Annotated in this window: 106 protein-coding genes and 1 other RNA gene (2 of these 107 running past the window's edge); 40 read left to right on the top strand and 67 right to left on the bottom strand. The window is 60.7% G+C overall.

Annotated features, from left to right (window positions below; genetic code table 11):
• Positions 1 to 804 carry the 3' portion of an L-cystine transporter gene (locus ACFZPT_RS02355; RefSeq protein WP_034115372.1) on the top strand. Its footprint begins 588 nt before the window's first position, so 804 of the gene's 1,392 nt are visible here — the last part of the coding sequence; its start codon lies off the left edge, out of view; the stop codon is at positions 802 to 804.
• A gap of 78 nt (positions 805 to 882) precedes the next feature.
• Here ACFZPT_RS02355 and ACFZPT_RS02350 read toward each other — a convergent pair whose 3' ends face one another.
• Positions 883 to 1,395, bottom strand: coding sequence for a dihydrofolate reductase (locus ACFZPT_RS02350; protein WP_034101310.1), 513 nt, complete (start codon positions 1,393 to 1,395; stop codon positions 883 to 885).
• A 69-nt stretch (positions 1,396 to 1,464) separates the two neighbouring features.
• Between ACFZPT_RS02350 and ACFZPT_RS02345 the strand changes: the two genes are divergently transcribed.
• Both ACFZPT_RS02345 and ACFZPT_RS02340 read left to right on the top strand, forming a co-directional pair.
• Complete coding sequence (locus ACFZPT_RS02345; RefSeq protein WP_034115373.1) at positions 1,465 to 2,844, top strand: DUF2868 domain-containing protein; 1,380 nt, start codon at positions 1,465 to 1,467, stop codon at positions 2,842 to 2,844.
• A complete protein-coding gene (locus tag ACFZPT_RS02340) occupies positions 2,837 to 4,204 on the top strand; it encodes a DUF3482 domain-containing protein (protein ID WP_034101312.1) in 1,368 nt (455 codons plus the stop codon). Before ACFZPT_RS02345 ends, ACFZPT_RS02340 begins: the two co-directional genes overlap by 8 nt.
• Here ACFZPT_RS02340 and ACFZPT_RS02335 read toward each other — a convergent pair.
• The 7 genes from ACFZPT_RS02335 to ACFZPT_RS02305 all read right to left on the bottom strand — a co-directional run bounded on the left by ACFZPT_RS02335 (position 4,195) and on the right by ACFZPT_RS02305 (position 13,199).
• Positions 4,195 to 4,755, bottom strand: coding sequence for a phosphonate degradation HD-domain oxygenase (locus ACFZPT_RS02335; protein ID WP_034115374.1), 561 nt, complete (start codon positions 4,753 to 4,755; stop codon positions 4,195 to 4,197). The two genes, ACFZPT_RS02340 and ACFZPT_RS02335, sit on opposite strands and share 10 nt — an antisense overlap.
• Positions 4,755 to 5,888, bottom strand: a complete 1,134-nt coding sequence (locus tag ACFZPT_RS02330) for a TIGR03364 family FAD-dependent oxidoreductase (RefSeq protein WP_034115375.1) — start codon at positions 5,886 to 5,888, stop codon at positions 4,755 to 4,757. Before ACFZPT_RS02330 ends, ACFZPT_RS02335 begins: the two co-directional genes overlap by 1 nt.
• 119 nt (positions 5,889 to 6,007) lie before the next feature.
• Complete coding sequence (locus ACFZPT_RS02325) at positions 6,008 to 7,030, bottom strand: putative 2-aminoethylphosphonate ABC transporter substrate-binding protein (protein ID WP_034101316.1); 1,023 nt, start codon at positions 7,028 to 7,030, stop codon at positions 6,008 to 6,010.
• A 22-nt stretch (positions 7,031 to 7,052) separates the two neighbouring features.
• The gene (locus ACFZPT_RS02320; RefSeq protein WP_034115376.1) at positions 7,053 to 8,765 is read right to left on the bottom strand and encodes a putative 2-aminoethylphosphonate ABC transporter permease subunit; all 1,713 of its coding nucleotides are present in this window, start codon (positions 8,763 to 8,765) and stop codon (positions 7,053 to 7,055) included.
• A gap of 1 nt (position 8,766) precedes the next feature.
• Positions 8,767 to 9,831, bottom strand: coding sequence for a putative 2-aminoethylphosphonate ABC transporter ATP-binding protein (locus ACFZPT_RS02315; protein WP_034115377.1), 1,065 nt, complete (start codon positions 9,829 to 9,831; stop codon positions 8,767 to 8,769).
• 236 nt (positions 9,832 to 10,067) lie between these two features.
• Complete coding sequence (locus tag ACFZPT_RS02310) at positions 10,068 to 10,931, bottom strand: LysR family transcriptional regulator (protein ID WP_034115396.1); 864 nt, start codon at positions 10,929 to 10,931, stop codon at positions 10,068 to 10,070.
• A gap of 15 nt (positions 10,932 to 10,946) precedes the next feature.
• Complete coding sequence (locus ACFZPT_RS02305) at positions 10,947 to 13,199, bottom strand: heavy metal translocating P-type ATPase (protein WP_034115397.1); 2,253 nt, start codon at positions 13,197 to 13,199, stop codon at positions 10,947 to 10,949.
• An 85-nt stretch (positions 13,200 to 13,284) separates the two neighbouring features.
• Between ACFZPT_RS02305 and cadR the strand changes: the two genes are divergently transcribed.
• The gene (gene cadR / locus ACFZPT_RS02300) at positions 13,285 to 13,725 is read left to right on the top strand and encodes a Cd(II)/Pb(II)-responsive transcriptional regulator (protein ID WP_034101321.1); all 441 of its coding nucleotides are present in this window, start codon (positions 13,285 to 13,287) and stop codon (positions 13,723 to 13,725) included.
• A gap of 144 nt (positions 13,726 to 13,869) precedes the next feature.
• Here cadR and ACFZPT_RS02295 read toward each other — a convergent pair whose 3' ends face one another.
• The 3 genes from ACFZPT_RS02295 to ACFZPT_RS02285 all read right to left on the bottom strand — a co-directional run bounded on the left by ACFZPT_RS02295 (position 13,870) and on the right by ACFZPT_RS02285 (position 16,422).
• Positions 13,870 to 14,703, bottom strand: coding sequence for a thymidylate synthase (locus tag ACFZPT_RS02295; RefSeq protein ID WP_034101322.1), 834 nt, complete (start codon positions 14,701 to 14,703; stop codon positions 13,870 to 13,872).
• Between the two features lie 58 nt (positions 14,704 to 14,761).
• Positions 14,762 to 15,574, bottom strand: coding sequence for a prolipoprotein diacylglyceryl transferase (gene lgt / locus ACFZPT_RS02290; protein WP_034101323.1), 813 nt, complete (start codon positions 15,572 to 15,574; stop codon positions 14,762 to 14,764).
• 65 nt (positions 15,575 to 15,639) lie between these two features.
• Entirely contained in the window at positions 15,640 to 16,422 is a 783-nt protein-coding gene (locus tag ACFZPT_RS02285) for a sulfite exporter TauE/SafE family protein (RefSeq protein ID WP_034115398.1), read from the bottom strand.
• A 120-nt stretch (positions 16,423 to 16,542) separates the two neighbouring features.
• On the opposite strand from ACFZPT_RS02285, the gene ACFZPT_RS02280 reads away from it, so the two are divergent.
• The gene (locus ACFZPT_RS02280; RefSeq protein WP_034101325.1) at positions 16,543 to 17,289 is read left to right on the top strand and encodes an NRDE family protein; all 747 of its coding nucleotides are present in this window, start codon (positions 16,543 to 16,545) and stop codon (positions 17,287 to 17,289) included.
• Positions 17,290 to 17,352: 63 nt separating this feature from the next.
• Here ACFZPT_RS02280 and ptsP read toward each other — a convergent pair whose 3' ends face one another.
• Both ptsP and ACFZPT_RS02270 read right to left on the bottom strand, forming a co-directional pair.
• The gene (gene ptsP / locus ACFZPT_RS02275) at positions 17,353 to 19,632 is read right to left on the bottom strand and encodes a phosphoenolpyruvate--protein phosphotransferase (RefSeq protein ID WP_034101326.1); all 2,280 of its coding nucleotides are present in this window, start codon (positions 19,630 to 19,632) and stop codon (positions 17,353 to 17,355) included.
• Positions 19,633 to 19,654: 22 nt separating this feature from the next.
• A complete protein-coding gene (locus ACFZPT_RS02270; RefSeq protein ID WP_003176750.1) occupies positions 19,655 to 20,134 on the bottom strand; it encodes an RNA pyrophosphohydrolase in 480 nt (159 codons plus the stop codon).
• Between the two features lie 143 nt (positions 20,135 to 20,277).
• On the opposite strand from ACFZPT_RS02270, the gene ACFZPT_RS02265 reads away from it, so the two are divergent.
• Positions 20,278 to 20,934, top strand: a complete 657-nt coding sequence (locus ACFZPT_RS02265; protein WP_034115399.1) for an HAD family phosphatase — start codon at positions 20,278 to 20,280, stop codon at positions 20,932 to 20,934.
• Positions 20,935 to 21,024: 90 nt separating this feature from the next.
• Here ACFZPT_RS02265 and ACFZPT_RS02260 read toward each other — a convergent pair whose 3' ends face one another.
• Entirely contained in the window at positions 21,025 to 21,438 is a 414-nt protein-coding gene (locus tag ACFZPT_RS02260) for a DUF2269 family protein (protein ID WP_034101329.1), read from the bottom strand.
• 41 nt (positions 21,439 to 21,479) lie between these two features.
• Positions 21,480 to 22,994, bottom strand: a complete 1,515-nt coding sequence (ilvA, locus tag ACFZPT_RS02255; protein ID WP_034101330.1) for a threonine ammonia-lyase, biosynthetic — start codon at positions 22,992 to 22,994, stop codon at positions 21,480 to 21,482.
• Positions 22,995 to 23,131: 137 nt separating this feature from the next.
• Here ilvA and rpiA point away from each other — a divergent pair, with 137 nt between their 5' ends.
• Positions 23,132 to 23,803, top strand: coding sequence for a ribose-5-phosphate isomerase RpiA (gene rpiA, locus ACFZPT_RS02250; RefSeq protein WP_034101332.1), 672 nt, complete (start codon positions 23,132 to 23,134; stop codon positions 23,801 to 23,803).
• A gap of 264 nt (positions 23,804 to 24,067) precedes the next feature.
• Entirely contained in the window at positions 24,068 to 26,014 is a 1,947-nt protein-coding gene (locus ACFZPT_RS02245) for an autotransporter domain-containing protein (RefSeq protein ID WP_034115400.1), read from the top strand.
• Here the strand turns inward: ACFZPT_RS02245 and ACFZPT_RS02240 are convergent, their stop codons facing one another.
• From ACFZPT_RS02240 to ACFZPT_RS02225, 4 genes are all read right to left on the bottom strand, one after another.
• Positions 26,015 to 26,923 (bottom strand): SdiA-regulated domain-containing protein, encoded by a 909-nt coding sequence (locus ACFZPT_RS02240; RefSeq protein ID WP_034101335.1) that lies wholly within the window; start codon positions 26,921 to 26,923, stop codon positions 26,015 to 26,017.
• Between the two features lie 121 nt (positions 26,924 to 27,044).
• Positions 27,045 to 27,971 (bottom strand): SdiA-regulated domain-containing protein, encoded by a 927-nt coding sequence (locus ACFZPT_RS02235; protein ID WP_034115401.1) that lies wholly within the window; start codon positions 27,969 to 27,971, stop codon positions 27,045 to 27,047.
• A gap of 165 nt (positions 27,972 to 28,136) precedes the next feature.
• Entirely contained in the window at positions 28,137 to 28,802 is a 666-nt protein-coding gene (locus ACFZPT_RS02230; protein ID WP_034101337.1) for a fumarylacetoacetate hydrolase family protein, read from the bottom strand.
• A 23-nt stretch (positions 28,803 to 28,825) separates the two neighbouring features.
• Positions 28,826 to 30,220 carry an FAD-binding oxidoreductase gene (locus ACFZPT_RS02225; protein ID WP_034101339.1) on the bottom strand — a complete coding sequence of 465 codons (1,395 nt, stop codon included), beginning with the start codon at positions 30,218 to 30,220 and terminating at the stop codon, positions 28,826 to 28,828.
• A gap of 204 nt (positions 30,221 to 30,424) precedes the next feature.
• On the opposite strand from ACFZPT_RS02225, the gene serA reads away from it, so the two are divergent.
• Positions 30,425 to 31,654 carry a phosphoglycerate dehydrogenase gene (gene serA / locus ACFZPT_RS02220; RefSeq protein WP_034101340.1) on the top strand — a complete coding sequence of 410 codons (1,230 nt, stop codon included), beginning with the start codon at positions 30,425 to 30,427 and terminating at the stop codon, positions 31,652 to 31,654.
• A gap of 67 nt (positions 31,655 to 31,721) precedes the next feature.
• Here the strand turns inward: serA and ACFZPT_RS02215 are convergent, their stop codons facing one another.
• Positions 31,722 to 32,162, bottom strand: coding sequence for a DUF4399 domain-containing protein (locus ACFZPT_RS02215; RefSeq protein ID WP_034101341.1), 441 nt, complete (start codon positions 32,160 to 32,162; stop codon positions 31,722 to 31,724).
• A 134-nt stretch (positions 32,163 to 32,296) separates the two neighbouring features.
• Between ACFZPT_RS02215 and ACFZPT_RS02210 the strand changes: the two genes are divergently transcribed.
• Positions 32,297 to 32,776, top strand: coding sequence for a transporter substrate-binding domain-containing protein (locus ACFZPT_RS02210; protein ID WP_034115402.1), 480 nt, complete (start codon positions 32,297 to 32,299; stop codon positions 32,774 to 32,776).
• Positions 32,777 to 32,812: 36 nt separating this feature from the next.
• Here the strand turns inward: ACFZPT_RS02210 and ACFZPT_RS02205 are convergent, their stop codons facing one another.
• Both ACFZPT_RS02205 and ACFZPT_RS02200 read right to left on the bottom strand, forming a co-directional pair.
• The gene (locus tag ACFZPT_RS02205) at positions 32,813 to 33,307 is read right to left on the bottom strand and encodes a DUF523 domain-containing protein (RefSeq protein ID WP_034115403.1); all 495 of its coding nucleotides are present in this window, start codon (positions 33,305 to 33,307) and stop codon (positions 32,813 to 32,815) included.
• Between the two features lie 2 nt (positions 33,308 to 33,309).
• Positions 33,310 to 33,942: a 2OG-Fe(II) oxygenase gene (locus ACFZPT_RS02200; protein WP_034115404.1), complete on the bottom strand. Its 633-nt coding sequence runs from the start codon at positions 33,940 to 33,942 to the stop codon at positions 33,310 to 33,312.
• A gap of 132 nt (positions 33,943 to 34,074) precedes the next feature.
• Between ACFZPT_RS02200 and ACFZPT_RS02195 the strand changes: the two genes are divergently transcribed.
• Complete coding sequence (locus ACFZPT_RS02195) at positions 34,075 to 34,827, top strand: DUF2059 domain-containing protein (RefSeq protein ID WP_034115405.1); 753 nt, start codon at positions 34,075 to 34,077, stop codon at positions 34,825 to 34,827.
• Between the two features lie 41 nt (positions 34,828 to 34,868).
• Here the strand turns inward: ACFZPT_RS02195 and ACFZPT_RS02190 are convergent, their stop codons facing one another.
• Entirely contained in the window at positions 34,869 to 35,810 is a 942-nt protein-coding gene (locus tag ACFZPT_RS02190) for an alpha/beta hydrolase (protein ID WP_047881738.1), read from the bottom strand.
• 90 nt (positions 35,811 to 35,900) lie between these two features.
• On the opposite strand from ACFZPT_RS02190, the gene ACFZPT_RS02185 reads away from it, so the two are divergent.
• Positions 35,901 to 36,476 carry a DUF6436 domain-containing protein gene (locus ACFZPT_RS02185; protein WP_034101350.1) on the top strand — a complete coding sequence of 192 codons (576 nt, stop codon included), beginning with the start codon at positions 35,901 to 35,903 and terminating at the stop codon, positions 36,474 to 36,476.
• Between the two features lie 31 nt (positions 36,477 to 36,507).
• Positions 36,508 to 38,862 carry a penicillin acylase family protein gene (locus ACFZPT_RS02180; protein ID WP_034115407.1) on the top strand — a complete coding sequence of 785 codons (2,355 nt, stop codon included), beginning with the start codon at positions 36,508 to 36,510 and terminating at the stop codon, positions 38,860 to 38,862.
• 130 nt (positions 38,863 to 38,992) lie between these two features.
• Here ACFZPT_RS02180 and ACFZPT_RS02175 read toward each other — a convergent pair whose 3' ends face one another.
• The 7 genes from ACFZPT_RS02175 to ACFZPT_RS02145 all read right to left on the bottom strand — a co-directional run bounded on the left by ACFZPT_RS02175 (position 38,993) and on the right by ACFZPT_RS02145 (position 47,304).
• Positions 38,993 to 39,877, bottom strand: coding sequence for an ABC transporter permease subunit (locus tag ACFZPT_RS02175; protein ID WP_034101352.1), 885 nt, complete (start codon positions 39,875 to 39,877; stop codon positions 38,993 to 38,995).
• Positions 39,874 to 40,794 (bottom strand): ABC transporter permease subunit, encoded by a 921-nt coding sequence (locus ACFZPT_RS02170; RefSeq protein WP_034101353.1) that lies wholly within the window; start codon positions 40,792 to 40,794, stop codon positions 39,874 to 39,876. The genes ACFZPT_RS02175 and ACFZPT_RS02170 overlap by 4 nt, the downstream gene beginning before the upstream one ends.
• On the bottom strand, positions 40,791 to 41,933 hold the full coding sequence (locus ACFZPT_RS02165; protein WP_034101355.1) for an ABC transporter ATP-binding protein: 1,143 nt from the start codon (positions 41,931 to 41,933) through the stop codon (positions 40,791 to 40,793). The genes ACFZPT_RS02170 and ACFZPT_RS02165 overlap by 4 nt, the downstream gene beginning before the upstream one ends.
• A gap of 66 nt (positions 41,934 to 41,999) precedes the next feature.
• Entirely contained in the window at positions 42,000 to 43,094 is a 1,095-nt protein-coding gene (locus ACFZPT_RS02160) for a polyamine ABC transporter substrate-binding protein (protein ID WP_034101356.1), read from the bottom strand.
• A 150-nt stretch (positions 43,095 to 43,244) separates the two neighbouring features.
• Positions 43,245 to 44,339 (bottom strand): polyamine ABC transporter substrate-binding protein, encoded by a 1,095-nt coding sequence (locus ACFZPT_RS02155; protein ID WP_034101766.1) that lies wholly within the window; start codon positions 44,337 to 44,339, stop codon positions 43,245 to 43,247.
• Between the two features lie 183 nt (positions 44,340 to 44,522).
• On the bottom strand, positions 44,523 to 45,887 hold the full coding sequence (locus ACFZPT_RS02150; protein WP_034101357.1) for an aspartate aminotransferase family protein: 1,365 nt from the start codon (positions 45,885 to 45,887) through the stop codon (positions 44,523 to 44,525).
• Positions 45,888 to 45,945: 58 nt separating this feature from the next.
• Positions 45,946 to 47,304, bottom strand: a complete 1,359-nt coding sequence (locus tag ACFZPT_RS02145) for a glutamine synthetase family protein (protein WP_034101358.1) — start codon at positions 47,302 to 47,304, stop codon at positions 45,946 to 45,948.
• A gap of 608 nt (positions 47,305 to 47,912) precedes the next feature.
• On the opposite strand from ACFZPT_RS02145, the gene ACFZPT_RS02140 reads away from it, so the two are divergent.
• Entirely contained in the window at positions 47,913 to 49,289 is a 1,377-nt protein-coding gene (locus ACFZPT_RS02140; protein ID WP_034101359.1) for a glutamine synthetase family protein, read from the top strand.
• Between the two features lie 222 nt (positions 49,290 to 49,511).
• Entirely contained in the window at positions 49,512 to 50,141 is a 630-nt protein-coding gene (locus ACFZPT_RS02135) for a TetR/AcrR family transcriptional regulator (RefSeq protein WP_034101360.1), read from the top strand.
• A gap of 115 nt (positions 50,142 to 50,256) precedes the next feature.
• Here ACFZPT_RS02135 and ACFZPT_RS02130 read toward each other — a convergent pair whose 3' ends face one another.
• The 10 genes from ACFZPT_RS02130 to argE all read right to left on the bottom strand — a co-directional run bounded on the left by ACFZPT_RS02130 (position 50,257) and on the right by argE (position 60,662).
• Positions 50,257 to 50,472: a molybdopterin-binding protein gene (locus tag ACFZPT_RS02130; protein WP_003176783.1), complete on the bottom strand. Its 216-nt coding sequence runs from the start codon at positions 50,470 to 50,472 to the stop codon at positions 50,257 to 50,259.
• Between the two features lie 29 nt (positions 50,473 to 50,501).
• On the bottom strand, positions 50,502 to 51,308 hold the full coding sequence (ssuB, locus tag ACFZPT_RS02125) for an aliphatic sulfonates ABC transporter ATP-binding protein (protein WP_034101361.1): 807 nt from the start codon (positions 51,306 to 51,308) through the stop codon (positions 50,502 to 50,504).
• Positions 51,305 to 52,093 (bottom strand): aliphatic sulfonate ABC transporter permease SsuC, encoded by a 789-nt coding sequence (gene ssuC / locus ACFZPT_RS02120; protein WP_034115408.1) that lies wholly within the window; start codon positions 52,091 to 52,093, stop codon positions 51,305 to 51,307. Before ssuC ends, ssuB begins: the two co-directional genes overlap by 4 nt.
• A 9-nt stretch (positions 52,094 to 52,102) precedes the next feature.
• Positions 52,103 to 53,251: an FMNH2-dependent alkanesulfonate monooxygenase gene (gene ssuD, locus ACFZPT_RS02115; protein ID WP_034115409.1), complete on the bottom strand. Its 1,149-nt coding sequence runs from the start codon at positions 53,249 to 53,251 to the stop codon at positions 52,103 to 52,105.
• Positions 53,252 to 53,276: 25 nt separating this feature from the next.
• Positions 53,277 to 54,245: a sulfonate ABC transporter substrate-binding protein gene (locus tag ACFZPT_RS02110; RefSeq protein ID WP_034101364.1), complete on the bottom strand. Its 969-nt coding sequence runs from the start codon at positions 54,243 to 54,245 to the stop codon at positions 53,277 to 53,279.
• 96 nt (positions 54,246 to 54,341) lie between these two features.
• Complete coding sequence (ssuE, locus tag ACFZPT_RS02105; protein WP_034101365.1) at positions 54,342 to 54,935, bottom strand: NADPH-dependent FMN reductase; 594 nt, start codon at positions 54,933 to 54,935, stop codon at positions 54,342 to 54,344.
• 255 nt (positions 54,936 to 55,190) lie between these two features.
• Positions 55,191 to 55,829: a peroxiredoxin gene (locus ACFZPT_RS02100; RefSeq protein WP_034115410.1), complete on the bottom strand. Its 639-nt coding sequence runs from the start codon at positions 55,827 to 55,829 to the stop codon at positions 55,191 to 55,193.
• 269 nt (positions 55,830 to 56,098) lie between these two features.
• Complete coding sequence (locus ACFZPT_RS02095; RefSeq protein ID WP_034115411.1) at positions 56,099 to 57,424, bottom strand: OprD family outer membrane porin; 1,326 nt, start codon at positions 57,422 to 57,424, stop codon at positions 56,099 to 56,101.
• 652 nt (positions 57,425 to 58,076) lie between these two features.
• Positions 58,077 to 59,378 (bottom strand): amino-acid N-acetyltransferase, encoded by a 1,302-nt coding sequence (argA, locus tag ACFZPT_RS02090; protein WP_034101368.1) that lies wholly within the window; start codon positions 59,376 to 59,378, stop codon positions 58,077 to 58,079.
• A 135-nt stretch (positions 59,379 to 59,513) separates the two neighbouring features.
• Positions 59,514 to 60,662, bottom strand: a complete 1,149-nt coding sequence (argE, locus tag ACFZPT_RS02085) for an acetylornithine deacetylase (protein ID WP_034101369.1) — start codon at positions 60,660 to 60,662, stop codon at positions 59,514 to 59,516.
• 158 nt (positions 60,663 to 60,820) lie between these two features.
• On the opposite strand from argE, the gene ACFZPT_RS02080 reads away from it, so the two are divergent.
• Positions 60,821 to 62,188 carry an inorganic triphosphatase gene (locus tag ACFZPT_RS02080; RefSeq protein ID WP_034115412.1) on the top strand — a complete coding sequence of 456 codons (1,368 nt, stop codon included), beginning with the start codon at positions 60,821 to 60,823 and terminating at the stop codon, positions 62,186 to 62,188.
• 84 nt (positions 62,189 to 62,272) lie between these two features.
• Here the strand turns inward: ACFZPT_RS02080 and ACFZPT_RS02075 are convergent, their stop codons facing one another.
• Complete coding sequence (locus ACFZPT_RS02075; protein WP_003195279.1) at positions 62,273 to 62,743, bottom strand: Lrp/AsnC family transcriptional regulator; 471 nt, start codon at positions 62,741 to 62,743, stop codon at positions 62,273 to 62,275.
• Between the two features lie 126 nt (positions 62,744 to 62,869).
• Between ACFZPT_RS02075 and ACFZPT_RS02070 the strand changes: the two genes are divergently transcribed.
• The 6 genes from ACFZPT_RS02070 to ACFZPT_RS02045 all read left to right on the top strand — a co-directional run bounded on the left by ACFZPT_RS02070 (position 62,870) and on the right by ACFZPT_RS02045 (position 68,114).
• Positions 62,870 to 63,208 (top strand): hypothetical protein, encoded by a 339-nt coding sequence (locus ACFZPT_RS02070; protein WP_034115413.1) that lies wholly within the window; start codon positions 62,870 to 62,872, stop codon positions 63,206 to 63,208.
• Between the two features lie 83 nt (positions 63,209 to 63,291).
• Positions 63,292 to 64,956, top strand: coding sequence for a GspE/PulE family protein (locus ACFZPT_RS02065; RefSeq protein WP_034115414.1), 1,665 nt, complete (start codon positions 63,292 to 63,294; stop codon positions 64,954 to 64,956).
• 91 nt (positions 64,957 to 65,047) lie between these two features.
• The gene (locus tag ACFZPT_RS02060; protein WP_010207363.1) at positions 65,048 to 65,968 is read left to right on the top strand and encodes an SPFH domain-containing protein; all 921 of its coding nucleotides are present in this window, start codon (positions 65,048 to 65,050) and stop codon (positions 65,966 to 65,968) included.
• Between the two features lie 10 nt (positions 65,969 to 65,978).
• The gene (locus tag ACFZPT_RS02055) at positions 65,979 to 66,425 is read left to right on the top strand and encodes an NfeD family protein (RefSeq protein WP_034101373.1); all 447 of its coding nucleotides are present in this window, start codon (positions 65,979 to 65,981) and stop codon (positions 66,423 to 66,425) included.
• A gap of 69 nt (positions 66,426 to 66,494) precedes the next feature.
• A complete protein-coding gene (locus ACFZPT_RS02050) occupies positions 66,495 to 66,809 on the top strand; it encodes a DUF2388 domain-containing protein (RefSeq protein WP_003176799.1) in 315 nt (104 codons plus the stop codon).
• A gap of 162 nt (positions 66,810 to 66,971) precedes the next feature.
• Positions 66,972 to 68,114 (top strand): DegT/DnrJ/EryC1/StrS aminotransferase family protein, encoded by a 1,143-nt coding sequence (locus ACFZPT_RS02045; protein ID WP_034115415.1) that lies wholly within the window; start codon positions 66,972 to 66,974, stop codon positions 68,112 to 68,114.
• A gap of 54 nt (positions 68,115 to 68,168) precedes the next feature.
• Here ACFZPT_RS02045 and gcvH read toward each other — a convergent pair whose 3' ends face one another.
• The 9 genes from gcvH to ACFZPT_RS02000 form a co-directional block, all read right to left on the bottom strand.
• Positions 68,169 to 68,552 (bottom strand): glycine cleavage system protein GcvH, encoded by a 384-nt coding sequence (gene gcvH, locus ACFZPT_RS02040; RefSeq protein ID WP_034101375.1) that lies wholly within the window; start codon positions 68,550 to 68,552, stop codon positions 68,169 to 68,171.
• A 51-nt stretch (positions 68,553 to 68,603) separates the two neighbouring features.
• The gene (gene gcvT, locus ACFZPT_RS02035) at positions 68,604 to 69,686 is read right to left on the bottom strand and encodes a glycine cleavage system aminomethyltransferase GcvT (RefSeq protein WP_034101376.1); all 1,083 of its coding nucleotides are present in this window, start codon (positions 69,684 to 69,686) and stop codon (positions 68,604 to 68,606) included.
• A 156-nt stretch (positions 69,687 to 69,842) separates the two neighbouring features.
• Positions 69,843 to 71,459 carry an iron ABC transporter permease gene (locus ACFZPT_RS02030; RefSeq protein ID WP_034115416.1) on the bottom strand — a complete coding sequence of 539 codons (1,617 nt, stop codon included), beginning with the start codon at positions 71,457 to 71,459 and terminating at the stop codon, positions 69,843 to 69,845.
• Between the two features lie 164 nt (positions 71,460 to 71,623).
• Positions 71,624 to 72,628: an extracellular solute-binding protein gene (locus ACFZPT_RS02025; protein WP_379554922.1), complete on the bottom strand. Its 1,005-nt coding sequence runs from the start codon at positions 72,626 to 72,628 to the stop codon at positions 71,624 to 71,626.
• 105 nt (positions 72,629 to 72,733) lie between these two features.
• Positions 72,734 to 73,951, bottom strand: a complete 1,218-nt coding sequence (locus ACFZPT_RS02020) for a 2-octaprenyl-3-methyl-6-methoxy-1,4-benzoquinol hydroxylase (protein WP_167389870.1) — start codon at positions 73,949 to 73,951, stop codon at positions 72,734 to 72,736.
• A gap of 9 nt (positions 73,952 to 73,960) precedes the next feature.
• The gene (locus tag ACFZPT_RS02015; RefSeq protein ID WP_034101380.1) at positions 73,961 to 74,446 is read right to left on the bottom strand and encodes a DUF4442 domain-containing protein; all 486 of its coding nucleotides are present in this window, start codon (positions 74,444 to 74,446) and stop codon (positions 73,961 to 73,963) included.
• On the bottom strand, positions 74,439 to 75,626 hold the full coding sequence (gene ubiH, locus ACFZPT_RS02010; RefSeq protein ID WP_034101381.1) for a 2-octaprenyl-6-methoxyphenyl hydroxylase: 1,188 nt from the start codon (positions 75,624 to 75,626) through the stop codon (positions 74,439 to 74,441). Before ubiH ends, ACFZPT_RS02015 begins: the two co-directional genes overlap by 8 nt.
• A complete protein-coding gene (pepP, locus tag ACFZPT_RS02005) occupies positions 75,623 to 76,945 on the bottom strand; it encodes a Xaa-Pro aminopeptidase (RefSeq protein ID WP_034115419.1) in 1,323 nt (440 codons plus the stop codon). The genes ubiH and pepP overlap by 4 nt, the downstream gene beginning before the upstream one ends.
• A gap of 20 nt (positions 76,946 to 76,965) precedes the next feature.
• Positions 76,966 to 77,523 carry a YecA family protein gene (locus ACFZPT_RS02000; protein ID WP_034115420.1) on the bottom strand — a complete coding sequence of 186 codons (558 nt, stop codon included), beginning with the start codon at positions 77,521 to 77,523 and terminating at the stop codon, positions 76,966 to 76,968.
• 137 nt (positions 77,524 to 77,660) lie between these two features.
• Here ACFZPT_RS02000 and ACFZPT_RS01995 point away from each other — a divergent pair, with 137 nt between their 5' ends.
• From ACFZPT_RS01995 to ACFZPT_RS01980, 4 genes are all read left to right on the top strand, one after another.
• Positions 77,661 to 77,870 carry a TIGR02449 family protein gene (locus tag ACFZPT_RS01995; RefSeq protein WP_034101384.1) on the top strand — a complete coding sequence of 70 codons (210 nt, stop codon included), beginning with the start codon at positions 77,661 to 77,663 and terminating at the stop codon, positions 77,868 to 77,870.
• Complete coding sequence (locus ACFZPT_RS01990; RefSeq protein WP_034101385.1) at positions 77,867 to 78,184, top strand: cell division protein ZapA; 318 nt, start codon at positions 77,867 to 77,869, stop codon at positions 78,182 to 78,184. Before ACFZPT_RS01995 ends, ACFZPT_RS01990 begins: the two co-directional genes overlap by 4 nt.
• A gap of 31 nt (positions 78,185 to 78,215) precedes the next feature.
• A non-coding RNA gene (gene ssrS / locus ACFZPT_RS01985) (6S RNA) lies at positions 78,216 to 78,394 on the top strand.
• A gap of 58 nt (positions 78,395 to 78,452) precedes the next feature.
• Positions 78,453 to 79,082 carry a 5-formyltetrahydrofolate cyclo-ligase gene (locus ACFZPT_RS01980; protein WP_034101386.1) on the top strand — a complete coding sequence of 210 codons (630 nt, stop codon included), beginning with the start codon at positions 78,453 to 78,455 and terminating at the stop codon, positions 79,080 to 79,082.
• Between the two features lie 7 nt (positions 79,083 to 79,089).
• On the opposite strand, the gene ACFZPT_RS01975 is transcribed toward ACFZPT_RS01980, so the two are convergent.
• Entirely contained in the window at positions 79,090 to 79,236 is a 147-nt protein-coding gene (locus ACFZPT_RS01975) for a hypothetical protein (RefSeq protein ID WP_099312898.1), read from the bottom strand.
• A gap of 195 nt (positions 79,237 to 79,431) precedes the next feature.
• On the opposite strand from ACFZPT_RS01975, the gene ACFZPT_RS01970 reads away from it, so the two are divergent.
• The 4 genes from ACFZPT_RS01970 (at position 79,432) to ACFZPT_RS01955 (ending at position 84,818) form a co-directional block, all read left to right on the top strand.
• Complete coding sequence (locus tag ACFZPT_RS01970) at positions 79,432 to 79,881, top strand: EVE domain-containing protein (protein WP_034101387.1); 450 nt, start codon at positions 79,432 to 79,434, stop codon at positions 79,879 to 79,881.
• A gap of 139 nt (positions 79,882 to 80,020) precedes the next feature.
• Positions 80,021 to 80,986, top strand: coding sequence for an HlyD family secretion protein (locus ACFZPT_RS01965; RefSeq protein ID WP_034101388.1), 966 nt, complete (start codon positions 80,021 to 80,023; stop codon positions 80,984 to 80,986).
• Positions 80,983 to 83,700, top strand: coding sequence for a ribosome-associated ATPase/putative transporter RbbA (gene rbbA, locus ACFZPT_RS01960; protein WP_034115421.1), 2,718 nt, complete (start codon positions 80,983 to 80,985; stop codon positions 83,698 to 83,700). Before ACFZPT_RS01965 ends, rbbA begins: the two co-directional genes overlap by 4 nt.
• Entirely contained in the window at positions 83,700 to 84,818 is a 1,119-nt protein-coding gene (locus ACFZPT_RS01955) for an ABC transporter permease (protein ID WP_034101390.1), read from the top strand. Before rbbA ends, ACFZPT_RS01955 begins: the two co-directional genes overlap by 1 nt.
• A 19-nt stretch (positions 84,819 to 84,837) precedes the next feature.
• Here ACFZPT_RS01955 and ACFZPT_RS01950 read toward each other — a convergent pair whose 3' ends face one another.
• Positions 84,838 to 85,254: a flagellar basal body-associated FliL family protein gene (locus ACFZPT_RS01950; protein ID WP_034101391.1), complete on the bottom strand. Its 417-nt coding sequence runs from the start codon at positions 85,252 to 85,254 to the stop codon at positions 84,838 to 84,840.
• A 149-nt stretch (positions 85,255 to 85,403) separates the two neighbouring features.
• On the opposite strand from ACFZPT_RS01950, the gene ACFZPT_RS01945 reads away from it, so the two are divergent.
• Together ACFZPT_RS01945 and glpT are read left to right on the top strand one after the other, a co-directional pair.
• The gene (locus tag ACFZPT_RS01945) at positions 85,404 to 86,381 is read left to right on the top strand and encodes an NADPH:quinone oxidoreductase family protein (RefSeq protein ID WP_034101392.1); all 978 of its coding nucleotides are present in this window, start codon (positions 85,404 to 85,406) and stop codon (positions 86,379 to 86,381) included.
• A gap of 216 nt (positions 86,382 to 86,597) precedes the next feature.
• Complete coding sequence (gene glpT, locus ACFZPT_RS01940; RefSeq protein ID WP_034101393.1) at positions 86,598 to 87,935, top strand: glycerol-3-phosphate transporter; 1,338 nt, start codon at positions 86,598 to 86,600, stop codon at positions 87,933 to 87,935.
• Here the strand turns inward: glpT and ACFZPT_RS01935 are convergent.
• Positions 87,932 to 88,585, bottom strand: a complete 654-nt coding sequence (locus ACFZPT_RS01935; protein WP_034101394.1) for a gamma-glutamylcyclotransferase — start codon at positions 88,583 to 88,585, stop codon at positions 87,932 to 87,934. The genes glpT and ACFZPT_RS01935 overlap by 4 nt on opposite strands.
• Before the next feature lie 324 nt (positions 88,586 to 88,909).
• Here ACFZPT_RS01935 and ACFZPT_RS01930 point away from each other — a divergent pair, with 324 nt between their 5' ends.
• Positions 88,910 to 89,392 (top strand): hypothetical protein, encoded by a 483-nt coding sequence (locus tag ACFZPT_RS01930; protein ID WP_034115422.1) that lies wholly within the window; start codon positions 88,910 to 88,912, stop codon positions 89,390 to 89,392.
• Here the strand turns inward: ACFZPT_RS01930 and ACFZPT_RS01925 are convergent.
• The 6 genes from ACFZPT_RS01925 to ACFZPT_RS01900 all read right to left on the bottom strand — a co-directional run bounded on the left by ACFZPT_RS01925 (position 89,389) and on the right by ACFZPT_RS01900 (position 96,664).
• Positions 89,389 to 90,357 (bottom strand): CDP-6-deoxy-delta-3,4-glucoseen reductase, encoded by a 969-nt coding sequence (locus tag ACFZPT_RS01925; RefSeq protein ID WP_034101396.1) that lies wholly within the window; start codon positions 90,355 to 90,357, stop codon positions 89,389 to 89,391. The two genes, ACFZPT_RS01930 and ACFZPT_RS01925, sit on opposite strands and share 4 nt — an antisense overlap.
• Positions 90,357 to 91,823 (bottom strand): 4-hydroxy-3-polyprenylbenzoate decarboxylase, encoded by a 1,467-nt coding sequence (ubiD, locus tag ACFZPT_RS01920; RefSeq protein WP_034101397.1) that lies wholly within the window; start codon positions 91,821 to 91,823, stop codon positions 90,357 to 90,359. Before ubiD ends, ACFZPT_RS01925 begins: the two co-directional genes overlap by 1 nt.
• Before the next feature lie 59 nt (positions 91,824 to 91,882).
• Positions 91,883 to 93,865 (bottom strand): acyltransferase family protein, encoded by a 1,983-nt coding sequence (locus ACFZPT_RS01915; RefSeq protein WP_034115423.1) that lies wholly within the window; start codon positions 93,863 to 93,865, stop codon positions 91,883 to 91,885.
• A 156-nt stretch (positions 93,866 to 94,021) separates the two neighbouring features.
• Positions 94,022 to 95,281 (bottom strand): transcription termination factor Rho, encoded by a 1,260-nt coding sequence (rho, locus tag ACFZPT_RS01910; RefSeq protein WP_016973082.1) that lies wholly within the window; start codon positions 95,279 to 95,281, stop codon positions 94,022 to 94,024.
• A gap of 233 nt (positions 95,282 to 95,514) precedes the next feature.
• A complete protein-coding gene (gene trxA / locus ACFZPT_RS01905) occupies positions 95,515 to 95,844 on the bottom strand; it encodes a thioredoxin TrxA (RefSeq protein WP_034101399.1) in 330 nt (109 codons plus the stop codon).
• 121 nt (positions 95,845 to 95,965) lie between these two features.
• Positions 95,966 to 96,664, bottom strand: a complete 699-nt coding sequence (locus ACFZPT_RS01900; RefSeq protein ID WP_034115424.1) for a FadR/GntR family transcriptional regulator — start codon at positions 96,662 to 96,664, stop codon at positions 95,966 to 95,968.
• Positions 96,665 to 96,919: 255 nt separating this feature from the next.
• On the opposite strand from ACFZPT_RS01900, the gene ACFZPT_RS01895 reads away from it, so the two are divergent.
• Genes ACFZPT_RS01895 through ACFZPT_RS01880 form a run of 4 tightly spaced genes read left to right on the top strand, consistent with a single transcriptional unit; the run spans position 96,920 to position 99,762 of the window.
• Complete coding sequence (locus tag ACFZPT_RS01895; protein WP_034101401.1) at positions 96,920 to 97,705, top strand: transporter substrate-binding domain-containing protein; 786 nt, start codon at positions 96,920 to 96,922, stop codon at positions 97,703 to 97,705.
• Positions 97,706 to 97,722: 17 nt separating this feature from the next.
• Complete coding sequence (locus tag ACFZPT_RS01890) at positions 97,723 to 98,391, top strand: amino acid ABC transporter permease (RefSeq protein WP_034101402.1); 669 nt, start codon at positions 97,723 to 97,725, stop codon at positions 98,389 to 98,391.
• A complete protein-coding gene (locus ACFZPT_RS01885) occupies positions 98,388 to 99,038 on the top strand; it encodes an amino acid ABC transporter permease (RefSeq protein ID WP_034115425.1) in 651 nt (216 codons plus the stop codon). The genes ACFZPT_RS01890 and ACFZPT_RS01885 overlap by 4 nt, the downstream gene beginning before the upstream one ends.
• Positions 99,025 to 99,762 (top strand): amino acid ABC transporter ATP-binding protein, encoded by a 738-nt coding sequence (locus ACFZPT_RS01880; RefSeq protein ID WP_034101404.1) that lies wholly within the window; start codon positions 99,025 to 99,027, stop codon positions 99,760 to 99,762. The genes ACFZPT_RS01885 and ACFZPT_RS01880 overlap by 14 nt, the downstream gene beginning before the upstream one ends.
• On the opposite strand, the gene ACFZPT_RS01875 is transcribed toward ACFZPT_RS01880, so the two are convergent.
• The 4 genes from ACFZPT_RS01875 to ACFZPT_RS01860 all read right to left on the bottom strand — a co-directional run bounded on the left by ACFZPT_RS01875 (position 99,734) and on the right by ACFZPT_RS01860 (position 104,242).
• Positions 99,734 to 100,267: a hypothetical protein gene (locus ACFZPT_RS01875; RefSeq protein WP_034115426.1), complete on the bottom strand. Its 534-nt coding sequence runs from the start codon at positions 100,265 to 100,267 to the stop codon at positions 99,734 to 99,736. The two genes, ACFZPT_RS01880 and ACFZPT_RS01875, sit on opposite strands and share 29 nt — an antisense overlap.
• Positions 100,257 to 102,758 carry a fimbria/pilus outer membrane usher protein gene (locus ACFZPT_RS01870; protein WP_080758802.1) on the bottom strand — a complete coding sequence of 834 codons (2,502 nt, stop codon included), beginning with the start codon at positions 102,756 to 102,758 and terminating at the stop codon, positions 100,257 to 100,259. Before ACFZPT_RS01870 ends, ACFZPT_RS01875 begins: the two co-directional genes overlap by 11 nt.
• A gap of 7 nt (positions 102,759 to 102,765) precedes the next feature.
• Entirely contained in the window at positions 102,766 to 103,482 is a 717-nt protein-coding gene (locus ACFZPT_RS01865; RefSeq protein ID WP_080758803.1) for a fimbria/pilus chaperone family protein, read from the bottom strand.
• 103 nt (positions 103,483 to 103,585) lie between these two features.
• Entirely contained in the window at positions 103,586 to 104,242 is a 657-nt protein-coding gene (locus tag ACFZPT_RS01860; RefSeq protein WP_034101408.1) for a DUF1120 domain-containing protein, read from the bottom strand.
• Positions 104,243 to 104,688: 446 nt separating this feature from the next.
• Between ACFZPT_RS01860 and ppx the strand changes: the two genes are divergently transcribed.
• Positions 104,689 to 106,191, top strand: coding sequence for an exopolyphosphatase (gene ppx, locus ACFZPT_RS01855; RefSeq protein WP_034101409.1), 1,503 nt, complete (start codon positions 104,689 to 104,691; stop codon positions 106,189 to 106,191).
• A gap of 126 nt (positions 106,192 to 106,317) precedes the next feature.
• Here the strand turns inward: ppx and ppk1 are convergent, their stop codons facing one another.
• Both ppk1 and hemB read right to left on the bottom strand, forming a co-directional pair.
• Complete coding sequence (ppk1, locus tag ACFZPT_RS01850; RefSeq protein ID WP_034101410.1) at positions 106,318 to 108,537, bottom strand: polyphosphate kinase 1; 2,220 nt, start codon at positions 108,535 to 108,537, stop codon at positions 106,318 to 106,320.
• A gap of 17 nt (positions 108,538 to 108,554) precedes the next feature.
• Positions 108,555 to 109,568, bottom strand: a complete 1,014-nt coding sequence (gene hemB / locus ACFZPT_RS01845) for a porphobilinogen synthase (protein WP_034101411.1) — start codon at positions 109,566 to 109,568, stop codon at positions 108,555 to 108,557.
• 207 nt (positions 109,569 to 109,775) lie between these two features.
• On the opposite strand from hemB, the gene ACFZPT_RS01840 reads away from it, so the two are divergent.
• Entirely contained in the window at positions 109,776 to 110,411 is a 636-nt protein-coding gene (locus ACFZPT_RS01840) for a DedA family protein (RefSeq protein ID WP_034115429.1), read from the top strand.
• Here the strand turns inward: ACFZPT_RS01840 and ACFZPT_RS01835 are convergent.
• Positions 110,392 to 111,627: a sterol desaturase family protein gene (locus ACFZPT_RS01835; RefSeq protein WP_099312900.1), complete on the bottom strand. Its 1,236-nt coding sequence runs from the start codon at positions 111,625 to 111,627 to the stop codon at positions 110,392 to 110,394. The two genes, ACFZPT_RS01840 and ACFZPT_RS01835, sit on opposite strands and share 20 nt — an antisense overlap.
• Positions 111,628 to 111,743: 116 nt before the next feature.
• On the opposite strand from ACFZPT_RS01835, the gene elbB reads away from it, so the two are divergent.
• Positions 111,744 to 112,412, top strand: a complete 669-nt coding sequence (gene elbB, locus ACFZPT_RS01830) for an isoprenoid biosynthesis glyoxalase ElbB (RefSeq protein WP_099312901.1) — start codon at positions 111,744 to 111,746, stop codon at positions 112,410 to 112,412.
• Between the two features lie 37 nt (positions 112,413 to 112,449).
• Here the strand turns inward: elbB and ACFZPT_RS01825 are convergent, their stop codons facing one another.
• Positions 112,450 to 112,494 carry the end of a YaiI/YqxD family protein gene (locus ACFZPT_RS01825; protein WP_034101415.1) on the bottom strand. Its footprint extends 411 nt past the window's final position, so the window shows 45 of its 456 coding nt (coding positions 412-456); its start codon lies off the right edge, out of view; the stop codon is at positions 112,450 to 112,452.

The following is a 112,494-nucleotide window of genomic DNA, read 5'->3' as shown; positions in this document are numbered from 1 at the left end:
CTGGGAGTGGCCGCGCTGCAACTGCTCAAGGACGAAGTGGAAAAAGGCCAGAAAGTGCTCAATGCCATCGACACCCTGCAAGCCTGGGTAATGCGCCTGGTGCGCCTGGTGATGAAGCTCACGCCCTACGGTGTGTTGGCGCTGATGACCAAGGTAGTCGCCGGTTCCAACCTGCAAGACATCATCAAGCTCGGTAGCTTTGTGCTGGTGTCCTACCTGGCCCTGGGCCTGATGTTCGTGGTGCACGGCCTGCTGTTGTCGGTGGCCGGGATCAATCCGCTGCGCTTCTTGCGCAAAGTGTGGCCGGTGCTGACCTTCGCGTTCACCAGCCGCTCCAGCGCAGCGACCATTCCCTTGAGCATCGAAGCGCAGACTCGTCGACTGGGCATCCCGCAGTCCATCGCCGGTTTCGCCGCCTCGTTTGGCGCCACCATTGGCCAAAACGGCTGCGCAGGCCTCTACCCTGCCATGCTGGCCGTGATGGTGGCGCCGACCGTGGGCATCAACCCGCTGGACCCGCTGTGGATCGCGACCCTGGTGGCGATTGTGACCTTGAGTTCGGCAGGCGTTGCCGGCGTGGGCGGCGGCGCGACCTTTGCCGCGCTGATCGTGCTGCCGGCGATGGGCTTGCCGGTGTCACTGGTGGCGCTGCTGATTTCCGTGGAGCCGCTGATCGACATGGGCCGCACGGCGTTGAACGTGAACGGTTCGATGACAGCCGGTGCGATTACCAGCCAGATCATGGGACAGACGGATAAGGGGTTATTGGAGGCGGATGAGCATGCGGAGTTAGCGCAGGCCTGATAGACCGCTATCGGGGGCAAGCCCCCTCCCACATTTGGCGTGCATATCAATGAGGGAGGGGGCTTGCCCCCGATGCTTTTAGGCTTTTTCCCAGACTTCAAAGTTGTAGGCTGGCTTGTCGCCCTCAGCCGCATTCTCAGTATTCGACACCAGCGTCCACTGGCCGCGGTCAAACTCCGGAAACCATGCATCCCCTTCCGGGCTCAACGCCACCCGCGTCAAATACAGGCGATCGGCCTGTTCCAGGCCCTGCGCATACAACTGCGCACCGCCGATCAACATCAGCTCGTCCACGCCCTGCTCCAGTGCCCATGCCTCGGCACGCTCGACGGCGGCCTCCAGTGACGGAAAAACTTCCGCACCTTCAAGCGCCAGGCCGGTCTGACGGCTGACCACCAGGTTCAAGCGCCCCGGCAGCGGTCGGCCCAGGGAGTCCCAGGTTTTGCGCCCCATGATGATCGGCTTGCCGAGGGTGGCGGCCTTGAAATATTTGAAATCCCCCGGCAAATGCCAGGGCATGCGGTTGTCGACGCCGATCACGCGGTTTTCACCGAGGGCTGCGATCAGGCTTAGAGGGAGAGTTTTTTTCATGGCGACGAGAATACCAGAGCCGCGAGTCAGCAGTTATGCTCCAGGCTCACTTGCTCAACAGGACAGCGCGTGACTGCACTGAACTCGCTCCACACACTCTGGCTGACCGAAACCGTGCGCCTGCGTGAAGAACACGCCGGCAACCTCGAAGACTTGGAAGCCAACCGCCTGGCCCGCGCGGCCGGAGGCGACCTGCCAACGCGCATTCAATGCCGCGCCTTGCACCTGGCCGAGCGCGATGGCCTGGTGGTCGCCCTTACCCGCTGGTTACAAGGCGCGCGCCTGGCCCTGGTGCTGCTGGCGATATTCGCGGTGGTCAGCGGCGCCGGCCTGGCGTTTGCCGCGCTGGGCAACGGATCGGCGCCAGTGAACGTGTTCTGGGCCTTGGGCAGCCTGCTCGGCCTGAACCTGATTCTGCTGATCAGTTGGGCCTTGGGCCTGCTATTTGCCGGCGAACATAGCGCCAGCCTCGGGCGCCTGTGGCTGTGGCTCAGCGAAAAATTCGCGCGCGATGCCAAGGCCGCGCAGTTGGCACCGGCCCTGTTACTGCTGTTGCAACGGCAGAAACTCAATCGCTGGGCCGTAGGCGTACTGGTCAACAGCCTGTGGCTGCTGGCATTGCTCAGTGCATTGGTGATCCTTCTGACATTACTCGCCACCCGTCGCTACGGCTTCGTGTGGGAAACCACCATCCTCGGCGCCGATACTTTCGTGGCCGTGACACAAGCACTGGGCACCTTGCCTGCCCTGCTCGGCTTCAATGTGCCGACTGTAGAGATGATCCGCGCCAGCGGGGATTGCGCCCTGAATATCGAGAGCGCCCGCCAAGCCTGGGCCGCCTGGCTGGTCGGCGTGCTGCTGGTCTACGGCCTGCTGCCGCGCCTGACCCTCGCCCTGCTGTGCCTGTGGCGCTGGAAACGCGGGCGCGCGGCCCTGCGCCTGGACCTCAACCTGCCCGGCTATAGCCAACTGCGCGAACGCCTGATGCCGAGCAGCGAGCGCCTTGGGGTCAATGATGCTGCGCCCGAACACCTGCACGCCGTCACTGGCGGCGTCAGTGAACAGCACAGCGCCGGCGCCCTGTTGGTAGCCATCGAGCTGGACGACCAATACCCCTGGCCGCCCAAACTGCCCGCCAACGTCAGTAACGCCGGCATCCTCGACAGCCGCGAATCGCGCCACAAACTCCTCGAACAACTCAGCCGCTTCCCGCCCGCGCGCCTGGCCATCGCCTGCGACCCTCGGCGCTCGCCGGATCGCGGCAGCCTGGCGCTGATCGCCGAACTGGCCCGCAGCGCCAGCGCCACCCGCGTCTGGCTGTTGCAAGCGCCGCCCGGCCAGGCGCTGGACGCCGAGCGCCTGGGCGACTGGCACAACGCGCTGCAACAGCTCGACCTTCCCTTCGCCGACTGCGCGCCGCTGAACTGGCTGGAGACCGGTCATGACTAAGCCTCTGAAACTCGCCGTGGTCGGCCACACCAACGTCGGCAAAACCTCGCTGTTGCGCACGCTGACTCGCGACGTGGGCTTCGGCGAAGTGTCCCATCGCCCCAGCACCACGCGTCATGTGGAAGGCGCACGCTTGTCGGTGGACGGTGAAGCCTTGCTGGAGCTGTACGACACGCCCGGCCTGGAAGATGCCATCGCCTTGCTCGATTACCTGGAACGCCTGGACCGCCCCGGTGAACGCCTCGACGGCCCGGCACGCCTGGCGCGCTTCCTGGAGGGCAGCGAAGCGCGCCAACGCTTCGAACAAGAAGCCAAAGTGTTGCGCCAACTGTTGGCCTCGGACGCCGGCCTGTACGTGATCGATGCCCGCGAACCGGTGCTGGCCAAGTACCGCGACGAGCTGCAGGTGCTGGCCAGTTGCGGCAAGCCGTTGTTGCCGGTGCTCAACTTTGTCAGCAGCAGCGACCACCGCGAGCCCGATTGGCGCGAAGCCTTGGCCCGCCTGGGTTTGCATGCGCTGGTGCGCTTCGACAGCGTGGCGCCGCCCGAAGACGGCGAACGGCGTCTGTATGAAAGCCTGGCGCTCCTGCTGGAAAACGCCCGGCCGCAGTTGGAGCGGTTGATGCTTGATCAGCAAGCCCAGCGCCAGGCTCGCCAGCAAAGCGCGGCGCGGTTGATCGCCGAGCTGCTGATCGACTGCGCCGCGTGCCGGCGCAGTGTGGTCAGCGAGGACGAACACAACGCCATCGGCGAACTGCGCAAGGCCGTACGCCAACGGGAACAAAAGTGTGTGGAAGCCTTGCTCAAACTGTTCGGGTTCCGCCCCCAGGACGCCGCCGCCAGTGATCTGCCGTTGCTGGACGGGCGTTGGGGCGACGACCTGTTCAACCCGGAAACCCTCAAGCAACTCGGCGTGCGCGTCGGCGGAGGCATCGCTGCCGGTGCGGCGGCCGGCGCGGGGGTGGACCTGCTGGTCGGCGGCCTGACCCTCGGCGCCGCCGCCCTGGCCGGCGCCATCGCTGGGGGCGCGCTGCAAACCGCGCGCAGCTACGGCAATCGCTTGATGGGCAAGCTCAAGGGCCACCGCGAGTTGACCGTGGACGACAGCGTGCTGCGCCTGCTCGCCCTGCGCCAACGCCAGTTGCTCAAAGCCCTCAACCTGCGCGGCCATGCGGCGATGCACAGCATCAAAGTCGACACACCCCAGGACAAAACCTGGCGCGAAGGCAAATTACCCGACGCCCTGCATAAGGCCCGCGCCCACCCGCAATGGTCGTCCCTCAACCCTCACGCCAAACTGAGCCAGGCCGAGCGCCAGGAACAGATCGACGCCCTCGCCGAGCGCCTCGATCAGGACTGAGCCGTCAGCAACCGCCGAGCCTTGGCTTTGAGCCATGCAAGGTCGAGCAGCGGCACGTTGGCCTGCTTGGCCTGCTCATCCCAATACCGCAGACGCACACTCACCGCGCAGAGCGGGTCCTGTTCAAAGGCGCGGGCCTCGACGGCGCTCATCACGCCGCCTTGATACGCCAGGGTGCGGCGGCTGGCCTCGCTCAGTTGTGCGTAGTAGTCGGGCTGGCTGAAGGTCAGGTAACGCTTTGCCTGGACGTGATATTCCACAAGCCTGGCCAAGCGCTCGCTGAAACCGGCCCGGCGCAGGTAATCCGCCCCCAGCCGCTCATGACTGACCACGCCGTAACCGCCCATGCTCTCGGCACGTTGGTCGCAGAGATGGCCGATATCGTGAAAAAACGCCGCCAATACCACTTCGTCATCGAAGCCTTCGGCCACGGCCTGTTGCGCGGTCTGGGACATATGTTCGATCTGCGACACCGCTTCGCCGATGTAGTCCGCCGTGCCGTGCTGTTCGTACAGCCCGAACACCTCGGCAATCACCTGTTCAGGATGCATCACGCCTCACCCCACAGTGCCGCGACGTTGCGCTCGCCCAGCGCCGGCCCCACGCTCATGCCCACGCCGGTATGCATCAACGCGGCACTGACCCCCGGCGCCGCCCGTACGAAAGAAAACGGTCCCGGCCCGCGCGCGCCATAGACCCCCTGCCAGCGCTCGACCACCTGGATCCCACAGCCCAGGGTCTGCTCGGCCAGTTCGAGCATCCAGTTGTCCACCTGTTCGCCGTTGAAGGGCGACGCATCCAGGCCGTAATCATGGGAATCGCCGATGATCAGCTCGCCATAGGGCGTAGGACTGATCAACAGATGAATTCCGTGCTCGTGCAGGTGCGGCGCTTCGCGCAGGATTTGCGCCTGAACCGCCGCCGCTTCCGGTAAGTCGGCAAATGCGCCGTAATGCACGCAACTGAGACCCGTAAGCAAGGCATGCTGCAGGTTCAGATTCAGCGCCGGTCGCGCCCGCAGCATTTGCAAGCGGCAGATACTCGGATGCAGTTCGGCCAACGCTTCGGCCAATAAGGTTTGGTAGTCATGGCCGCAACAAACGATGATCTGTTCGCCGCGAAAGCTGCCGGCGGTGCTGTGCAACAGGCCCGGCTCGACATCGCGCACCAGGGTGGAAAAGTGAAATTCCACGTTCAGGTGCTCCCTCAGGTAGCGGATCAGCGCCGGGAGCGCCTCGCGTGAATACAGTTGCTGATCGTCGCGGCCATGCAAAGCGGCCCGGTGATGGCGGAACTGGCCGCCGTACAAATCGCGCATCGCCGCACCTTGCAGCAGCTCCACGTTGTACCCGTGTTCCTGCGCGCGCCCGGCGCAGAAGGCTTCCAGCAGGTGTTCTTCCGCTTCGGTGCGGGCGAACAGGTAGGCGCCGTTGCGCTTGAGTTGCAGACCCGCCACCTGAGCCCAATGCCCCCAGATAGCACGGCTTTGCCGCGCCAGATCGAGCATCGCTCCCGGTGGCTGGCCAGTGACCAAAGCCTGGCCGAAGTTGCGTACCGAGGCGCCCAAGGGCGTAGCGCTGCGTTCGAACACCTTGACCTTGAGGCCGCGTCGAGCCGCGGCGTAGGCGTGGGACAGGCCAAGGATGCCGGCGCCGACAATCAGTAGGTCGCTGTGCTGTGTCATGTAGTGATGTCCTGTTTTCAAGACCGCTATCGGGGGCAAGCCCCCTCCCACCTTTTGAATGCCTTTCAATGTGGGAGGTGGCTCGCCCCCGCTAGGACCTTCAGCCAAAACCCGAGTAATTACTGGCCCGCGACCTTCTCCGACTTACCGTCATAGCGCTTGCGCCATTCGGCCAGGATGCTGTCGCGGTTTTTCGAAGCCCAGGCAAAGTCATTCTTGATCAGGCGTTGTTCGTAGTCGGCCGGCAATTCGGTCTGCGGCTTGGCAATGCCCGGCTGGGCGAGGACTGCGAAGTTGTCCTTGTACAGCTCCATGGCTGCGGGGCTGGCGGAGAAGTCGGCGAGTTTTTTCGCCGCATCGGCATGGGCAGTGCCTTTCATCACGGCGGTGGCTTCGATGTCCCAGCCCAGGCCTTCCTTGGGCAGGATGATGTCCAGTGGCGCGCCCTGGCGTTTCAACTGCACCGCTGGGTATTCGAAGGAAATCCCGATCGGAAATTCACCGGAAGCCGCCAACTTGCAAGGCTTGGAACCGGAATGAACGTACTGGCCGATGTTCTGGTGCAGGTCATCCATGTACTGCCAGCCTTGCTTCTCGCCATAGGTCTGCAACCAGGCGCTCACATCCAGAAAGCCGGTGCCGGATGAGGCCGGGTTGGGCATCACGATCTTGCCTTTGTACTCAGGCTTGGTCAGATCTTGCCAGCTCACCGGCTTGGTCAGGCCCTGCTTCTCGGCTTCGACGGTGTTGAAGCAGATTGTCGCGGCCCACACGTCCATGCCGACCCACGCGGGCGGGTTGGCAGGGTCGCGGTAATTCTTGCCGATCTTGTCCAGGTCCTTCGGCGCGTAGTTGTCCAGCATGCCTTGCTGGTCGAGGATCGCCAGGCTCGATGCAGCCAGGCCCCACACGGCATCGGCTTGGGGGCGGTCTTTTTCGGCCAGCAGCTTGGCGGTGATGATCCCGGTGGAGTCGCGCACCCATTTGATTTCGATATCGGGGTTCGCCTGTTCGAAGGCCTTTTTATAGGTCTTCAACTGCTCGGCTTCGAGGGCCGTATACACGGTGAGATCAGTTTTGGCGAAGGCATTCAGGCTGAATGCGGTGAGTACGGCAGCGACCAGCGCCAGGGGCTTGAACATGAGGAACCTCCTTCAGGGTTGTTTATTGGCCGGGCGCGCTCTGGCGCCAGGCTTGGGAGCGACGCAGCGCGCCGCGCGATGCCCACGCCAGCAGCAACGAAACGCTGGCCGAGGTGAACAGGATCAGGGTGGACATGGCCGCCGCACCGCCCACGTTCCCGGCGTCGTCCATGTTCAACACGGCGACGGCGGCAAGGATGGTGTCGGGGCTGTAGAGGAAAATCGCGGCGGACACGGTAGTCATCGCCGACACGAACAGGTAGCGCACGATATCCAGCAAGGCCGGCAGGCAGATCGGCACCGTGACTTTCAGGTAATGGCGGTACAGCGGCGCCTTGAGGGACAGCGCGGCGGCTTCGAATTCCGCATCGAGCTGACGCAGCGCGGTCGTAGCGGTCATCTGCGCGGTGGTCAAATAGTGAGCAATGGTGCACACCACCAGCAGGGTCATGGTCCCGTAGAACACATGCAGCGGGTTGCCGTTGAGGTTGAAAAAGAACACGTAGCCTAGGCCCAGCACCAACCCCGGCACCGCCATCGGTACGAAGCTGAGCATGCGCAGCGCCAGATTGAGGTGTTTCTGGCCCTTGGTCTTTTCCATCAGATAGGCGCCGCTGAAGATCAGGACGCTGCCGATCACGGCCGTACATAGCGCCATGGTCAGGCTGTTGCGGTAGGCCAGCCAACCACCGCCGGCGGTGTCCTCGAACTGGTAATGAGCGAGGGACAGCGACAGGTTGTACGGCCAGAACTTCACCAGGGAGGAATACACCGCCATGCCGAATACCAGCAGCAGCACCGCGCAGATCAATAGAACGATGGCCAGGTAGCAACCGTCCCTCAAGCGCGACGGCGCCGGGCGGAAGACTTGGGCGCGGCCGCTCATGGCATCGCCGTGGCGACGGCGCAACCATGCGTCCACAGCGAAGCTGAACAGCGCCGGCAACAGCAACACCATGCCGATCAACGCACCGCGACCGAACTGCTGCTGACCGACCACCGCCTTGTAGGCTTCCAGCGCCAGCACCTGATAATCGCCGCCGACCACCACAGGCACGCCGAAATCGGTGATGGTCAGCGTGAACACCAGGCAGAACGCGGCAAACACCGCCTGGCGCGTGGCCGGCCAGGTGATGCTGCGAAACGCCCGCGCCGGGCTGGCCCCCATACTTGAGGCGGCATCGAACAGGCGCGCATCGGCCAGCGAGAGCGCCGACAGCAAAATCATCAGGGCGTGTGGGAAGGTGTAGATCACTTCACCGAGCACGATGCCCCAGAAGCCGTAGATATTTTCCGCGATCAACCCGCGCAACAGGCCTTGGTTGCCGAACAGGTACACCAGCGCAATGCCCGGCAACATCGACGGCGCCATCAGCGGCAACAGCGACAAGCCGCGCCAGATCGCTTTGCCGGGGATCAGCGTGCGTTGCAGCGCGTAGGCAAACAGGTAGGCCAGCGGTACGACGATGGCCGCCACGCTGAGAGAGACTTTCAGGCTATTGCCCAGCAACCAGTGGAAGTTGGCGCTGGTGAGCAGTTCCCGCGCCGCGACCAGGCCGCCACCCTGCCCGGCCTCGTTGCTGAAACCACGCCAGAAGATCGCCAGCAACGGCAGCAACACCGCGACACTCAGGAGGCTCAGCCAAAGCCATTTGCCCCCGACCACAAAAATGCGGTCGCCCCACTCGGCACGGGACACCTGACGCGTTGCAGGCAAGCTCATCACTGCGGCCATCTCAGGCAAACACCTGTAGGCTGCGCGGCGGCAAAGCCACCCAGATGTCCTGGGCACCCAGGCGCGGCATGGCTTCGGGGGCGAGTTCGGCCAGCAGCGGATGACCGGGCAGGTGCTCCAGTTCAAAACTCATGCGGCAGCGGTTGCCGAGAAAGGTGATCTCACGGACCTTGGCCGGGAAGAGGTTTTCTTCGTGCACGGGAGGGTTGACGCTGATCGCTTCCGGGCGGCAGAACAGCCGACCGGACTTGGCTCTACCGGCGTCATCGGCCAGGCGCATCGTCATCCCGCCGACCTGGGCATGGCTGATGCTGTTGCGGCTGAACGGCAACCAGTTGCCCTGGCCGACAAACTCCGCCACGAACGGCGTGGCCGGGTGGTCGTAGATTTCCTGCGGCGTAGCGTATTGCTCGACCTTACCGTTGTTCATCACGGCAATGCGGTCGGCCATCAACATGGCTTCGTCCTGGTTATGGGTCACCATCAAGGTGGTGATGCCCAGGCGCCGTTGCAGCTGACGCAGTTCGGTGCACAAGTGCTCGCGCACCCGGGCATCGAGGGCCGACATCGGCTCATCCAGCAGCAGCAACGACGGCGCCGGCGCGAGCGCGCGGGCCAGGGCGACCCGCTGCTGCTGGCCGCCGGAGAGTTGACCGGGGTACTTCTTTTCGCTGCCCACCAGGCCCACCAGCTCCAGCATCTGGCCGACACGCTGGCGCACTTCGTCGCGGCCGCTGCCGGTTAGGCCATAGCCGATATTCGCTTCGACGGTCAGGTTCGGAAACAGCGCGTAGGACTGAAACAGAATGCCGTAGTCCCGCGCCTGCGGCGGCAGCAGGGAAACGTCACGGCCGCCCAGGTAAAGTTCGCCATTGTCCTGGCGCTCCAAGCCGGCAATGCAGCGCAACAAGGTGGTCTTGCCGCAGCCGGACGGGCCCAGCAGGCACACCAGTTCGCCGGCGGCGACGTCCAGGGAGACGTTGTCCAGCGCGGTGAACGCACCGAAGCGCTTCTGGATACCGCGCACTTTCATGGGCGCGCCGGGTTGGGTCAGGGCTGTGTTCATGGTGGCACCTCATCAAACGGATGAAGGCCATGCTAGGCAGGCAATGCGTCGCTCTTGTGGCAGGAAGGCAAAACGCGGCGATAGTGGTATTCGCAGATTTGTGTAGGACTCTTCGAACTGAGTTGCTGGGGTATCGCCAATCGGGGGCAAGCCCCCTCCCACACTTAAAGGCATTCACAATTCAACATGTGGGAGGGGGCTTGCCCCCGATTGGTCCCCAAAGCCACTACAAGGCTTTAGATTGGCGACATTTCCTGGGCCAACCCCAAAAACGCCGCCGGCAGGCGAGCGCCTTTTCGTTCTTTGAGGCAGTACAGATACTCCGGAATCTGCGGCGCATGCTCAAGGGTCAGCACCTTGAGCTGCGGGTCATGGGGCACTTCCTGGCGGGCGATGATGCTGATGCCGATATTGCGCAACACCGCCTCGCGGATCGATTCACGGCTGCCGATTTCCAGCAGCGGCCCGTAGTTCACGCCAGCGCCGCGCAGCATGTCTTCGGTCAGGCGGCGTGTGGTGGAGCCGACCTCGCGCATCAACAGGGTGTGTCCGGCGAGCGCGCTCAACGGCACATGATCGAGTTTGGCCAGGGGATGGTTGCGATGCACCGCCAGCACCAGCGGGTCGGTGCCAAGGACGCGACGTATCAGCCGTGGGTCGTCGAGCAGCTGTGAGGACGCCGCCACATCGACGCGGTAGTCATCCAGCGCTTCGAGCACCTGCTGCGAGTTGCCGATTTCCACCGACACCTCCACTTGGGGTAGGCGCTCGCGAAAGGCTTTGACCAGATCCAGGATGTAGTACGGCGCCGTTGCGGCAATCCTGAGTGCGCCCTGGAACTGACCGTTGTTGCGCAGGAAAAACTCGATATCGGCTTCCTGCTGCAACAGCGTCTTGACCATCGGCAACAGCCGCGCGCCTTCGTCGCTGACGGTGAGGCGGCGCCCGCCGCGATAGAACAGCTCGACGCCGTATTGGCTTTCCAGGTTGCGGATCTGGGTGGTGACCGTGGGCTGGCTCAGGCCGAGCTTTTTCGCCGCCTGGGTAATGCTGCCCAGGCGGGCGACCATAAAAAACGCCTTCAGCTCGGCACTCAGCACACCACCCTCTCTTGTCTATTTGCGCAGCAGGCGCAGGCCATTGAACACCACCAGCAGGCTCACGCCCATGTCGGCAAACACCGCCATCCACATGGTGGCCATGCCCATGAACGTCACCGCGAGGAAGATCGCCTTGATCACCAACGCCAGGGCGATGTTCTGCTTGAGGATACTCGACGTTTGCCGCGACAACCGAATGAATGCCGGAATCTTGCGCAGATCATCGTCCATCAACGCCACGTCGGCGGTCTCGATGGCGGTGTCGGTGCCGGCGGCGGCCATGGCAAAGCCGATTTCGGCGCGAGCCAGGGCCGGAGCGTCGTTGATGCCGTCGCCGACCATGCCCACCCGACGGCCTTGGGTGTAGAGGGTTTCGATGGCGTGGAGTTTGTCGGTGGGCAGCAAATCGCCCTGGGCTTGATCGATACCTACCTGCGCCGCAATCGCCTGGGCGGTGTGGGTGTTGTCGCCGGTGAGCATCAGGGTCTTGATGCCCAATTCATGCAACTGCTGGATGGCTTCTCGGCTGCTGTCCTTGACGGTGTCGGCCACGGCAAACAGCGCCAGCGGGCCGGATTTGTCCAGTAGGAGCACGACCGACTTGCCTTGTTTCTCCAGGGCGAAGAGTTTCTCTTCCAGCGCTGGCGAGCACAGGCCCAGGTCCTCCACCAGGCGGTGATTGCCCAGGTGATAGGTTTCGCCGTTGATATCGCCTCGCACGCCGCGCCCGGCCAGGGCCTCGAAGTTATCCACAGTATGGGTCGGCAGGTTTTTATCCACAGCTGCGTTGGCGATTGCCAGGGACACGGGGTGGTCGGAACGCCCCGCCAGGCTGGCGGCGAGGGCCGGCGCGCTGTCTTCGACAGTGGGGAACAGCGCGAGGTAGTCGGTTTGCACGGGTTTGCCGTGGGTGATTGTGCCGGTCTTGTCGAGGGCCAGGTAATCGAGCTTGTAACCGCCCTCCAGGTACACGCCGCCCTTGATCAGGATGCCTTTGCGCGCCGCAGCGGCCAGGCCGCTGACAATGGTCACCGGCGTGGAAATCACCAGCGCACAGGGGCACGCGACCACCAACAGCACCAGCGCGCGGTAGATCCAGTCGAACCAGGCGCCGGCCATGAACAGCGGTGGAATCACTGCCACGCCGAGTGCGAACAGGAACACAGCCGGGGTGTAGATCTTGGAAAAACTGTCCACAAAGCGCTGGGTCGGAGCCCGCGCGCCCTGGGCTTGTTCCACCGCGTGGATGATCCGCGCCAGGGTGGAGTTGTTGGCCGCCGCCGTCACGCTGTATTCCAGGGAACCGGCCTGATTGATGGTGCCGGCGAAGACTTTATCGCCCACCGTCTTCTCAATCGGCAGGCTTTCACCGGTAATGGGCGCCTGATCGACAGTGGATTGACCCGCGGTCACCTCACCGTCCAGGCCGATGCGCTCACCGGGCTTTACCCGCACCACAGCGCCCAGTTCGATGCTTTTAACCTCTTGTTCAACCCAACTGCCGTCAGGCTGCCGCACGGTGGCCTGTTCCGGGGTCATCTGCATCAAACCGCTGATGGCATTGCGCGCGCGGTCCAGGGACTTGGCTTCGATCAGCTCGGCCACGGTAAACAGGAACATCACCATCGCCGCTTCCGGCCATTGGCCGATAAGAATCGCGCCGGTGACCGCGATACTCATCAGCGCGTTGATGTTCAGATTGAGGTTTTTCAGGGCGATCCAGCCCTTTTTATAGGTGCCAAGGCCGCCGCTGAGGATCGACACCAGCGCCACCAAGGCAATCACCCAGGTCGGCGCGGCATTGGTGAAGTGCAGGACTTCGGCGCCTAACGCCCCAAGACCCGACACGGCCAGCGGCCACCAATGTTTCTTGGCCGGGGGAGTAGCTGCGGGCGCGCCCTCTTCGATGGGGTCGGCTTGCATGCCGATGGATTTGATCGCATCGATAATCGGCGCAGTACTCGGCAGGTCATGGGTGACGCCGAGAATGCGATTGATCAGGTTGAATTCCAGCTGTTGCACGCCAGCGAGCTTGCCCAGCTTGTTCTGGATCAGCGTCTGCTCGGTGGGGCAGTCCATGGCTTCGATACGGAAGGTGCTCAGGCGCGAACCGGCGGTGGGTGCTTCGCTCAGTGTCACCACCGCAGGCGCGGGGCCACCGGAACAGCAGGAGCCGCCGTGGCCGTGATTGTGTACGGGCGTGAGTTTTTCAGTGCCATGATCGTGGGTGTGATCATGTTTATGCGGGGTGTGGTGGGAATCGCTCATGCTGTGGCGTCCGTAAGAGTGCTTGTTGCCAAGTAAAGACCCTGTAGCCACTATAGGGTCAAGCACCCATTTGGAGATTGCTGCGATGAAGATCGGCGAACTGGCCAAACTCACCGACTGCCCGGTGGAGACCATCCGTTACTACGAGAAGGAAGGCCTGCTGCCCCCCCCGGCGCGCACCGATGCCAACTACCGCGTGTACACCCAGGCGCACAGCGAACGGCTGGTGTTTATCCGCAACTGCCGCAGCCTGGACATGACCCTTGAGGAAATCCGCAGCCTGCTCAGCCTGCGCGACAGCCCTCAGGACCAGTGCGAAAGCGTCAATGCGTTGATCGACGAGCATATCCAGCATGTAAAGACGCGCATCGACGGGCTGCTGGCCTTGCAGGAACAATTGCTGGACCTGCGCCAACGCTGTGGGGGCGGGGATCACTGCGGGATTTTGCAGCGGTTGGAGGTCAACGGCGGAGTGCTGGCGAGCGAGGCCGAGCCCTCACACGTAGGCAGGAGCCACGGGCATTGACTCATGCGAACACTGTTCAAATGTGGATGGGGGCTTGCCCTGGATGCGGTATTTCAGCTGACCTACCGCAATCGGGGGCAAGCCCTCTCCCACTTCGGACAGCGTCAGGCTCTAGCCCCCTCCCATATTGGACAGCGTCAGGCTCTAGATAGCCACATCGGCCTTGATGCTCGGATCGGCGTCGTAACCCACGATCTCGAAGTCTTCGAACTTGTAGTCGTAGATCGACGCAGGTTTACGCTTGATCACCAATTCCGGCAGCTTCTTAGGCGTGCGCGCCAGCTGGGTCTGGATCTGTTCCATATGGTTGCTGTAAGCGTGGGTGTCGCCGGTGGTAACGATGATCTCGTGGGGGATCAGGTCGCACTGTTGAGCCAGCATATGGGTCAGCAACGCCAGGGCGGCGGTGTTGTATGGCAGGCCGAGGAACACGTCGGAGCTGCGGATATACAACTGCATCGACAGGTGACCGTCATGCACGAACGCCTGATACAGCAGATGGCACGGCGGCAGGGCTTGCTTGCCGTTGCGCGCGTTTTCCTGGGGGCTCTTGGTTTCGTCGGGCAGGTACTCGACGTTCCAGCCGTGGAACAGGATGCGACGGCTGTTGGGGTTGGTCTTAAGGGTGTGAACCATATAGTCGATCTGATTGATCGTGCCGCCGTCCTTGGTCGGCCAGGCGGTCCATTGCTCGCCGTAGACCGGGCCCAGGTCGCCGTCTTCGGTGGCCCATTCGTCCCAGATGCGCACGCCGTTTTCATTGAGCCATTTGATGTTGGTGTTGCCGCTCAACATCCAGATCAACTCGTTGGCGATGCTTTTGAAGTGCAGCTTCTTGGTGGTCAGCAGCGGGAAGCCGTCGGCCAGGTTATGCCGATACTGGCGAGCGAACACGGCCTTGGTGCCGGTGCCGGTGCGGTCGCCCTTGGTCAGGCCATTGGTCACGACGTCGTGCAGCAGTTCGAGATATTGCTTCATGTGGATACCCGTTTCGTTGAAGCCTGGGCCCAGCGCGGCTGGGCCCAGGCGTTCGAATTTAAAGCGCGGTGTTCTTCAGCGGCTGCGGGCGATTGTACGCCCACCACAGCAGGCCCAGGCCGACCAGGATCATCGGCAGGCTGAGGATCTGGCCCATGGTCAGCCAGCCCCACGCCAGGTAACCCAGCTGCGCATCCGGCACCCGTACGAATTCGACGATAAACCGGAAGATCCCGTAGAACAGCGCGAACATGCCGGACACGGCCATGGTCGGGCGCGGTTTGCGCGAGAAGATATACAGAATCAGAAACAGTGCCACACCTTCCAAGGCGAACTGGTACAGCTGCGACGGATGGCGCGGTAACTGGGCCGGGTCGCTGAACGGCGGGAATACCATGGCCCACGGCACGTCGGTCGGCTTGCCCCACAACTCGGCGTTGATAAAGTTACCGATGCGCCCGGCGCCCAGGCCGATCGGCACCAGCGGCGCGACAAAGTCCATCAATTGGAAGAACGACTTGCCGTTGCGCCGACCGAACCACCAGGCCGCGATCATCACGCCGATAAAGCCGCCGTGGAACGCCATGCCGCCCTTCCACACTTCGAAAATCAGCATCGGGTTGGCGATATACGCCGACAAATCGTAAAACAGCACATACCCCAGGCGTCCGCCGACGATCACCCCCATCGACAACCAGAACACCATGTCGGAGAGTTTCTCCTTGGTCCAGGTTGGGTCGAAACGGTTCAGGCGCCGAGACGCCAGCAACCACGCGCCGCCGATGCCGATCAGGTACATCAACCCGTACCAGTGGATTTTCAGCGGACCGATGGCCAGGGCCACCGGGTCGATCTGCGGGTAAGGCAGCATTGCGACTCCTCGTTAAATCATTCGTTATGGCGTCCGGACCATGCCCGGGCGCGATTAAGCCTTCGTTACAGCAAAAAATTCAAACCGACGCACAATAGCAATCCGGCAAACAGCCGCTTGAGCAGGCGGGGCGACAGCCGGTGCGCCAGGCGTGCACCGAAGCGCGCGAACACCATGCTGGTCAGGGCAATGCCCAGCAGGGCCGGCAAATACACGAACCCCAGACTATGAGCGGGCAACAGCGGATCCTGCCAGCCCAGAATCATGAAACTTAATGCACTGGCCAGCGCAATCGGCAGGCCGCAGGCCGACGACGTCGCCACTGCCTGCTGCATCGGCACGCTGCGCCAGGTCAGGAATGGCACGGTCAGCGAGCCGCCGCCAATCCCGAAAATCGCCGAGGCCCAGCCGATCACGGTGCCGGCCAGGGTCAGACCGACCTTGCCCGGCACCGTTCGACTGGCCTTCGGCTTGACGTCCAGGCCCAGTTGCAGCGCCACCAGCAGGGCAAATACGCCGATGATCTTCTGCAAGTGCGGCCCGGAAATCGCTTCGGCGGTCAGCGCGCCAAAACCGGCGCCGATCAGGATGCCGACGGTCATCCACACAAAGATCGGCCAGCGCACCGCGCCACGCCGATGGTGCTCGCGCACGGCATTGACCGAGGTAAAGATGATAGTCGCCAGGGACGTTCCCACCGCCAAGTGCGTCAGTACCTGCGGGTCGAAGCCCTGCAAGGTGAAGCTGAACACCAGCACCGGCACGATGATGATCCCGCCGCCCACACCGAACAGCCCGGCGAGCACGCCCGCACAGGCGCCAAGCACCAGATACAGCAGAAATTCCATGGGAGCCCCCGAAACAAGTCCGGCATGTTAACGGATGGAAGGCATGCGACCCAACTGGAGACGATGGAACGCTTCTGCTTGAGTGAGTAGAGTGGCAAAAAACACAAAAGGGATCGCCTGATGTGCTTGATCGTTTTCGCCTGGCGGCCGGGTCATGCCCAGCCGCTGATCGTCGCGGCCAACCGTGATGAGTTCTACGCCCGCCCTACGCTGCCGCTGGCCCAGTGGCCGGATGCGCCTCACGTGTATGCCGGCCGCGATCAGGAAGCCGGCGGCACCTGGCTGGGAGTGAGTGCCGATGGGCGGTTTGCGGCACTGACCAATATCCGCGATCCGCACCAGCCGCCGGCGCGTAAGTCCCGCGGCGAGCTGGTGGCGCGGTTTCTCAGTGGTTCGCTGCCGATTGACGAGTATTTAGCCGAAGTAAATGGCCGATCCATCGAATATGCCGGCTTCAACCTGCTGGTGGGGACGCGGGAAGAGATGTGGCATTACAACGCCAATCACACCGAGCCTGCCCGGTTGGAGGCGGGAGTGTATGGGTTGTCCAATGCCGGGTTGGATACGCCGTGGCCGAAGCTGCTCAAGGCCAAGGCAGCGTTAAGCCAGGCGCTGGATGATCCGCACCCGCATACCTTGCTGGCGTTGTTGAGTGATCCGCAGACCGCGCCGTTCGCCGAGTTGCCGGATACCGGCGTGGGGCTGGCGACTGAAAGCCTGTTGTCGAGCGTGTTTATCGCCAGCCCTACTTATGGGACCCGAGCCAGCACAGCATTGATCGTGAATGCCGACGGCACACGGTGGATGGTGGAGCGTAGTTTCGGGCCCAAGGGCGGGCGGCTGGGCGAAGTGGAGATCAACCTCTAGCCACACCACAACGCCGATGTGGGAGGGAGCAAGCCCCTCTCACAATTCTGATCGGTGTCAGCGTTATAGGGTTTTCGCCGAAGCCGGATTGATCATCCGCGTCAGCCCCAGGTTTTTCAGGGCCAATTGCAGCGAGCTGTGGATAACTTGCGGGTTGTCGATGGTCATCACCTCCGCCAGCAGATCCTTGGCCATGCTCAGGTTGACCTGGCGCAGCAGCCACTTCACTTTCGGCAGGTTGGTGGCGTTCATCGACAAGCTGTCAAAACCCATCGCCATCAACAGCACTGCCGCTGCCGGGTCGCCGGCCATTTCGCCGCAGATACTCACTGGTTTGCCTTCGGCATGGGCGTCGCGAACCACATGCTGCAAGGCTTGCAGCACGGCCGGGTGCAGGTAGTCGTACAGGTCGGCAACCCGAGGGTTGTTGCGGTCCACGGCCAGCAAGTACTGAGTCAGATCGTTGGAGCCTACCGACAGGAAGTCCACCTGCCGCGCCAGCTCCTTGGCTTGATACACCGCTGCCGGGATTTCGATCATCACGCCAATCGGCGGCATCGGTACGTCGGCGCCTTCGTCGCGCACTTCACCCCAGGCCCGGTGGATCAGGTGCAACGCTTCTTCCAGCTCGTGGGTGCCGGAGATCATCGGCAACAGAATACGCAGGTTGTTCAGGCCCTCGCTGGCCTTGAGCATGGCGCGGGTCTGCACCAGGAAAATCTCGGGATGGTCGAGGGTCACGCGAATACCGCGCCAGCCGAGGAACGGGTTGTCTTCCTTGATCGGGAAGTACGACAACGACTTGTCGCCGCCGATATCCAGGCTGCGCATGGTCACCGGCAACGGGTGGAACGCCGCCAACTGCTCACGATAGATCGCCAGCTGTTCCTTCTCGCTCGGGAAACGCTGGTTGATCATGAACGGCACTTCGGTGCGGTACAGCCCCACGCCTTCGGCGCCTCGCTGTTGCGCGCGGGCCACGTCGGCCAGCAAGCCCGTGTTGACCAGCAGCGGCACGCGGTGGCCGTCGAGTGTCACACACGGCAACTCGCGCAGGGAATCGAGGCCCAACGCCAGTTGCTTCTCTTCTTCCACCACCTCGGCATATTGCTTGCGCAGCACTTCGCTGGGGTTGGTAAAGACTTCGCCGCGATGGCCGTCGACGATCATGTCGATGCCGTCGACTTTGGAATACGGCAGGTCCACCAGGCCCATCACCGTCGGAATGCCCATGGCGCGGGCCAGGATCGCGACGTGGGAGTTACCCGAACCGAGTACCGACACCAGGCCCACCAGTTTGCCTTCCGGTACTTCGCCAAGCATGGTGGCGGTCAGTTCTTCACTGATCAGGATGGTGTTGTCGGGGTAGACCAGATTGGTGCTGCGATCTTCCTGCAAGTAGGCCAGCAGACGGCGACCGAGGTCACGCACATCCGAGGCGCGCTCGCGCAGGTAGGCGTCGTCCATCATTTCAAAACGGTTGACGTGATCGCTGACCACCTGACGCAACGCGCCCTGGGCCCACTGGCCGGTCTTGATCACGGTCTTGACTTCGTTCCCGAGGGACGCGTCGTCAAGCATCATCTGGTACACCTCGAACAGCGCCCGCTCTTCGGGGCGCAATTGGGTGGCCAGTTTGTTCGAGAGGTTGCGCATGTCGGCGCGCACGCCTTCGAGGGCGGTCTTGAACAGTTTGATTTCGGCGTCGATGTCGGTGATGGTTTTGTCCGGCACCACATCGAGGTCGGCCGGCGGCAGCATGACCACCGCCGTACCCACAGCAGCACCTGGCGAACCCGGCACGCCGACGAACTTGGCTTCCTGAATACCCTTGCCCTGACGGCCCAGGCCACGGATGGAACCGGTGGCCTCGGCGTGGGCGATAACCCCGGCCAATTGCGCGCTCATGGTCACGAGGAAGGCTTCTTCACCTTCGTCGAACTGGCGGCGTTCTTTCTGTTGAATGACCAGCACGCCGACAACGCGGCGGTGGTGAATGATGGGTGCGCCGAGAAATGAGGCGTAGCGCTCTTCGCCGGTTTCGGCAAAGTAGCGATAACGCGGGTGATCGGCCGCATGTTCAAGGTTCAGGGGTTCTTCACGCGTCCCCACCAAGCCAACCAGACCTTCATTGGGCGCCATGCTGACCTTGCCGATGGAGCGCTTGTTCAAGCCCTCGGTGGCCATCAGCACAAAACGGTTGGTCTCGGGGTCCAGCAGGTAAACCGAGCAGACCTGGCTGCCCATGGCTTCCTTGACGCGCAACACAATAATCCCCAACGCCGCCTTGAGATCCTTGGCGGAGTTAACTTCCTGGACGATCTTGCGCAGCGTATTGAGCATGGCTCGGGGTCGAACTCCGTCGTCAGTCGCGCGCTAAAAGGCGCGGGGCAAGCTCTTTGAGAGCGCGACGATAAACTTCGCGCTTGAATGTCACCACCTGGCCCAGCGGGTACCAATAACTGACCCAACGCCAGCCATCGAACTCCGGTTTACCGGTCAAATCCATCCGCACCCGCTGCTCATTGGAGATCAGGCGCAGGAGAAACCATTTCTGCTTCTGGCCGATGCACAGCGGTTGGCTGTGGGTACGCACCAGGCGTTGCGGCAAACGATAGCGCAACCAGCCACGGGTACAGGCCAGAATTTGCACATCTTCGCGCTCAAGGCCGACTTCTTCGTTCAACTCACGGTACAAGGCGTCTTCAGGGGTTTCGTCGGGGTTGATTCCGCCCTGAGGAAACTGCCAGGCATCTTGGTTGATTCGGCGAGCCCATAGCACCTGTCCGGCATCATTCGTAAGAATAATCCCGACATTTGGACGGAAACCATCGGGGTCGATCACGGCAACAACCTCGCAAACGCATGTCGCCGCATTGTTCCACAAAGCTTGCGCAAGCGGCAACGAGGCTTCTTAGCTTATGTGCACTCTTGTGAAAAGACCGTATTCTGGACGCCTTTTTACAGACATTTCAGCGAGTAACTGCAATGCGCCTGGCTTTATTCGACTTGGACAACACCCTTCTCGGCGGTGACAGCGACCACGCCTGGGGCGATTACCTGTGTGAACGCGGGATTCTCGACCCGGTGGCCTACAAGGCTCGCAACGACGAGTTCTACCAGGATTACCTGGCCGGCCAACTGGACAACGCCGCTTACCTGAACTTCTGCCTGGAAATCCTCGGCCGCACCGAGATGGCCCAGCTGGACGCCTGGCATAACGACTACATGCGCGACTGCATTGAACCGATCATGCTGCCACGCGCCTCCGAACTGCTGGCCAAGCACCGCGACGCCGGCGATAAGCTGGTGATCATCACCGCCACCAACCGTTTCGTCACGGCGCCGATTGCCGCACGCCTGGGCGTGGACACCCTGATCGCCACTGAATGCGAGATGGAAAACGGCCGCTATACCGGACGCAGCACGGATGTGCCGTGTTTCCGTGAAGGCAAGGTGACGCGCTTGAATCGTTGGCTGGAAGAGACCGGGCATAGCCTGGAAGACAGTTACTTCTATAGCGACTCGATGAACGACTTGCCGATGTTGGAGCAGGTGGCGAACCCGGTGGCGGTCGACCCGGACCCGAATTTGCGCGCCGAAGCCGAGAAGCGGGGTTGGCCGGTGATTACCCTGCGTAGCTGATAGCGCTATCGGGGCAAGCCCCCTCCCACAAGGACTCAGTTAAATATGGGAGGGGGCTTGCCCCCGATACAGGCGACACGATCCAACGGGTTAAACCGGCTTGGCCCCCATCAACCCGGCAATCGCCACAAACCCCACCAGGCTGACCACCGCTAGCACCAAAGTGAAATTCAGGCTACCGCCCTCGCCCTTGCGCAACCGGTTGAGCCGCGCCACCAGCCAGAACCAGGCCAGCGCCGCCACGGTGTAGAGCAGGCTGGAGCCCAGAATCCAGGTCTGCCCCAACGGCCAGCCCACCAGGTGCACCAGCCACCAGCCGGTAAATGGCATGCTGAGCAGGCAAACCCCCATCAGCAACCATACGAACGCCCAAGGGCGCTGCACGACCACCGCCGGACCGGCGCTGCGTTTGCGCCAGGCCAACAGCGCCAGGCCCAGGCCGCAGAGCAACAACACCGCAGTGGCCGCAATGTGGATAACTTTGAGGGTGATCAGGGTTTGCATGTGTCGTATTCCTTAAAGGCCGCCCCAATCAGCGTAGTCGCTCAACCGAGGAACAGTTTGTAGGCCGGGTTATCGCTTTCGTCCCAGTACGGGTAACCGATTTCCGCCAGGGCCGCCGGTACCAGGTGACGTTCGTTCGCCGGCACTTGCAGGCCGGCCACCACACGGCCATCCGCCGCGCCGTGGTTGCGATAGTGAAACATTGAGATGTTCCAGCGCCCGCCCAATTTGTTAAGAAAGTTGAACAAGGCCCCCGGCCGCTCCGGAAACTCGAAGCGCAACACCACTTCATCGCTCACCTTGGCCGCATGCCCACCGACCATATGGCGGATGTGCAACTTGGCCAATTCGTTCTCGGTCAGGTCCAGCACCGGAAAACCCTGCTGGGTGAGGCTGGCGATCAAGGCGCTGCGCGGGTCGCTTTCCGGATGCGTCTGCACACCGACGAAAATGTGCGCTTCGCTGCCGGTGTGATAGCGGTAGTTGAACTCGGTAATCTGGCGTTTGCCCACGGCCTCGCAGAACGCCTTGAAGCTGCCAGGCTTCTCGGGAATGGTCACGGCGATGATCGCTTCGCGGCCTTCACCCAGCTCGGCGCGCTCGGCCACATGGCGCAGGCGGTCGAAGTTGACGTTAGCGCCGGAATCGATAGCCACCAGGGTTTGCCCGCTGACGCCTCGGGTTTCCACGTATTTCTTGATGCCCGCTACGCCCAATGCCCCCGCCGGCTCGGTGATGGAGCGGGTGTCGTCGTAGATGTCCTTGATCGCCGCGCAGATTTCGTCGGTGCTGACGGTGATCACTTCATCCACGTAGTCCTTGCAGATATCGAACGTGTGCTGACCGATCTGCGCCACCGCCACACCATCGGCAAACAGGCCCACGGTCGGCAGCACCACGCGCTCGCCCGCTGCCATCGCGGCTTGCAGGCAGTTGGAGTCATCCGGCTCGACGCCGATGATCTTGATTTCCGGGCGCAGGTATTTCACGTATGCCGCAATACCCGCGATCAGGCCACCGCCGCCCACCGGTACGAAGATTGCGTCCAGCGGCCCTGGGTGCTGGCGCAGAATCTCCATCGCCACGGTGCCCTGCCCGGCAATGGTGTGCGGATCGTCGTAGGGGTGAATGTAGACGTAGCCTTTTTCATCGACCAGCTTGAGCGAATAGGCCAGGGCTTCCGGGAACGAATCGCCGTGCAGCACCACTTTGCCGCCACGGGAGCGCACGCCTTCGACCTTGATCTCGGGGGTGGTCTTGGGCATCACGATAGTGGCCTTGACCCCCAGCACCTTGGCCGCAAGGGCCAGACCCTGGGCATGGTTGCCCGCCGAGGCGGTGACCACACCGCGCGCACGTTCTTCGGCGCTCAGTTGGGTCAGCTTGTTGTAGGCGCCGCGAATCTTGAACGAGAACACCGGCTGCAAGTCTTCCCGCTTGAGCCAGACCTTGTTGCCCAAGCGCTCGGAGAGCTGGCGGGCGGTCTGCAACGGGGTTTCTACGGCAACGTCGTAGACGCGCGAGGTGAGGATCTTTTTGACGTACTGTTCAAGCATCGGAAAGCATCACTGGGCGGGTTGGGCAGGGCCAAGGAGTCTAACCCGGCTTTTAGCCGTACGACCACACGAATCCCGAGGTTTTGTTGGGGTATACTCGCCGCCCTCGTTAACTCCCCGCCCGTTCCGGAGCCCGCATGACCCAGGATCAACTCAAACAGGCAGTGGCCCAGGCCGCCGTCGATTTAATCCTTCCCAAACTCGACGACAAGAGCATCGTCGGCGTCGGCACCGGCTCCACCGCCAACTGCTTTATCGATGCACTGGCCCAGCATAAGGGCGCGTTCGACGGCGCCGTGGCCAGCTCCGAAGCCACCGCCGCGCGCCTCAAGGGCCACGGCATTCCGGTGTATGAGCTCAACACCGTGAGCGACCTGGAGTTCTATGTCGACGGCGCCGATGAAAGCGACGAACACCTGCACCTGATCAAAGGCGGCGGCGCAGCCCTGACCCGCGAGAAGATCGTCGCGGCCGTGGCCAAGACCTTCATCTGCATCGCCGATGCCAGCAAACTGGTGCCGGTACTCGGTACATTCCCACTGCCGGTGGAAGTCATCCCAATGGCCCGCAGCCACGTAGCCCGGGAATTGGTGAAGCTGGGCGGCGACCCGGTGTACCGCGAAGGCGTGCTGACCGACAACGGCAACATCATCCTCGATGTGTTCAACATGCAGATCACCAACCCGGTCGAGCTGGAAACCCGGATCAACGCCATCGTCGGCGTGGTCACCAATGGCTTGTTCGCCGCGCGGCCGGCGGATGTGTTGCTGCTGGGCACGCCTGAAGGCGTGAAAACCCTCAAGGCTTAAGCACAGGTTGACTGTGGGACGGAGCCAGCCTCCTCCCATAGCCCTGTTCATGTAACAAAAACGCTACCTTTCGCAGCACCCCTCTCCAAAATCGTGCGCCAAATCACGACATTCAATGCCGTCGCTGGTATCAAATCCGTTACAACTTACAACCACGCGACCCCGCCGTTTAACAATGCGCCAATTCACAATCGCCCAGGGAATGAGGCGCACATTGTGCAAAGGGTCTCGGCTCAACCACTCCGTCACTTCAAGGAAGACCCTGTGATAAAGCCCCTCGCCTTCGCGATCGGCGCGACCTGCGCCCTGGTATCCCTGCAAGCCTCAGCCTACGAATACGGCGAGCACGCCAACACCACCCTGGAAAAGCTGATCAACGATTACCCCGGCCGGTATCGTGGCACGGCCAATTTCGCCGGCGCGGCCGACTGGATGCAAAGCCAGATGGGCACGGCCTACACCATCAGCCGTCAGGACTTCACCTGGAACAACGGCAGCCGCGCCTCGCAGAACGTAGTGGCCTACGCCGCCGGCACTCGGCCGCAGTACGTGGTAATTGGCGCGCATTTCGACACTTACTTTGGCCGCCCTACCCTGCAAGGCCTGGATGACAACGGTTCCGGCGCCAGTGTGCTGACCGAAGTGGCGAAGAACCTGGGCGGTCTGCAGCTGGAAAACGGCCTGCAGGTTGTCGGTTTCGGCGCGGAAGAAGAAGGCTTGCGCGGCTCCCGGGCGTTCGTCGACTCGCTGAGCGCCAGCCAGCGCGCGAATATGCTGGCGATGATCAACCTCGACAGTCTGATCACCGGCGACATGATGTACGCCCACGCCGGCCAGAACAGCACCGCCAACCCCGCACTGGCGGCATTGCGCGAGCACACCTTCCAGATCGCCAAGGAATTGAATATTCCTTTGTTCACCAACCCCGGACTCGACCCGCAATACCCCACAGGCACCGGTTGCTGCAGCGACGGCGAAGCATTCGAAGCGCTGAACATACCAATCCTATATATAGAGGCCACTAACTGGGAACTGGGCGACCTGGACGGCTATACCCAGACCAATAACCCGAAAATCCCCGGCGGCTCGACCTGGCACGACCCCGCTGAAGACAACAAAGCGGTACTCACTGATGCCTTCGGCCAGGCGCGCATTGACCAGCGTCTGCGCGACTATTCGCGCCTGCTCAGCCGCTTGGTGCTGGAGCTGACCAACGCTGACCTGCTGGCCTCAACCGCTTCCGGCGGCGCCGTCGCGCGCAATATGCAGGACAACTTGCAGCGCCAGCACCAGGCGATGGTGCGCCTGCACGATCGCCGCTGGCTGACCTTGCAATCGGCCAGCCGCGAGGTCGGCAGCTTTGACGGCGAGATTGGCGTGGACGGTGAATACAACCCCGACAGTGGCTTCGACACGGCGCCCAACCCAGAGGCCCGGCGCGTGGGCCTGCACGCCCTGGGCGATTACCAACTCAGCGCGAGCCTGAACATCGGCGCCAGCCTCAGTTACCTCAACGGCCGCGACAAACTGGAGCACCGCGGCAAACTCGACAGCGACACCTGGCAAGCTGCCGCCTATGCGCTGCTTAACGATGGCGGGCCGAGCTGGCTGGCCGGCGACCTGAGCATCGGCCACAGCCGCTTCGATAGCCGGCGCAACCTGCTGATCCAGGCCAATGGTGGGCCGATCCTGCTCAATCAACAGCTGACCGGCAGCACTGACGCATTGACGCTCGGCGCGCGGGTGCTGGGCGGCTACGACTTTGACCTCGGCGCAATCAAGAGCGGCCCGTTCGCCGGCCTGGACTACAGCCACTCACGCATCGATAAATTCCACGAGAAACAAAACCTGCGCACCGCCCTTGAATACGAGGAACAATCCTTCGACTCCCTGGAAGCCAGCCTTGGTTGGCGAGTACGCGGTACCGTCGCACTGCCTCATGGCCTAAGCCTGATGCCCTACGGCGACATTGCTTGGGTTGAGGAATTGGCCGACGGTCGCCTGGACGATCTGCAATTGACCGCCCGCGCCGATGGCCAGGCGCGTACCGCGCGGCTCGGCGCTGTGGATAAGCATTTTGGTCGCGCCCAACTGGGCAGCCAGTTGGCGATTACCCCACAGCTGGGGGTGTATGCCGAGGTCAATAGCCGCCTGGGCCATAGCGAAGGCAGCCAGACCGGCTATTCACTGGGTGTGCAATGGATGTTCTGATCAGGGCTTTTTGAACACGTAGAACAGGTTCGGCTCGCTGACCAGGTACAGCGCGCCATCGTCATCCATGGCAATGCCTTCAGCCTGGGGCACGCGTTTTTTCAAACCATGGCGTCCGTTGAGCAGAGACAGACTGCTCAACGGACGACCGTCGATGTCCAACTCCAGCACCAGAAACGACTCATCCGACAACGCCAGTAAATGACCGCTGCGCTCGTCGTATTGCAGGCTCGACAGGTCGCGCACAAACAACCCGGCGTCACGCTTGGGGTTGTTGATCACATGCACCGAGTAGGTTTTTTCCGGTTTGAAATGAGGAAAGCCGTGCACCTCGTAGATCAGCATCGGATCGCGCTCCTTGGCGACGAACAGACGTTTGCCTACCGAGTCATAGGCCAGGCCCTCAAAGCCCTTGTTGCCGCCGACATGCACGCCCAAGGTCATTTGTTCGGCGTCCGCAGCGTCGAGGAACTCGGTGTCATCGTCCACATGTACTTTGATCAGCCGTTGCTGGCGCTCATCGCTGATGACGTAAATGTTCTCGCTGATGAACTCCACGGCCTCGGCATCGCCAAACCCGATCAGGGGAATACGCCGCAGGATCTTGCCCTCCAGGGACAGCTCGATCAGCTCGGCGTTTTTATTGGTCACGGTAAACAGGCTTTTGCGGATCGGATCATAGGTGAGGGCCGACACGTCATCATCCAACCCCTCAATCACCTGCGCCTCCAGCACCACGCGGTAATCCGCCAGGCCAATGGATTGCTCATTGGTGGGCTGGCGCCACGCCTGCCAGTTGAACCAGGCGCGCTCAAAGAGACGGAAGTACTGCGCAACAGCGACGGCGCTGATCACGATGACCAGCGCAATCATCAAAAGAATAGGTTTAGGGCGGGCAAGTCGACGCATTGGGCGAGCTCAAAGTCAAAAAGTGGCGAATAAATATCACGCCGGTCTGAATTTAAACTTAAACGCGCCCCACTGTCTGACGAATGCCGTTGAAAGAGAAATATCCGACGTATTTCGCCAGCTATTTCTGCTTTTCGAAACGATAGAACAGGTTCGGCTCGCTCACCACGTACAGGTTGCCGTCCTCGTCCATGGTCACCCCTTCGGCTCGCGGAATCGTGTCCTTGAGGCCGTTGAAGCCACCGAGCAAGGTCATGAAGCTCACCTGCTCGCCCTTTTCATCCAGCTCCAGCAATAAGTGAGAATCGGCCGATAACGCCAGCATGTGGCCCGTGCGCGGATCGATGGCCAGAGCCGAGAGATTGCGCATGTCCAACTCTTTGCTAGCCAGCTTTTGTTTATCGCCAGTCAGGGTCTGGCTGCCGTCGCTTTTCCAGGTGAACAATGCCGGTGGACGCTCTTCACCGAGCACCAGTTGCTGAGTGCGTTTGTCCCAGGTTACGGCCTCAAACGCTTTGTTCTGGTCTATGGAGGGGCCCAGGTCGTAACTGGTAAAGTCGGCTTTGTTCAACTGCTGGGTCGTGGCATCGACCTTGACGATGGTCAGCGTGTGTTGACGTTCATCGACCACCGCCATCAGGCCGTTTTCCAGCATCGTGACGCCCTCCGGGTTGCTCCAGCCGTTGAGCGGCATCTTGCGCAGCACGTCGCCTTGCAGGTTCAGCTCCACAAGAAAGGCGTTTTTGCCCATGACAGAAAACAGGGTTTTGGTCTGTGGGTTATAGGTGAGGTCCGACGCTTCGTCTTTTTCCATGCCCGGCAGCACCTTGGCATCGATCACCGCCTGATAGTCCGGCAGCCAGACACTTTCCTTGCGCTCGGCAGGGCTTTCAAATCGCTCCAGCACCCACAGCACACCGCGATCGTCCCAATGCATCGCCCACGCCACGCCATACACCACCGCCCCAACCAGAAACAGCCAGGAATACCAGCGCAGGGCGAAGCGGGAGCGGGGCTTGGATGTTGCAGAGGGCAGAGGCACGGCCATTGAGCGCTTTTCCGAGGAGTGAGTAGGGAATTAGCACAGGATCAATGGGCTCGCGTGCTGGGGTCTGAAGATTATCCGGATCGCGTGTGAAAAAAATGCAAACGTCGCTTAGTGAGACATGCTCAGACCGAACGCAGGAGGGGGTAAGCCCCCCTCCTAGCGCTCTTAGCGGACGACGCTTTCGAAGCGACTTACGCCCGGCAATTCCAGCACCAGTTCATCGCCTGCATTCAACGGGCCTACGCCGGCCGGGGTGCCGGTGAGGATCACATCCCCCGCCTGCAGCGAGAAGCAGCCGGCCATGTACTGGATCATCGGAACGATAGGGTTGAGCATCTGCGCGCTGTTACCGTCCTGGCGCAGTTCGCCATTGATGGTCAGGCGAATGCCGATGTCGGTCAGGTCCGGGAAGGTGCTGCCGACCACGAAGGGTGCAATCACCGCCGCGCCGTCGAACGACTTGGCGATTTCCCACGGCAGCCCCTTGGCTTTCAGTTCGGCCTGTTTGTCGCGCAGGGTCAGATCCAAAGCTGGGGCGAAGCCGGAAATGGCATCCAGCACTTCTTCACGGCTGGGCTTGGCCGACAATGGTTTGCCGATCAACACCGCGATTTCCGCCTCGTAGTGCACCGAACCACGTTCTGCGGGAATAGCGAAACCGCCTTCCAACGGCACCACGCAACTGCCCGGCTTGATGAACAGCAAAGGTTCGGTCGGCACCGGGTTATCCAGTTCCTTGGCATGTTCGGCGTAATTGCGCCCAATACACACCACTTTCCCCACAGGAAAGTGGATATTGGTGCCGTCGACATACTTGTGCTGGTAGCTCATGAAACGACTCCTTCAGGGGCGGTTTAAACAGCGAAGATCTTGCCGGGGTTCATGATCCCGTTCGGGTCGAACACCGCTTTGACGGCTTTCATGTATTCGATTTCAACTGGCGAACGGCTGTAGGTCAGGTAGTCGCGTTTGGTCATACCCACGCCGTGCTCGGCGGAGATCGAACCGTTGTATTTCTCGACGGTTTCAAAGACCCACTTGTTGACGGTGGCGCACTTGGCGAAGAACTCATCCTTGCTCAGATTTTCCGGCTTGAGGATGTTCAGGTGCAGGTTGCCGTCACCAATGTGACCGAACCAGACGATCTCGAAGTCCGGGTAGTGTTCACCGACGATCGCGTCGATTTCCTTCAAGAACGCCGGCACTTTGCTGACGGTCACCGAAATATCGTTCTTGTAAGGCGTCCAGTGGGAAATGGTCTCGGAGATGTACTCGCGCAGTTTCCACAGGTTGTGCAATTGGGTTTCGCTTTGGCTCATCACGCCGTCCAGCACCCAGCCCTGCTCGACGCAGTGCTCGAAGGTTTCCAGGGCATGGTTGGCGACTTCTTCGGTGGTGGCTTCGAATTCCAGCAGCGCGTAGAACGGGCACTCGGTTTCGAACGGCGCCGGCACGTCGCCACGGCCGAGGACTTTGGCCAGGGCCTTGTCGGAGAAGAATTCGAAAGCAGTCAGGTCCAACTTGCCCTGGAAGGCATGCAGCACCGGCATGATCGAGTCGAAATCGGTGGTGCCCAGCACCATGGCGGTGAGGTTCTTCGGTGCACGGTCCAGGCGCATGGTGGCTTCGACCACAAAGCCCAGGGTGCCTTCGGCGCCGATAAACAGCTGGCGCATGTCATAGCCGGTGGCGTTCTTGATCAGGTCGCGGTTCAGCTCCAGCACGTCGCCCTTGCCGGTGACGACTTTGATGCCGGCCACCCAGTTACGGGTCATACCATAGCGAATGACCTTGATCCCGCCGGCATTGGTGCCGATATTGCCGCCAATCTGACTGGAACCGGAGGATGCAAAGTCCACGGGGTAGTACAGGCCGTTTTCTTCGGCGACGTTCTGCAACTGCTTGGTGACCACGCCCGGCTGGCACACGGCGGTGCGGTCGGTGAGGTTTACGTCGAGGATCTGGTTCATATAGTCGAAAGACACCACCACTTCGCCATTAGCCGCAACGGCTGCGGCCGACAGCCCCGTACGCCCGCCGGACGGCACCAGCGCCACCTTGCGCTCATTGGCCCAACGCACAACCGCCTGCACCTGCTCGATGGTCTTGGGAAACACGATGGCGGTCGGCGCGGGAGCGAAGTGCTTGGTCCAATCCTTGCCGTAAGCCTCCAGGGAGTCGGCGTCGGTCAGCACTTTGCCGGGCTCAACCAGGGTCTTTAGCTCATCAATCAGGGCAGGATGGGTCATCGACAGAACTCTCGAACAATTCATGGTCATCCTGAGAACGCTTCACGTCGCAGGATAGGTGTTTAGCGGGGCGCATATGCTAGCATACCGCCCCCGCAGGACAGAGCCCAAGGGCGTTTCTGCGGTGACGGCTTTCCTGCCGTCCGGGTCAGCTTAAGTGATCCGACTCCCTGCCATTTTTCTCCGGGATACAGGTTTACGCAGATGAGCAAGACTTCTCTCGATAAGAGCAAGATCAAGTTCCTTCTTCTGGAAGGCGTCCACCCATCGGCTGTCGACGTTCTGAAAGCCGCCGGGTACACCAGCATTGAGTACATCACCAGTTCTCTGCCGGAAGCCCAGCTCAAGGAAAAGATCGCCGACGCGCACTTTATCGGCATTCGCTCACGCACTCAGTTGACCGAAGAGATCTTCGATCACGCCAAGAAACTCGTGGCGGTCGGCTGTTTCTGCATCGGCACCAACCAGGTCGACCTCAACGCCGCACGCGAGCGCGGTATTGCGGTGTTCAACGCACCGTACTCCAACACCCGTTCCGTGGCGGAGCTGGTGTTGGCCGAGGCGATCCTGTTGCTGCGCGGCATCCCGGAGAAGAACGCTTCCTGCCACCGTGGCGGCTGGATCAAAAGCGCGGCCAATTCCTTCGAAATCCGTGGCAAAAAGCTGGGCATCGTCGGTTACGGTTCGATCGGCACGCAGTTGTCGGTGCTGGCTGAAGGCCTGGGCATGCAGGTGTTCTTCTATGACACCCTGACCAAGCTGCCGCTGGGCAACGCCACTCAGGTGTCGAGCCTGACCGAGTTGCTGGGCATGTCCGACATCGTGACCCTGCACGTTCCGGAAACCGCTGAGACCCAGTGGATGATCGGCGAGAAGGAAATCCGCGCCATTAAGAAAGGCGGCATCCTGATCAACGCCGCGCGCGGCACCGTGGTCGAGCTGGACGCCCTGGCCGACGCGATCAAGGACAAGCACCTGATCGGCGCCGCCATCGACGTATTCCCGGTAGAACCTCGCTCCAACGACGACATCTTCGAAAGCCCGCTGCGTGGCCTGGACAACGTGATCCTCACCCCGCACATCGGCGGTTCCACCGCTGAAGCCCAGGCCAACATCGGCCTGGAAGTGGCCGAGAAGCTGGTCAAGTACAGCGACAACGGTACGTCGGTCTCGTCCGTCAACTTCCCGGAAGTGGCCCTGCCGGCTCACCCTGGCAAGCACCGCCTGTTGCACATCCACCAGAACATTCCGGGTGTGATGAGCGAGATCAACAAGGTTTTCGCGGAAAACGGCATCAACATCTCCGGTCAGTTCCTGCAGACCAACGAGAAAGTCGGCTACGTGGTAATCGATGTCGACGCCGAGTACTCGGACCTGGCGCAAGAGAAGCTGCAGCACATCAACGGCACTATCCGTAGCCGCGTGTTGTTCTAAGGCTTTAACCGCTGCACAAAAAATGGGAGACCCGCAGGGGTCTCCCATTTTTTTGTCCGTAGAACGCTTACTTAACGTTAACGGTGATGACTTTCGAGGCGACCGTTGGCTCGAACTGGCGATGCACGTTGTCGCCCGCCACCAGTTGCAAGGTGTGCTTGCCTGGGGTCAGGGTGAGTTCGGTTTCGGTTTGCGCCTTGCCGAAGTGGATCGAGGTGGCGGTGGCCGGGATCGCCTCGTCGGCTTTAAGCGCCGTCACGTCCTGATCGACCAGCAGGTGATGGTGGCCGGCGTTAGGCACTTGCTTATCGATAGGTTCCAGGTCCAGGTGCTTGACGCCGAATTTGACCTTGAAGGTTTTGTCGACGGTCGCGCCATCCTTCGGCGAGACGATAAACACTTCGGCACCTTCAGGCGCCGGCGTACGTGGAAGGTCGGCGGCGCTGGCCAACATCGAGGCACCCAGCAACAGGCTGGCAATCGTTGCACGGGACAAAAGGGCTTTCATTCGCTTCTCCAGTTTTTCTGTGAAATCTGTAGGTTTATGACAACTTCGCGGCAAATTGCTGTCCAAGGCACTCAACACCATAGCAAAGCGATGCTGAACGGCGCCTCGCACATTCGAATTCTCTAGGAGTGACCATGCGCTTTTCGCCTGGCCTGTTACTGCTGCTTCCTCTTCTGAGCCCTTTGGCCCATGCCGAACTGGTCGACGATGTGAACGATCGCGGCGAACTGCGCATCGCCCTTGAAGCCACTCACCCGCCGTTCAACTTCAAGGAGGGCGACAAGCTCACCGGCTTTGAAGTGGAGCTGGGCGAGCAACTGGCCAAGGAAATGGATGTGCGCCCGTCCTTCATCACCACCGATGACACTGACTTGCTGCAAGGGGTGGAAAGCGGCAAATACGACGTGGCCATCAACCATATCGCTATGACTGCCGAGCTGCGTGATCGGTTCGATTTCAGCGAGAGCTATAACCAGGCGCCTGACCTGGCGATCCCGTTCCAGAAGGGCAATCCGGCGTTCAAGGCCAGCCTGGACAAAGCCTTGGAGCGGGTGAAGGCGGATGGGCGGTTGAAGGCGCTGTCCCACAAGTGGCTTGAAAGCGACGCCCAGTAACGCCAACGCGCTGGCAGCCCTCTCCCGCCTTTTTGATTAGGTCGGGATTGAAAGCTGAGCCAGCGCGGCGGCAGCCTCGGGCAACTCCAGCTCGCTGAACACCTGCACGCCATGGCGCTTGAGTAGCGCCGCCGTGACCCCTTCGCCGCTGACTTTGACGCCTGTGAACGTACCGTCATAGGTGAGCAGATTGCCGCAGGAGGGGCTATTGGCCTTGAGCACAGCGATACGGATGCCGTAGCGCTGCACCAGCGCCAACGCCTGGCGCGCGCCGTCGAGGAACGCGGCGCTGAAGTCTTCGCCCGCGGCGGTGAGCACCTGGGCCCGGCCTTCCCACACATCGATGCCCTGCCCGCCCGGAATCTCCGCAGACGGGCGCGGCGTCGGCAAGCCGCCCGCGACTTCCGGGCAAACCGCCACTACCCGCCCTTCTGCCTGCCAAGCCGCCAATTGGTCGAACGGCCCACTGGCCCCACCGTCGTAGCGTACCTTATGCCCGAGCAGGCAACGGCTGATCAATATCTTGTGCATGCTCAGAACGGCTCGTTGCCCCGGCGACGGAACCAGCCGGTCAGGGACAGCCGTTCGCGCGTGGCGGGCATGACTTCGTGGGGGATGACGCCGGACAGGAACACCACCAGACAACCGCCGACAGGGGTCACGTCGTATTCGATGTCGTCCTTGAGGTACATGCGCAACTGGCCGCCGTGTTCGGGCAGCCAGGCGTCATTCAGGTAGATCACCGCCGAGACCATGCGCCGGTCATCATCGCGAAAGCGGTCCAGATGCTTGAGGTAAAACGCCCCTGGCGGGTACATGGCGAAATGGCTTTCGAAATCTTCCAGGCCGAGGAACAGCCCCCGGTTCATGGCCAGGCGCAGGCTATCCATCACCGCCATGTAGGTGTCGCAGACGGCGGCGTCACCCTCCTCCAGCCATTGGATACGGTCGCCGCGAATACCCTCGCGGATCTCCTGGGCCGGGCCGCGCCCTACCGCCGCGGGCGCCAATTCACCTTCGGCGGCACGTTTACGGCACTCAGCCGCCAGTTCCAGGGTCAGAGCCTGGGGCAGGAAGCCGTTCTGCTGCGACCAACCTTTCTCGACCAGGTCGTCGACAATACGTTGCAGCAGGGGATGATCGAAGGGTATTTGCATGGCGCGCATAGTATCCATACGCCTGTGAATCCGACAGAGCCGCCGAGCGTCTGAACACAGATTAGTTCATGTGACTGACAGGATTTCTCGACAAATCCTACGCCCCACACGGACAATAGTGGCCGACTGACAGGAGTCCATATGCGTCGTTTGTTTTTTTCCTTGCTGATGTTCTGCGTTTTGCCCGCCTGGGCAGACGGCCATGACCAGTTGTACAAGGTTGCCGGCTGGGCCGAACAACGTGCGCATTTCACCGATGCCCTCGCGGCGGCCCAACAGCGCTACCGCAATAGCCTGCCGCCGGCGGTGTATCAGGCACTGGTGGACAACAGCAACCAACGCTTCGCCGCCCAGGCCATGGATCAGCGCGCCAAAGCGCAGTTGCGCAAGCACTTGGCGGACCCGGCACCGGCGCTGGCGTTCTTTCAGTCACCCTTGGGGCGCAAGATCGTCGCCGCCGAATTACTCGCTACCCGCCGCGATCAATTGGCCAAAAACGCCCAGGGCCTGCCGAAGATCCAGGCCGACGCCACCCGCAGCCTGATCATCGGCCACCTGGCCCAAGCCCTGCCCGCCCGTGAGGCCGGCGCAGAGGTCAGCCTGGCGATTGCCGGCGTGGCGGCCGACAGCCTCAGCCAGATGATCCCTGGCCTGCTGGGCGGCGGTCAGGCCCAGGGCATGTTGAATGGCCAACGTGAGCGCTTGATGCAGCAGATCGGTAATGACCTGAACAACACGTTGCTGTACGTCTATCGCGATTTGTCCGACCCGGAGCTGGAAGAATTCGCCACGTTCGCCGAGTCGCCGGAGGGTAAGGCGTATTACCAGGCGGCGCTGGCGGCGATTCGCGCAGGCCTGGCAGTCGGCCAGAGCACCTCAAGCCTGACGCAGTAGAAATGTGGGAGGGGCTTGCCCCCTCCCCCACTTGCACCGCGTTATTTCAGATGGTCCGTCAAATACCGGAAGTACTCTTCGCGAATCTCTGGAATCTCATTGGCCAGGTGATGCCGTCCACGGGGCAGCATCAGCACCTCGGGCCGGTCGAACTTGCCGCGCAGCACGTGCAGGTTGTGCTGCCAGTCCACCGTCATGTCTTCCTCCCCCTGCACGATCACCGGCCGCCGCGTGCTGCGCGGGGCGGCCTCGATGCGTTTGATCCAGCGCGCCAGGGCGCCCACCCAGGCGGTGGGTAGTTGCCGCGGCTGCAGCGGATCGGCTTCCAGGAACGGCCGAAAGGCCGGGTCGTTGGAGTTGTCGCTGAACCGCCGCGCAATACCTTTGACGAATGGCCTCAGCAGGTAATAGCTGACCTGGGACCAGCCCCACGCGCGCGGACGCACCAGCGGTGACAGCAGCAGCACTTTGCCTTGCGCCGGGCTCTCGGCGCCGTGGTGCAGCAGATGATCCACCACGATCGCGCCGCCGGTGCTTTGCCCGAACAGGTGCCAAGGCTTGGGCAGCTGCAGTGTCTCGGCCTGGGCGAACAGGGCTTGAACCACATCTTGGTATACCGCGAAATCATCGATGCTGGCGCGCGCGCCACTGGACAAGCCATGCCCCGGCAAATCGCAGGCGATCACGACGAAGCCCTGGTCCAGTGCCCAGTCCACTACGTTGCGGTACAGCCCCATGTGGTCGTAGAAGCCGTGAAACAAAAACATCGTCGCCACCGGCACCGGCGGCCACCACACCTGCGCCACCACGTCGAAACCGTCCACCTCAAAGCGCCCCAGGCGACTCACCGCCGGCACTTTGCGCGCGGGCAGGTCCAGCCCGTAAAAACGCTGGTAGACCCGCGCCTCGGCGCTGAGCGGTTGCGCATCCGACAAGGGGCGCAAGCTGTCGCGCAGATGATCCGGGTCAAAGGTGACGGGCATAAAGGGTTTCCAGGCTCACAATATCGAGCTGCGATATTCATCTGTCAGGGCAGGCATGGCAAGCTACGCGACCTGCGAGGATAGATCCGAATGCGACAGACCCACCGTACCGCCCTGTTCGCCAGCCTGATCCTGATTATCTGCACCGGCGTGCTGTGGACGGCGTATGACTGGTTTCAGGGCCGCTATCTGCGCGCTTTCAGCGAGCACACGGCGGTTTTTTCCGGCGATGCGCTGCAACTGCCCGCCGAACTCAGCGGCCCAGGCCCGATCCGCCTGGTGCATTTCTGGGACCCGGCGTGCCCGTGCAATGTGATCAACCAGCAACATCTGGGCGAGCTGATCGAGCAGTACGCGTCCAAAGGCGTTGAGTTCTACGCCCTGCAAAAAGCCGGCAGCCATGGCCAATTACCGGACAACCTGCGCCAGATGAAAATCCTCACTGCCCTGCCCGGTGCCGACCAGGTGCCGGCCAGCCCCGCCGTGGGCATCTGGGACCGCAGCGGCAAGCTCGCGTATTTCGGGCCCTACAGCGAGGGCCTGACGTGCAACGCCAACAACAGTTTTATCGAGCCGATCCTGCAAGCGCTCGACGCCGGGCGCGAGGTGAATGCCACGCACACCCTGGCGGTGGGCTGCTATTGTTCGTGGTCAACCGGGCCGTAGGCCGCCACCCCATTCTTGGTAAGGACTCTTCATGAAGCGCGTCTTGCAGGCTCTCGCGGCTGTAGTGGTGCTGCTCGCTCTCGGCGCCGGTTGGTATGTGTACAGCAAACAACCCACGCGCCAGGGCACGGTGACACTGGCCCATCTGCAAGGCTCGGTCACCGTGCGCTATGACGACCGTGGCGTGCCGCATATCCGTGCCGAGAACGAAACCGATCTGTATCGCGCCCTGGGCTATGTGCACGCCCAGGACCGGCTGTTTCAGATGGAGATCATGCGCCGCCTGGCCCGTGGCGAACTCGCCGAAGTGCTGGGCCCCAAGGTGGTCGACACCGACAAACTGTTCCGCAGCCTGCGCATCCGCGACCGCGCCGCGACCTATGTGGCGCAGCTGGATCATGCATCGGCGCACTGGAAGGCGCTGCAAGCCTATCTGGATGGAATCAACCAGTATCAGGACAGCCACGCCAGCCCGATGGAGTTCGACGTGCTGGGCATCCCCAAGCGGCCCTTCACGGCTGAAGACACCATCAGCGTGGCCGGGTATATGGCCTACAGCTTTGCTGCCGCGTTTCGTACCGAACCATTGCTGACTTACATCCGCGATCAATTGGGCAGCGACTACCTGAAGGTTTTCGACCTCGACTGGCAACCCAAGGGCGCCCTTAACCTGGCCGCCAGCGACTGGCAATCCCTCGGCGCCCTCGCCGCTCTGAGCGACCAGGCCCTGGCCGGCAACGGCCTGCCGCAGTTCGAGGGCAGCAACGCCTGGGCCATCAGCGGCAGCCGTACCCGCAGCGGCAAACCGTTGCTGGCGGGCGACCCGCATATCCGTTTTTCCGTGCCGTCGGTGTGGTACGAGGCGCAACTGTCGGCGCCGGGTTTTGAGTTGTACGGCTATCACAATGCATTGGTGCCGATGGCATTCTTGGGGCATAACCTGGATTTCGGGTGGAGCCTGACCATGTTCCAGAACGACGACCTCGACCTGATCGCCGAGAAGGTCAACCCGGACAATCCCAATCAGGTCTGGTATCAGGGTCAGTGGGTCGACCTGACCCGCAGCGAACAACAGATCGCGGTCAAGGGCCAGGCACCGGTCACCCTCACCCTGCGCCAGTCGCCCCATGGGCCGATCATCAATGACGTGCTTGGCGAGACGGCAGGCAACACCCCCATCGCGATGTGGTGGGCCTTTCTCGACACTCAGAACCCGATCCTTGAAGGCTTTTACCAGCTCAACCGCGCCGATACGCTGGCCAAAGCCCGCGCCGCTGCGGCCAAGGTCTCGGCACCCGGCTTGAATATCGTGTGGGCCAATGCCAAGGGCGATATCGGCTGGTGGGCGGCGGCGCAGTTACCGATTCGTGCGGCAGGCGTGAACCCAGGGTTTATCCTCGACGGCAGTACCACCCAGGCCGACAAACTTGGCTTCTACCCCTTCAGCGCCAACCCTCAGGAAGAAAACCCGGCGCGCGGCTATGTGGTCTCTGCCAACGCCCAGCCAGCGTCGCCTACGGGCATGGAAATCCCCGGTTATTACAACCTGGCCGACCGTGGCCAGCAGTTGAACGCCCAGTTGAGCGACGCCCGAGTGAAGTGGGACGTGACCAACAGCCAAGCCTTGCAACTGGGCACCACCACCGCGTTCGGCCCACGCCTGCTGGCACCGCTGCTGCCAGTGCTGCGTGAGGTGGTCAAGGACCCGGCGCAACTTAAGCTGGTGGATCAACTGGCCAACTGGAAAGGCGACTACCCGCTGGATTCCATCAGCGCCACGCTGTTCAACCAGTTCCTGTTCAACCTCGCCGATGCGGCCTTCCACCCCAAACTCGGCGACGCGATGTTCAAGACCCTGATCAGCACCCGCGTGATCGACGCTGCCTTGCCACGCCTGGCAGCCGCTGCGGACTCGCCCTGGTGGGGCGGCAAACGCACCGACACCGTCAAGCTCGCCTGGGACAGCAGCCTCGCCCACCTCAAGGCCACCCTCGGCGACGACCCGAACCAGTGGCAATGGGGCAAGGCGCATACGTTGACCCACGGTCATCCGCTGGGCATGCAGAAGCCACTGGATAGGGTATTCAACGTCGGCCCGTTCCCCGCACCGGGCACCCATGAAGTGCCGAATAACCAATCCGCTGCCATCGGCCCGGCGCCCTGGCCAGTGACGTACGGCCCATCCACCCGCCGCCTGATCGACTTCGCCGATGTAGCCCACGCCCTGACCATCAATCCCGTGGGGCAAAGCGGCGTGCCGTTCGACAAGCATTACGGCGACCAGGCCGAGACCTATATCGAAGGGGGCTATGAGCAGGCGCATTTGAGCGATGAAGAAGTCACGGCCAATACCCGCGGCACGCTGAAGCTATTGCCCGCTCGATAACGGCCTGTAGCGCGGGCAAAAAAGTGGGAGGGTGCTTGCCCCCGATAGCAGTGGGTCAGTCACTGCATCTGTTGACTGATTCACCGCTATCGGGGGCAAGCCCCCTCCCACATTTGGATCGCGTAGATCTTTAGACCGGTGCTGGCGCGCGGCGCTTGTCCGGTTGCTGCCAGCCGTCGGCGGCGGCCTCTTCGATGGCTTGCTGGATGGCTTTCTTGCGCATCTCTTCGGCACGCCGGCTGAAGAACCACACCAGGAAGGTCACCAGCGACACCGCCAGCAGAATCAGGCTGGCCACGGCGTTGATCTCGGGCTTAACCCCCAGACGTACGGCCGAGAACACTTCCATCGGCAGGGTCGTGGAGCCTGGGCCCGACACGAAGCTGGCGAGTACCAGGTCATCCAGGGACAACGCGAACGACATCATGCCGCCCGCCGCCAATGACGGCGCGATCATCGGGATGGTGATCAGGAAGAACACCTTCCACGGCCGCGCGCCCAGGTCCATCGCCGCTTCTTCGATCGACAGGTCCAGCTCACGCAAGCGCGCCGACACCACCACCGCCACATACGCGGCACAGAACGTGGTGTGGGCGATCCAGATGGTGACGATGCCACGCTCCTGGGGCCAGCCGATCATCTGCGCCATGGCCACGAACAGCAGCAACAGCGACAGACCGGTGATCACTTCCGGCATCACCAGTGGCGCGGTCACGAGGCCGCCGAACAGCGTGCGGCCCTTGAAGTGACTGATGCGCGTAAGCACAAAGGCCGCCAGGGTGCCCAGCGCCACCGCAGCGATTGCGGTGTAGCAGGCGATTTCCAGGGAGCGGGCCACCGAGCCCATCAATTGGGTGTTATCCAACAGGCCCACGTACCACTTGATCGACCAACCGCCCCACACCGTCACCAGTTTGGATTCGTTGAACGAGTAGATCACCAGAATCAGCATCGGCAGGTAGATGAACAGCAACCCCGCCACCAGCATGAAGCTTGAGAAACTGAAGCGCTTCATATCTTGCCCTCCATCTCTTTGGCTTGGCTGCGGTTGAACAGGATGATCGGCACGATCAGGATCGCCAGCATCACCACCGCCAGTGCAGAGGCCACCGGCCAGTCACGGTTATTGAAGAATTCCTGCCACAACACTTTACCGATCATCAGGGTTTCCGGGCCGCCCAGCAGTTCAGGGATCACGAACTCGCCCACCACCGGAATGAAGACCAGCATGCAGCCAGCGATGATGCCGTTCTTGGACAGCGGCACGGTGATCTTCCAGAAGCTGTTGAAGGTGCTCGAACCCAGATCAGACGCGGCTTCCAGCAGGCTCTGATCGTGCTTCACCAGGTTGGCGTACAGCGGCAGGATCATGAACGGCAGGTAGGAATAGACCACGCCGATGTACACCGCGATGTTGGTGTTGAGGATCTGCAACGGTTCGCTGATCAGCCCGATGGACATCAGGAATCCGTTGAGCAAGCCGTTGTTGCTGAGGATGCCCATCCACGCATACACGCGGATCAGGATCGCGGTCCAGGTCGGCATCATGATCAGCAGCACCAGCACGGTCTGCATCTCTTTGCGCGCGCTGGCGATGGCGTAGGCCATCGGGTAACCGATCAGCAGGCACAGCAGCGTGCTGAAGAACGCCATTTTCAGCGAGCCCAGGTACGCGGCGATGTACAACTCGTCGTCGCCAAGCATCGCGTAGTTGGCCAGGTTGAGCACCAACTGCAGCTTCTGCTCAACGAAGGTGTAGATCTCGGTGTACGGAGGGATCGCTACATCGGCTTCGGCAAAGCTGATTTTCAGCACGATGAAAAACGGCAGGGCGAAGAACAGGAACAGCCACAGGAATGGAATCCCGATGACCACCTGCTTGCCGCTGGGGACGATGCGGAGCAAGCGCCGCTTGAGCTTCTTCATGTTCATGAGCGAAGTACCACGCCGCTGTCGTCTTCCCACCAGACGTAAACCTGATCACCCCAGGTGGGGCGCTGGCCACGGCGCTCGGCGTTGGCCACGAAGGACTGCACCAGCTTGCCGCTCGGCAGCTCCACGTAGAACACCGAGTGGCCGCCCAGGTAGGCGATGTCGTGGACCTTGCCGCTGGACCAGTTGTGTTCGCAGGTCGGCATTTCGGTGGTGACCAGCAGTTTTTCCGGGCGGATGGCGTAGGTCACCGACTTGTCTTCCACCGAGGTGGCAATGCCGTAGCCTACGTAAATGTCGCGGTCCAGATCAGCGCACTTGAGCACCGCGTGGCCTTCGGCGTCGTCCACCACTTGGGTGTCGAAGATGTTGACGTTGCCGATGAACTCGCACACCAGGCGGCTGGTGGGGGTTTCATAGATATCGATCGGGCTGCCGATCTGGGCGATCCAGCCCAGGTGCATGATTGCGATGCGCTCGGCCATGGTCATGGCCTCTTCCTGGTCGTGGGTCACCATCACGCAGGTCACGCCGACGCGTTCGATGATTTCCACCAGCTCCAGTTGCATCTGCGAACGCAGTTTTTTGTCCAGGGCGCCCATAGGCTCATCGAGCAGCAACAGCTTCGGGCGCTTGGCCAAGGAGCGGGCCAGGGCCACGCGCTGGCGTTGGCCGCCGGACAACTGATGCGGCTTGCGCTTGGCGTACTGGCTCATCTGCACCAGCTTGAGCATCTCGGCCACGCGGGCGTCGATCTCGGCCTTGGGAATCTTGTCCTGTTGCAGACCGAAGGCGATGTTCTGCGCCACGGTCATGTGCGGGAACAGCGCATAGGACTGGAACATCATGTTGATCGGCCGCTCATAGGGCGGCATATCGGTGATGTCCACACCGTCGAGGTAGATGCGGCCTTCCGTTGGCCGTTCGAAGCCCGCGAGCATGCGCAGCAAGGTGGATTTGCCCGAACCCGAACCGCCGAGCAAGGCGAAGATCTCGCCTTTCTTGATTTCCAGGGACACATCGTCCACGGCAATCGTCTCGTCGAACTTCTTCGTGACCCGGTCGATTTTGACCAGCACCTTTTTCGGTGTCTGGTCGCCCTCGAGGGCTTTCTTATAGGCGCCGGAGGCAACTGCCATTTACGAAACTCCCAAAAAAATAGACTGCGGTTCACCCGAGGCGGGCGAACCCAGGAAAGTTGTGCCTTATTTGCCCGTCTTGACCTTGGTCCAGCTACGGGTCATTAAACGCTGCACCTTCGGGGGTAGCTCGAAGTTGACGAATGTCCGGTCGAGAACCGCCTGCGGTGGGTAAACCGCTTCGTCGGTGCGTATCGATTGCTCCATCAGCTTGTCCGCCCCTGGGTTAGGGTTGGCGTAACCGACGACGTCGCTGACCTGGGCGATGACCTCAGGTTGCAGCAAATAGTTGATGAAGGCATGGGCCTCCTTGACGTTGGTGGCGTCCTTAGGGATGGCCAGCACGTCGAACCACAGGTTGCCGCCTTCTTTCGGAATGACGTAGGCGATGTTCACGCCTTTGCCCGCCTCGCTTGCGCGAGCCTTGGCCTGGAACACATCGCCAGAGAACCCGGCGGCCACGCAGATATTGCCGTTGGCCAGGTCAGAGATGTATTTGGATGAGTGGAAGTAGGTCACGTAGGGCCGCACTTTCAGCAGCTTTGCTTCGGCCTTTTTGTAGTCTTCCGGGTTGGTGCTGTTGGGGTTCAGGCCCATGTAGTTGAGCACCGCGGGCAGCATTTCATCCGCCGAATCCATGAACGACACACCACAGGTGGCCAGTTTTTTCATGTTTTCCGGTTCGAACAGTACGGCCCAGGAGTCGATATGGTCGACGCCCAGCACTTCTTTGACTTTGTCGACGTTATAGCCGATGCCATTGGTGCCCCACAGGTACGGCACGGCGTACTGGTTGCCCGGGTCGTTCTTTTCCAGGCGCTTGAGCAGTGCCGGGTCGAGGTTGGCGTAATTGGTCAGCAACGATTTATCGAGCTTCTGGAACGCCCCGGCCTTGATCTGCTTGCCGAGGAAGTGATTGGACGGCACCACCACGTCGTAGCCGGTGTGCCCGGCCAGCAATTTGCCTTCCAGGGTTTCATTGGAGTCGAACACGTCGTACACAGGCTTGATGCCGCTCGCCTTCTCGAAGTCGGCCAGGGTGTCGGTGCCGATGTAATCCGACCAGTTATAAATATGCACGGTCGGTGCAGCCTGCACGCTGATAGCCAGCGTGATACCTGCACTCAGCAGCATGGCTTTGCGAAATAAAGAAATTGGCAAGTGGAGGTCCTCTTAAATAGTTGGGCCCAAAGTTGTTGCCCGGCAACAAAACCGGCGCGCAACTTACCCTCGATAAACCGATCCGGCAAAACTTTCTGTCATTTAATTAATGTGTGGGAGAGAGTTTCCCCCTCCCACAGGTTTAAAGGCTTACTTGCCTGATTTGATCTTGGTCCAGCTGCGTGTCATTTCACGCTGGGTCGCGGCTGGCAGGTCAGCAATGGCGTAGAGCTTGGCTTGCACATCCGCCGATGGGTAGATGCCTGGGTCGCTGGTGATGTCCTTGTCGACCAGGGCGGTAGCCTTCTCGTTACCGTTCGGGAAACGCACGCTGTTGGTGATCGACGCCATGACTTCTGGCTTGAGCAGGTAGTTCATGAACTTGTAGGCCGCGTCGACATTTTCGGCATCCTTAGGAATGGCGACCATGTCGTAGAAACTGCCGGCGCCTTCTTTCGGAATGTCGTACGCCACTTTGACCTTGCCACCGGCTTCAGCCGCGCGGGACTTGGCCTGCTGGATGTCACCCGAATAACCCACGGCTACGCAGATGTTGCCGTTGGCCAGGTCGGAGATGTACTTGGAGGAGTGGAAGTAACCGATCGAAGGACGGATCTTCAGGAACAGTTCTTCGGCTTTCTTCAGGTCATCTTTCTTCTGGGTGTCGGTCGGCAGGCCCAGGTAATGCAGGGCAATCGGCAACATTTCAGTCGGCGAATCAAGGAAGCTCACGCCGCAGCTTTTGAGCTTGGCGATGTTTTCAGGCTTGAGCAGCGTGTCCCACGAGTCGATCTTGTCCACGCCCAGCGCAGCCTTGACCTTCTCCGGGTTGTAGCCGATGCCGATCGAGCCCCACATGTACGGGAAGGCGTGCTTGTTGTCAGGGTCGCTGACCGACACGGCTTTGAGCAGGGATTTGTTCAGGTTGTCGTAGTTGGACAGCTTGGACTTGTCCAGCTCCTGATAAACGCCGGCCTTGATCTGCTTGGCCAGAAAGTTGTTCGACGGTACGACGATGTCATACCCGGACTTGCCGGCCAGCAATTTGGCCTCCAGGGTCTCGTTGCTGTCGAACACGTCGTACACCACTTTGATGCCCGACTCTTTTTCAAAGTTGGCGATGGTGTCCGGTGCGATGTAGTCGGACCAGTTGTAGACGTGCAGCACTTTATCGTCTGCCTGGGCCGCGCCTGCCATTGCGCCCATCAGGGACAAGGCGAGGAGGGTCTTGCCCGCGTTCTTCAAACCTAATGCCTTCATTTGGTGATGCTCCAATTTTTTCTTTTTTGGGCCACAAGCTATGTATGTTCCGCAGCCCAGCCAATGGGCAACAAAACAGGGCGACAGTCTGGCAAGTTCAGGGGCCGGCTTTCAACCAAAGCCCCCACATTTATAACCACTCGGTGCGCTGAGCACTGAGCCTAGCACTTAGCCTTGCAATGCCGCCAAAGTCAGGTCCAGGCACTGGCGAGCCTTGGTCACCAGCTCGTCGATTTCCGTCTTGCTGATCACCAGCGGCGGCGAAATGATCATGGTGTCGCCCACGGCGCGCATGATCAGGCCATTCTCGAAGCAGAACGTGCGGCAAATCATGCCAACGCCCTTGCCTTCGTAACGCTTGCGCGTGGCCTTGTCCTGCACCAGTTCAATCGCACCGAGCATGCCGACGCCACGCACTTCACCCACCAGAGGGTGATCCGCCAGCTCCCTCAGACGTTTCTGCAAATAGGGTGCCGTTTCGTCATGTACACGCTTAACAATCTGTTCATCGCGCATGATGCGGATGTTTTCCAGTGCGACTGCCGCCGCTACCGGATGACCGGAGTAGGTGAAGCCATGGTTGAAATCGCCGCCTTCGTTAAGCACGGCCACCACGTCATCGCGCACGATCAGGCCGCCCATGGGGATGTAACCCGAGGTCAGGCCCTTGGCGATGGTCATCATGTGCGGCTTGAGGCCATAGAAATCGCTACCAAACCACTCACCGGTACGGCCGAAACCGCAGATCACTTCGTCGGCGACAAACAGAATGTCGTACTTGGCGAGGATTTCCTTGATGCGCGGCCAGTAAGTCTCAGGCGGTACGATCACGCCGCCGGCGCCCTGGATCGGCTCGGCAATAAAGGCACCGACATTGTCCACGCCCAGTTCCAGGATCTTCTCTTCAAGCTGGTTGGCAGCCCACACGCCGAACTCTTCGGGGCTCATATCGCCGCCTTCACCGAACCAATACGGCTGGGCGATATGGACGATGCCCGGAATCGGCAAATCGCCCTGCTCGTGCATATAAGTCATGCCGCCCAGGCTGGCACCGGCCACGGTGGAACCGTGGTAGCCATTCTTGCGGCTGATGATGGTTTTCTTGTTCGGCTGGCCTTTGATCGCCCAGTAGTGGCGGACCATGCGCAACATGGTGTCGTTGCCTTCGGAGCCGGAACCAGTGAAGAACACGTGGTTCATGCCGGCTGGGGCGATGTCGGAAATGGCCTTGGCCAGTTCCAGCACCGGCGGGTGAGCGGTCTGGAAGAACAGGTTGTAGTACGGCAGTTCTTTCATTTGCTTGGCGGCGGCGTCGGCCAGTTCATCGCGACCGTAACCGATCGCCACGCACCACAGGCCGGCCATGCCGTCGAGGATCTTGTTGCCTTCGCTGTCCCACAGGTACACGCCGTGGGCTTTGGTGATGATTCGTGGGCCTTTCTCTTTCAATTGCTTGAAATCGCTGAACGGCGCCAGGTGGTGATCACTGCTCAAGGCTTGCCATTCACGGGTTTGCGGGTTGTTGCTGGACATACCGATCTCCTAGACTTTTCAGTGAAGGGCGCGCCGTTCAAAGGGCGCGCCCGGCGCATCAGACGGCAAAGAGCAGGAATTCCCGCTCCCACGAACTGATGACGCGCTTGAAGTTTTCATGCTCGGCCCGCTTGACCGCGACGTAGCCTGTGATGAATTTGTGCCCCAGGTATTTCTCGATGGTCTTGCTGTTTTCCATACGCTCCAGGGCATCTTCAATGGTCAGCGGCAAGCGCAGATTGCGTCGCTCGTAACCACGACCCACCACCGGCGCGCTCGGGTTATGGCCTTCGACCATGCCGATAAAACCGCACAGCAGGCTGGCGGCAATCGCCAGATACGGGTTGGCATCGGCGCCCGGCAGGCGGTTTTCCACGCGGCGGTTCTGCGGGCCGGCATCCGGTACGCGCAGGCCCACGGTGCGGTTTTCTTCGCCCCACTCCACGTTCACCGGCGCCGAGGTATCCGGCAGGAAGCGGCGGAACGAGTTCACATTGGGCGCAAACAACGGCAGCAATTCAGGGATGAATTTCTGCAAGCCGCCGATGTGGTTGAGGAACAGCTCACTCATGGTCCCGTCCTCATTGGAGAAGACGTTCTTGCCGGTGGCGATGTCGATGATGCTCTGGTGCAGGTGCATAGCGCTGCCGGGCTCGCCGGTCATGGGCTTGGCCATGAAAGTGGCGGCCACATCGTGCTTGAGCGCGGCTTCACGCATGGTGCGTTTGAACACCAGAATCTGGTCGGCCAGGGATAGCGCATCGCCGTGACGGAAGTTGATTTCCATCTGCGCAGTGCCGTCTTCGTGGATCAGGGTATCGAGGTCCAGTTCCTGTAGCTCGCACCAGTCGTAGACGTCTTCGAACAGTGGGTCGAATTCGTTGGCCGCTTCTATAGAGAAGGACTGGCGACCGGTTTCCGGGCGACCGGAACGCCCAATCGGCGGTTGCAGTGGGAAGTCCGGGTCTTCGCAGCGTTTGGTCAGGTAGAACTCCATCTCCGGCGCCACGATGGGCTGCCAGCCTTTATCGGCGTAGAGCTTGAGGACTTTCTTGAGCACGTTGCGCGGCGACAGCTCGATGGGGTTGCCTTGCTTGTCGTAGGTGTCGTGGATCACCTGTGCGGTGGGCTCGATGGCCCAGGGCACCAGGAACACCGCGTTCTGGTCGGGGCGGCAGATCATGTCGATGTCGGCCGGGTCGAGCAATTCGTAATAAATGTCGTCTTCGACATAGTCGCCGGTCACGGTCTGCAACAGAACGCTCTCGGGCAGGCGCATGCCTTTTTCGGCGATGAACTTGTTGGTCGGCGAAATCTTGCCTCGGGTGATACCGGTGAGGTCGCCAATCATGCATTCGACTTCTGTGATCTTGTGGTCTTTCAACCAATCGGTGAGCTGGTCGAGGTTGTTACTCATAAATGCCTCTGGGCTGGGTTTCCTGGCATCCATTAAAGGCCAGGCGTTGGTTGACGCAGCATCCGCGTCGTTTCTTCACTCAGGGTAGGAGCTTACCTGCCATTTGGGGTGGTAATGCATTCCTCACGCCAAAGTCGTGCAGAATCATGAGCGGCACCCGGGGTCGGCGCCCTTCAGAGGCGAAGGCGCGGTGAGTGAAGGGGCAGGAAAAAGGTCGCCCGAGGCGTCAAGAATATTGGCCGGGGCATGGGTATTCACGCAGGATGGGTGAACGGATGACAAAGCCCGTGTGAGGCAGGCCGAGACGCCGATTAGCGGCAGGCGAGACATGAAGCACCCCGGTATTATTGCTGTTATGGGTTTGAATCGAGCTTAGCCTTGTTCATTTTTTTACACAACACCCCCGTAAAAAATACAACACGGCCCGCTCAAGCCTGCGGTGCCCAAGCCGTTCAAAGCGGAAAAAACGCCCCGAAAAGCCCCAAAAAAGCCGTCACGGCGCTTTTTTAGGGCAAAAAAGGCCTCGCTTGACTTCGGCATGCCGTTCGGGTTGACTGAAACCAGAAAAGATCAATGATTGATATTTTTAACAACAAAGGTGTTGCATCATGTCGGTACCCCCGCGTGCCGTTCAGCTTAACGAAGCGAACGCGTTCCTTAAGGATCATCCTGAGGTTCTGTACGTAGACCTTCTAATTGCGGATATGAATGGTGTGGTGCGCGGCAAGCGCATCGAACGCACCAGCCTCCACAAGGTTTACGAGAAGGGCATTAACCTGCCTGCCTCTTTATTTGCCCTGGATATCAACGGCTCGACGGTGGAAAGCACCGGCCTGGGTCTGGACATCGGCGATGCTGACCGAATCTGTTATCCAATCCCCGACACCCTGTGCAATGAACCTTGGCAAAAGCGCCCTACCGCGCAGCTGCTAATGACCATGCACGAACTGGAAGGTGAACCTTTCTTCGCCGATCCGCGCGAAGTCCTGCGCCAGGTTGTAAGCAAATTCGACGACCTCGGTTTGACCATCTGCGCCGCCTTCGAGCTTGAGTTCTACCTGATCGACCAGGAGAACGTGAACGGCCGCCCACAACCGCCCCGCTCGCCGATCTCCGGCAAACGCCCGCACTCGACACAGGTCTACCTGATCGACGACCTCGACGAATACGTCGACTGCCTCCAGGACATTCTGGAAGGTGCCAAAGAGCAAGGCATCCCGGCCGACGCCATCGTCAAGGAAAGTGCCCCGGCGCAGTTCGAAGTGAACCTGCACCACGTGGCCGACCCAATCAAGGCCTGCGACTACGCCGTACTGCTCAAGCGCCTGATCAAGAACATCGCCTACGACCATGAGATGGACACCACCTTCATGGCCAAGCCTTACCCAGGCCAGGCAGGCAACGGTTTGCATGTACACATTTCGATCCTGGACAAGGACGGCAAGAACATCTTTGCCAGCGAGGATCCCGAGCAGAACGCCGCATTGCGTCACGCGATCGGCGGTGTGCTGGAGACCCTACCCGCCCAAATGGCGTTCCTGTGCCCTAACGTCAACTCCTACCGCCGTTTCGGCGCACAGTTCTACGTGCCGAACTCGCCGTGCTGGGGCCTGGACAACCGCACCGTGGCGATTCGCGTACCAACCGGCTCGGCCGATGCGGTGCGTATCGAACACCGCGTGGCGGGCGCCGACGCCAACCCTTACCTGCTGATGGCTTCGGTCCTGGCAGGCGTGCACCACGGTCTGACCAACAAGATCGAGCCTGGCGCTCCGGTGGAAGGCAACAGCTACGAGCAAAACGAGCAGAGCTTGCCGAACAACCTGCGCGATGCCCTGCGCGAGTTGGACGACAGCGAGGTGATGGCCAAGTACATCGATCCTAAGTACATCGATATCTTCGTCGCCTGTAAGGAAAGTGAGCTGGAAGAGTTCGAACACTCCATCTCCGACCTTGAATACAACTGGTACCTGCATACCGTGTAAGCGGTTGCCGCGATAAAAAAACGCCACAGGCTTTGGGTCTGTGGCGTTTTTTTATGGGGCTGTTCTGAGAGACCGGGTCGGTCTTATCGGGGGCAAGCCCCCTCCCAAACTTGGTATGTATTCACAGATCAAAAATGTGGGAGTGGGTTGCCCCCGATAGCTGCCTGGCAGACAACACAGATTCCTGCTCATACAATGCCCGCTGCCTTGTAGGAGACTTCCATGACCACCCGCCCCGCCGCCCCTCGCAAACCCCGCGCCCGCAGCCAGGCGCGGATCGATGCGATTCTCGATGCCGCCCGCACCCTGCTGGCCGCCGAAGGCGTGGCAAGTCTGTCGATCTACAGCGTGGCAGAACGCGCGCAGATTCCACCGTCGTCGGTTTATCACTTCTTCGCCAGCGTGCCGGCGCTGCTGGAGGCGTTGACCGCCGATGTGCATGGGGCCTTTCGTGCGGCGATTCAGGCGCCCATCGATCATGAACCCCTCAAGCAATGGCGCGATCTGTCCTGCATCGTCGAGCAACGCATGCTCACCATCTACGACCAGGATGCCGCCGCGCGCCAATTGATCCTGGCGCAGCATGGCCTCACCGAAGTAACCCAGGCCGACCGCCAACATGATCTGGAACTGGGCGACCTGATGTTCAAGGTTTTCAACCACCACTTCGAGGTGCCGACACTGCCCAGCGATGTGGATGTGTTCGCCCTGGCGCTGGAGCTGAGCGACCGCGTGTACGCGCGCTCGGTGCATCAGCATGGGCTGATCACGCCGCGCATGGCCGAGGAAGGCATGCGGGTGTTCGATGCGTATGTGGGGCTGTATCTACCGGCTTACCTGCCCAAGCGTTGAGCCTTGCGTTGACTGGGGCGATCCCATCGGGGGCAAGCCCCCTCCCACACTTTGACTTGTGAATACTTTCAAAAGGTGGGAGGGGGCTTGCCCCCGATGACGACCTCAAGCCAGTTCACAACTTGGCGATCGACACCTCGGTTGATTTCACAAAGGCAATCACTTCACTGCCAATGACCAGCTCCAGCTCTTTGACCGAGCGAGTGGTGATCACTGAGGTGACGATGCCGGAGGCGGTCTGCACGTCGATTTCCGACAACACGTCACCGACCACAATTTCCTTGATGGTGCCTTTGAACTGGTTACGCACGTTGATGGCTTTAATAGTCATGTCGTTCTCTCTTCATGGGGATAGGTGAGTTATTGCGCCCAACGCAATTGCGTCGGCAGCGGTGAAACAGGTTCGGGGTCGGGCGGTGTACCGGGTAGTGACAGCACGCGGTTGAGTACCTCGGCTTCCAGCGCGGCCAGGCGGTGGGAGCCACGGGCCCGTGGGCGGGGCAGGTCAACGATCAGGTCCAGACCGATTTCACCGTCTTCGATCAGGATCACCCGGTCGGCAATCGCCACGGCTTCGTTGACGTCATGGGTCACCAGCAGCACGGTAAAGCCATGCTGCTGCCAAAGGTTTTCGATCAGTTGCTGCATCTCGATGCGGGTCAGGGCATCCAGCGCGCCCAGCGGCTCATCGAGCAACAGTAGGCGCGGTTGGTGGATCAGCGCGCGAGCCAACGCCACGCGTTGCTTCTGGCCACCGGACAAGGCCGCCGGCCATTCATTGGCGCGCTCGGCCAGCCCCACCGCGTCCAAGGCTTGCAGTGCTTTGGCACGCCAGTCGCCTTTGAGGCCCAGGCCCACGTTGTCGATGATCTTTTTCCACGGCAGCAGACGCGCTTCCTGGAACATCAATCGCGTGTCTTCACGGGCCGCGCTCAGGGGTGCGGAACCGGCTAGCAGCTCTCCGCCGCTGGCGTCGTCCAACCCGGCCAGCAGGCGCAGCAAGGTACTTTTGCCGCAACCGCTGCGCCCCACCACGGCGACGAATTGCCCCGCCGGAATGTGCAGATCGATGCCCTTGAGCACTTCCCGCGTGCCGAAGGCTTTGCGCAACTTACGCACCGCCAGGGGAATCCCCTTGAGCAGGCGTGGAGGTTGTTGAGCGGTCATGCCGCACCTCCTTTATGCGTTTGGTACGCCGGATGCCAACGCAGCCACACCCGCTCCAGACCGCGCGCGGCCAGGTCCGCCAGTTTGCCGAGGATCGCGTACATCACGATCGCCAGCACCACCACGTCGGTTTGCAGGAATTCGCGGGCATTCATCGCCAGGTAACCAATACCGGAACTGGCCGAAATAGTTTCCGCCACGATCAGCGTCAACCACATAAAGCCCAGCGCAAAGCGCACGCCCACCAGGATCGACGGCAACGCGCCCGGCAGGATCACCTGCCAGAACAGGCTGAACCCGGACAACCCGTAACTGCGCGACATCTCCACCAGCGCCGGGTCGACGTTGCGAATGCCGTGGTAGGTATTCAGGTAGATCGGGAACAGCGTGCCGAGGGCCACCAGGAAAATCTTCGCCGTTTCGTCAATGCCGAACCACAGGATTACCAGCGGGATCAGCGCCAGGTGCGGCACGTTGCGAATCATCTGCACCGAGCTGTCGAGCAGGCGCTCGCCCCATGTCGACAGCCCGGTGATAAAGCCCAGAGCGAGGCCGATAGCGCCGCCGATCACAAAACCCAGGCCCGCGCGCCAGCCGCTGATGGCCAGGTGCGTCCAGATTTCACCGCTGCGCACCAGGTTAACCCCGGCCTCGATCACCGCGCTCGGCGCCGGCAGGATGCGCGTCGACAACCACCCCGCCGACACCGACACCTGCCACACCGCCAGCAACATCAGCGGCAGTACCCAAGGCGCCACGCGATGGCTCACTTTTTCAAGGTTCATCGCGCCGCCTCAGCTCTGTGACGCCGCTTTGGGAAGGATATCGTTGGCGACCATTTCGCCGAACGGGCTCACGTATCCGGCGCTTTTCGGTAATTCTGGACGCTCGATATCCAGGTGCGGGAACAGTAATTCGGCCACGCGGTACGACTCTTCCAGGTGCGGATAACCGGAGAAAATAAAGGTGTCGATGCCCAGCGCTGCGTATTCCTTTACGCGCTCGGCCACGGTTGCGCCGTCGCCTACCAACGCTGTACCCGCCCCGCCGCGAACCAGGCCGACGCCAGCCCACAGGTTGGGGCTGACTTCGAGGTTGTCGCGGTTGCCGCCGTGCAAGGCGGCCATGCGTTGCTGGCCCACCGAATCGAACCGCGCCAGTGAGGCTTGGGCGCGGGCGATGGTGTCGTCGTCCAAGTGGGAGATCAGTTTGTCGGCGGCTTTCCAGGCTTCGTCATTGGTTTCGCGCACGATCACATGCAGACGAATGCCGAAGCGTACAGTGCGCCCGAGCTTGGCGGCCTTGGCCCGCACTTGTTCGATTTTCTCGGCCACGGCGGCCGGTGGTTCGCCCCAGGTCAGCACCATTTCCACCTGTTCGGCCGCCAGGTCCTGGGCCGCTTCGGAGGAGCCACCGAAGTACAGCGGCGGCCGTGGCTGCTGGATCGGCGGGTAGAGCAATTTGGCGCCTTTGACGCTGATGTGTTGGCCGTCGTAATCCACGGTTTCGCCTTCAAGTACGCGGCGCCAGATACGGGTGAACTCCACCGAGGCCTGGTAGCGCTCTTCGTGGCTTAGGAACAGGCCATCACCGGCCAGTTCTTCGGGGTCGCCACCGGTCACCAGATTGAACAACGCCCGCCCGCCGGACAAACGATCCAGGGTCGCGGCCTGGCGCGCGGCCACCGTCGGGGAAATGATCCCCGGGCGCAGTGCGACCAGGAACTTGAGACGTTGGGTCACCGGGATCAGAGAAGCGGCCACCAGCCACGAGTCTTCGCAGGAACGCCCGGTGGGGATCAGCACCCCGCCGAAGCCCAGGCGATCGGCAGCCTGGGCGACTTGTTGCAGGTAACCGTGGTCCACGGCGCGAGCGCCTTCGGCAGTGCCAAGGTAATGACCGTCGCCGTGGGTAGGCAGGAACCAGAAAATATTGAGGCTCATGGAGTTGTCTCCTGAAGAAGTCGGATTACGGCGCTTTAGCAACAGCGGCCGGAGGCGTCCAGATCACGTCCTTGATGCTCAAGGGCTTGGGGATCAATTTGAGTTGGTAAAAGCTGTCGGCGATTTTCTGTTGAGCGGCCACCACTTGCGGGGTCAGGAACAGCGCGCCGTAGCCCTGGCGTTTTACCGAGGTGAGGGTGATGTCAGCCGGCAGGCCGAGCAGCGGCGCGACTTGGTCGGTGACTTCCTGCGGGTTGGCTTTGGACCACTCGCCCACGGCACGCACCTCTTCCACCAACGCGGTGATCACGTCGGGGTGCTGTTCGGCGTAGGGTTTGGTTGCCAGGTAGAACTGATGGTTGTCGGCGATGCCAGTACCGTCACGCAGGGTACGTGCTTGCAGTTGTTGCTCGGCGGCGGCCTGGTAGGGGTCCCAGATCACCCACGCATCCACACTGCCCCGCTCGAACGCCGCACGGGCATCGGCAGGCGGCAGGAATACGGTCTGCACATCGCTGTATTTCAGGCCGGCGTCCTCCAAGGCGCGCACCAGCAGGTAATGCACGTTGGAGCCTTTGTTGAGCACGATTTTCTTGCCCTTGAGCTCGGCCACCGATTTGATCGGTGAGTCTTTGGGCACCAGGATCGCTTCGCTGGTCGGTGCCGGTGGCTCGTAGGCCACGTAGAGCAGATCGGCACCGGCCGCCTGGGCGAAGACCGGCGGGGTTTCGCCGGTCACGCCGAAGTCGATGGAGCCGACGTTCAGACCTTCAAGCAACTGCGGGCCGCCAGGAAACTCGGTCCACTGCACCTGCACGCCTTGGGCGGCCAGACGTTTTTCCAGGGTGCCCTTGGCCTTGAGCAGGACCAAGGTGCCGTATTTCTGATAACCGATCCGCAGGGTCTCGGCGGCGTGAGCTTGAACAATGGCGCCGAAGGACACAGCCGCAGCAAACAGTGCGACCAGACCACGACGCAAGATGACAGTGCGCATGGCGCTCTCTCCAAAAATGCGATGAGGGGTTTTGGCTGCACCTGCTTGGCCGTTGGCGGCTGAGTAAGGTGAGTGTTTCCAGGTTTCAGGTACGGCTTAAATGCTCCAGCGAGCACTCAACAAACGTTCATTCAATACATGCGGATCAAGGGGTTTCGGGCGACGGGCCATGGCGCCGTAGAGCGTCTCTAGCGCCTCGTACAATCGCTGCTCCAGCACCGGCACCAACTGCGCCTGGGCACTGCCTTCGCCATAGGCGATCTGGCTGTCTTCGGCAAAAATGCCGTGGAGCAACTCCTGCGCCTTGAGCGCCGACAACACTGGCTTCAACGCGTAATCCACTGCCAGCATGTGCGCGATGCTGCCGCCGGTAGCCATTGGCAGCACCACCTTATGGGCCAAGGCCCGCTCAGGCAGCAGATCGAGCACGGTTTTCAACGCGCCGGAGAACGAAGCCTTGTAAACCGGCGTGGCGATCACCAGGCCGTCGGCGTTGGCGACCTGCTCCAGCAGGTCGATGACCTTTGGGCTGTCGAACCGAGCGTGCAGCAAGTCTTCGGCCGGGAAGTCCCGTACCTGGTAACTCACTACTTCCACGCCTTTGTGTTGCAACCACTGACGGGTTTTTTCCAGCAAGACCCCGGAGCGGGAACGCTGGCTGGGACTGCCTCCGAGTGTTACGACCAACATGCAGGAATTCCTTGAGCAAGTGCCGGCGGTTCGCTGAAGTGGCGATGGCGCCAAGATGGAACAGACCTTATCAGCTGATTCATATATCTATAAATCTTATTTTTTCATTTGTTTATTCCTTAAAAACATATGCACTTTATCAATCGCCAGGCGAAAAAAAAGGCCGTGGAAACGGCCTGAAAACCCCTGCTTTGATTCAGTTACAGATGCGGTACATCGTCTGCGAGAGGAGGGCTTGCCCCCGAGGCGATAGCGTCAACGATTGGGCTGCGGGGTCAGCCGCAGGTACGGCTTCACTGCGCGATAGCCCTTTGGAAAGCGTTTCTTGATCTCGTCCTCGTCCTTGAGCGACGGCACGATCACCACTTCATCCCCGTCTTGCCAGTTGGCGGGCGTGGCGACCTTGTGGTTATCGGTCAATTGCAGCGAGTCGATCACCCGCAGGATTTCATGGAAGTTGCGCCCGGTGCTGGCCGGGTAGGTGATGGTCAGGCGAATCTTTTTGTTTGGGTCAATTACGAACAACGATCGCACGGTGAGGGTGTCGCTGGCATTGGGGTGGATCAGGTCGTAGAGATCAGAGACCTTGCGATCGGCATCGGCCAGGATTGGGAAGTTGACGGTGGTGTTCTGGGTTTCGTTGATGTCTTCGATCCACTTGTGGTGCGAGTCCACTGGGTCAACCGACAGCGCGATGGCTTTGACGCCGCGCTGGGCGAATTCGTCTTTGAGCTTGGCGGTGAAGCCCAGCTCGGTAGTGCATACCGGCGTGAAGTCGGCCGGGTGGGAAAACAACACTCCCCAGCTATCGCCCAACCACTCGTGGAAACGAATTTTGCCGGCGCTGGAATCCTGTTCGAAGTCGGGGGCGATATCGCCCAGTCTGAGGCTCATGGTGTGGCTCCTGATGAGTGCTTATGGAGCCCACTGTGCATGGGTTGTGGCTATTTTAAAAAGAATAAATATCGATTTATCTAGACGATAAAAGAATATTAAAAATCGTTCATTGGACGGCGAAACGGAGGCTGTGCATCATCAATTTCAAGGTTCGAGAAGGCCTTGAGACGCTGCACAAAGAGGGGTTCAGGAAGGGCTTACGGGGGTGAGCCCGACTTGAGTAAACGAAGAAACCTCGCAATATGCGAGGTTTCTTCCATACAACCTTACAAGAAGCTGTAGGTGTAGTTGAAGATCAGGCGAGTCTGATCCTGGTCTTGGATGCCGGTGCCGCTACCACGGTAAGCACCGTGACGCAGAGTGGTACCAAAGCCTTTGAGCACACCTTGTTGGATGGTGTAGTCGATACGCATATCGCGTTCCCACTCGGACTGATCACCACCACCGCCCACGGCTTTGATGTTGTCGCCATGCAGGTAGGCAATCGAGGTTTTCAGGCCTGGAACACCCAGTGCGGCGAAGTCATACGAGTATTGACCGAAAGTCGTGTTTTCACCCGCACGGACGAACGAGTTGATCATGCTGTCGGTGAACAGGTAGAAGCTCGAACCGCCAGCACCTTCGTTACGACCGCGACCATCCACGACACTGCCCTGGTTCAGCCAGACGAAACCGCCGTCATCGCTGACGCGCTGGTGGCCGACCATGAAGGCGTTGCCACCCAGGGAGTAGGTGAACATGGCGCTCCAGGTTTTGTTATCAACCTCGCCAGTGTTCTTCGCGTAGCCGCCGTTGTTGTTGAAACGGTAGCCAACGTCGCCGTTCTTGCCGTCGGAGCTGCTGTCGAAGTAACGCAGATCGGTCTTGAACGATTGACCTTCACTGATCGGGTATACGTGGACCAGGCCCAGGAAGTGCTGCTTGTAGTAGTCTTCCAGGTTGGCGTAGTAGTACTGCAGCGTCAGGTCTTTGGTGACCTTCCAGTCGGCACCGCCAAACATGAACTTGTTGCTTTCCTGGGTGCCGCCGTTAACGGCCAGCCCGGTGCTGTTGCTCGACGCACGGCCAGTAGCGTGCTCAAGTTGACCGGCGTTAAAGGTCACATTGTCGATTTCTTTGGAGGTAACAGTGCCGCCTTCAAAGGTTTGCGGCAGCAGACGACCGTCGCTCGCAATCAGGATCGGCAGGTTCGGTGCCAAAGCCCCACCCAGATGCGCTTCGGTCTTGGAGAAGCGGGCCTTGACGTTGGCACTTGCGCTGCTCCAGCTGCTCACCGCAGAACCGTCGGTGTCACTTGGCACGAAGGTGTTGCTGTTCGGGTGATGGCCTTTGCCGCCATCTAAGTGGAAACCGACCAATGCCTGAGCATCAATACCAAAACCAACCACGCCTTGAGTGAAGCCAGACAGGTAGTTGAACTTCAAGCCGGTGGCTGTTTCGCGCTGATCACTGCCGCCGTCACGTTGATCGTTATCGAAATACAGAGTGCGCGAGCTGACACTTGCCTTGCTATCTTCAATGAAACCAGCAGCGCCTGCTTGCTGAGCGATTGCGCCCAGGGCTACAGCCAATGCCAAGGTGGACTTCTTCATGTACCGCTCCTCTCGTTTCTAATTTTTGTAGTTCTTTGGTCTCGGGTCTGACGCCCTCGATCCACAGATGCGCGATTAGCGCCAGATAGTGACTACCAAGTCAATCGTAACCTAGTGTGTCTACTACTTTCGTCTAACCGCTGTTGATTTGGTCCCTGCAGGGTCATGAGTTTTTCATACACCCAAAAAGAATTGTTTCATTCTTTTTCATACTGTTTTGGAATAAGCCATTGCGTAGATCGGGTAGGTCAGAGTAGACGAACCTATCTGGATGGTAATTCCTAAAAAGTATTTTTTTTGGCGCTATTTAGATCAGTAAAAAGTAGACGTAATGCTGCATACGTCACTCACGATCAAAAAGGCGACGCCATGATGGCTAAACGCATATCCTCCCGTCAATTTGTTACAGTTTTTGTATCGCAACAGCTTCTTTTGATTACAGTGTCGTAGCAACCGAAGGGCCAGGGCAGCGTCTTCGCCACGCAATCTACGCCGTACAGCGCTTACGGTATCGGTCAAAATCAAGCTTTCTGAAGGGTTTGTGGCGCTTTACGACTGTCACGTTGTCGCACCCCAAGCGCTCGGCAAGTTCTGAAAAAGCCCACAAAAAAGTAGGCGCGAGCTGACTCGCACCTACAGTCTTACGCGGCGCTTAGAGGGCTTTTTCGAAAATCTTCGAATTGCGCTGGTAGTTGTACAGCGAGGCGCGCGCGGACGGCAGACGGTCCACGCTGCTTGGCACAAACCCACGCTCCCGGAACCAATGGGCAGTGCGGGTGGTGAGGACGAACAACGTTTTCAAGCCCTGAGCCCTGGCGCGGGTTTCGATGCGCTCAAGCAGCTCATCGCCGCGCCCGCCGTGGCGGTATTCGGGGTTCACCGCCAGGCACGCGAGTTCACCGGCATCCGAATCGGCGATCTGGTACAGCGCCGCGCAGGCGATGATCATGCCTTCGCGTTCGACCACGCTGAACTGCTCGATTTCGCGCTCCAGCACTTCCCGCGAGCGGCGCACCAAAATGCCCTGCTCTTCCAACGGGCTGATCAGGTCGAGCAGGCCACCGACGTCCTCAATCGCCGCCTCGCGCACCAACTCGAATTGCTCCTGAGCCACCAACGTACCGCCACCGTCGCGGGTGAACAGTTCGGTGAGCAGCGCGCCGTCTTCGGCATAGCTGACGATATGGCTGCGCCCTACCCCGCCCCGGCAAGCCTGGGCCGCTGCGTCGAGCAATTCGGCTTGGTAGTTGCTGCTGCCCAGGCGCTGCAAATGCGCCGGCACTTGCTGCGGACGCAACTCGCGCACCAAACGCCCATGTTCATCGATCAGGCCGAGATCGGCACCGAACAGCAGCAATTTATCGGCTCCCAAGTCGATCGCGGCGCGAGTAGCGACATCTTCGCAGGCCAGGTTGAAAATCTCTCCGGTGGGCGAGTAACCCAGGGGCGACAGCAAGACGATAGAGCGCTCGTCCAACAGGCGATTGATGCCCTTGCGGTCGACCCGGCGCACTTCGCCGGTGTGGTGGTAGTCCACGCCTTCGAGTACGCCGATGGGGCGTGCAGTTACCAGATTGCCGCTGGCCACCCGCAGGCGCGAGCCCTGCATGGGCGATGAGGCCATGTCCATCGACAGGCGCGCTTCGATGGCGATACGCAGATGGCCGACCGCATCGATCACGCACTCCAGGGTAGCGGCATCGGTGATGCGCATGCCTTCGTGGTAAGCCGGGGTGAGGCCGCGCGCTTCAAGGCGCGCTTCGATCTGTGGACGCGAACCGTGCACCAGCACCAGGCGCACGCCCAGACTGTGGAGCAGCACCAGGTCGTGGACGATATTGCCGAAGTTGGGATGGTCCACACCATCGCCCGGCAACATGACCACAAAGGTGCAGTCGCGGTGGGCATTGATGTAAGGGGAAGCATGACGAAGCCAATTGACGTATTCGGGCATAACACCTGGGCCTGTAATAAAAAGCAGCCAAAAAAGGATGAATCGTGAAAGCGCACGGCGGGCTGATGGTTATCGTCGGAACAGGCTTGGCGACACGCTCACTCTCCTTCTATGTACGAACAGGCAGGGGTTAATTTATGCGGGTTTCAGGCAGTAATGTTCGATCAAATCCCGCAATAGACGCACTGTAGGCGTCAGGCGTGACATTTCGAGGTATTCGCCCGGCTGGTGCGCACAGGCGATATCGCCAGGGCCGAGCACCAGGGTTTCACAACCAAGGCGCTGAAGATAAGGCGCTTCGGTGCCGAACGCTACTGCTTCGGCACGATGACCGGTCAAACGTTCCGCAACCCGCACCAGCTCGGCGTCTTCCGGCTGCTCGAATGGCGGCACCGCCGGGAACAGCGGCGCGTAGTCGATCTTGACTTGATGGCGCTCGGCCAACGGTTGGAGCTTCTGCCGAATGGCATCGCGCAACACTTGAGGATCCATACCGGGCAGGGGGCGCAAATCGAACTCCAGGGAGCATTGGCCACAGATGCGGTTGGGGTTGTCGCCGCCGTGGATGCAGCCGAAGTTCAGGGTCGGTTGCGGCACGCTGAATTGCGGATTGCGGTACTCGCGCTGCCAGGCCAGGCGCAGGCCGCGCAGTTCACCGATGGCATCGTGCATGGCTTCAAGGGCGCTATGGCCGAGGCTGGGGTCCGACGAATGGCCGCTGCGACCGAGAATGTCGATGCGCTCCATCATCACGCCTTTATGCAGGCGGATCGGTTTGAGGCCCGTCGGCTCGCCAATCACCGCCGCGCGGCCCAGTGGGCGACCGGCCTCGGCCAGCGCACGGGCGCCGGACATGGAGCTTTCTTCATCGCAGGTAGCGAGGATCAGCAAGGGCTGCTTGAACGGTTGATCCAGCAGCGGCAACACTGCCTCGATTATCAAGGCGAAAAAGCCTTTCATGTCGCAACTGCCCAATCCTACCCAGCGACCGTCGATTTCCGTCAGTTTCAGCGGGTCGGTTTTCCACAACGCGGGGTCATAGGGCACGGTGTCGCTATGCCCGGCCAGCACCAGGCCGCCAGGGCCGCTGCCGAAACTGGCGAGCAGATTGAATTTGCCTGGGCTGACGGTCTGGATGTCGATGCTGAACCCCAGGTCACCCAGCCAGCCGGCAAGCAGGTCGATCACCGGGCGGTTGGTCTGGTCCAGGGACGCCTGGGTGCAACTGACCGACGGCGCGGCAATCAACGCGGCGAACTGCTCTTTCATGGACGGCAACGGCATATACAGTCTCCCCACTTCCCGGATGAACCTCACTATAGAGGCATCTGCACGACACAATAAACCGTTGCGGCGCGTTGCCGGGCTCAGTCCTGTACACTGCACGACCTTGGCAGCCACTCTTTTCCCCGGCTGCGCTCCCGATCCTGGATTTTCCGGCCATGCAGAAAGAAACCGAAATCAAGCTCCGCGTCAGCCGCGAAACACTCGCCGCGCTGCGTGAGCACCCGTTACTGAAAAAACGCAACAAAAGTGGCTGGGAACGCCGTGAGTTGATGAACCAGTATTTCGACACCCCCGAGCGCGACCTGGCCCAGGCCAAGGTTGCCCTGCGCCTGCGCAAGGACGGTGACGACATCATTCAAACCCTCAAGACCCGTGGCCAGAGCGTCGCCGGCTTGTCGGAACGCAATGAGTACAACTGGGACTTGCCCAAAGCCAAGCTCGACGTGAAGAAACTCGACGGCGAGTGCTGGCCCGAGCAACTGGCCGAGCTGGACAAAAAAACCCTCAAACCGATTTTTACCACCGACTTCGTGCGTGAACGCGCCGAAATCGCCTGGGGCCGCGGCAAGGCCAAGGTAGTGATCGAAGCCGCTCTGGACCTGGGCCATGTAGTGGCCGGCAAACAGAAAGAAGAAATCTGCGAGCTGGAACTGGAACTGCGCGAAGGCGAGCCGGCCGCCCTGCTGGAACTGGCCGCCGAACTGGCCGCCACCCTGGCGCTGATGCCATGCGATATCAGCAAGGCCGAGCGCGGCTACCGCCTGTATGACGCCAGCAGTTACTCCCTGAGCCTGCCGGCGCCACAGCTACACGCCGAAATGCCGCTGGACGATGCTTTCGCCGCCCTGATGTGGCACCTGCTCGGCAGCAGCCAGCGCCTGGCTGAACAATACCGTTTCAACGGCCACTGGCGCCTGCTGCAGGACTGGGTCGATAACCTCGGCGAACTGCGTGCTCTGGTCGGCAGCCTCGGCCAGGCCGCGCCCCGCCAGTCCACCAGCGAACTGCGCACTGCGCTGGACGCGCTGCTGGAAGACTGGCGCCCACTGGTGCAGGCCGGTGACGATGATGAAGACATCCGTAAAGCCGCACCGGAACAATTCGCCGAAGAATTGGAAGACGTGCGCTGGGGCCTGTTCTCACTCAACACGTCGCGCTGGTTGATGGCCCGCACTTGGACCGCCGACCGCAACGTGCGTGGCAACCGCCAGGGCGCCGCGCAAATCGCCAACTGGTTGCCGCGCCTGCTGGCCGACGACGCCGTCGCCTTGCAACTGCCACGCTACCAGCAGCAGCCGGAAGACTTGGCCGAGCAACTGCCACGTATCGAACGCATCCAGGCCTGGCTACACCACACCCGCCATGTGCTGGACATTCCGGAACTGGATCGTCTCTACGGCGAGCTGAACAAGTTGGCGCTACTGGCCAACCAGCCGATCACCGATGAGTCGCTGGATGCGCGGATGCACCAGGCGATTGCGGTGTATCAGAACCGTGCGTGGAAGACCCTGCTGCGTCTGTAACATTGCAATCGGCCGCCAGCCCTCCCACATTTGAAATGCATTCCAAGTGTGGGAGGGGGCTCGCCCCCGATAAGGTCCACCCGGTCAGCGCAATACTGGCAGGCTGGTGGTCGACTTGATTTCAGACAGCGCCACAATCGAATTGACCTCCTGAATCCCCGGCACCATTGACAGCTTCTCGAAGAAAAACCGTTCGTACGCCTCGATGTCCGACGTCACGATGCGCAGCAGGAAATCCACTGCCCCCATCAGCACGTAACACTCCAACACTTCCGGAAACCCGCGAATCGCCTCGGTGAATTCGGTGAAGTTGGAACGGCCGTGGGCGTTGAGTTTGACCTCGGCGAATATCTGCGTGTTAAGGCCGATTTTCTTGCGATCCAGCAATGTCACCTGACCGCGTATCACCCCTTCCTCCTTGAGCCGTTGAATCCTGCGCCAACAGGGCGACTGGGACAGGCCGACCTGCTCGGCGATCTGCGCGCTGGACAGCGATGCATCTTCTTGCAGCAACGCCAGGATGCGGCGATCGTAGGCGTCCAATTCACTGTGCATAAAAATACCTTCTTTAGACCGTCTATTGGATTGAATACGTTTTTATGTCCGTATTTACGCCAATATTAGATAAGAAATCTCCGAGGTTGGATGTAAAAATTCCTCCACTCAATTTGGAGAGTCAGCATGCACGCCGTCGAAACCACTCCGCCTGTCACCCGCGTCGATGCATGGGCCGTCAACACCGCCCACTGTCAGGCCCATTACCAGATCGTCGCCGAAGCCGAGCCCGATGTGCTGTGCCGCGTGCTCAACTATTTCGCCCTGCAATTTCTTACGCCTCGGCAGGTCTCGGTGAGTCGAGACGTAGACGCACTGAATATCCAAATTGTGCTCGATGGTCTGAGCTGGCATCGGGCCCAGGTGATCGGCGAAAAGATTCGAAACCTGATCAGCGTATGTTCTCTGGACGTGTGGACGCCCGATGCACTGGGGGCCGGCGTCCAGATGGCGGTCGCCAGGTAAAAACCTGCAACACAGGTTGACGTGGAGAACGTCGGAGGCTGACTAGCCTGGGGAAACATCCAAGGCCATCCGGAAACCTCTTCATGCCTGCTGATCGTCGTTTGGAGCTGCAACCGTTGCTGCCACCCTTGGTGGAATATGGGCTGATTACGCCCGACATCGCGCACCGCTTATCGGCGCTGCCAGCCGATACGACCCGCCACCCACTGGAGCGCATCGCGGAGCTGGGGCCATGCCTGGAACGCCTCACTCAGTGGCTTGCCGAGCAGGCCGGGCAAGTCTATCTACGCATCGACCCGCTGAAGATCGACGTCGCGACGGTGGTGCCGCTGATGTCCCATGCGTTCGCCCAACGCCACGGCATCCTCGCGGTGGCGGTGGACGCGCAAACCGTCACCGTTGCCAGTGCGCAGCCCTATGTGACCTGCTGGGAGGCCGGCCTGGCGCAGGTGCTCAAGCGTTCGATCACGCGCGTGGTGGCCAACCCGCAGGATATTCAACGCTGCATCGGCGAATTCTATCGACTGGCACAATCGGTCAACGGTGCTGAGCAGAAGGTCACCGCACCGGGCCATCCGGACCTGCTCAACCTTGGGGGCAGCGATCAGGAGCCGGACGCTAACGATGCACACATTGTCCATATCGTCGATTGGCTGCTGCAGTACGCCTTTGCCCAGCGGGCCAGTGATATCCATATCGAGCCCTGCCGGGATCAGGGCCGCGTGCGCTTTCGCATTGACGGGTTGCTGCACGATGTCTATCAATTCCCACCCCAGGTTACGGTGGCTGTGGTCAGCCGCCTCAAGAGCCTGGGCCGCATGAACGTGGCGGAGAAACGTAAACCCCAGGACGGTCGGGTGAAGACCAAAAGCCCGGCGGGTACTGAAATCGAGTTGCGCCTGTCGACCCTACCCACGGCCTTCGGCGAAAAACTGGTGATGCGGATTTTCGACCCTCAGGTCCTGCTCAAGAGTTTTGACCAGTTGGGTTTGTCGGATGACGACCGGCACCGCTGGAATGCCATGACGCGCCAGACCAACGGCATCATCCTGGTCACCGGGCCTACCGGCTCAGGCAAAACCAGCACGCTCTACACCACGCTCAAGCAGCTCGCGACCCGTGAGGTCAACCTGTGCACCGTGGAAGACCCGATCGAGATGGTCGAGCCGGCGTTCAATCAGATGCAGGTGCAACACAATATCGACCTGACCTTTGCCAGCGGCATCCGCGCTCTACTGCGCCAGGACCCGGACATCATCATGATCGGCGAGATTCGCGATCAGGAAACCGCAGAAATGGCTATCCAGGCCGCGCTGACCGGGCATCTCGTGCTGTCCACCCTGCACACCAACGACGCGCCCAGCGCCATCAGTCGGCTTCAGGAACTGGGTATTGCTCATTATTTGATCAAGGCTACCTTGTTGGGGGTGATGGCGCAGCGCTTGGTACGGGTGCTATGTCCTTATTGCAAGCGTATGGGCGATGACGGCCATGAAGCGGTGGGATGTGCGGAGTGCCGTCACAGCGGTTACCGGGGAAGAGCCGGTGTTTACGAAATCATGATATTGGACGAGTCGCTCAAAGCGCTGATTACCCCGGGCGCCGATGTTCAAGCCCTGCGTCAGGCGGCGATGGCGCACGGGATGTGCAGCTTGCGCATGGCGGGCATGCAGAAGGTCAGGACGGGGCAGACCACCTTGGCTGAAGTGCTGCGGGTCACCCCCTCAGATTCAGTAACAAATCCCTAGATTACGGCGCGGGCAGATCGTTCTTATCGCAGACAACACCATTACAATCAGCAAACGTTGCGTCACTGACATCATCAGATAGGGAATCGTCATGCAAATCGGAACCGTACTGCTGCTCTTTGTAGGATTGGCCATCGCCATTCTGTTCATGGGCTTCAAAGTCGTGCCCCAGGGTTACCAATGGACGGTCGAGCGCTTTGGCCGCTATACGAACACGCTCAAGCCAGGCCTGAATATCATCATCCCGGTCATGGACCGTATCGGTCGCAAGATCAACGTAATGGAAAGCGTGCTGGATATCCCGCCGCAAGAAGTCATCACTGCCGATAACGCCACCGTGCAGATCGATGCCGTGTGTTTCTTCCAGGTGGTCAATACCGCTCAGGCTGCCTACGAGGTCAACAACCTCGAACACGCCATTCGGAATCTGCTGCAAACCAATATCCGAACCGTACTCGGCTCGATGGAACTGGATGCGATGCTGAGCCAGCGCGATGGCATCAATGAAAAACTGCTGAAAACCGTGGACGAAGCCACCGCGCCCTGGGGCATCAAGATCACACGTATCGAAATCAAAGACATCAGCCCCCCGGCCGACCTGATGGCGGCCATGTCCGGCCAGATGAAAGCCGAGCGGATCAAACGTGCGCAAATCCTTGAAGCTGAAGGGCTGCGGGCCTCGGCGATCCTCACCGCAGAGGGCAAAAAGCAGGCCCAGATTCTGGAGGCCGAAGGTAGCCGGCAAGCGGCGTTCCTCGAATCCGAAGCCCGCGAACGCCAGGCCGAGGCTGAAGCACGGGCGACCCAAGTGGTGTCGGAAGCCATCGCCTCGGGCAACGTGCAGGCGGTCAACTACTTCGTCGCGCAAAAGTATATCGACGCCCTGGGCAAGCTGGCCTCGGCCAACAACAGCAAGGTCATCCTGATGCCGCTTGAAGCCAGCCAGGTGATCGGTGCGGTCGGTGGCATCGGCGAGATCGTCAAGGCAACGTTCGATAACAAGAAGGGCTGAGGCCATCGCCATGTGGGATTTCCTGCTGCACCTGTCGTTTTGGGATTGGCTGGCCTTGGGCACAGTGCTGTTGATTCTTGAGGTCTTCGGCGCCGGTGGTTACCTGCTATGGATGGGTATCGCAGCGGCAGCCGTGGGCGTGATCAAGTTTCTGGTTCCGCCCCTCGCGCTGGAATGGCAACTTCTGTTGTTTGCCGTGCTGTCGATATTGACGGCGGTGTACTGGTGGAAACGTCAGCGCAGCAGCGCCAAGGTCAGTGACCAACCGGGGCTGAATGAACGCGGCTCAGAGTTGATCGGCCGCACATTCGTGGTGCACCAGGCGATTGTGGATGGAAGAGGTAAGGTGAAGGTCGGCGACGGTGTGTGGATGGTCAGCGGCCCCGACTGCCCGGTAGGCGCTCAAGTACGCGTGATTGCCCAGGAAGGCGTGGTGTTGAAGGTTGAAACTGTTTAGTCAATGACGGAACTCGATTGGGCTAACCACGATCCAAACGTACAGATCACCCACCCGGAGTCACCCATCATGCGTCTCAAATATGCTGTCGCAACCCTCGCTGTGCTTTCCCTTCCTGTCGGTTCAGCCATGGCCGACAGTTTCTGGCGCAATGTCATCTCCTCCGGTGCCACCACCGGCTCGACCTACCTGACATTCAAAGACCACAAACTGGTGGTCGCCGCTCAAGACGACGCCGGCAGCTTCGTAGCCAGCGACGGTGGTATCCGTGGCCCGTACCTGGAGGCCGCAATGCAGAAAGTCCGCGCCGACAACCCAGGCTTGCAAGCCACGGACATGGAGTTGGCCAACGCCATCCTCGCGAAAAACGCTGTCACTGAGTGATAGCTTCTCGCTGAAAAATGCCGCTTTTGAAGCGGCATTTTTTTGCCCGTAAGGCGACGATTCATTCACAGGCGACAGGCTATATTCAGTCGAACCGTGCAACCATGCCGGTGCGCACACGCCTCACCACCATCGCCAATCAGAACGGATGCCGTCATCGTCATGAGCCAACAGCCTTTCCTGCCGTTTTCCAAACCCACCATCGATGAAGCCACCATTTCGGCAGTAGGCGACGTATTGCGCTCGGGCTGGATCACCAGCGGGCCGAAGGTGCAGGCGTTCGAGGCGCAACTTTCGGAATATTTTGGCGGCCGTCCGGTGCGCACGTTTAACTCAGGCACCTGCACCATGGAGATTGCCTTGCGCATCGCGGGCATCGGGCCGGGCGATGAAGTCATCACTACACCGATCTCCTGGGTAGCCACCGCCAACGTCATTCTGGAAGTTGGCGCCACACCGGTATTCGCCGATATCGACCCTGTTACCCGTAATATCGACCTGGCCCAAGTGGAAGCCGCGATCACGCCACGCACCAAGGCAATCATTCCTGTCTATCTGGCCGGCTTGCCGCTGGACATGCCGATGCTCTATGCACTGGCCAATAAGTACAACCTGCGTATCGTCGAAGATGCCGCCCAGGCGCTGGGCTCCACCTGGGACGGCGAGCGCATCGGCGCCACTGGGGATTTCGTGTCGTTCAGTTTCCAGGCAAACAAGAACATCACCTGCTCCGAGGGCGGCTGCCTGGTGCTGAACAATGCCGATGAGGCGCGGCTGGCCGAAAAGTACCGCCTGCAGGGCGTGACCCGTACCGGCTTCGACGGTCTGGATGTGGATGTGCTGGGCGGCAAGTTCAATATGACTGACATTGCCGCCGCCATTGGGCAGGGACAATTCGCTCATATCGAGCAGATCACTGCCCATCGCCAGAATCTTGCGCGTCACTACTTCAACTGTTTTGGCAGTGACTTCGAAGAAAAGTACGGGGCGCAACTGCCGCCGGCCGACTTCGAAAACAGCAACTGGCACCTGTTCCAACTCGTGCTGCCGGAACGCCAGGACGGTTTGCCCGCCCGCGCTACATTTATGGAGCGGATGCAGGCCCACGGTGTTGGCATTGGCTATCACTACCCGCCGATCCACCTGCTGAGCCTGTATCGGGCGCAGGGTTTCAAGGAAGGCATGTTCCCGGTGGCGGAAAAGGTCGGGCGTTTGATCGTGTCGTTGCCGATGTTCACGGCGATGACGGAGGCGGATGTGGAGCGCTCGGTGGCGGCGGTAAAGGCCGTCTTGACGGCGAGCTGAACACTCACGGCTCAATGTGGGAAGGAACTGGCGCCCTCCCACATGAGACGTGCGTTATTCGCCGATGGAAGCTTTGTAGCCGGCGGCATCCAGCAGCTTGTCCAACTCAGCCGGATTGCTTGGCTTGAGCTTGAAGATCCATGCCGCGTACGGGTCGGAGTTCAGCAGTTCAGGGCTACCGCTCAATTCCTCATTGACGGCAGTCACTTCACCTGCGATCGGGGCGTAGATATCCGAAGCCGCTTTCACCGACTCAACCACCCCAGCCTGGCCACCGGCCGCGAACGTGGCGCCCACCTCAGCCAACTCAACAAACACCACATCCCCCAACGCTTCCTGGGCGTGATCGGAAATACCGACGGTCACCGTGCCGTCAGCTTCCAAACGGGCCCATTCATGACTCTCGGCAAAACGCAGGTCGGCTGGGATATTGCTCATTGTCTGTGTCCTCAAGAAGAAATGTCAGCGGCCATTGGCCCGCCGGAATAGTTAGATCAAGGTTTTGCCATGACGTACAAAGGTCGGTTTGACCACTCGAACCGGGTACCACTTGCCGCGGATTTCCACTTCGGCCCGGTCGGCGGTTGCCTTCGGTACACGCGCCAGGGCAATGGATTTGCTCAGCGTAGGAGAGAAACTACCACTGGTGATCTCCCCTTCGCCAACATTGGCGATACGAACCACCTGATGAGCGCGTAAAACCCCACGTTCTTCCAGCACCAGCCCCACCAATTTGAACTGCACACCCGCCGCCTGCTCTGCTTCCAGCGCGGCGCGACCGATGAAATTGCGCTCGGCCGGCTCCCAGGCGATGCTCCAAGCCATATTGGCTGCCAGCGGCGAAACGTCTTGGTGGATGTCCTGGCCATAGAGGTTCATACCGGCCTCAAGGCGCAACGTGTCACGAGCGCCCAGGCCGATGGGCGAGATGCCGGCCCCAACCAGATCGTTGAAAAAACCCGGTGCCTGATCGGCAGGCAGCACAATTTCCAGGCCGTCTTCGCCGGTGTAACCCGTGCGGGCGATAAACCAATCGCCATCGGCCTGGCCTTCGAAAGGCTTGAGTTGATGAATCAAGGCGCCACGCGACTGAGTGACCAGCTCGGCAATTTTATGCCGGGCTTGGGGGCCTTGGATGGCGAGCATCGCCAGTTCCGGCCGTTCACGCAGTTGCGCTTGGTACTCGCCCAGTTGCGCCTGCATCCAGGCCATGTCCTGGTCACGGGTGGCGGCGTTGACCACCAGCCGGTAACCGGTTTCGGTGCGGTACACGATCATGTCGTCCACCACACCGCCCCGCTCGTTGAGCATGGCGCTGTACAACGCATGGCCGCAGCCATGCAAACGACCGACATCATTGGCCAGCAGGTGCTGGAGCCATTCCTTGGCCTGGGGGCCTGTGACATCGATCACGGTCATATGAGATACATCGAACACCCCGCAGTCGCGTCGCACCTGATGGTGCTCTTCAACTTGCGAGCCGTAGTGCAAAGGCATATCCCAACCGCCAAAATCGACCATTTTCGCGCCGAGGGCGAGATGCAGGTCATACAGAGGCGTACGCTGTCCCATGGGTTTCTCCTTCCGGGCTTGGCGAAGGTGCGCAGCGTTGCCAAACGCGCTGGAAGCCTTGAACGACAAGGTCTGCAGTCACGCTAAGCGCGCCGATCCGAAGGATGGACCGCACCGAATGCCGCGCATTGTAGCCGCAAGCCGTAGGACTGGCACCTAACCGATTTGCCGAGCTGAACGACGGATCAGCCCGATGACCGGCAGCAGACCCACCAACACCAGCGTCAATGCCGGCAGAGAGGCCCGCGCCCACTCGCCCTCGCTGGTCATTTCAAACACGCGTACCGCCAGCGTGTCCCAGCCGAACGGGCGCATCAGCAGGGTGGCGGGCATTTCCTTGAGCACATCGACAAACACCAACAACGCCGCGCTCAAGGCGCCGGGAAGCAACAGCGGCAGATACACTTTGCAAAACAGTCGCGGACCACTCACACCCAGGCTGCGCGCAGCCTCCGGCAACGATGGACGGATTCGCGCCAGGCTGTTTTCCAGTGGCCCGAACGCAACCGCCAGGAAGCGCACCAGATACGCCAGCACCAACGCAGCGAGGCTACCGAGCAGCAACGGTCTGCCCGCACCGCCCAGCCAGCCAGACAGCGGCACCACCAGTTCGCGGTCCAGATAGCTGAAGGCCAACATGATCGACACCGCCAGCACCGACCCCGGCAAGGCATAGCCCACATTGGCCAGGCTGATCCCGGAACGAATCGCCCGAGTCGGCGACAGCCGGTTGGCGAAGGCCAGCACCAAAGCCACGCTCACAGTGATCAACGCGGCAATCGCGCCGAGATACAGGGTGTGGACGATCAAGCCGGCGTAGCGCTCATCCAGGTCGAAGCGGCCGCGTTGCCAGAACCAAGCCACCAGCTGCAGCATCGGAATCACAAACGCGCACGCAAATACCAGCCCGCACCAGGTACTCGCCGCCGCCGCTTTGAACCCTCGCAGGTGATACAGCGCCTTGCTCCGCGGCCGTTCATTGCTGGGGCGGCTGGCGCCTCGCGCGCGGCGCTCGCCGTAGAGCACCAGCATAACCACCAGCAGCAACAAGCTAGCCAGCTGGGCTGCGCTGGACAGGCTGAAAAATCCGTACCACGTCTTGTAGATGGCGGTGGTGAACGTATCGAAGTTGAACACCGAGACGGCGCCAAAATCCGCCAGGGTCTCCATCAGCGCCAGGGCCACACCCGCCCCGATGGCCGGTCGCGCCATGGGCAGCGCCACACGCCAGAACGCCTGCCAGGGCGATTGCCCCAGCACCCGCGCGGCTTCCATCAAGCCCTTGCCCTGGGCCAGGAACGCGGTGCGTGCCAATAGGTAGACATAGGGATAGAACACCAGCACCAACACGATGATTACGCCACTGGTGGAACGCACCCGGGGCAGGCGCAGGCCCGTACCGAACCACTCACGCAGCAGCGTCTGCACCGGACCCGAAAAGTCCAGCAAGCCGACAAAGACAAAAGCCAGCACATAAGCCGGAATGGCGAAAGGCAACATCAATGCCCAGTCGAGCCAGCGCCGTCCGGGAAATTCGCAGAGACTGGTCAGCCAGGCCAGGCTGACCCCCAGCAGCGTCACGCCCACGCCCACACCCAGCACCAGCGTGAGGGTATTGCCCAGCAGGCGTGGCATCTGGGTATCCCAGAGGTGAGACCAGATTTGCGCATCGATGCTTTGCCAGGACAACACCAGCACGCTCAGCGGCAGCAGCACCAGGGCGGCGACGGTGAAGACCGGCAGGTACCAGCGGCGTTGGGCGGGGTGGGCCAAAGGGGGGCTCTCGGTAATGAATATCTTGAAATCACCGCAACCCAATGTGGGAGGGGGCTTGCCCCCGATGGCAGCGGATCAGTCACTGATCAGTAGACTGACACTCTGACATCGGGGGCAAGCCCCCTCCCACAGTTAGATCTGCGGCGTCCTACAAATTGTACTTAGTTCCAGCCGGCGCGATCCATCAACCGAATGGCTTCTGCCTGACGTTTACCGGCGACTTCCACCGGCAGGGTATCCGCAACGAACTTACCCCAGGTCGCCACTTCGGCCGACGGCGGCACTGCCGGGTTGGCCGGGAACTCCTGGTTCACGTCGGCGAAGATCTTCTGTGCTTCAGGGGTGGTCATCCACTCCACCAGGGCCTTGGCGGCGTCCGGATATGGCGCGTACTTGGTCAGGCCGATGCCAGACAGGTTCACATGCACGCCTCGGTCGCCCTGGTTGGGCCAGAACAGTTTTACCGGCAGGTCAGGCTTCTGTTTGTGCAGACGGCCGTAGTAGTAGGTGTTGACGATGCCTACATCGCACTGGCCCGCATTGATGGCCTCCAACACGGCGATGTCATCGGAGAACACGTCGGTAGACAGGTTATTGACCCAGCCCTTGATGATTTCTTCGGTCTTGGCCGCGCCATGGGTTTCGATCAGGGTCGCGGTCAGGGACTGGTTGTAGACCTTTTTCGCCGTGCGCAGGCACAGGCGGCCTTCCCACTGCTTGTCTGCCAGGGCTTCGTACGTGGTCAGATCACTGGGTTTAACCCGGTCGGTGGAGTACGCGATGGTCCGCGCGCGCAGGCTCAAGCCGGTCCAGGAATGGGCCGATGAGCGGTATTGAAGGGGAATGTTCTTGTCGATCACCGGGGAGGTGAACGGTTGCAGGATGCCCATTTGCTCGGCTTGCCAGAGGTTGCCGGCGTCGACGGTGAGCAACAGGTCAGCGGTGGCGTTTTCACCCTCGGCCTTGATGCGCTGCATCAGCGGGGCTTCCTTGTCGGTGATGAACTTCACCTTCACGCCGGTCTTTTGGGTATAGGCGTCGAACACCGGCTTGATCAGTTCGTCGATGCGCGAGGAGTAGACCACCACCTCATCAGCGGCCTGCGCGGCGCAGGTGCCGACGAGCGTAAGTGCCAGGGCAGTCAGGAGGCGCTTGGGTACCAGCATAGGGGCGGTCTCTCATTTGCAAATAGAGGGCAAATGATAAGGACTCACATTTGGTACCTCAATCAATCGCTCGGTGGAGGCGTTACCAGATGTTGCACGACCCGTTCAGGGCCTGGCCAACTCCGGCAAGTCCCCGCTCAAGCCCAGGGCCTGACGCACGAACAGCGCTTTGGCTTCCGGCATCTGGTCGACCATTTTCAAGCCCGCATTGCGCAACCAGCGCAGCGGCAGTTGGTCGGCCTGGAACAACCGCTCGAATCCCTCCATCGAGGCCATCAGCGCCAGGTTATGCGGCATGCGGCGCCGCTCGTAGCGGCTCAGCACTTTCACATCCGCCAAGCGCTCACCACGCTCAGTGGCCGCCAGCAGCACTTCGGCCAGCACCGCCGCGTCGAGAAACCCCAGGTTCACGCCCTGCCCTGCCAGCGGATGGATGACGTGGGCGGCATCGCCAATCAGCGCCAGGCCTTCAGCCACGTAGCGTTTGGCATGGCGCTGGCGCAATGGCACGCACACCCGCGGGTCGGCGCTCACCACGCTGCCCAGGCGGCCTTCGAAGGCGCGCTCCAGTTCACGGCAGAAGCTGTCTTCATCCAATGCCATCAAGCGTTCGGCCTCAGTCGGCGTGGTCGACCAGACAATCGAGCACCAATCCTGCTGGCCGTCACGCTCCAGCGGCAAAAACGCCAGGGGGCCGGTATCGGTAAAGCGCTGCCAGGCCGTGCGCTGGTGCGGCTGACTGCTGCGCACGCTGGTGACGATGGCGTGATGCAGGTAATCCCACTCACGGGTCGCGGTGCCGGTGAGGCGGCGCACGGCGGAGTTTGCTCCGTCGGCAGCCACCACCAGCGGCGCCCGCAGCGTGCGGCCATCGGCCAGGGTCAGCAGCCATTCATCGCCGGAACGCCGCATCTGCTCAAGTCGTGCATTGGCCAAAAGCCCGAGGTCGCAGTCGTGCAGGCGGTCGAGCAAGGCGTCCTGAACCACGCGGTTCTCGACGATATGCCCGAGCACCTCGGCGTGCACGCTGGCCGCCGAAAAGTGGATCTGCCCCGTGCCGCTGCCGTCCCACACCTGCATCTGGCCATAGGGGCTGGCGCGGCGCGAGGCGATGCCGTCCCACGCGCCCAGGCGTTCGAGGATGCGCTGGCTGGCGGCCGACAACGCGCTCACACGGGGTTCGAAGGCCGCGTCGCGGTCGAATGGCTTGACACTCAGCGGGCTGCCATCAAGCAGCAGCACCTGTAGCCCGCTGCCTTGCAACGCCAGCGCCAGGGCGCTTCCGACCATTCCGGCCCCGACAATCAGCACATCTGCGCGCATGTCCATGCTTTAAGCCTGTCTCGCTGGCGGCTTGCGCCGCACGTAAAGGGTTTTGTCGACTCGCGCCACCAGGGTGCCGGAGCCGTCATGAATCTGGACCTTGAGGTGGGGCAAGTATTTCTCGCCCCCTTCGGTCTGGCGACGCACCTCGTCGAGCAAGGTGTCGTCGATAAAAAACTCGGCATACACCGGGCCTTTACCCGGCGAGATGAAATCGATGCTGGCCGCTTTGTCCCAGACGATGTAATCGCGCCCCAGGTTCTCCATGAGCATCAGCATGTAGAACGGGTCGACCATCGAATACAGGCTGCCGCCGAATTGCGTTCCCACATAATTGCGGTTGTACCACCCCAGGCCCATGCGCACTTTGACATGCCGAAAATCGGCGCTCATGTGCTGCACGCTAATGCCCGCGCCCAGGTACGGCGGGTAAAGGGTCATGACCCAGCGCAACAGGCGCGCCTTGCCCAGGCGCTCGATCAGCCATTTACGCATCGGGGCGCGTACCCAGGCCCATGGCCTGACGGGCGAACCAGCGCTTGGCCGGCGGTAGAAGATCCAGGCCCAGCAGGCCCACATTGCGACCCAGCGCCACCAAGGGTTGCGCGCTGCCGAACAAGCGCGTGACCTGGTCGGAGAAGCCCACGGTAAGCTTCTGATCCATACGTTGGCGGTCACGATAGGCTTGCAGGGTCGCCAGATCGCCTGGCACGGCCGGCCCAGCCAGCAGCGCTTCGGCTAAAGCATGGGCGTCACGCAGGGACAGGTTGAAACCCTGCCCGGCAATCGGGTGCAGGCTGTGGGCGGCGTTGCCGATGATGGCCAGGTGCGAGCGCACTTGTTCTTCGGCTTCCACCAACGTCAGCGGATACAGATGACGCGCGCCAACCTGCTTGAGCGTGCCCAGGCGATAACCGAACACGGCCTGCAACTCGCTGAGGAAACTGCGCTCGTCAAGGTCGGCCAGGCGCTGGGCGTCCATGCCGACACGCGTCCACACCAGCGCGCAGCGGTTGTCGGGCAACGGCAGCAAAGCCATCGGACCATCATCGGTGAAGCGCTCGAAGGCTTCGCCGTTATGGGCTTCGCTAGGGGTGATATTGGCGATCAGCGCACTTTGGTTGTAGGGCCGGGTTTTCACGCCGACGCCCAGTTGCTCGCGCAAACCGGAACGGCCGCCATCGGCCAACACGGCCAAGTCGCACTCCAGCTCGGTTTCATCGTCGAGGGTCAGGCGATAGCCATCGGGCAGCGGCACCATGCGGGTGACTTGCGCGGGGCAGCGCCAGCTCACCACGTCGCTGTCCAGGCCTTGCCACAGGCACTGGCCCAGCCAGGCGTTCTCCACCACATAGCCCAAGGCCGGCACGCCCTCTTCCATGGCGGACAGGCGCGCGGTGGAAAAACGCCCACGGTCCGACACATGAATCTGCTTGATCGGCTCGGCGCGGCGGGCGATGGCCTGCCACAGGCCCAGGCGCTGGTAGATCTGCCGAGCGCCAAACGACAGCGCCGAGGAGCGCGCGTCGTAGCTGGGCTGGTAACTGTCGCCGGGGGCGAACGGTTCGATCAGCACGATCTTCCAACCGCGCGCCTTGGCCCCGGCCTGCAACGCCAGCGCCAGGCTGGCGCCCACCAAGCCGCCGCCGATAATCGCCAGGTTGACCCGGCTCATCGGGCCGCCGCCATCAATGCTTCGATATCGGCGACGGTCTTGGGCACGCCGCCGGTCAGGATTTCACAGCCTTGCTTGGTCACCACCACGTCGTCCTCGATGCGCACGCCAATGCCACGCCATTTCTTTGCCACGTTCTGGTTGTCCGGCGAAATATAAATCCCCGGTTCCACCGTCAGCGCCATGCCGACTTCCAGCACGCGCCACTCACCGCCCACTTTGTACTCGCCCACATCGTGTACATCCATGCCCAGCCAATGGCCGGCGCGGTGCATATAGAAAGCTTTGTACGCTTCGCTGGCGATCAATTCGTCGACATCGCCTTGCAGCAACCCCAGTTTCACCAGCCCGGCGGTGATCACCTGCACGGTGGCCTCATGGGCCTGGTTCCAATGCTTGTTGGGGGCGATCTGCGCAAACGCGGCCTCCTGGGAGGCCAGCACGATTTCATAGATCGCCTTCTGCTCCGGCGAAAACCGGCCATTGACCGGCCAGGTGCGGGTGATATCGCTGGCGTAGCAGTCGATTTCACAACCGGCGTCGATCAACACCAGATCGCCGTCCTTGAGCAGTGCGTCATTCTGCTGGTAGTGCAGGATGCAGCTGTTGCGACCAGCGGCGACGATAGACCCATAGGCCGGCATCTTTGCACCGCCCTTGCGGAACTCGTAGTCCAGCTCGGCTTCCAGGCTGAACTCGTACAAACCGGCGCGGCTGGCCTGCATCGCTCGCACATGGGCGGCGCAGGAAATCCGTGCAGCTTCGCGCATCACCTTCAGTTCCGCCGCCGATTTATACAGGCGCATGTCGTGGAGCAAATGATCCAGGGCAACAAATTCGTTCGGGGGCTGGGCACCCAGGTGGGCCTTGGAGCGGATCACGTTGATCCACTCCATCAAATGCCGGTCGAATTCGGCATTGCTGCCCATGGCCGAGTACACGCGGTCGCGACCCTCAATGAGGCCGGGCAGGATGTCGTCGATATCGGTGATGGGGAAGGCGTCGTCGGCGCCAAAGTCACGGACCGCGCCTTCAGTACCGGCGCGCAGGCCGTCCCACAGTTCGCGTTCGGCATTGCGCTCGCGGCAGAACAGCACGTACTCGCCATGTTGACGACCGGGCATCAGCACAATGACTGCTTCAGGTTCGGGGAAACCGCTCAGGTATTGGAAGTCGCTGTCCTGGCGGTAAACATGCTCCACATCGCGATTGCGGATAGCTACAGCGGCGGCTGGCAGGATCGCGATGCTGTTGGGTTCCATCTGCGCCATGAGCGCCTTGCGGCGTCGGGTGTATTCCGCTTTGGGGATATGGATCATGGGCAGATGGGCTTCCTTTCTCAGTGCAGCGACGGCTTGGGCGCGGCAGGTTCAGCGGATTTCTTGGTCTCGGTGAACAGCAGCAGCGGCGCGACGCGCAAGTATTCCATGACTTCCATGTAATCGCTTTCGCCGTCCTCGGACTCTTCCAGGGCGTCTTGCACCTGAGAGATGGCGGCCAGGTCCTGCAAGACTTCCTTGGCGTCGGTGCTCAGCTCCAGGCCGGCGGCGTTCACGCCGAAACCGTGGAGGAAGCCCTGGCACCATTGGCCCAGCGCTGCGGCGCGGTCGGCCAGCGGTGCGTCGTCAGTCGGCAGCAGCAGGACCACGGTGATGTCATCACCGGTCAGTTCGCCCTTGACCATTTCCTGCAAGCCGACCAGCGCATTGCGCACGTTATCTTCGGGCTCTTTTTCCAACAGTTCGGCCACATCGGCCAACCAGTTGTCGGGGTCGAAGCCGACACCGGTGCAACTGCGGCCCAACAGCACGCCGTGCAGTTCGGCCGGGGAGCAAGGGTGGCCGCTGGCGTTCAGCAGAGCGGAGAAAGCGTCGTATGGGGAATTCTTAATGGGCATGATGAGCTAGGCGCCAGGCGGCGCGATGTCTAGAATGAAGCGCTGTATCCTAGCACCGGCAGACGCACCCGACTATCAAGGGCGTCAGATCGTTTATCCTGCAGTTGCCATTCATCAGACAAATCCAGTGGAACCCAATGGAAGACACCGACCTGCAAGCGCTGATGGCCAGACTCGAGCTGCTAATTACTCGGGTCGAGCAACTTAAGAGTCAAAACAGACTCCTATTAGCTCAGGAAAAGACCTGGCGCGAGGAACGCGCTCACCTCATTGAAAAAAACGAAATCGCCCGGCGTAAGGTCGAATCGATGATTTCGCGCCTGAAGGCCCTGGAGCAAGACTCATGAGTTCAAGCAATAGCGTCACCGTGCAGATCCTGGATAAAGAGTATTCGATCATCTGCCCCCAGGAAGAGCGCAACAACCTGGTGAGCGCCGCCCGCTACCTGGATGGCAAGATGCGTGAAATCCGCAGCAGCGGCAAAGTCATCGGCGCCGACCGCATCGCTGTGATGGCTGCGCTGAACATTACCCATGACTTGTTGCACAAGCAGGAACGCCCGGACGTACAGGCCAGCGGCTCGACGCGCGAGCAAGTGCGTGACCTGCTGGAACGCGTGGATCTGGCGCTCGCCAGCGACTCGGATGCACCCAAGGGCTGATTGCCGCGTCTGTTTAAGGTATACTCGCCCTCACTCCCTGGCGTGTTTGCCAGTCGGCGATGTCCCTGAGCCGATTCGCACTACCCTGGAAGTTGCACGTTGGGCTGGTGTGCATGTCCGCTAGACGGAAAGCCTTAAAGCCTACTGCTTCTTCCACCTTGAACTTTCGGGTTCAAGGGCTAAGTCGACAGCGGCTCTGTCGGGGAGCCTGAATTCCCAAACTCAATGCCAGTCCCAGGACTGGCATTGTTTTATGAGCCGAAAAGCCATGACCGAAACTGCGCCGCTTTCCCGTCCGCAACTTCGACGCCTGTTGCGCAAGGCCCGCCGCGCCCTCACGCCGAGCGAGCAACGCCAGGCCGCTCAGGGCCTGTACCGGCAGCTGGCACAGCACCCGCTGTTTCGCCGAGCCAAACATATCTCCCTTTACCTGCCCACCGACGGTGAAATCGATCCGAGCCTGCTGCTGCGTGCTGCGCAGCGCCGGGGCAAAGCCACGTATCTGCCGGTGCTTAGCGCTTGGCCACGCACGAAGATGGTATTCCAGCGTGTGCGCCCCGGGGAAAAGCTGCTGCCCAATCGCTTTCGCATCCTGGAGCCACGGGTGAATATCCGCCGGCAACGCAAGGTGTGGGCGCTGGACCTGGTGCTGATGCCGCTGGTGGGATTCGACGATGAAGGTGGCCGCCTGGGCATGGGCGGGGGCTTCTATGACCGCAGCCTGGCGTACCTCGCACGCCGCCAGCGCTGGCGCAAGCCGACGTTGCTGGGCCTGGCCCATGAATGTCAGAAAGTCGATCGATTGGCGCAGGCAAGTTGGGATGTGCCGATGGCTGGCACGGTGACGAATAAGCAATGGTATATCGCAGAAGCGTCGCTGGAATCAGCGACGCCTTGAAGCCGTATTAACGCTTGTACTGTTGCTGCACTGGTGACAATTCAACTGGGGCATCGGCCTTGTTCGACCAAAGACTTTGCGCATACCCGGTGGTCACGACGCCCAGACCAAACAAAATAACCAATATCCATAGTAAATCCGGTTTACGTTGCATCGATTGCCCCCCTTCAGGCACCTCGTACACGATGACAACAACGTTCCAAAGTAGCCCGTTGCAGCTGAGTCAAGCTTAAAATCCCGGCATTTTGCGTTAACGTGAACCAACACGCAAACCTTGACGCCAACCGACTGTCGGTTTGTGCGGCAATTGCCCGACAACTTGCCCAATGCCTGTTTGAGGAGCCTAAAAATGGCCTATTGGCTGATGAAATCCGAGCCCGACGAACTGTCCATCAAGGGCCTGGAAAAACTCGGAAAAGCCCGCTGGGATGGCGTGCGTAACTACCAGGCACGTAACTTTCTGCGCGCCATGGCGGTGGGTGACGAATTCTTCTTTTACCATTCCAGCTGCCCCGAACCGGGCATCGCCGGCATCGGCAAAATCATTGAGGCGGCCTACCCGGACCCAACCGCACTGGAGCCCGACAGCCATTACTTCGACGCCAAGGCCAGCCCGGAGAAAAACCCGTGGAGCGCGATCACGGTCGCCCATGTCCAGACCTTCCCCAAGGTGCTGGGCCTGGGTTACCTGAAACAGCAGGCGGCACTCGCCGAACTGCCCCTGGTGCAAAAAGGCAGCCGCCTCTCGGTCATGCCGGTGACCGCCGAGCAATGGGCCGCCGTACTGGCACTGCGCTAGGCGCCAGAACCCTACAGTCACGCTCGCGACGCATGCGCTTGGGCCGCAATCGCGCTAGGCTTGCGCTTCATTTGACCGGTATCAACGCCCACAGCGGCAATACCGTCAAACTAGGACGCTAACGCCGCAGGATGCTTCCATGTCGACGAACCATCGCACCTCTCAGCTGTTTGCCACGCTCCTGATCGCATTGTTGCTCGCCGCCGGCGGGTTCGGTTACTGGAAATCCACTCAAGACCGCCTGCCCGAAGGCCTGAGCATGGGCAATGGTCGCCTGGAATCCACCGAAGTGCAGATCGCCGCCAAAATTCCCGGTCGCCTGGCCGAAGTGCGGGTGGACGAAGGCGACAAGGTGCTCAAGGGCCAATTGCTGGCGCGCATGGACACCCGCACGCTAGAGGCCCAGCGCGCCCAGGCCGAAGCCGAAGTGTTGCGCGCCAAGGAAAATCTCGCCGCCGCCGAAGCCAATGTGCAATTGCGCCAGAGCGAACAGTTGCTGGCCAACCAGGAACTCAAGCGCACCCAAGAGCTGTACAAGCGCGGCTTCGCCAGCAGCCAACTGATCGATCAGCAACAGGCGCGGCACAACACCGGCAATGCGGCCGTAGTCGCCGCACAGGCCCAGGTCAATTCGGCCAAGGCCGCCATCGGCGCCGCCCAGGCGCAGGTGGCCCAACTCAGCAGCGAAATCGATGACAGCAGCCTGCGCGCCCCCATCGACGGCATCATTCAACTGCGCCTGGCCGAGCCCGGTGAAGTGCTGGGTGCCGGTGGCCGCGTGTTGCTGCTGATCGATCCCGAAGATCAATACATGAACCTGTATTTGCCCGCGTCGGTGACCGGTCGCCTGACGGTGGGCAGCGACGCCCGCATCCTGCTCGATGCCCTGCCCCAGCAAGCGCTGCCGGCGAAAATCACCTTTGTCGCGGCCAAGTCCCAGTTCACCCCCAAAGAAGTGGAAACCCGCGATGAGCGGCAAAAACTGGTGTTCCGCGTCAAGCTGCGCCTGACCCAACCCAGCGCCGTGCCTCAAGCCAAACCCGGCATGCCGGGCGCAGGTTACGTGCGCACGGCCGACATAGACTGGCCGGCCAACCTGCAATGACCGGCCTGGCGCTGCACGCCACGGGGATCAACCACCGCTATGGCCAGCAACAGGCGCTGGTCGATATAGCCTTCAGCCTGCCCGCCGGCACGCGTTGCGGGCTGATTGGCCCGGACGGCGCGGGCAAATCCAGCCTGCTGGGCTTGATCGCCGGGGTTAAAAAGCTGCAGGACGGCCAGCTCGACGTACTCGGCGGCGCCATCACCGACCGCCGCCACCGCAACAGCTTGTACCCGCGCATCGCCTTCATGCCCCAGGGACTGGGCGGCAACCTGTACCCCGAGCTGTCCATCCGCGAAAACATTCGCTTCTTCGCCACTCTGTTCGGGTTGTCGAAGGCCGAGTGTGACCAGCGCATGCACAGCCTGCTGCTGGCCACCGACCTTGAACGCTTCGCCGAGCGCCCTGCCGGCAAGCTGTCCGGCGGGATGAAACAAAAGCTCGGCCTGTGCTGCGCGTTGATCCATGAACCTGACCTGCTGATCCTCGACGAGCCCACCACCGGTGTCGACCCGCTGTCGCGCCGACGTTTCTGGGAACTGGTCGAAACGGTGCGCGGCGAACGCCCGCAACTGACGCTACTGGTCGCCACCGCCTACATGGAGGAAGCCGAGCAGTTCGAACACTGCCTGATGCTTGATCGCGGCACGCTGATCGCCAATGGCTTGAGCCGTGAACTGGCCGCCGCCACTCCCAGCGGAAAATTGGATGAAGCGTTCACCCACTTTCAAGGCGACGGCGCTCACGACAAACCGCCGCTGGTGATTCCACCGAGGGAAAGCACCAGCGCCGACATCGCCATCGAGGCCCACGACTTGACCCTGCGCTTTGGCGACTTCACTGCGGTCAACAAGGTCAGTTTCGCGATTGGCCGAGGGGAAATCTTCGGTTTCCTCGGTTCCAACGGCTGCGGCAAGACCACCACCATGAAGGTCCTCACCGGGCTGATGCCCGCCACTGAAGGCAGCGCGAAACTGTTGGGCAAGACGGTGGACGCCAAAGACCTGGCCACCCGCAAGCGCGTGGGGTTCATGTCCCAGAGTTTTTCCCTGTATGGCGAGCTCAGCGTGCGCCAGAACCTGGCGCTGCACGCCCAACTGTTCGACTTGCCCAAGGCCGACAGCGGCCCGCGCATCGACGAACTGATCCAACGCTTCGAGTTGGGCGACGTGGCCGGGCAACCGTCGGGGGAGTTACCCCTGGGCCTGCGTCAGCGCCTGTCCCTGGCGGTCGCGGTGCTGCATCGCCCGGAAGTGCTGATCCTCGATGAGCCGACCTCCGGCGTCGACCCGGCCGCCCGGGATGATTTCTGGCGGTTGCTGATCGAGCTGTCCCGCGAGCAAGGGGTGACGATATTTCTGTCCACCCACTTCATGAACGAAGCCCAGCGCTGTGACCGCATCTCGTTGATGCACGCAGGCAAAGTGCTGGCCTGCGACACGCCGCACGCGCTGCAGCAACAATTCAAGGGCGAGACCCTGGAAGCCGCGTTCGTCACCTGCTTGGAGCAGGCTCAAGGCGAAGCCGAACCCGCCGCGCCGAGCCAAACCGTCAGCGAAGCCAGCGCACCGCCGCAGAGCAAGCGCGGCTTCAGCCTGGCGCGCCTGTTGGCGGTGGCCAGCCGTGAAGGCAAAGAGCTGTTGCGCGACAAAGTGCGCATGGCCTTCGCGCTGCTCGGGGCGATGTTCATGATGGTGATCTTTGGCTACGGCATTTCCCTGGATGTGGAAAACCTGGCGTTCGCCGTTTATGACCAGGACCAGACCCCGCAAAGTCGCGCCTACTTGGAAGCGTTTCGCAGCTCGCGCTATTTCGCCGAACGACCGCCCATTCAAGATGCGAACGAACTGCACCGGCGCCTGCAACGCTCGGAAATCAAACTGGCATTGGAAATCCCACCGGGCTTTGGCCGCGACCTGTACGCCGGGCGCCAACCCACGGTGGCCGCATGGCTCGACGGCGGCATGCCGTTCCGCGCGGAAACCAGCCGTAACTATGTCGAAGCCGTACACTTGGGCAACCTCCAGCAATTGGCCGAGCTGAGCAGCCTGCCGCGCGGCAGCCAGGGCGCCGCCAAACTCGAAACCCGCTTTCGCTACAACCAGGACGTCGTCAGCGTGAACGCCATCGGCCCTGGGGTGATGGCACTGATCCTGGCGTTTATCCCGGCCATGCTTACCGCGTTGGGCATCGTGCGGGAAAAAGAGCTGGGCTCGATCACTAATTTTTACGCAACACCCCTGACGCGCCTGGAGTTTCTGCTGGGCAAACAGGCGCCATACCTGGTGGTGAGTCTGGTCAACCTGGCCGTGCTGGTGGCCATGAACCGCTGGCTGTTTGGCGTGCCGTTCAAGGGCAGCGGCCTGACGCTGGCGTTCGGTGGGCTGCTGTATGTGCTGGCCACCACCAGCATGGGCCTGCTGATTTCTGCATTCACGCGCACCCAGATCGCGGCGATCCTCGGCACGATGATCATCACTAGCCTGCCGACCATCCAGTTCTCCGGGCTGATCGTGCCGCGCTCATCCCTGGAAGGCGCCGCAGCGCTGATGGGCATGCTGTTTCCGGCCGGGCACTTTTTGGATATCGCGGTGGGCACCTTTACCAAGGCTCTGGATCTGCGCCAGCTGTGGCCGCAATGCCTGGCGCTGTTCGGGTTCTTTGTCGGGTTCACCGGGTTGAGCTTGGTCATGCTCAAGAAGCAGGAGGTCTGATGCATAAGTTCGCGCACATCCTGCGCTTGGGCCTGAAAGAACTCACCAGCCTGCGCCACGACAGCGTATTGCTGCTGTTTCTGTTCTACGCGTTCACCGTGGCCATCTATATGCCCGCCGCCGGCTCAGTGATCGGTGTGCATAACGCCAGCGTGGCGCTGGTGGATGAAGACCACAGCGCCCTGTCCCGACAACTGGGCGAAGCACTGCAACCGCCGGAGTTCCAGACGCCAGCGCCGTTGCCTTACAACCTGTTGGACAAGGCCATGGACAGCGGCGAGTACACGTTCGTGATCAATGTGCCGGCCAATTTCCAGGCCGACTTGCTGGCCGGGCGCCAACCCAGCGTGCAGGTCAACGTGGATGCAACGGCCATGAGCCAGGCATTCATGGGTGCCGGTTACATTGGCAGGATTTTCCAGCGCGAATTGTTGAGCTACAGCGGCCAGGCCGATGCCGCCGCACAGACACCGGCGCTGCTGACCACCCGCTCGCTGTTCAACACCAACCTGGAAGGCGGCTGGTTTTTGGCAGTGATCCAGATCGTCAACAACATCACCATCCTGGCCATCGTGCTGACCGGCACCGCCCTGCTGCGCGAACGCGAACACGGCACGCTCGACCATTTGCTGGTGCTGCCCCTGACGGCGCTGGAAATCATGCTGGCAAAAATCTGGAGCAACATGCTGGTGGTGGTGCTGTGCACGTGGGTGTCGTTGGAAGTGGTGGTCAAAGGCTTGCTGGGTGTGCCGCTGGCAGGCTCATTGGGGTTGTTTCTGTTTGTGACGGCGTTGTACTTGTTCGCCAGTACGGCGCTGGGGATTTTCCTCGCCACCCTCGCCCGCTCGACCCCGCAATTCGGGCTGCTGGCGATTCCGGTGATCATCCCAATGCTGTTGCTATCCGGCGGCAGCACGCCTCTGGACAGCATGCCGGAGTGGCTGCAATGGGTGATGCAGGGCTCGCCGTCGACGCATTTTGTGAGTTTGAGCGCGGCGATTCTATTCCGCGATGCGGGGGTAAGCGTGGTATGGCCGGATTTGCTGGCGCTGGCAGGGATCGGCCTGCTGTTTTTCGCCGTGGCGCTGGCGCGGTTCAGGAAGAGCCTGGCGTCCTGAAACCGCACACCTGACGCGCTTACTGGATGATCAAGTTGTTGAACAACAGGTCTTCGACCATGGGCTTGCCGGTCTCGTCGTTCATCACTTGCTGGGTTTGCTTCAGGGCTTCCTGGCGCAGTTTTTCCTTGCCCTCCACGGTGCTCATCGCCTCGTTGGTCTGCTGGGTGAACAACGCCACCAGTTGATTGCGGATCAACGCGTCGTTGGCTTTAACGGCGGCGGCGGCTTCGGTGCCGGTCACGCGCAGGGCGATGTCGGCCTTGAACACCTTGAGTTTCGCCGTGCCATCCAGGCCGTAATTACCCACGAACGGCGGGCTCAAGCTGATATAGCTGACTTTCGGCGCCTCGCCCTCTTTGCCTTCCTTGGCTTCTTCGGCCTGTACTGCCATCGGCAGGATCAGGGCCAGCATCAACAGAATCCGCGCTTTCACAATTCATTCCTCACATTCGGTGCCCGGTAGCATAACGCTAGCAAGGCTGAGCACAAGCTTATGGCGACTTATCAGGCCGGGGCATGCTTGTTGACCCTGGGGCCTGCCCTCCTACACTTATCGGCCACGACGCCAAAAGGAATAGTCCGATGAAAGCTGTGCTGTGCAAAGCCTTCGGCCCCGCCGAAACCCTGGTGCTGGAAGATGTCGCCAGCCCGGCGATCAAGAAAAACGAAATCCTGCTGGACGTGCATGCTGCCGGGGTCAACTTCCCGGACACGCTGATTATCGAGGGCAAATATCAGTTCAAACCGCCCTTTCCGTTCTCGCCGGGGGGTGAAGCCGCAGGGGTGGTCAGCGAAGTCGGGGAGAAAGTCAGCCACCTGAAGGTCGGCGATCGGGTCATGGCCTTGACCGGCTGGGGCAGCTTTGCCGAACAGGTCGCAGTGCCGGGCTATAACGTGCTGCCGATCCCACCCAGCATGGATTTCAACACCGCCGCCGCGTTCAGCATGACCTACGGCACCTCAATGCACGCGCTCAAACAACGGGCCCACCTGCAACCCGGCGAAACCCTGCTGGTGCTCGGCGCCTCCGGTGGCGTGGGCCTGGCCGCGGTGGAAATCGGCAAAGCCATGGGCGCCCGGGTGATTGCTGCCGCCAGCAGCGCCGACAAGCTCGCAATCGCCAAGGCTGCGGGCGCCGACGAATTGATCAATTACAGCGAAGCCAGCCTGAAGGATGAGATCAAGCGCCTCACCGACGGCAATGGCGCGGATGTGATCTACGACCCAGTGGGCGGCGACCTGTTTGACCAGGCTATTCGCGCGATTGCCTGGAACGGCCGCCTGCTGGTGGTGGGGTTTGCCAGCGGACGCATTCCCGAGTTGCCGGTGAACCTGGCGCTGCTCAAGGGCGCGGCGGTGGTCGGCGTGTTCTGGGGCTCCTTCGCCCAGCGCCAGCCGCAGGATAACGCGGCGAATTTCCAGCAATTGTTTGGCTGGTATGCCGAGGGCAAGCTCAAGCCGCTGGTGTCGCAGGTGTACCCGCTGGAACAGGCGGCCCAGGCTATCAATGATCTTGGGCAGCGCAAGGCTGTCGGGAAGGTCGTCGTCCAGACCCGCTGATCGCCGTCTGAATGTGAGTAATGTGGGAGGGGCAATCCCCCCACATTTCCTAGAAAAGCCTAAAACGACATAAACCTGCCTATTTGCGGCATGTTCATAAAAGAACATGCAGTTACGCCGTTTTCCTGTGTTTGACCTCAAGAGGCGATGCTATTTTCGGTAACGAAACTGTAACATTCGCATCCGCAGTCAAAACAAGAAATCTGGAGCTCTTGAATGTTTGCTTTCTTTCGCCCTGCCGTGCACCAGGCGCCCCTGCCTGAAGAAAAAATCGACAGTACCTACCGACGTCTACGCTGGCAGATCTTCGCCGGCATTTTCTTCGGTTATGCCGGGTACTACCTGCTGCGCAAAAACTTCTCCCTGGCCATGCCCTACCTGATCGAAGACGGTTACAGCCGCGGCGAACTGGGCCTGGCGATGTCGGCTATCGCGATTGCCTACGGCCTGTCCAAGTTCCTGATGGGCCTGGTGTCCGACCGTTCCAACCCGCGCTACTTTCTGCCCTTTGGCCTGTTGGTCTCGGCGGGCGTGATGTTCATCTTCGGTTTCGCGCCTTGGGCGACGTCCAGCGTGACCATGATGTTCATATTGCTGTTCATCAATGGCTGGGCCCAGGGCATGGGTTGGCCGCCGAGCGGGCGCACCATGGTGCATTGGTGGTCGCAGAAAGAACGCGGCGGCGTGGTGTCGGTGTGGAACGTGGCGCACAACGTCGGCGGCGGCCTGATCGGCCCGCTGTTCTTGCTGGGCATGGCCTGGTTCAACGATTGGCACGCGGCATTCTACGTGCCTGCCACGGTGGCCTTGGCAGTGGCGGCGTTTGCGTTCATCACGATGCGTGACACCCCACAATCGGTGGGCCTGCCGCCTATCGAGCAATACAAGAACGACTATCCCGAAGGCTACAACGCCAGCCACGAAGACGAATTCAGCGCCAAGGAAATCTTCGTCAAATATGTGCTGCGCAACAAAATGCTCTGGTACATCGCCTTCGCCAACGTATTCGTCTACCTGCTGCGCTATGGCGTACTGGACTGGGCACCGACTTACCTCAAGGAAGCCAAACACTTCACGGTAGATAAATCCTCGTGGGCGTACTTCTTCTATGAGTGGGCGGGTATTCCGGGCACGCTGCTGTGCGGCTGGATGTCGGACAAAATCTTCCGTGGCAACCGTGGCCTGACCGGCATTGTGTTCATGGGCCTGGTGACCGTGGCGACGCTGGTGTACTGGCTCAACCCGCCGGGCAATCCGACGGTGGACATGATTGCGCTGGTCTCGATCGGCTTCCTGATCTATGGCCCGGTAATGCTGATCGGCCTGCAGGCGCTGGAGCTGGCACCGAAGAAAGCCGCCGGCACCGCCGCGGGTTTCACGGGTCTGTTCGGTTACCTGGGCGGCTCGGTGGCGGCAAGTGCGGCCATGGGCTACACCGTTGACCATTTCGGCTGGGACGGTGGCTTTGTGCTACTGATCGGCGCGTGCCTGCTGGCCATCGCATTCCTGATCCCGACCCTGTGGCACACCAACAGTGTCAGCTCGGCCCGTTAAGCGCCTGAGCATCCTTTTGCACACCGCTTGAGCCGCGCCTCCAGGTTTTTATCTGGCATGGCGTGGCTGCGCAGGGCGTTGACGGTCTGCTCGACATAATCGCGGGTCGTACCGTAACGCCCACTCGCGCTTTGCAGCACATGGTTAAGCACGATATCAGGCAAGTTGCCGGCGTAGCTGGGCAAATGCCGCTCCAACACAAACCCCAGCGCTTGCACCTGCGTGCCATCCTCCAACCGACAACTGAGCCAGTGCGGCCGGTACGAGGGATAGGGCATCTCGCGCTGCCACAAGGCATACAGCGAGGCTTCCAGCTGATCTTCCGGCAAGCGATAAGCAAACCCGCTGCATGACCCGCCGCGATCCAAACCGAATACCAACCCCGGCAATTCCGGCGTACCACGGTGCTCGTGAGACCACAAATACAGGCCACGGTGATATCCGTGGACCCGGGCCCGCACCCGCTCGGTCGACGAGCATTCCGGCCGCCAAATCAATGAACCATACGCAAATAGCCAGACCGGCCCACCCTTATGCCGGGCCATGGTGGCCTGCATGGAGCTCATTAACTGTTCGTGGGTAAGTTGCGGTCCCAGATCGAGCCGCGGAGGGTAAGCCAACTGCAGAAGATCGGTTTCAATGGCGGTCATGGCGAAAAGCGGTGCGCCTCCTGTGTAACCAGCTGTAAGCGACTTTAGCGCAATAAAACGCGCCGCAGGAACCGTTTAGGCCAAAAGTATGGGGTGTGCTGAACCTGCAGCCTTGGGGATATAGCTTAGGGATATCCACCGGGGACAATAAATACCGGAAGTGAATAAGCAGAGATATAAGGCCAACGGCCATTCGTCAGGATTGAAACCCATAATCCCGCTACTTTCAGCCCCGGTTCAGCCTGGGGCAAGTTCCTGCCGTCAAAATGATGTGCCGATCACGACCCACTAGCCGCCGCCCCCACCGACTACCGAGGTCGCCCTATGAAAAAATTTCGACTGCCAGGACTGTTGTTTCTGGCCCAGGCCACTACCGCACTGGCCGCCGAAGCGCCGCCTGGCGAAGACGACAAAGGTTTCTGGTATGCGCAGACCAGCGTCTACACCCGGCATTTCTCCCCCGACCCAGACCACAATAACCATCAGGACCTGATCGGCCTGGAACGCAATGAAGCCTCAGGATGGTTGTATGGCGGGGCTACCTTCCGCAACTCGTTCAGCCAGCGTTCGTACTACGTCTATGGGGGCAAACGCTATGACATGGCGGATTACCCGGTGTACGTAAAGCTGACCGGGGGCGCGCTTCAGGGCTATCGCGGCAAGTACCGCGACAAGATCCCATTGAACGGACTCGGCGTGGCGCCGGTGATCATTCCGTCGGTGGGCACCCATCACGGGCCGGTGGCGGCGGAGCTGGTGCTGTTGGGCTTCAACGCGGCAATGCTCACCGCGGGCGTGCGCTTCTAGGGTCGGGGGGCGTAGGCAAATACGTCAGCGCGCATCTGATGCGCGTCCATGCCGGCTTCGACCAGCGCATCCAACGTGCCATAGATCATCGCCGGTGAACCGCTGGCATAGACGTGCACGGCCTTCAGGTCGCGGATGTCTTCGCACACCGCTTCATGCAATAGCCCACAGCGCCCTTCCCAACCGCACAGGTCGCTGACGACCTTGTGCAGAAACAGGTTGGGCAGTTGCTGCCATTGCGTCCAATGCTCGATTTCGTAGAAGTCTTCCGGGCGGCGCACGCCCCAGTACAGGTGTACCGGGTGCTTGAAACCGGAGGCGCGGCAATGCTCGATCAGGCTGTGCATTTGCGCCATACCGGTGCCTGCGGCGATCAGCACAAGCGGGCCGTCGGGCAGCTCGGCCAGGTGAGTGTCGCCAAACGGCAGTTCCACACGCGCTATCTGATCACGCTGCAGTTGGGCCAGCAGGTTGCGTGCGCTGTCTTCACGGGCCAGTACATGCAGTTCCAGCTCACGCCCAGAATGGGGTGCCGAGGCCAGGGAAAACGCCGACTTTTCGCCGTTATCCCGTTCGATCATCAGGTATTGCCCGGCGTGGTAACGCACCGCCTTGCCGGCGGGCGCGCGCAGGCGCACACGCCACACATCGCCACCCACGTCGACGCACTCGCTCAATTGGCACGCCAACTTGCGCAGCGGCAGCTCGCCGGGGGCCAGCACGCCATCCCACAACACAACGCAGTCTTCCAGCGGCTCGGCGATGCAGGTGAAGAATTCACCGTGGTCACGCACTTCACCGGCTTGCTGCACGCGGCCTTCCACCAGCAAGGCGGCGCACACATGGCATACACCGTTGCGGCAGGCCTGGGGGCATTCATAACCCAGGCGACGGGCGCCTTCGAGAATCCGCTCGCCAGGGACCAGCTCCAGTACAGCACCGGAAGGTTGCAGGGTTACACGCATCAATCTATTCCCAATTCTTTCCAGATCGCATCGACACGCGCGGTCACGGCTGCATCCTTGACGATCACCCGGCCCCATTCGCGGGTGGTTTCACCCGGCCACTTATGGGTGGCATCCAGGCCCATCTTCGAGCCCAGGCCCGACACCGGCGACGCAAAGTCGAGATAGTCGATTGGCGTGTTATCGATCATCACCGTATCGCGCTTGGGGTCCATGCGCGTGGTGATGGCCCAGATCACGTCGTTCCAGTCCCGAGCGTTGATGTCGTCGTCGGTGACAATAACGAACTTGGTGTACATGAACTGTCGCAAAAACGACCACACACCCAGCATGACCCGCTTGGCATGGCCTGGGTACGACTTCTTCATAGTGACCACGGCCATGCGGTACGAGCAGCCTTCCGGCGGCAGGTAGAAATCGGTGATTTCAGGAAATTGCTTCTGCAGGATCGGCACGAACACTTCGTTGAGCGCCACGCCGAGGATGGCCGGCTCATCCGGCGGCCGGCCGGTGTAGGTGCTGTGGTAGATCGGCTTGATCCGATGAGTGATGCGTTCGACCGTGAACACCGGGAAGCTGTCGACTTCGTTGTAATAACCGGTGTGGTCGCCATAGGGGCCTTCATCGGCCATCTCGCCGGGATGAATCACACCTTCCAGGATGATTTCCGCGGTGGCCGGCACTTGCAGGTCGTTGCCGCGGCACTTGACCAGTTCGGTGCGGTTGCCACGCAACAGGCCGGCGAAGGCGTATTCGGAAAGGCTATCCGGCACCGGCGTTACGGCACCGAGGATGGTGGCCGGGTCGGCGCCCAAGGCCACGGAGACCGGGAACGGCTGGCCGGGGTGTTTTTCACACCACTCACGGAAGTCCAGAGCGCCGCCACGATGGCTCAGCCAACGCATGATCACTTTGTTGCGGCCGATCACTTGCTGGCGATAGATGCCCAGGTTCTGGCGATCCTTGTTCGGGCCTTTGGTGACGGTCAGGCCCCAGGTGATCAACGGGCCGACGTCGCCTGGCCAGCAGGTCTGCACCGGGAGCATGCCCAGGTCGACATCATCGCCTTCGATGACCACTTCCTGGCACACAGCGTCTTTGACCACTTTGGGCGCCATCGCAATGATCTTGCGGAAAATCGGCAGCTTGGACCAGGCATCCTTCAAGCCCTTGGGCGGCTCGGGCTCCTTGAGGAATGCCAGCAGCTTGCCGATTTCACGCAACTCGCTGACCGACTCGGCACCCATGCCAAACGCGACGCGCTCGGGCGTGCCGAACAGGTTGCCCAGCACCGGGATATCGAAGCCGGTCGGCTTTTCGAACAGCAGCGCCGGGCCCTTGTTACGCAGGGTGCGGTCGCAAATCTCAGTCATTTCCAGCACCGGGGAAATCGGCATCTGGATACGTTTCAACTCTCCGCGCTGCTCAAGTTGCTGCACGAAATCCCGAAGATCCTTGAATTTCATTAACCATGCCACCCGTAAAATAGGCGTACATCCTACCTGCTCTGAAGGCGGCTGGCAGCTTAATTGGCCGTCAGCCCCCGTGACTTGAGTGAACGGAACAGCGGCTCCAGGAAGGCTTCGATGTGCCGCGCCCCAACCTCAGAAAGATGGTTATCGTCGGTATACAGCGCTTGCCCATTGAGTTCGACCCGGCACAAACCGTCGGCACCGCATAGCAAAGGCGCCGGATCCAAGACCGTTACGCCGCTATCGGCCGCCGCCAACTCGTCGAACACCTGGGTAATGAAGGCCTGGCGCTTCACATGCTCGGCTACGGGAAGCCCCTCGCCGTCCACCGGCCGGTTCATCATCGCCAGTCGACTGAGGCGATAAGGCACGATGATTTCCTGCAAAGGAACCTCCTTGACCAGCCACACGCGATGTCCGGCAGCGCGCAATTGCTTTACACGCTGGCGCAGGCCCTCAGCGAACCGTTGTTCGGCCACGGCACGCACATACTTGCCTGTGCTCGGGTCCTTGAGCGCATGCTCTTTGTCACCGGACATTTGTCCGTAGACATATAGACTCCAGCGAGCCGCCAGCACCACATCGCTGAAGGTCTGCTCAGCCATGGCCTTCTCGACCCGGTGGTTGAAATGCGCACAACGGGCAATATTCTCCAGACCATCCAACGGTATGCAGCCAGCAAAACTGGCCCCTACCAGGCTGATGTCGTGCCGATCAGCACCGTCCTTGAGTGCAGGAATCAATGCAGTCGCATGGCTGTCGCCCCACACCAGCGCTGACATGGAGCGACCGGTCGGACCGAAATGGCAGAACAGCCGCTCATCGGGCGTGTCTTTATCGGCCATGCACGCCAATAAATCCGGGCTCCACTTCTTGGCCTGGGCGTAACGCAGCGCCTGTTCGGATAACCGCGAGGGCACGCCGTCGGCTTTGCGGATGGCCAGGCCGGTAAAACCGAGACATAAGATGCCGATCAGCGCACTCGCCAGAATCGCCTGGCGTCCGGCCAGCAAGCGCTTCTCACGGAATGGCGTTTCAATGAAGCGCCAGGAAAGGTAGCCCAGGATCAGCGAGAGCAGCATCAACCCGGCCAATTCCAGCGCACTCAAACCATCTACCGCTGCGTAATTGGCATACACGAAGACCGGCCAATGCCACAGGTACCAGGAATAGGAGATCAGCCCGATGCCCACCATCACCCGAGAACTCAACAGACGGGAAACCCAGGTGTGTTGCTGCCCATTGGCCCAGATCAAACCGACAACCCCCAACACCGGCAGCAATGCCGTGGGTCCAGGGAATGGCGTGGTCGCGTCGTAGCCCAGCACCGCGATCAGTATCAGCGCCATAGACCCCAGACTGACGCCCTGCGCCAGGGCAGCAGGCGCACGCCAGTCACGCTTGGGCATCACGGCCAACATGGCGCCGGCCAGCAACTCCCAGGCGCGCAGGTGCAACAGGAAGAATGCCTTTTGTGGTTGATGTTCGACCGCCCAGACACTCATGCCAAACGATGCCAACAACACCGCAAACAACGCCAGGCGCCAGTGCTTCAAACGGCTGGAGAGCGATATCAGCAGCAGCGGGAAGACAATGTAAAACTGTTCTTCTACCGCCAACGACCAGGTGTGCAGCAAGGGCTTGATGTCAGAGGCGGAGTCGAAATAACCATGCTGACGCGAAAACAACAGGTTGGACGTAAACGTCACTTGATAATGCGCCGACCGCCCAAGATCCTTGTAATCCTTGGGCGCCAACAGAAACCATCCCACTACCAGTGTGACCGCAATCATCACAAACAACGCCGGCAGGATGCGCCGCGCGCGCCGAGCCCAGAAATCGATAAAACTGAAGCGGCCGGCCTGGCGTTCACGCCAGATAATCGAAGTGATCAGGAAGCCGGAGATGACGAAAAACACATCAACGCCAACAAAACCGCCGGTAATGCCAGGAACTCCGAAGTGAAACAACACAACAGCAAGGACAGCGATAGCACGCAGGCCATCGATGTCTCTGCGGTAAGCAAGAATGGTCATAAGAAATCTGGTCAGTCTGTGACGAAAGGGGTAAGCGTAGTCGCGCGTACAATTTTTGTTACTTAACGGACACTTATGCCATAAAAATTGCTGCATCACGACGCAAAAAAATGGCGCCCTAGTCGGGCGCCATTTTTTCGAAGCGGAAGCGTCGTATTACTTGCGCTTCATCGACAAGAAGAACTCATCGTTGGTCTTGGTGGTTTTCAGTTTATCCACCAGGAACTCGATGGCCGCAACTTCGTCCATCGGGTGCAGCAGCTTGCGCAGGATCCACATACGCTGCAGCTCGTCGTCGGCGGTCAGCAACTCTTCGCGGCGGGTGCCGGAACGGTTGATGTTGATGGCCGGGAAGACGCGTTTTTCCGCGATACGACGGTCCAGAGGCAGTTCCATGTTGCCGGTACCCTTGAACTCTTCGTAGATCACTTCGTCCATCTTCGAGCCGGTCTCAACCAGCGCGGTGGCGATAATGGTCAGCGAGCCGCCTTCTTCGATGTTCCGCGCGGCGCCGAAGAAACGCTTGGGTTTCTCCAGGGCGTGGGCATCGACACCACCGGTCAATACCTTGCCGGAGCTAGGGATGACGGTGTTGTAGGCACGGGCCAGACGGGTGATGGAGTCGAGCAGGATCACAACGTCTTTCTTGTGTTCGACCAGGCGCTTGGCCTTCTCGATCACCATCTCGGCAACCTGCACGTGGCGGGTTGGCGGCTCATCGAACGTGGAGGCAACCACTTCGCCGCGCACGGTGCGCTGCATCTCGGTCACTTCTTCCGGACGCTCATCGATCAGCAATACGATCAGATGAACTTCAGGATTGTTACGTGCGATGTTCGCTGCAATGTTCTGCAGCATGATGGTCTTACCGGCTTTCGGCGGCGCAACGATCAAGCCACGCTGGCCCTTACCGATCGGCGCGCACAGGTCGATCACGCGGCCGGTCAAGTCTTCGGTGGAACCGTTACCGGCCTCCATCTTCATGCGCACGGTCGGGAACAGCGGCGTCAGGTTCTCGAAGAGAATCTTGTTTTTCGCGTTCTCAGGACGATCGAAGTTGATCGTGTCGACCTTGAGCAGGGCGAAATACCGCTCGCCTTCCTTCGGAGGACGGATCTTGCCCACGATGGTGTCACCGGTGCGCAAGTTGAAGCGGCGGATCTGGCTCGGCGAGACATAAATATCGTCTGGGCCGGCGAGGTAGGAAGCGTCTGCAGAGCGGAGGAAGCCGAAGCCGTCCTGGAGAATCTCCAGCACGCCATCACCGGAGATTTCCTCGCCGCTTTTCGCGTGCTTTTTCAGCAGGGAGAAAATCACGTCCTGCTTGCGCGAACGGGCCATATTTTCTATGCCCATTTCTTCGGCCAATTGGAGCAGGTCGGTAATCGGCTTTTGCTTGAGTTCAGTCAGATTCATATAGGAATGACGTAATCATTTATGGAGGGGGAAATTAAGCTTTTGGCTTAATGAGGCCGCGCCGCGGAGAAGGCGACAGGATCGCGTACTAATCGAAAAGGAGTGCGTCGGCGACGGCTTGCAGGGGGCAGTGGAGAAACCAGTGCGGGGCCGAATGTAACACCTGAATTTCGGAGCGTCTAGCCCTGTTTTACGAAAAAGCCCCGCGATTTGCGGGGCTTTTTTGACGACGCTTAGATGTTCGCGTCGATGAATGCAGCCAACTGCGACTTCGACAATGCGCCCACTTTGGTCGCTTCAACGTTGCCGTTCTTGAACAGCATCAGCGTAGGAATACCACGTACGCCGTGTTTGGCAGGCGTTTCCTGGTTGTCGTCGATGTTGAGCTTGGCAACGGTCAGCTTGCCTTCGTAGGTGGTTGCAATGTCGTCCAGAACCGGAGCGATCATTTTGCAAGGGCCGCACCACTCAGCCCAGTAGTCAACCAGCACCGGGCCTTGAGCCTTGAGTACTTCGGCCTCAAAGGTCGCGTCCGTGACGTGCTTGATAAGATCGTTGCTCATGGATGTCTCCGGATTGTAAGCAAAAAAAACGTTGCCCATCATAGCCGCCCTTCCCCCGTTCAGGAAGCCGCCTCTGATTGAGTCTCGCTATGGCGATCAATGAGTTTGGATATTGCCTTATTCAGGGGGTGGCAGGGGTCAGGAACGCGATGCCGGTACGTAACGCCGCGTTGCGTACGTGCTGCTGCATGGTTTTCTGCGCCGCTGCACTGTTGCGTTGAGCCAGGGCGCGGAGGATCTTGCGATGCTCTTGCCAGGTTTCCATGGCCCGCTCCGGCCGGATGAACGGTAGTTTCTGACTCTCCAGAAACACCTCGGCGCTGGCACTGAGGATGCTGACCATCGCTCGGTTACCGCTGGCGAGGAGAATGCGCTGGTGAAATTCAAAGTCCAGCCGCGCAGCCGCTTCGAAATCACCGGCCTTGAGCACGTGACGCATTGCCTCGACGTTGTCTTCCAGGCTGTCTAACGCCTCGATGGTCAGCGTGACCGCCGCCAACCCCGCGGCAAAGCCCTCCAAGGCATAGCGCAACTGAAAAATCTCCAACGGCGTGGCCTGCGCCGCGAAAGGCCAGGCAAAACCCGCCGGCGGCTCCTGCGCGGTTTGCACGAACACACCTTTACCCGGTTGCACACTGACCACACCCAGAGCGCTCAGGGACGACAACGCTTCGCGCAATGACGCCCGACTCACGCCCAGTTGCACGGCCAACTCACGCTGAGACGGCAGGGCATCGCCTGGGCCGAAGCCCTGCTCCTTGATCAGTTTGCGGATGGCCTGCAACGCCGCCTCCGGTACCGCTTGGGCGATGGAATTCATAAAAAACTCAAGGTTTCAGTCAACTGAGCGGCTAGTTGTAAAGCTATTCGCAGTCGGCGGCAAGTCACGCCCTAAAGGCGCTCGCGAGGTTTTAGCGGCGCTCGAAAAGGGTGCAAAAAACTTACTTACTGTTCAGACCAGTAAGACCAATACACGCCAGTAAAACCCAGCCTTGCAGCGCAATCGGCCACGACTGGCATGGGCTGTGCACTGACCACTGACAGAACATTCCTTCGCCTTTCTCGGAGAGTTGCCATGACCAAGCGCTACAGCGCCCTGCTGACTGCCCTGTTTGCCAGTCTGATGCTGAGTCACACACCCGCACAGGCCAACGGGCTGGACGATATCGTGGCCCGTGGCACTTTAAAGGTTGCCGTGCCGCAGGATTTCCCGCCGTTCGGCTCGGTCGGCCCGGACATGAAGCCCCGTGGCCTGGACATCGACACCGCCAAGCTGCTGGCCGACCAGCTCAAGGTCAAGCTGGAGCTGACCCCCGTCAACAGCACCAACCGTATCCCCTTCCTCACCACCGGCAAAGTCGATCTGGTGATCTCTAGCCTGGGTAAAAATCCCGAGCGCGAGAAGGTCATCGACTTTTCCAAGGCCTACGCGCCCTTTTACCTCGCCGTGTTCGGCCCGCCCGAGGCCGCCATCGCCAGCACCGACGACCTCAAGGGCAAAACCATCAGCGTGACCCGTGGCGCCATCGAAGACATCGAGCTGACCGCCGTGGCGCCCAAAGAAGCCACGATCAAGCGCTTCGAAGACAACAACTCGACGATCGCCGCCTACCTGGCCGGCCAAGTCGACCTGATCGCCAGCGGCAACGTGGTGATGGTGGCGATCAGCGAGCGCAACCCCAAACGCGTACCGGCGCTGAAAGTGAAACTCAAGGACTCGCCGGTGTACGTGGGCGTGAATAAAAACGAGCCGGCGCTGCTGGAGAAGGTCAATCAGATCCTGGTCGCGGCCAAGGCTGACGGCAGCCTGGAGAAGAACGCGATGCAATGGCTGAAAGAGCCGCTGCCCGCCGATCTGTGAAGCCACGGAGCTGACTGATGGCGTATCAATTTGACTTTGTTCCGGTGCTGGCCAACACCGACCTGTTGTTGCGGGGCGCGCTATTTACCCTGGAATTGACGGCTATCGGCGCGATCCTCGGCGTCGCCCTGGGCACCGTCGGTGCAGTAGTGCGTGCCTGGAAAATCCAGCCTTTGGCCTGGTGCTTTGGGGTCTATGTCGAGTTGATCCGCAATACGCCATTCCTGGTGCAGCTGTTCTTCATCTTCTTCGGCCTGCCGTCGTTGGGGCTGAAAATCACCGAATGGCAAGCCGCCGTACTGGCGATGGTGATCAACCTGGGGGCTTATTCCACGGAGATCATCCGCGCGGGCATCCAGGCCGTTCCTCGCGGGCAACTGGAAGCCGCCGCCGCACTGGCGATGACACGCTTCGAAGCCTTCCGTCATGTGGTGCTGCTGCCAGCGCTGGGCAAGGTGTGGCCAGCCCTGAGCAGCCAGATCATCATCGTGATGCTGGGGTCGGCGGTGTGTTCGCAGATCGCCACCGAAGAATTGAGTTTCGCCGCCAACTTCATCCAATCCCGCAATTTCCGCGCTTTTGAAACGTATGCCCTCACCACGCTGGTGTACTTGTGCATGGCGCTGATGATTCGCCAGTTGCTCAATTGGATCGGCCGTCGCTTTGTGATGAGGAATAGCCAATGAGTGATTTTTCATTCTGGGACATTGTGCGCAACCTGCTTACGGGCCTGCAGTGGACGTTGCTGCTGTCGCTGGTGGCATTTATCGGCGGAGGCCTGATCGGTTTGTTGGTGATGACTCTGCGCATCAGCAGTAAGGCATTTCCACGCAATGTTGCGCGCACCTATATAGAGCTGTTCCAGGGCACACCGCTGTTGATGCAGTTGTTCCTGGTGTTTTTCGGCATCGCGCTGCTCGGCGTGGATATTTCGCCCTGGCTGGCGGCGGCGATCGCCCTGACTTTGTTTACCAGTGCCTACCTCGCCGAGATCTGGCGCGGCTGCGTCGAGTCAATCGCTCATGGGCAGTGGGAAGCCTCCGCCAGCCTGGCACTCAACCCGCTTGAGCAACTGCGTTATGTGATCCTGCCTCAGGCCCTGCGCATTGCCGTGGCGCCGACCGTGGGGTTCTCGGTACAGGTCGTAAAAGGCACCGCCGTCACCTCGATTATCGGCTTCACCGAACTGACCAAGACCGGCGGCATGCTCGCCAATGCCACGTTCGAGCCCTTTATGGTCTACGGCCTGGTGGCCCTTGGTTACTTTTTGCTCTGCTACCCCTTGTCCCTCAGTGCGCGCTACCTGGAAAGGAGACTGCATGCCTCTGCTTAGAATTTCGGCCCTGCATAAGTATTACGGCGACCATCATGTCCTCAAAGGCATCGACCTCACGGTTGAAGAAGGCCAGGTGGTGGCGATCATCGGTCGCAGCGGCTCGGGCAAATCCACCTTGCTGCGCACCCTCAATGGCCTGGAGTCGATCAACGATGGGGTGATCGAGGTCGACGGAGAGTACCTCGACGCCGCACGCGCCGACCTGCGCAGCCTGCGGCAGAAAGTCGGGATGGTGTTCCAACAGTTCAACCTGTTCCCGCACCTGACCGTGGGCGAAAACGTCATGCTCGCGCCCCAAGTGGTGCAGAAAGTGCCCAAGGCCAAGGCCGCCCAACTGGCTCGGCAAATGTTGGAGCGCGTTGGGCTGGGTGAAAAATTCGACGCCTTCCCCGATCGTCTGTCCGGCGGCCAGCAACAACGGGTCGCCATTGCTCGCGCCCTGGCCATGTCGCCCAAGGTGCTGTTGTGTGACGAAATCACCTCGGCCCTGGATCCGGAACTGGTCAACGAGGTACTCAGCGTGGTGCGCCAGTTGGCCAAGGACGGAATGACGCTGATCATGGTGACCCACGAAATGCGCTTCGCCCGGGAGGTCGGTGATAAATTGGTCTTCATGCACCAGGGAAAGGTGCATGAAGTGGGCGATCCCAAGGTGTTATTCGCCAACCCACGTACCCCCGAGTTCGCGAACTTTATCGGCTCAGTGGAGCAGTCGGGCTGACCAGCTCGAAACGGCCCCTCCCCTCCAGCACCGCGTGATCGCGCACCTGCAAGGCGTCGGAGGGCAGTTCGGTGTCGATTTGCACCTGGGCGGTCAAGCGCTTGCCAGCCGCCCTGGTGAACAGTACCTGCCCTGGCAATAGCTGCCCGCCAACGGGTTCACCGGCAAGCTGTACCGGCGCCCACTCGACAGCATGCCCATCCATCTGGGCCTGCTTGAGTGTCAGACGGAAGTGCCCCTGACGGCCAAACCGGAAACTTTGCCCATCGGCAGCTCCGGCAAATCGCAGCGCGATGGTCGCAGGCTCCATACACAGCACGCTCAAGTGCAGCATGCGCGTCCCCAGTGCGAGGGTGGGGCTGTGTACCAGCGGCGCACTGCGAATGACCCCATAGTCGACCGTCGGCTGGCTCACGGACAACCGGCAGTTCTGCGCCTGTACAGCCTCGCTCATCATCACCGTGCACAACAGTACGAGGCCCAGTTTCTTCAGCTTAACGGCCATGGCACACCGCCGATGTTGTCTCGTAGAACGTGTCATTGTCGGGCTGGGTCTCGGGAGTAAGCCTGAGCTGGCAAGTAGAAGAATCCGACAAAGAAACCCGCAACGCCTGGGAGTCGTTCATGTCGTTCAGGAAAATCATGCCGTCACCCACCACGCTGGTCAGGAAACGGTTGTTCTTATCGAACACCGAAGCACCCTGAGGCAATGGTCGGCCCTGTTCATCGGTGCCGGTGACCAGCACTCGGCGCACTTTCACCACATCGAACGTCACGTTGTTCACCGACCCGCGAGCGGCAGCGAGGGTGTGCGTGCCGTTCTTCAGGTCCACGCGTTTGGGCAAGGACTGGGTCTGTACTTCGATACGACTGTCGGTATAGGCCGGCAAACCGGGGATCACTGCCTGCCCGCTGAAATCGGTCCATACCGGGCCGTGCGGGGTACTGATTTTGGCGGCGCCGATATCACCCACCGAGACAATGCCAAAGGTGTCCTGCACGGCATACGGCGAGAACGTCAAACCGCCTCCGTGGGCCACGACGCCGCCGCGCAACTGCCCGGAATAATCGGTGCCCTGGGGGTTGCGACTGACCCCCATGCCCACTCGGGTGTAGCGTGGCATCAGGTCCAACTGACCGCGCAACGTTTGCTCCCGCGCACTGAGGTCACGCTCGACGCCCACTTCGTAGTTCACGTAGTCATTGACCCGCTCCGTAAGGGCGGCGCCAGCCCGCGCGCGGTCCCCACGCCGACTGATATAGCTGTTGACTCGACGATCACCGCCCAGGGGCACGGTCACCTGCAAGCGCACCGACAGATCATCGTCGAACGCCGAATCACGCCGGCTACCGCCCTGGGTAACGTCATGCCGTTTGCGGGTGCCACCCACCTGCGAATCGGCGATCAAGGTGACGTCGGCATGGCTGAATGAGCGGTTCCATGAGGCGAACAGATGCTCGGTGGTGTGCCCGTCGAATGAGTTGCTGCGCGTATAGCCCAAAGAGAATGCCCCCAGCGCGGGGTCGATCCAGCTCACTCCGGCGGTGTATTGATGCTTGAAACGAGAATCCAATTCATCGGTCTTGGACGAGCGACCCGCCTCAAGCACTTCGCGATAACCGCGCGTCTGGGTGGTAGCGCTGAGGCTCAGGTCCATATCGGCGGACACCGGGCTGCTCACGCTTAGGCTGCTGCGTGAACCGGACACCGCATTAAGACTGTCTCGGGAAAGGTTATGGCGAGCACCCACGTTCACGCGTTGGAAAAACACGCTGCTCAGCGTGCCTCCGGCCGCCCAGTAGTCATCGGTACTCAACAGGCCAAAGCCGGCGGATGAGTCGCGCCCCAGGCCCCAGGTGCCACTGCCCATGGCGACGATGGGTGACGGCGCATCTTCATAGGTGTTCTCACGCACCTTGCCCAAAGCGAAGTAATAGCCGGGTGACGCGGGAGCAGCACCGGCAAACGAAGCCGCTGGCACCACAAAACTGCGCGTGCCTCCTCGCACATCGATCACGCTGACTTCCAGGTCGCTGGTGCCATTGAGCAGCGGCAACCCGGTCAACCGAAAAGGCCCTTCGGGCACCAGCGTGCTATGGATCAAGGCACCCGACTGACGCACTTCGATCCTCGACTGGTTCTGGGCCAGCCCCTCAACCACGGCATTGTTGCTGCCCGCCGGCACACGGGATTGGCCGTCGGGAAAGAACTGCACACCGGACAGCTGGAGGCCACCGAAATGCGGGTTATTGCTGGACAACTGGCCGACCTGGAAGGTCGATTGCAACGCGCCGATATCCCGCTGGGCATAGGCATTCAAATGTTCGGTGCGGGCCTCGCCATTGTCGGACACATAATATTGGCGGCTGCGAACGATCCAATCTCCGAGATTGAACCCCGCCTCGGTATAAGCCGATACGAACCGGCTCGCACCGCTGCGCGAATGGCTATCGAACCCCTGCACGTCATAGTTGAACAACGCCGCCGCCCCGCCCCGGGCAAAGTGCCCAGCCTCCCATTGCGGCTCGCGCAGTGCCTGCGTCGGCACCACCAGCGCGACCTCATCGTTACCGGGCCGCAGCCGCACCATCGTATTAGGGAAAGCCCCCAGGAAGTCATGACAGGCCTGAGTCGCATCAGCCGTCTCTTGGATAATGCCACTCGGTTTGACCAACCCGGCCTTATCGAGCAGCCCGGCGGTAAAACACAGTTGCCCATGCGCATCGAACCGCGCCTCCACCAACCCGAGCGGGTTGCCATTGAGCCGCAACCCGACCACATGCACACCCTCACGAAAACGCGGGGCCGTGCGGAAATAGTCGGAGACCTTCGGATCAATACCGTGGGCAGTCAGCGCCGCCAGGTCAAACCCCTCTCCCAACTCCAGGGCGGGCAGCACACCAGGCAAGCTCCACAACGTTGCAACCCCCATGAGCAGCGTGGGCCGACAGGGCCAGAGCGACGCCAGAACTCGGTTACTCGACAGATTTATCATGAGTCGATCAACCCTCGCCGGCATTGATCGAAGCTCGGTAGTTGTCTGCGGAGAAACCGTAGACAGTGGCGGGCTGAATCTCTACAGCAGCCACCCCCTCCAGAGCGCCTTCGACGCTCAATGTCAGCGCCTCCCCCGGCAAAATGTAGGTTCGGGGCAATGTTGCCAGGGCCTTCTGTGGTAGCAGCAGTACCTCCGGCGCCAGACGCACGACATAGGCGCTGTCGTTATGAACGCTGAGGCCCTCGCCCACACGCTTCCACTTCAACAGCTCCCAGGGGCTGTGATGCAGAGGAAGGCCCCGCGGATGCAGGATCAGCGGCAAGTTCTGCCGCAAGGTGATACCGATGGTCGCACGGCCTGGCGCACGGGCCTGGGGGATGCCCTCGAAGGACACGCGTTTCAATCGCTGGGTTTTCAGCGGCTCCTTCAAGGTGCCGATGAAGCGCACCAACTGGGTTTCGCCCGCCTCCACTCGCGTAATGGGCGGCGTCACGATTAAAAGCGGCTCCACATCTTCCGGTACGTTTTCGATAACCGAGTGAAGCAACGCCGGCGTCGCGTCAGTATTTTTGATAGATATCGTCGCTTCGCCCTGGTCTTCATAAAACACAACCACGGTTGTTTCCGGCAACATTCCATCCGCCATTACAGCACCGGCAAACCACACACAAAAACTGGCACATAACACACGTGCACTATTTATTACTGAAAGACTAAGCATTCAGTGTTCCCCACGCCTTTAAGTTGACCCTTGATAGCTAAGCGCTCCTATTAAAACAGCCGATCGGAAACAAGGGAGTTCTGATCGGCCGTAAATAAGTCGCTTAGATGTAGCTCAACTCAAGCGTCGCACGCCCATCCAGAACCGTATCGCGCGACAGGTCCAGGTCCTGGCCCCGATTAATAACGGCGCGCACTTCGAGGGTGCCGGTCAGTTGACTGATCGCGGCTGGGGTGACAGCCGTGGTGTTGCGCCAGGAATACTGACTAGGCGCCTGGGCCACTTTGCCATCCGAGTTTTGCCAGGCGCCGGTGCCGACACGCACGATAGGAAACAGCGTGGTGGTGGACGAACGCAGGTCTTTGAGGGTGATGGCGAAACCACCGGTCCTGCGGCCGCCAACGGCACCCAGGCCATAGTTATGGGCTTCGGTATAGCCGGCCCCCAACGCATTGAGGATGCCAGGCACCTTGCTGGCGCCCTGCAGGTCGACGAACTTCAATCCGAACTTGGCTGGGGTAGTGCCGCAGTTGATGCTCAGAGGAGCGGTCTTGGGCAGCAATGGGTTGAACGCAGTTGGCAGCAATTGGCCGGAAGGGATTGTGCCGTAGTCGACGATGCCACCACCGGTCATGCTGAGGTTGCAGGCGGCAGGTTTGATCGTGCCCCTGACGATCAGCTCGGCGCTGCTGGAAGCGTGGGCGTTGATGGCCGCAGCCAGGCAAGCGATACCGAAAGTCAATCCAACAATCTTTTTCATAAGGGTCCTGTCACTGAAAGTTATCAGGCGCATTTATTTATTGTTCCTTACGGCAACCATAAATAAATAACACCACGGCACTATTGCCGAGTGACAGTCTGTCTCCTTAGTACCTAACTAAAAAATGAGACAACACATCAGTTAGTGTGGGAGCGATAAAAATATATTGTCAGCCAAGCGTGAACCTAGAGTAGGCCTCAACAAAAAAAGGAATGAAATATCGACATGAAAGGTGTAGGCAGAATCATAATTCGTACTACCACAGATAAAAGTTATAACTTCCTACAAGAACACACGAGGGCGCTACAGAGGTCGAGAACGACAACCTACCTTTCCTACAGCTAATTCTTATGGGCAACCTCGGCGCAATTCCCGAAGCACTACGCGTTGGCGTCAGCGGTCGATCGTGGCACGATGGCGAGGTTATCGACCGAGACCCCCAAACCATGCCGCAATCCCAAGCCAAGAATCTGTCCCTGATCGCCGCCATCGACCTGGGCTCCAACAGCTTTCACATGGTCGTGGCCAAGGCCCAGAACGGTGAGATCCGCATCCTTGAGCGGCTCGGCGAAAAGGTGCAACTGGCCGCCGGAATCGACGACGAGCGTCAGCTCAATGAAGAATCCATGCAGCGCGGGCTCGATTGCCTCAAGCGTTTCGCTCAATTGATCAACGGTATGCCCCTGGGCGCCGTTCGAATCGTCGGTACCAACGCCCTGCGCGAAGCGCGCAACCGTGGCGAATTCATCCGCCGCGCCGAAGAAATCCTCGGCCACCCCGTGGAAGTCATCTCAGGCCGTGAGGAAGCACGCCTGATCTACCTCGGCGTGTCACATACGCTGGCCGATACCCCCGGCAAACGCCTGGTGGCGGACATCGGTGGCGGCAGTACCGAGTTCATCATTGGCCAGCGTTTCGAGCCGCTGCTGCGCGAAAGCCTGCAGATGGGCTGCGTCAGCTACACCCAGCGTTATTTCAAGGACGGCAAGATCACCCCGGCGCGCTACGCCCAGGCCTATACGGCCGCGCGGCTGGAGATCATGAGCATCGAACACGCCCTGCACCGCTTGACTTGGGATGAAGCCATCGGTTCGTCCGGCACCATCCGCGCCATCGGCCTGGCCCTCAAAGCGGGCGGGCACGGCACCGGTGAGGTCAACGCCGAAGGTCTGGCGTGGCTCAAGCGCAAACTGTTCAAGCTGGGGGATGCCGAAAAAATCGACTTCGACGGCATCAAACCTGATCGACGCACGATCTTCCCCGCCGGCCTGGCGATTCTCGAAGCGATTTTTGACGCCCTCGAACTGCAACGCATGGACCACTGCGATGGCGCCCTGCGTGAAGGCGTGCTGTATGACCTGCTGGGCCGTCACCACCATGAAGACGTGCGTGAGCGCACGCTCAGCTCATTGATGGAGCGTTATCACGTCGACCTGGAGCAAGCGGCCCGCGTTGAACGCAAGGCGCTGCATGCCTTCGACCAAGTGGCCGAGGACTGGGGCCTGGAAGACGGCGTCTGGCGCGAACTGCTGGGCTGGGCGGCCAAGGTGCATGAAGTGGGCCTGGACATCGCTCACTACCACTACCACAAGCATGGCGCTTACCTGATCGAGCATTCGGACCTGGCCGGTTTCTCCCGGGAAGACCAACAGATGCTCGCGCTGCTGGTGCGCGGCCATCGCCGTAATATCCCCAAGGACAAATTCGCGGAATTTGGTGACGACGGCATCAAACTGATTCGCCTGTGTGTGCTGCTGCGTTTTGCGATCCTGTTCCACCACATCCGTGGCACGCAGGAGATGCCCCAGGTCAAACTGCGGGCCGATGGCGACAGCCTGGAAGTGATGTTCCCCAAAGGCTGGCTGGAAGAAAACCAGCTGACCCAGGCGGATTTTGCCCAGGAAGCGGAATGGTTGACGCGGGTGGGGATCAGTCTGAACCTGCGCTAGAGAACACCGAAAACAAATATGGGAGGGGGCTTGCCCCCGATGAGGGAGTGGCAGTCAACAGATTCAGTGACTGCTCCACCGTCATCGGGGGCAAGCCCCCTCCCACCTTTCAGACATCGTCGGTTTTTAGTTCACCGCCAGGATCGGGCTACCCAACTTTTCCAACAACGTTGCCTGCGCGCTGCGCGGGTTCTGGTTGCCGGTCGGGGTGTTGCGCACGTAGCGCCCGTCGGACTGCAGGCTCCAGCTGTGGGTGTTATCGGTCAGATAACTCTCCAGCTCTTTCTTGACCCGCATGATCAGCTTCTTGCCTTCCACCGGGAAACAGGTCTCGACGCGCTTATCGAGGTTACGTTCCATCCAGTCGGCGCTGGAGAGGAACATCTGCTCTTCGCCGCCGTTGAGGAAGTAGAACACGCGGGTGTGCTCCAGGAAGCGACCAATGATCGAACGCACATGGATGTTGTGCGAAACCCCGACGATCCCCGGACGCAGGCAGCACATGCCACGCACCACCAGGTCGATACGCACACCGGACTGGCTGGCCTTGTACAGCGCACGGATGATTTTCGGGTCGGTCAACGAGTTGAACTTGGCAATGATGTGCGCCGGCTTGCCGTCGAGGGCGAACTGGGTTTCGCGGGCAATCATGTCGAGCATGCCCTTCTTCAGGGTGAACGGCGCGTGCAACAGCTTCTTCATGCGCAGGGTCTTGCCCATGCCGATCAACTGGCTGAACAACTTGCCGACGTCCTCGCACAAGGCGTCGTCGGAGGTCAGCAGGCTGTAGTCGGTGTAAAGCTTGGCGTTACCGGCGTGGTAGTTGCCGGTGCCCAGGTGGGCATAACGCACGATCTCGCCGGCCTCGCGGCGTAGGATCAGCATCATCTTGGCGTGGGTCTTGAAGCCCACCACGCCGTAGATCACCACCGCACCGGCCGCTTGCAGGCGGCTAGCCAGTTGCAGGTTGGACTCTTCGTCGAACCGCGCGCGCAGTTCGATAACCGCGGTGACTTCCTTACCGTTACGCGCGGCGTCCACCAGCGCATCGACGATTTCCGAGTTGGCGCCGGAGCGGTACAGGGTCTGGCGCACCGCCAATACATGGGGGTCCTTGGCGGCCTGACGCAGCAGGTCCACCACAGGCGTGAACGACTCGAAGGGGTGCAGTAGCAGAATGTCCTGCTTGCTCACGACGCTGAAGATGTTCTCGCTGTTTTGCAGCAGCTTGGGGATCTGCGGGGTGAACGGCGTGTATTGCAGCTCCGGGTGGCTGTCCAGACCGGTGATGCTGAACAGACGCGTGAGGTTGACCGGGCCATTGACCTGATACAGCTCGCTCTCGCCCAGGTTGAACTGCTTGAGCAGGTAGTCCGACAGGTGTTTGGGGCAGGTATCGGCCACCTCTAGACGCACCGCATCGCCGTAGCGCCGCGAGAACAGCTCGCCGCGCAGGGCACGGGCCAAGTCTTCGACGTCTTCGGAGTCCAGCGCCAGGTCGGCGTTACGGGTCAGGCGGAACTGGTAGCAGCCCTTGACCTTCATGCCTTGGAACAGGTCGTCGGCGTGGGCGTGGATCATCGACGACAGGAATACATAGTTGTCGCCAGCGCCCCCCACCTCTTCCGGTACCTTGATGATCCGTGGCAACAAGCGCGGCGCCGGGATAATCGCCAGGCCGGAGTCGCGCCCGAAGGCGTCGATGCCTTCCAGTTCGACGATGAAGTTCAAGCTCTTGTTCACCAGCAGCGGGAACGGGTGAGTCGGGTCAAGGCCGATGGGGGTGATGATCGGCGCGATCTCGTCGCGGAAGTAGCGACGCACCCAGGTCTTGATCTTGGTGGTCCAGTGACGGCGACGGATAAAGCGAACCTGATGCTTTTCCAGTTCCGGCAGGAGAATGTCGTTGAGGATCGCGTATTGGCGATCCACATGGCCGTGGACCAGCTCGCTGATGCGCGCCAGCGCCTGGTGCGGCTGCAGGCCGTCGGCGCCGGCCTGTTCGCGGGCAAAAGTGATTTGCTTTTTAAGGCCCGCCACGCGGATTTCGAAGAACTCATCCAGGTTGCTGGAGAAGATCAGCAGGAACTTCAGCCGCTCCAGCAAGGGATAAGACTCATCCAGCGCCTGCTCCAACACGCGAATGTTGAATTGCAGTTGCGACAGCTCGCGATGAATGTACAGGCTGCTGTCATCCAGATTGACCACCGGCGGCGCCGGGGCTGGCACCGGCACTTCAGCGACGACGGGCGCGAGCGGCTCATGTTCCGGGGGTGTCTCGGAGACTTGCTCCACCACCGGGTGGGCGTCTTTTACGGCAACTTCGGAGAGTCCTTCGGTATTCATCGAGTGTCCTGTGAGAGCTACGGTTGCGCTCTAAGCAATTGGGCGGCGCGGGCGGCAAAGTAGGTCAGAATGCCATCAGCTCCGGCACGTTTAAAGGCAGTCAGGGATTCAAGGATCACTCCCTCACTCAACCATCCATTCTGTATTGCGGCCATGTGCATCGCGTATTCGCCGCTGACCTGATAAACGAAGGTCGGCACCTTGAACTCCTCTTTGACCCGATAAAGGATGTCCAGGTACGGCATTCCGGGCTTGACCATCACCATGTCAGCCCCTTCGGCCAGATCGGCGGCCACTTCGTGCAAGGCCTCATGGCTGTTGGCCGGGTCCATCTGGTACGAAGCCTTATTGGCTTTGCCCAGGTTCAGCGCCGAGCCCACCGCGTCGCGGAACGGGCCGTAGTAGGCGCTGGCGTACTTGGCCGAGTAGGCCATGATCCGCACATTGACGTGACCGGCCAGCTCCAGGGCTTCGCGAATCGCCTGGATGCGTCCGTCCATCATGTCCGACGGCGCCACCACCTGCGCCCCGGCCGCAGCGTGGGACAACGCCTGCTTGACCAGCGCATCGACGGTGATGTCGTTCTCAACATAGCCGTCGGCGTCCAGAATGCCATCCTGACCATGGGTGGTGAACGGGTCCAGCGCCACGTCGGTGATCACCCCCAACTCCGGGAAGCGTTCGCGCAATGCGCGGGTGGCGCGCTGAGCAATACCTTGCGGGTTCCAGGCTTCGGCAGCATCCAGGGACTTGAGTTCAGTGGGCGTGACGGGAAACAACGCCAGCGCCGGAATACCCAGTTCAACCCAGCCAGCCGCCTCCTCAAGCAGCAGGTCGATGGTCAAACGCTCCACCCCAGGCATCGACGCCACGGCTTCGCGGCGGTTCTCACCGTCCAGCACAAACACCGGCAGGATCAGATCATCGGTCGTCAGCACGTTTTCACGCACCAGGCGGCGAGAAAAATCATCACGGCGATTGCGACGCAGGCGGGTAGCGGGGAACAAGCGATTGGCAGGGGTAAAGCTCACGACAGACTCCTGAGCCCGGGTTCACGGGCGAGCGTTGCAGTTATAAGCGGCCATTATGACGAAGGAATGACAGTTGTGCTTATCGATGCGACCTGTCGTCGCATTCGTCGTTTATGTAGGAATTGTTCACTTCGTGACACATCTCGATACTTTCATGAATGTTCGCGAAGGCGTAGGCTGCGCGTTCATTTCGCCAGCACCCAGACCATGCTTCAACAATTTCTGCATGACTTCGGCTACTTTGCCCTCTTCCTCGGCACCTTCTTCGAAGGCGAAACCATCCTGGTGCTCGCAGGCTTTCTGGCGTTCCGTGGTTACATGGATATCAACCTGGTGGTGGTCGTTGCCTTCTTCGGCAGCTACGCCGGCGACCAGCTCTGGTACTACATGGGACGCAAGCATGGCCGCAAGCTGCTGGCGCGCAAGCCGCGCTGGCAACTGATGGGTGACAAGGCCCTGGAGCATATCCGCAAGCACCCGGACATCTGGGTGCTGAGCTTTCGCTTCGTCTACGGCTTGCGCACCGTGATGCCGGTGGCAATCGGGCTGTCCGGCTACCCGCCGTTACGCTACTTGATCCTTAATGGCATCGGTGCCGCGATCTGGGCCGCCGCGCTGGGCGCAGCGGCTTACCACTTTGGCGCCGTGCTAGAAGGCATGCTCGGCAGCGTCAAGAAGTACGAGCTGTGGGTGTTGGGCGCATTGCTGGTACTGGGTTTTGGCCTGTGGGTGCGCCGCCGCTTCAAAAACGCGCGTATCGCCCGTCAGGCATGCGCCGACGCACAAGCCCAGAGCGCTGCCGAGCCGGTGCCGGTGGAGAAACCTAAGACGCCAGTCGAGTAAGCCGGCTTCTGCAGCAGTAGAGGCCGATCACGCTGAGCAAGCTGTAACTGGCCAGGCCCAGCCAGCCCAGGCTGCTTGCCGGCCATAGCCCGACCAACGGCGCCAGCCATACCAGCGGCGCATTCAGCGCCAGGCGCAGCAGCTCAGCCTTCAACGCCCACGGGCGATTTTCCAGGGCCACGCCTAAGGTAAACAGCCCCAACGCCATCGCCCCCCAACCCAGGACCAGCGCCGCCTTGGGCAGACCTTCGCCGACGTTCATCAAGTAACTGCCAAACCCCACATACGCCGCAAATTGCACGGCCACGTACACCTGCTGACGCACATCCAGCGGCACTTCATATTTGCGGAACTGGCTCAAGTCGGGCTTGGCCAATGGGTATTTGGCCTTCACATCCGCCGGGCGCCAGCCGGTGCGCATAAACCAGATGCGCAGCTTGTCCCACAGGCTCTGCGTTCGCCGCGCATCGCTACACAGTTGCGCATAGAACTGCAGATTGGCCCACAACGGGTTCCAACTGGCCAGGGGCGTGGTCACGCCGAAAATCACCGGTTCGTTTTCGTCTTCTTCTTGGAAACTGCCGAACAGGCGGTCCCAAATAATGAACACCCCACCGTAGTTGCGATCCATGTAGAGAGCGTTCTGTGCATGGTGGGCCCGATGATTGGACGGAGTAACGAAGAACCACTCGAACCAGCCGAGCTTGGGCACATGCCGTGTATGGACCCAGAATTGATACAGCAAATTGAGCGACGCCACGCTGATAAACACCACCAATGGCACGCCGACCACCGCCAGGGGCAGGTAGAAAATCCAGCTCAGCAGAAACCCCGTGCTGGTCTGGCGCAGGGCCGTGGTGAGGTTGTAGTCCTCGCTCTGATGGTGCACCGAGTGCGCGGCCCACAGAATATTGCGCTCATGCCCCATGCGATGCAGCCAGTAGTAGCAGAAGTCATAGAACACAAAGGCGAACAGCCACGTCCAAGGGCTCTGCGCCGGCAAATCGAACAGCGCCAGATGCTTGAGAGCGAACGCGTAGGTCAACACGCCCACGCCCTTGGTCAACAGCCCCGTGGTGGTAGACAGCACACCGGTGCTCAGGCTGTTGATGGCATCCGCCACCCGGTAATTGCGCTGTCCGCGCCAACGGTCGGCAAGCAGCTCCACCACGATCAAGGCAATGAAAAACGGTACCGCGTAAGGCACGAAGTCCATGGGCAAGTCCGGTCTATTTTTGTTACATCAAGATTAGGTGCAGCGCTGTGAGATCCCATTGGCAACAGGTTACAAATTAGTAGACATTTAACGCCAAGAACCCAGGAGAAATGCCCATGAGCAAAAAGATTGCAGTGATCCTTTCCGGCTGCGGCGTGTATGACGGCGCAGAGATCCACGAAAGCGTGATCACTTTGCTGCGCCTGGATCAGCGCGGCGCTCAGGTCCAATGTTTCGCACCCGATATCGAGCAACACCACGTCATCAATCACCTGACCGGCGAAGAAATGCCAGAAACGCGCAACGTGCTGGTGGAGTCGGCGCGCATCGCCCGTGGCGAGGTGAAGGACATCAGCCAGGCCAATGTCGACGACTTCGATGCTCTGATCGTACCCGGCGGGTTTGGCGCGGCGAAGAACCTGTCGAATTTTGCCAGCGAAGGCACCGCATGCAGCGTCAACCCGCAGGTGCTGGCGTTTGCGGAGGCCTTCGCCGAGGCGAGCAAACCCGTAGGGCTGATCTGCATCTCGCCGGCCCTGGCCGCGAAGATCTACGGCCCGGGCGTAACCTGCACCATCGGCAACGATGCCGACACCGCAGCCGCCCTGGGCAAGATGGGCGCCACTCACCAGGAGTGCACGGTTGAAGACATCGTCGAGGACAAAGCGCGCAAACTGGTAAGCACGCCGGCCTATATGCTGGGCAAGAACATCAGCGAGGTGGCGTCAGGCATCAATAAGTTGGTGGATCGCGTGCTGGAGCTGACCCACGAGAACGACGAGTGATCGCCTGACCGGCACTATGCGGTAAGCCGCTCCACCCTCAACCCTGGCGCATCAGTTGCGTAAGGATTCGGTCCAGCGCATT

Source organism: Pseudomonas sp. MD330_10 (genome assembly GCF_042610415.1).
GTDB lineage: Bacteria > Pseudomonadota > Gammaproteobacteria > Pseudomonadales > Pseudomonadaceae > Aquipseudomonas > Aquipseudomonas rhodesiae.
Note: the sequence above shows the minus strand (reverse complement) of the source record. Positions and strands in the feature narration are given on the sequence as shown.

Excerpts from the sequence above, each read along its gene's own strand:
- ACFZPT_RS01980 (WP_034101386.1), top strand. The coding sequence starts at position 78,453 with ATGACCGAAACTGCGCCGCTTTCCCGTCCGCAACTTCGACGCCTGTTG.
- ACFZPT_RS02140 (WP_034101359.1), top strand. The coding sequence starts at position 47,913 with ATGTCGGTACCCCCGCGTGCCGTTCAGCTTAACGAAGCGAACGCGTTC.
- ACFZPT_RS02195 (WP_034115405.1), top strand. The coding sequence starts at position 34,075 with ATGCGTCGTTTGTTTTTTTCCTTGCTGATGTTCTGCGTTTTGCCCGCC.
- ssuD (WP_034115409.1), bottom strand. The coding sequence starts at position 53,251 with ATGAGCCTCAATATTTTCTGGTTCCTGCCTACCCACGGCGACGGTCAT.
- rho (WP_016973082.1), bottom strand. The coding sequence starts at position 95,281 with ATGAATCTGACTGAACTCAAGCAAAAGCCGATTACCGACCTGCTCCAA.
- rpiA (WP_034101332.1), top strand. The coding sequence starts at position 23,132 with ATGACCCAGGATCAACTCAAACAGGCAGTGGCCCAGGCCGCCGTCGAT.
- ACFZPT_RS02055 (WP_034101373.1), top strand. The coding sequence starts at position 65,979 with ATGTGGGATTTCCTGCTGCACCTGTCGTTTTGGGATTGGCTGGCCTTG.
- ACFZPT_RS01835 (WP_099312900.1), bottom strand. The coding sequence starts at position 111,627 with ATGGACTTCGTGCCTTACGCGGTACCGTTTTTCATTGCCTTGATCGTG.
- ACFZPT_RS02180 (WP_034115407.1), top strand. The coding sequence starts at position 36,508 with ATGAAGCGCGTCTTGCAGGCTCTCGCGGCTGTAGTGGTGCTGCTCGCT.
- lgt (WP_034101323.1), bottom strand. The coding sequence starts at position 15,574 with ATGCTGCCTTACCCGCAGATCGACCCGGTGGCCCTGGCCATCGGTCCG.
- ACFZPT_RS01990 (WP_034101385.1), top strand. The coding sequence starts at position 77,867 with ATGAGTTCAAGCAATAGCGTCACCGTGCAGATCCTGGATAAAGAGTAT.
- elbB (WP_099312901.1), top strand. The coding sequence starts at position 111,744 with ATGAGCAAAAAGATTGCAGTGATCCTTTCCGGCTGCGGCGTGTATGAC.
- ACFZPT_RS02080 (WP_034115412.1), top strand. The coding sequence starts at position 60,821 with ATGCAGAAAGAAACCGAAATCAAGCTCCGCGTCAGCCGCGAAACACTC.
- ACFZPT_RS02205 (WP_034115403.1), bottom strand. The coding sequence starts at position 33,307 with ATGCACAAGATATTGATCAGCCGTTGCCTGCTCGGGCATAAGGTACGC.
- ACFZPT_RS02050 (WP_003176799.1), top strand. The coding sequence starts at position 66,495 with ATGCGTCTCAAATATGCTGTCGCAACCCTCGCTGTGCTTTCCCTTCCT.
- rbbA (WP_034115421.1), top strand. The coding sequence starts at position 80,983 with ATGACCGGCCTGGCGCTGCACGCCACGGGGATCAACCACCGCTATGGC.
- gcvT (WP_034101376.1), bottom strand. The coding sequence starts at position 69,686 with ATGGGACAGCGTACGCCTCTGTATGACCTGCATCTCGCCCTCGGCGCG.
- ACFZPT_RS02225 (WP_034101339.1), bottom strand. The coding sequence starts at position 30,220 with ATGACCCATCCTGCCCTGATTGATGAGCTAAAGACCCTGGTTGAGCCC.
- ACFZPT_RS02320 (WP_034115376.1), bottom strand. The coding sequence starts at position 8,765 with ATGGCCGCAGTGATGAGCTTGCCTGCAACGCGTCAGGTGTCCCGTGCC.
- ACFZPT_RS01880 (WP_034101404.1), top strand. The coding sequence starts at position 99,025 with ATGCCTCTGCTTAGAATTTCGGCCCTGCATAAGTATTACGGCGACCAT.
- ACFZPT_RS02100 (WP_034115410.1), bottom strand. The coding sequence starts at position 55,829 with ATGAGCCTCAGACTGGGCGATATCGCCCCCGACTTCGAACAGGATTCC.
- ACFZPT_RS01935 (WP_034101394.1), bottom strand. The coding sequence starts at position 88,585 with ATGACCGCCATTGAAACCGATCTTCTGCAGTTGGCTTACCCTCCGCGG.
- ACFZPT_RS01975 (WP_099312898.1), bottom strand. The coding sequence starts at position 79,236 with ATGCAACGTAAACCGGATTTACTATGGATATTGGTTATTTTGTTTGGT.
- ACFZPT_RS02260 (WP_034101329.1), bottom strand. The coding sequence starts at position 21,438 with ATGCAAACCCTGATCACCCTCAAAGTTATCCACATTGCGGCCACTGCG.
- ACFZPT_RS02230 (WP_034101337.1), bottom strand. The coding sequence starts at position 28,802 with ATGAGCTACCAGCACAAGTATGTCGACGGCACCAATATCCACTTTCCT.
- serA (WP_034101340.1), top strand. The coding sequence starts at position 30,425 with ATGAGCAAGACTTCTCTCGATAAGAGCAAGATCAAGTTCCTTCTTCTG.
- ACFZPT_RS02280 (WP_034101325.1), top strand. The coding sequence starts at position 16,543 with ATGTGCTTGATCGTTTTCGCCTGGCGGCCGGGTCATGCCCAGCCGCTG.
- ACFZPT_RS02215 (WP_034101341.1), bottom strand. The coding sequence starts at position 32,162 with ATGAAAGCCCTTTTGTCCCGTGCAACGATTGCCAGCCTGTTGCTGGGT.
- ACFZPT_RS02265 (WP_034115399.1), top strand. The coding sequence starts at position 20,278 with ATGCGCCTGGCTTTATTCGACTTGGACAACACCCTTCTCGGCGGTGAC.
- ACFZPT_RS02295 (WP_034101322.1), bottom strand. The coding sequence starts at position 14,703 with ATGAAGCAATATCTCGAACTGCTGCACGACGTCGTGACCAATGGCCTG.
- ACFZPT_RS02325 (WP_034101316.1), bottom strand. The coding sequence starts at position 7,030 with ATGTTCAAGCCCCTGGCGCTGGTCGCTGCCGTACTCACCGCATTCAGC.
- ACFZPT_RS01840 (WP_034115429.1), top strand. The coding sequence starts at position 109,776 with ATGCTTCAACAATTTCTGCATGACTTCGGCTACTTTGCCCTCTTCCTC.
- ACFZPT_RS02110 (WP_034101364.1), bottom strand. The coding sequence starts at position 54,245 with ATGCGCACTGTCATCTTGCGTCGTGGTCTGGTCGCACTGTTTGCTGCG.
- ACFZPT_RS02145 (WP_034101358.1), bottom strand. The coding sequence starts at position 47,304 with ATGAGTAACAACCTCGACCAGCTCACCGATTGGTTGAAAGACCACAAG.
- ACFZPT_RS01875 (WP_034115426.1), bottom strand. The coding sequence starts at position 100,267 with ATGGCCGTTAAGCTGAAGAAACTGGGCCTCGTACTGTTGTGCACGGTG.
- ACFZPT_RS01885 (WP_034115425.1), top strand. The coding sequence starts at position 98,388 with ATGAGTGATTTTTCATTCTGGGACATTGTGCGCAACCTGCTTACGGGC.
- ssuB (WP_034101361.1), bottom strand. The coding sequence starts at position 51,308 with ATGACCGCTCAACAACCTCCACGCCTGCTCAAGGGGATTCCCCTGGCG.
- ACFZPT_RS02240 (WP_034101335.1), bottom strand. The coding sequence starts at position 26,923 with ATGCGTCGACTTGCCCGCCCTAAACCTATTCTTTTGATGATTGCGCTG.
- ACFZPT_RS02070 (WP_034115413.1), top strand. The coding sequence starts at position 62,870 with ATGCACGCCGTCGAAACCACTCCGCCTGTCACCCGCGTCGATGCATGG.
- ACFZPT_RS02315 (WP_034115377.1), bottom strand. The coding sequence starts at position 9,831 with ATGAACACAGCCCTGACCCAACCCGGCGCGCCCATGAAAGTGCGCGGT.
- ACFZPT_RS02045 (WP_034115415.1), top strand. The coding sequence starts at position 66,972 with ATGAGCCAACAGCCTTTCCTGCCGTTTTCCAAACCCACCATCGATGAA.
- ACFZPT_RS02015 (WP_034101380.1), bottom strand. The coding sequence starts at position 74,446 with ATGCGTAAATGGCTGATCGAGCGCCTGGGCAAGGCGCGCCTGTTGCGC.
- ACFZPT_RS02185 (WP_034101350.1), top strand. The coding sequence starts at position 35,901 with ATGCGACAGACCCACCGTACCGCCCTGTTCGCCAGCCTGATCCTGATT.
- ACFZPT_RS01890 (WP_034101402.1), top strand. The coding sequence starts at position 97,723 with ATGGCGTATCAATTTGACTTTGTTCCGGTGCTGGCCAACACCGACCTG.
- ACFZPT_RS01930 (WP_034115422.1), top strand. The coding sequence starts at position 88,910 with ATGAAAAAATTTCGACTGCCAGGACTGTTGTTTCTGGCCCAGGCCACT.
- ACFZPT_RS02165 (WP_034101355.1), bottom strand. The coding sequence starts at position 41,933 with ATGGCAGTTGCCTCCGGCGCCTATAAGAAAGCCCTCGAGGGCGACCAG.
- ssuE (WP_034101365.1), bottom strand. The coding sequence starts at position 54,935 with ATGTTGGTCGTAACACTCGGAGGCAGTCCCAGCCAGCGTTCCCGCTCC.
- ACFZPT_RS02340 (WP_034101312.1), top strand. The coding sequence starts at position 2,837 with ATGACTAAGCCTCTGAAACTCGCCGTGGTCGGCCACACCAACGTCGGC.
- trxA (WP_034101399.1), bottom strand. The coding sequence starts at position 95,844 with ATGAGCAACGATCTTATCAAGCACGTCACGGACGCGACCTTTGAGGCC.
- ACFZPT_RS02305 (WP_034115397.1), bottom strand. The coding sequence starts at position 13,199 with ATGAGCGATTCCCACCACACCCCGCATAAACATGATCACACCCACGAT.
- ACFZPT_RS02210 (WP_034115402.1), top strand. The coding sequence starts at position 32,297 with ATGCGCTTTTCGCCTGGCCTGTTACTGCTGCTTCCTCTTCTGAGCCCT.
- ACFZPT_RS02025 (WP_379554922.1), bottom strand. The coding sequence starts at position 72,628 with ATGCTGGTACCCAAGCGCCTCCTGACTGCCCTGGCACTTACGCTCGTC.
- ptsP (WP_034101326.1), bottom strand. The coding sequence starts at position 19,632 with ATGCTCAATACGCTGCGCAAGATCGTCCAGGAAGTTAACTCCGCCAAG.
- ACFZPT_RS01995 (WP_034101384.1), top strand. The coding sequence starts at position 77,661 with ATGGAAGACACCGACCTGCAAGCGCTGATGGCCAGACTCGAGCTGCTA.
- glpT (WP_034101393.1), top strand. The coding sequence starts at position 86,598 with ATGTTTGCTTTCTTTCGCCCTGCCGTGCACCAGGCGCCCCTGCCTGAA.
- ACFZPT_RS02095 (WP_034115411.1), bottom strand. The coding sequence starts at position 57,424 with ATGAAGAAGTCCACCTTGGCATTGGCTGTAGCCCTGGGCGCAATCGCT.
- ubiD (WP_034101397.1), bottom strand. The coding sequence starts at position 91,823 with ATGAAATTCAAGGATCTTCGGGATTTCGTGCAGCAACTTGAGCAGCGC.
- ACFZPT_RS02285 (WP_034115398.1), bottom strand. The coding sequence starts at position 16,422 with ATGGAATTTCTGCTGTATCTGGTGCTTGGCGCCTGTGCGGGCGTGCTC.
- ACFZPT_RS02200 (WP_034115404.1), bottom strand. The coding sequence starts at position 33,942 with ATGCGCGCCATGCAAATACCCTTCGATCATCCCCTGCTGCAACGTATT.
- ACFZPT_RS01915 (WP_034115423.1), bottom strand. The coding sequence starts at position 93,865 with ATGACCATTCTTGCTTACCGCAGAGACATCGATGGCCTGCGTGCTATC.
- ACFZPT_RS02130 (WP_003176783.1), bottom strand. The coding sequence starts at position 50,472 with ATGACTATTAAAGCCATCAACGTGCGTAACCAGTTCAAAGGCACCATC.
- ACFZPT_RS01865 (WP_080758803.1), bottom strand. The coding sequence starts at position 103,482 with ATGCTTAGTCTTTCAGTAATAAATAGTGCACGTGTGTTATGTGCCAGT.
- ubiH (WP_034101381.1), bottom strand. The coding sequence starts at position 75,626 with ATGAGCCGGGTCAACCTGGCGATTATCGGCGGCGGCTTGGTGGGCGCC.
- ACFZPT_RS02020 (WP_167389870.1), bottom strand. The coding sequence starts at position 73,951 with ATGCGCGCAGATGTGCTGATTGTCGGGGCCGGAATGGTCGGAAGCGCC.
- ACFZPT_RS01970 (WP_034101387.1), top strand. The coding sequence starts at position 79,432 with ATGGCCTATTGGCTGATGAAATCCGAGCCCGACGAACTGTCCATCAAG.
- ACFZPT_RS01900 (WP_034115424.1), bottom strand. The coding sequence starts at position 96,664 with ATGAATTCCATCGCCCAAGCGGTACCGGAGGCGGCGTTGCAGGCCATC.
- ACFZPT_RS02075 (WP_003195279.1), bottom strand. The coding sequence starts at position 62,743 with ATGCACAGTGAATTGGACGCCTACGATCGCCGCATCCTGGCGTTGCTG.
- ACFZPT_RS02190 (WP_047881738.1), bottom strand. The coding sequence starts at position 35,810 with ATGCCCGTCACCTTTGACCCGGATCATCTGCGCGACAGCTTGCGCCCC.
- gcvH (WP_034101375.1), bottom strand. The coding sequence starts at position 68,552 with ATGAGCAATATCCCAGCCGACCTGCGTTTTGCCGAGAGTCATGAATGG.
- ACFZPT_RS02000 (WP_034115420.1), bottom strand. The coding sequence starts at position 77,523 with ATGCCCATTAAGAATTCCCCATACGACGCTTTCTCCGCTCTGCTGAAC.
- ACFZPT_RS02065 (WP_034115414.1), top strand. The coding sequence starts at position 63,292 with ATGCCTGCTGATCGTCGTTTGGAGCTGCAACCGTTGCTGCCACCCTTG.
- ACFZPT_RS02060 (WP_010207363.1), top strand. The coding sequence starts at position 65,048 with ATGCAAATCGGAACCGTACTGCTGCTCTTTGTAGGATTGGCCATCGCC.
- ACFZPT_RS02235 (WP_034115401.1), bottom strand. The coding sequence starts at position 27,971 with ATGGCCGTGCCTCTGCCCTCTGCAACATCCAAGCCCCGCTCCCGCTTC.
- ACFZPT_RS02350 (WP_034101310.1), bottom strand. The coding sequence starts at position 1,395 with ATGAAAAAAACTCTCCCTCTAAGCCTGATCGCAGCCCTCGGTGAAAAC.
- argA (WP_034101368.1), bottom strand. The coding sequence starts at position 59,378 with ATGCCCGAATACGTCAATTGGCTTCGTCATGCTTCCCCTTACATCAAT.
- pepP (WP_034115419.1), bottom strand. The coding sequence starts at position 76,945 with ATGATCCATATCCCCAAAGCGGAATACACCCGACGCCGCAAGGCGCTC.
- ACFZPT_RS01945 (WP_034101392.1), top strand. The coding sequence starts at position 85,404 with ATGAAAGCTGTGCTGTGCAAAGCCTTCGGCCCCGCCGAAACCCTGGTG.
- ACFZPT_RS01895 (WP_034101401.1), top strand. The coding sequence starts at position 96,920 with ATGACCAAGCGCTACAGCGCCCTGCTGACTGCCCTGTTTGCCAGTCTG.
- ppx (WP_034101409.1), top strand. The coding sequence starts at position 104,689 with ATGCCGCAATCCCAAGCCAAGAATCTGTCCCTGATCGCCGCCATCGAC.
- ppk1 (WP_034101410.1), bottom strand. The coding sequence starts at position 108,537 with ATGAATACCGAAGGACTCTCCGAAGTTGCCGTAAAAGACGCCCACCCG.
- ssuC (WP_034115408.1), bottom strand. The coding sequence starts at position 52,093 with ATGAACCTTGAAAAAGTGAGCCATCGCGTGGCGCCTTGGGTACTGCCG.
- ACFZPT_RS01965 (WP_034101388.1), top strand. The coding sequence starts at position 80,021 with ATGTCGACGAACCATCGCACCTCTCAGCTGTTTGCCACGCTCCTGATC.
- ACFZPT_RS02175 (WP_034101352.1), bottom strand. The coding sequence starts at position 39,877 with ATGAAGCGCTTCAGTTTCTCAAGCTTCATGCTGGTGGCGGGGTTGCTG.
- ACFZPT_RS01925 (WP_034101396.1), bottom strand. The coding sequence starts at position 90,357 with ATGCGTGTAACCCTGCAACCTTCCGGTGCTGTACTGGAGCTGGTCCCT.
- ACFZPT_RS01870 (WP_080758802.1), bottom strand. The coding sequence starts at position 102,758 with ATGATAAATCTGTCGAGTAACCGAGTTCTGGCGTCGCTCTGGCCCTGT.
- ACFZPT_RS02330 (WP_034115375.1), bottom strand. The coding sequence starts at position 5,888 with ATGACACAGCACAGCGACCTACTGATTGTCGGCGCCGGCATCCTTGGC.
- ACFZPT_RS02150 (WP_034101357.1), bottom strand. The coding sequence starts at position 45,887 with ATGTCCAGCAACAACCCGCAAACCCGTGAATGGCAAGCCTTGAGCAGT.
- ACFZPT_RS01955 (WP_034101390.1), top strand. The coding sequence starts at position 83,700 with ATGCATAAGTTCGCGCACATCCTGCGCTTGGGCCTGAAAGAACTCACC.
- ACFZPT_RS02170 (WP_034101353.1), bottom strand. The coding sequence starts at position 40,794 with ATGAACATGAAGAAGCTCAAGCGGCGCTTGCTCCGCATCGTCCCCAGC.
- argE (WP_034101369.1), bottom strand. The coding sequence starts at position 60,662 with ATGCCGTTGCCGTCCATGAAAGAGCAGTTCGCCGCGTTGATTGCCGCG.
- ACFZPT_RS02335 (WP_034115374.1), bottom strand. The coding sequence starts at position 4,755 with ATGCATCCTGAACAGGTGATTGCCGAGGTGTTCGGGCTGTACGAACAG.
- ilvA (WP_034101330.1), bottom strand. The coding sequence starts at position 22,994 with ATGCTTGAACAGTACGTCAAAAAGATCCTCACCTCGCGCGTCTACGAC.
- ACFZPT_RS01860 (WP_034101408.1), bottom strand. The coding sequence starts at position 104,242 with ATGAAAAAGATTGTTGGATTGACTTTCGGTATCGCTTGCCTGGCTGCG.
- ACFZPT_RS02135 (WP_034101360.1), top strand. The coding sequence starts at position 49,512 with ATGACCACCCGCCCCGCCGCCCCTCGCAAACCCCGCGCCCGCAGCCAG.
- cadR (WP_034101321.1), top strand. The coding sequence starts at position 13,285 with ATGAAGATCGGCGAACTGGCCAAACTCACCGACTGCCCGGTGGAGACC.